This is a genomic window from Xanthomonas hortorum pv. pelargonii (genome assembly GCF_024499015.1).
Taxonomy (GTDB): domain Bacteria; phylum Pseudomonadota; class Gammaproteobacteria; order Xanthomonadales; family Xanthomonadaceae; genus Xanthomonas; species Xanthomonas hortorum_B.
This window is the reverse complement of sequence record NZ_CP098604.1, coordinates 3853796-3969138: the sequence shown is the minus strand read 5'-3', so window position 1 is coordinate 3969138 and position 115343 is coordinate 3853796. Positions and strand designations below refer to the sequence as shown.

The 115343-nt window shown below is 63.4% G+C and carries 86 protein-coding genes, 6 pseudogenes and 1 riboswitch (2 of these 93 running past the window's edge); of the genes and pseudogenes, 42 read left to right on the top strand and 50 right to left on the bottom strand.

Features of this window, described 5'->3' with window-relative positions; translation table 11 throughout:
• Nucleotides 1-1144: the 3' portion of an MFS transporter gene (locus NDY25_RS17090; protein ID WP_168958126.1), read on the top strand. It extends 101 nt beyond the left edge of the window; only the last 1144 of its 1245 coding nucleotides appear in the window; its start codon lies off the left edge, out of view; it ends in the stop codon at nucleotides 1142-1144.
• A gap of 349 nt (nucleotides 1145-1493) precedes the next feature.
• Here the strand turns inward: NDY25_RS17090 and NDY25_RS17085 are convergent.
• Nucleotides 1494-2638 (bottom strand): IS3 family transposase gene (locus NDY25_RS17085; protein ID WP_256627589.1). Its coding sequence is split into 2 segments (ribosomal slippage): nucleotides 1494-2398 and nucleotides 2398-2638, totalling 1146 coding nucleotides; the frame shifts between segments, so codons are not numbered across the junction.
• Between the two features lie 186 nt (nucleotides 2639-2824).
• Between NDY25_RS17085 and NDY25_RS17080 the strand changes: the two genes are divergently transcribed.
• Nucleotides 2825-3587 (top strand): IS5 family transposase gene (locus NDY25_RS17080; protein ID WP_256628008.1). Its coding sequence is split into 2 segments (ribosomal slippage): nucleotides 2825-3144 and nucleotides 3143-3587, totalling 765 coding nucleotides; the frame shifts between segments, so codons are not numbered across the junction.
• A 138-nt stretch (nucleotides 3588-3725) separates the two neighbouring features.
• On the opposite strand, the gene NDY25_RS17075 is transcribed toward NDY25_RS17080, so the two are convergent.
• Nucleotides 3726-5585, bottom strand: a complete 1860-nt coding sequence (locus tag NDY25_RS17075; RefSeq protein ID WP_168959000.1) for an ABC-F family ATP-binding cassette domain-containing protein — start codon at nucleotides 5583-5585, stop codon at nucleotides 3726-3728.
• Between the two features lie 185 nt (nucleotides 5586-5770).
• Between NDY25_RS17075 and NDY25_RS17070 the strand changes: the two genes are divergently transcribed.
• From NDY25_RS17070 to NDY25_RS17060, 3 genes are all read left to right on the top strand, one after another.
• A complete protein-coding gene (locus tag NDY25_RS17070) occupies nucleotides 5771-8170 on the top strand; it encodes a TonB-dependent receptor plug domain-containing protein (RefSeq protein ID WP_168958999.1) in 2400 nt (799 codons plus the stop codon).
• A 514-nt stretch (nucleotides 8171-8684) separates the two neighbouring features.
• Entirely contained in the window at nucleotides 8685-11072 is a 2388-nt protein-coding gene (locus NDY25_RS17065; RefSeq protein WP_168958998.1) for a TonB-dependent receptor plug domain-containing protein, read from the top strand.
• A 339-nt stretch (nucleotides 11073-11411) separates the two neighbouring features.
• Nucleotides 11412-13811 (top strand): TonB-dependent receptor plug domain-containing protein, encoded by a 2400-nt coding sequence (locus tag NDY25_RS17060; RefSeq protein WP_168958997.1) that lies wholly within the window; start codon nucleotides 11412-11414, stop codon nucleotides 13809-13811.
• A gap of 815 nt (nucleotides 13812-14626) precedes the next feature.
• Here NDY25_RS17060 and NDY25_RS17055 read toward each other — a convergent pair.
• Entirely contained in the window at nucleotides 14627-15820 is a 1194-nt protein-coding gene (locus NDY25_RS17055; RefSeq protein WP_168958996.1) for a cytochrome P450, read from the bottom strand.
• Nucleotides 15821-16308: 488 nt separating this feature from the next.
• On the opposite strand from NDY25_RS17055, the gene ybaL reads away from it, so the two are divergent.
• The 8 genes from ybaL (at nucleotide 16309) to NDY25_RS17015 (ending at nucleotide 28565) form a co-directional block, all read left to right on the top strand.
• Nucleotides 16309-18006 (top strand): YbaL family putative K(+) efflux transporter, encoded by a 1698-nt coding sequence (gene ybaL, locus NDY25_RS17050; protein ID WP_168958995.1) that lies wholly within the window; start codon nucleotides 16309-16311, stop codon nucleotides 18004-18006.
• Nucleotides 18007-18223: 217 nt separating this feature from the next.
• Nucleotides 18224-18985 (top strand): HpcH/HpaI aldolase family protein, encoded by a 762-nt coding sequence (locus NDY25_RS17045; RefSeq protein WP_168958994.1) that lies wholly within the window; start codon nucleotides 18224-18226, stop codon nucleotides 18983-18985.
• A complete protein-coding gene (locus tag NDY25_RS17040; RefSeq protein ID WP_168958993.1) occupies nucleotides 18986-21118 on the top strand; it encodes a TonB-dependent receptor family protein in 2133 nt (710 codons plus the stop codon).
• Nucleotides 21119-21370: 252 nt separating this feature from the next.
• Nucleotides 21371-22597, top strand: a complete 1227-nt coding sequence (locus tag NDY25_RS17035) for an ATP-grasp domain-containing protein (RefSeq protein WP_168958992.1) — start codon at nucleotides 21371-21373, stop codon at nucleotides 22595-22597.
• Nucleotides 22594-24396, top strand: a complete 1803-nt coding sequence (locus NDY25_RS17030) for an IucA/IucC family protein (protein ID WP_168958991.1) — start codon at nucleotides 22594-22596, stop codon at nucleotides 24394-24396. Before NDY25_RS17035 ends, NDY25_RS17030 begins: the two co-directional genes overlap by 4 nt.
• Nucleotides 24393-25601: an MFS transporter gene (locus tag NDY25_RS17025; protein WP_168958990.1), complete on the top strand. Its 1209-nt coding sequence runs from the start codon at nucleotides 24393-24395 to the stop codon at nucleotides 25599-25601. Before NDY25_RS17030 ends, NDY25_RS17025 begins: the two co-directional genes overlap by 4 nt.
• A complete protein-coding gene (locus tag NDY25_RS17020; RefSeq protein WP_168958989.1) occupies nucleotides 25579-27348 on the top strand; it encodes an IucA/IucC family protein in 1770 nt (589 codons plus the stop codon). The genes NDY25_RS17025 and NDY25_RS17020 overlap by 23 nt, the downstream gene beginning before the upstream one ends.
• Nucleotides 27345-28565, top strand: a complete 1221-nt coding sequence (locus NDY25_RS17015; protein ID WP_168958988.1) for a type III PLP-dependent enzyme — start codon at nucleotides 27345-27347, stop codon at nucleotides 28563-28565. Before NDY25_RS17020 ends, NDY25_RS17015 begins: the two co-directional genes overlap by 4 nt.
• 60 nt (nucleotides 28566-28625) lie before the next feature.
• On the opposite strand, the pseudogene NDY25_RS17010 reads toward NDY25_RS17015, so the two are convergent.
• Nucleotides 28626-29120: pseudogene (locus tag NDY25_RS17010) on the bottom strand (IS5 family transposase); the annotation flags it as partial.
• A gap of 653 nt (nucleotides 29121-29773) precedes the next feature.
• Here NDY25_RS17010 and NDY25_RS17005 point away from each other — a divergent pair.
• Together NDY25_RS17005 and NDY25_RS17000 are read left to right on the top strand one after the other, a co-directional pair.
• Entirely contained in the window at nucleotides 29774-30529 is a 756-nt protein-coding gene (locus tag NDY25_RS17005) for a protein-tyrosine phosphatase family protein (protein ID WP_233366551.1), read from the top strand.
• Between the two features lie 280 nt (nucleotides 30530-30809).
• Nucleotides 30810-32231 (top strand): annotated as a pseudogene (locus NDY25_RS17000) (glycoside hydrolase family 6 protein); the annotation flags it as partial.
• 231 nt (nucleotides 32232-32462) lie between these two features.
• Here NDY25_RS17000 and NDY25_RS16995 read toward each other — a convergent pair.
• From NDY25_RS16995 to NDY25_RS16930, 14 genes and pseudogenes are all read right to left on the bottom strand, one after another.
• Nucleotides 32463-33353: an AraC family transcriptional regulator gene (locus NDY25_RS16995; protein WP_256627588.1), complete on the bottom strand. Its 891-nt coding sequence runs from the start codon at nucleotides 33351-33353 to the stop codon at nucleotides 32463-32465.
• Between the two features lie 59 nt (nucleotides 33354-33412).
• Nucleotides 33413-33658: pseudogene (locus tag NDY25_RS16990) on the bottom strand (histidine phosphatase family protein); the annotation flags it as partial.
• A complete protein-coding gene (gene cobT, locus NDY25_RS16985) occupies nucleotides 33655-34701 on the bottom strand; it encodes a nicotinate-nucleotide--dimethylbenzimidazole phosphoribosyltransferase (protein ID WP_256627587.1) in 1047 nt (348 codons plus the stop codon). The gene cobT and the pseudogene NDY25_RS16990, both read right to left, overlap by 4 nt.
• Nucleotides 34698-35124, bottom strand: a pseudogene (locus NDY25_RS16980) (bifunctional adenosylcobinamide kinase/adenosylcobinamide-phosphate guanylyltransferase); the annotation flags it as partial. The pseudogene NDY25_RS16980 and the gene cobT, both read right to left, overlap by 4 nt.
• On the bottom strand, nucleotides 35105-35272 hold the full coding sequence (locus tag NDY25_RS16975) for a hypothetical protein (protein WP_256628026.1): 168 nt from the start codon (nucleotides 35270-35272) through the stop codon (nucleotides 35105-35107). The pseudogene NDY25_RS16980 and the gene NDY25_RS16975, both read right to left, overlap by 20 nt.
• A 30-nt stretch (nucleotides 35273-35302) precedes the next feature.
• Nucleotides 35303-37180, bottom strand: a complete 1878-nt coding sequence (btuB, locus tag NDY25_RS16970) for a TonB-dependent vitamin B12 receptor (protein ID WP_168958984.1) — start codon at nucleotides 37178-37180, stop codon at nucleotides 35303-35305.
• Nucleotides 37181-37296: 116 nt separating this feature from the next.
• Nucleotides 37297-37519: riboswitch (cobalamin riboswitch) on the bottom strand.
• Nucleotides 37520-38381: 862 nt separating this feature from the next.
• The gene (locus NDY25_RS16965; protein WP_256627586.1) at nucleotides 38382-39668 is read right to left on the bottom strand and encodes an O-acetylhomoserine aminocarboxypropyltransferase/cysteine synthase family protein; all 1287 of its coding nucleotides are present in this window, start codon (nucleotides 39666-39668) and stop codon (nucleotides 38382-38384) included.
• A gap of 213 nt (nucleotides 39669-39881) precedes the next feature.
• Nucleotides 39882-42467, bottom strand: coding sequence for an ATP-dependent chaperone ClpB (gene clpB, locus NDY25_RS16960; RefSeq protein ID WP_046932802.1), 2586 nt, complete (start codon nucleotides 42465-42467; stop codon nucleotides 39882-39884).
• A 223-nt stretch (nucleotides 42468-42690) separates the two neighbouring features.
• Entirely contained in the window at nucleotides 42691-43527 is an 837-nt protein-coding gene (locus NDY25_RS16955; protein WP_233366549.1) for an ATP-binding cassette domain-containing protein, read from the bottom strand.
• Entirely contained in the window at nucleotides 43524-44318 is a 795-nt protein-coding gene (ssuC, locus tag NDY25_RS16950; RefSeq protein ID WP_168958982.1) for an aliphatic sulfonate ABC transporter permease SsuC, read from the bottom strand. Before ssuC ends, NDY25_RS16955 begins: the two co-directional genes overlap by 4 nt.
• A gap of 107 nt (nucleotides 44319-44425) precedes the next feature.
• Entirely contained in the window at nucleotides 44426-45409 is a 984-nt protein-coding gene (locus NDY25_RS16945) for an aliphatic sulfonate ABC transporter substrate-binding protein (RefSeq protein WP_256627585.1), read from the bottom strand.
• A gap of 11 nt (nucleotides 45410-45420) precedes the next feature.
• On the bottom strand, nucleotides 45421-46461 hold the full coding sequence (gene mgrA / locus NDY25_RS16940; RefSeq protein ID WP_168958980.1) for an L-glyceraldehyde 3-phosphate reductase: 1041 nt from the start codon (nucleotides 46459-46461) through the stop codon (nucleotides 45421-45423).
• A gap of 16 nt (nucleotides 46462-46477) precedes the next feature.
• On the bottom strand, nucleotides 46478-47806 hold the full coding sequence (locus tag NDY25_RS16935; protein WP_168958979.1) for an LLM class flavin-dependent oxidoreductase: 1329 nt from the start codon (nucleotides 47804-47806) through the stop codon (nucleotides 46478-46480).
• A 64-nt stretch (nucleotides 47807-47870) separates the two neighbouring features.
• Complete coding sequence (locus NDY25_RS16930; protein WP_168959002.1) at nucleotides 47871-50030, bottom strand: TonB-dependent receptor; 2160 nt, start codon at nucleotides 50028-50030, stop codon at nucleotides 47871-47873.
• A 369-nt stretch (nucleotides 50031-50399) separates the two neighbouring features.
• Between NDY25_RS16930 and NDY25_RS16925 the strand changes: the two genes are divergently transcribed.
• Nucleotides 50400-50708: a GIY-YIG nuclease family protein gene (locus tag NDY25_RS16925; protein ID WP_168958978.1), complete on the top strand. Its 309-nt coding sequence runs from the start codon at nucleotides 50400-50402 to the stop codon at nucleotides 50706-50708.
• Between the two features lie 45 nt (nucleotides 50709-50753).
• A complete protein-coding gene (locus NDY25_RS16920; RefSeq protein ID WP_168958977.1) occupies nucleotides 50754-51461 on the top strand; it encodes a glutathione S-transferase in 708 nt (235 codons plus the stop codon).
• A gap of 145 nt (nucleotides 51462-51606) precedes the next feature.
• Here NDY25_RS16920 and NDY25_RS16915 read toward each other — a convergent pair whose 3' ends face one another.
• From NDY25_RS16915 to NDY25_RS16895, 5 genes are all read right to left on the bottom strand, one after another.
• Nucleotides 51607-52422 carry a DUF3014 domain-containing protein gene (locus NDY25_RS16915; protein ID WP_168958976.1) on the bottom strand — a complete coding sequence of 272 codons (816 nt, stop codon included), beginning with the start codon at nucleotides 52420-52422 and terminating at the stop codon, nucleotides 51607-51609.
• 397 nt (nucleotides 52423-52819) lie between these two features.
• Nucleotides 52820-53989, bottom strand: a complete 1170-nt coding sequence (locus NDY25_RS16910; protein ID WP_168958975.1) for a lysozyme inhibitor LprI family protein — start codon at nucleotides 53987-53989, stop codon at nucleotides 52820-52822.
• A complete protein-coding gene (locus tag NDY25_RS16905; protein WP_168958974.1) occupies nucleotides 53986-55587 on the bottom strand; it encodes a SulP family inorganic anion transporter in 1602 nt (533 codons plus the stop codon). The genes NDY25_RS16910 and NDY25_RS16905 overlap by 4 nt, the downstream gene beginning before the upstream one ends.
• 147 nt (nucleotides 55588-55734) lie before the next feature.
• Nucleotides 55735-56619 carry an FG-GAP repeat protein gene (locus tag NDY25_RS16900; RefSeq protein ID WP_168958973.1) on the bottom strand — a complete coding sequence of 295 codons (885 nt, stop codon included), beginning with the start codon at nucleotides 56617-56619 and terminating at the stop codon, nucleotides 55735-55737.
• Between the two features lie 11 nt (nucleotides 56620-56630).
• A complete protein-coding gene (locus NDY25_RS16895; protein ID WP_168958972.1) occupies nucleotides 56631-57104 on the bottom strand; it encodes a DUF3574 domain-containing protein in 474 nt (157 codons plus the stop codon).
• Nucleotides 57105-57332: 228 nt separating this feature from the next.
• On the opposite strand from NDY25_RS16895, the pseudogene NDY25_RS16890 reads away from it, so the two are divergent.
• The 6 genes and pseudogenes from NDY25_RS16890 to NDY25_RS16865 all read left to right on the top strand — a co-directional run bounded on the left by NDY25_RS16890 (nucleotide 57333) and on the right by NDY25_RS16865 (nucleotide 69297).
• A pseudogene (locus NDY25_RS16890) lies at nucleotides 57333-59766 on the top strand (TonB-dependent receptor plug domain-containing protein).
• A gap of 234 nt (nucleotides 59767-60000) precedes the next feature.
• Nucleotides 60001-60759 carry a trehalose-phosphatase gene (gene otsB, locus NDY25_RS16885; protein WP_168958970.1) on the top strand — a complete coding sequence of 253 codons (759 nt, stop codon included), beginning with the start codon at nucleotides 60001-60003 and terminating at the stop codon, nucleotides 60757-60759.
• Between the two features lie 46 nt (nucleotides 60760-60805).
• Nucleotides 60806-62584 carry a glycoside hydrolase family 15 protein gene (locus tag NDY25_RS16880; RefSeq protein ID WP_168958969.1) on the top strand — a complete coding sequence of 593 codons (1779 nt, stop codon included), beginning with the start codon at nucleotides 60806-60808 and terminating at the stop codon, nucleotides 62582-62584.
• Nucleotides 62581-63948 (top strand): alpha,alpha-trehalose-phosphate synthase (UDP-forming), encoded by a 1368-nt coding sequence (gene otsA, locus NDY25_RS16875; protein ID WP_023904889.1) that lies wholly within the window; start codon nucleotides 62581-62583, stop codon nucleotides 63946-63948. Before NDY25_RS16880 ends, otsA begins: the two co-directional genes overlap by 4 nt.
• A 608-nt stretch (nucleotides 63949-64556) precedes the next feature.
• The gene (locus NDY25_RS16870; RefSeq protein ID WP_180336570.1) at nucleotides 64557-66995 is read left to right on the top strand and encodes a glucose/quinate/shikimate family membrane-bound PQQ-dependent dehydrogenase; all 2439 of its coding nucleotides are present in this window, start codon (nucleotides 64557-64559) and stop codon (nucleotides 66993-66995) included.
• A gap of 433 nt (nucleotides 66996-67428) precedes the next feature.
• A complete protein-coding gene (locus tag NDY25_RS16865) occupies nucleotides 67429-69297 on the top strand; it encodes a methyl-accepting chemotaxis protein (protein WP_168958967.1) in 1869 nt (622 codons plus the stop codon).
• A 261-nt stretch (nucleotides 69298-69558) separates the two neighbouring features.
• On the opposite strand, the gene NDY25_RS16860 is transcribed toward NDY25_RS16865, so the two are convergent.
• From NDY25_RS16860 to rluD, 4 genes are all read right to left on the bottom strand, one after another.
• Nucleotides 69559-69984 carry a thiol-disulfide oxidoreductase DCC family protein gene (locus NDY25_RS16860; protein ID WP_168958966.1) on the bottom strand — a complete coding sequence of 142 codons (426 nt, stop codon included), beginning with the start codon at nucleotides 69982-69984 and terminating at the stop codon, nucleotides 69559-69561.
• Between the two features lie 115 nt (nucleotides 69985-70099).
• Nucleotides 70100-70624: a DUF4166 domain-containing protein gene (locus tag NDY25_RS16855; protein ID WP_168958965.1), complete on the bottom strand. Its 525-nt coding sequence runs from the start codon at nucleotides 70622-70624 to the stop codon at nucleotides 70100-70102.
• A 2-nt stretch (nucleotides 70625-70626) separates the two neighbouring features.
• Nucleotides 70627-71442, bottom strand: coding sequence for a peptidoglycan editing factor PgeF (gene pgeF / locus NDY25_RS16850; protein ID WP_168958964.1), 816 nt, complete (start codon nucleotides 71440-71442; stop codon nucleotides 70627-70629).
• Between the two features lies 1 nt (nucleotide 71443).
• Nucleotides 71444-72439: a 23S rRNA pseudouridine(1911/1915/1917) synthase RluD gene (gene rluD, locus NDY25_RS16845; RefSeq protein ID WP_168958963.1), complete on the bottom strand. Its 996-nt coding sequence runs from the start codon at nucleotides 72437-72439 to the stop codon at nucleotides 71444-71446.
• 119 nt (nucleotides 72440-72558) lie between these two features.
• Here rluD and NDY25_RS16840 point away from each other — a divergent pair, with 119 nt between their 5' ends.
• Together NDY25_RS16840 and NDY25_RS16835 are read left to right on the top strand one after the other, a co-directional pair.
• Nucleotides 72559-73440, top strand: coding sequence for an outer membrane protein assembly factor BamD (locus NDY25_RS16840; RefSeq protein WP_168958962.1), 882 nt, complete (start codon nucleotides 72559-72561; stop codon nucleotides 73438-73440).
• 345 nt (nucleotides 73441-73785) lie between these two features.
• The gene (locus NDY25_RS16835) at nucleotides 73786-74763 is read left to right on the top strand and encodes a glycoside hydrolase family protein (protein ID WP_168958961.1); all 978 of its coding nucleotides are present in this window, start codon (nucleotides 73786-73788) and stop codon (nucleotides 74761-74763) included.
• Here the strand turns inward: NDY25_RS16835 and NDY25_RS16830 are convergent.
• The 5 genes from NDY25_RS16830 to NDY25_RS16810 form a co-directional block, all read right to left on the bottom strand.
• Nucleotides 74757-76397 (bottom strand): NAD+ synthase, encoded by a 1641-nt coding sequence (locus NDY25_RS16830; protein WP_168958960.1) that lies wholly within the window; start codon nucleotides 76395-76397, stop codon nucleotides 74757-74759. The genes NDY25_RS16835 and NDY25_RS16830 overlap by 7 nt on opposite strands.
• A gap of 492 nt (nucleotides 76398-76889) precedes the next feature.
• Nucleotides 76890-77285, bottom strand: a complete 396-nt coding sequence (locus NDY25_RS16825; RefSeq protein ID WP_168958959.1) for a nuclear transport factor 2 family protein — start codon at nucleotides 77283-77285, stop codon at nucleotides 76890-76892.
• Between the two features lie 4 nt (nucleotides 77286-77289).
• Nucleotides 77290-78111 (bottom strand): MBL fold metallo-hydrolase, encoded by an 822-nt coding sequence (locus tag NDY25_RS16820; RefSeq protein WP_233366546.1) that lies wholly within the window; start codon nucleotides 78109-78111, stop codon nucleotides 77290-77292.
• 421 nt (nucleotides 78112-78532) lie between these two features.
• Nucleotides 78533-78937, bottom strand: coding sequence for a hypothetical protein (locus NDY25_RS16815; protein ID WP_218974075.1), 405 nt, complete (start codon nucleotides 78935-78937; stop codon nucleotides 78533-78535).
• A 63-nt stretch (nucleotides 78938-79000) separates the two neighbouring features.
• Nucleotides 79001-79177 carry a hypothetical protein gene (locus NDY25_RS16810; protein WP_218974074.1) on the bottom strand — a complete coding sequence of 59 codons (177 nt, stop codon included), beginning with the start codon at nucleotides 79175-79177 and terminating at the stop codon, nucleotides 79001-79003.
• Nucleotides 79178-79393: 216 nt separating this feature from the next.
• Here NDY25_RS16810 and NDY25_RS16805 point away from each other — a divergent pair, with 216 nt between their 5' ends.
• Complete coding sequence (locus tag NDY25_RS16805; RefSeq protein ID WP_256627584.1) at nucleotides 79394-80200, top strand: LysR family transcriptional regulator; 807 nt, start codon at nucleotides 79394-79396, stop codon at nucleotides 80198-80200.
• Between the two features lie 182 nt (nucleotides 80201-80382).
• Here NDY25_RS16805 and sucD read toward each other — a convergent pair whose 3' ends face one another.
• Together sucD and sucC are read right to left on the bottom strand one after the other, a co-directional pair.
• Nucleotides 80383-81258, bottom strand: coding sequence for a succinate--CoA ligase subunit alpha (gene sucD / locus NDY25_RS16800; protein WP_006450729.1), 876 nt, complete (start codon nucleotides 81256-81258; stop codon nucleotides 80383-80385).
• A 24-nt stretch (nucleotides 81259-81282) separates the two neighbouring features.
• Nucleotides 81283-82452, bottom strand: coding sequence for an ADP-forming succinate--CoA ligase subunit beta (gene sucC, locus NDY25_RS16795; protein ID WP_006450728.1), 1170 nt, complete (start codon nucleotides 82450-82452; stop codon nucleotides 81283-81285).
• 231 nt (nucleotides 82453-82683) lie between these two features.
• Between sucC and NDY25_RS16790 the strand changes: the two genes are divergently transcribed.
• The 4 genes from NDY25_RS16790 to NDY25_RS16775 all read left to right on the top strand — a co-directional run bounded on the left by NDY25_RS16790 (nucleotide 82684) and on the right by NDY25_RS16775 (nucleotide 86707).
• Nucleotides 82684-84297, top strand: coding sequence for a sensor histidine kinase (locus NDY25_RS16790; RefSeq protein WP_168958956.1), 1614 nt, complete (start codon nucleotides 82684-82686; stop codon nucleotides 84295-84297).
• 145 nt (nucleotides 84298-84442) lie between these two features.
• The gene (locus NDY25_RS16785; RefSeq protein ID WP_074058079.1) at nucleotides 84443-85837 is read left to right on the top strand and encodes a sigma-54-dependent transcriptional regulator; all 1395 of its coding nucleotides are present in this window, start codon (nucleotides 84443-84445) and stop codon (nucleotides 85835-85837) included.
• 73 nt (nucleotides 85838-85910) lie between these two features.
• The gene (locus tag NDY25_RS16780; RefSeq protein ID WP_074066024.1) at nucleotides 85911-86093 is read left to right on the top strand and encodes a YhfG family protein; all 183 of its coding nucleotides are present in this window, start codon (nucleotides 85911-85913) and stop codon (nucleotides 86091-86093) included.
• Entirely contained in the window at nucleotides 86090-86707 is a 618-nt protein-coding gene (locus tag NDY25_RS16775) for a Fic/DOC family protein (protein WP_168958955.1), read from the top strand. Before NDY25_RS16780 ends, NDY25_RS16775 begins: the two co-directional genes overlap by 4 nt.
• A gap of 8 nt (nucleotides 86708-86715) precedes the next feature.
• Here the strand turns inward: NDY25_RS16775 and pilB are convergent, their stop codons facing one another.
• The 6 genes and pseudogenes from pilB to NDY25_RS16740 all read right to left on the bottom strand — a co-directional run bounded on the left by pilB (nucleotide 86716) and on the right by NDY25_RS16740 (nucleotide 92774).
• A complete protein-coding gene (pilB, locus tag NDY25_RS16770) occupies nucleotides 86716-88452 on the bottom strand; it encodes a type IV-A pilus assembly ATPase PilB (protein ID WP_256628007.1) in 1737 nt (578 codons plus the stop codon).
• A gap of 34 nt (nucleotides 88453-88486) precedes the next feature.
• A pseudogene (locus NDY25_RS23030) lies at nucleotides 88487-90020 on the bottom strand (spermine/spermidine synthase domain-containing protein).
• The gene (locus tag NDY25_RS16755; protein WP_256627582.1) at nucleotides 89990-90577 is read right to left on the bottom strand and encodes a spermidine synthase family protein; all 588 of its coding nucleotides are present in this window, start codon (nucleotides 90575-90577) and stop codon (nucleotides 89990-89992) included. The pseudogene NDY25_RS23030 and the gene NDY25_RS16755 overlap by 31 nt, the downstream one beginning before the upstream one ends.
• Nucleotides 90578-90628: 51 nt before the next feature.
• Complete coding sequence (locus NDY25_RS16750) at nucleotides 90629-91600, bottom strand: phosphoethanolamine transferase (RefSeq protein WP_256627581.1); 972 nt, start codon at nucleotides 91598-91600, stop codon at nucleotides 90629-90631.
• Complete coding sequence (locus NDY25_RS16745) at nucleotides 91591-92043, bottom strand: hypothetical protein (protein WP_256627580.1); 453 nt, start codon at nucleotides 92041-92043, stop codon at nucleotides 91591-91593. The genes NDY25_RS16750 and NDY25_RS16745 overlap by 10 nt, the downstream gene beginning before the upstream one ends.
• 305 nt (nucleotides 92044-92348) lie before the next feature.
• Entirely contained in the window at nucleotides 92349-92774 is a 426-nt protein-coding gene (locus NDY25_RS16740) for a pilin (protein WP_168958950.1), read from the bottom strand.
• Between the two features lie 350 nt (nucleotides 92775-93124).
• Here NDY25_RS16740 and NDY25_RS16735 point away from each other — a divergent pair, with 350 nt between their 5' ends.
• The 6 genes from NDY25_RS16735 to NDY25_RS16710 all read left to right on the top strand — a co-directional run bounded on the left by NDY25_RS16735 (nucleotide 93125) and on the right by NDY25_RS16710 (nucleotide 97678).
• Complete coding sequence (locus NDY25_RS16735) at nucleotides 93125-94384, top strand: type II secretion system F family protein (RefSeq protein ID WP_168958949.1); 1260 nt, start codon at nucleotides 93125-93127, stop codon at nucleotides 94382-94384.
• 6 nt (nucleotides 94385-94390) lie between these two features.
• Entirely contained in the window at nucleotides 94391-95254 is an 864-nt protein-coding gene (locus NDY25_RS16730; protein WP_016849610.1) for a prepilin peptidase, read from the top strand.
• Between the two features lie 13 nt (nucleotides 95255-95267).
• A complete protein-coding gene (coaE, locus tag NDY25_RS16725) occupies nucleotides 95268-95891 on the top strand; it encodes a dephospho-CoA kinase (protein ID WP_168958948.1) in 624 nt (207 codons plus the stop codon).
• Nucleotides 95892-96422: 531 nt separating this feature from the next.
• Nucleotides 96423-96824 carry a SymE family type I addiction module toxin gene (locus NDY25_RS16720; protein WP_168958947.1) on the top strand — a complete coding sequence of 134 codons (402 nt, stop codon included), beginning with the start codon at nucleotides 96423-96425 and terminating at the stop codon, nucleotides 96822-96824.
• Nucleotides 96825-96899: 75 nt separating this feature from the next.
• On the top strand, nucleotides 96900-97190 hold the full coding sequence (locus tag NDY25_RS16715) for a type II toxin-antitoxin system TacA family antitoxin (protein ID WP_168958946.1): 291 nt from the start codon (nucleotides 96900-96902) through the stop codon (nucleotides 97188-97190).
• Nucleotides 97187-97678 (top strand): GNAT family N-acetyltransferase, encoded by a 492-nt coding sequence (locus NDY25_RS16710; RefSeq protein WP_168958945.1) that lies wholly within the window; start codon nucleotides 97187-97189, stop codon nucleotides 97676-97678. The genes NDY25_RS16715 and NDY25_RS16710 overlap by 4 nt, the downstream gene beginning before the upstream one ends.
• A 148-nt stretch (nucleotides 97679-97826) precedes the next feature.
• Here the strand turns inward: NDY25_RS16710 and NDY25_RS16705 are convergent, their stop codons facing one another.
• The 3 genes from NDY25_RS16705 to rimK form a co-directional block, all read right to left on the bottom strand.
• The gene (locus NDY25_RS16705; RefSeq protein WP_168958944.1) at nucleotides 97827-99161 is read right to left on the bottom strand and encodes a sensor histidine kinase; all 1335 of its coding nucleotides are present in this window, start codon (nucleotides 99159-99161) and stop codon (nucleotides 97827-97829) included.
• Nucleotides 99154-99831, bottom strand: a complete 678-nt coding sequence (locus NDY25_RS16700; RefSeq protein ID WP_006448355.1) for a response regulator transcription factor — start codon at nucleotides 99829-99831, stop codon at nucleotides 99154-99156. Before NDY25_RS16700 ends, NDY25_RS16705 begins: the two co-directional genes overlap by 8 nt.
• Nucleotides 99832-100174: 343 nt before the next feature.
• Nucleotides 100175-101065: a 30S ribosomal protein S6--L-glutamate ligase gene (gene rimK / locus NDY25_RS16695; RefSeq protein ID WP_484608295.1), complete on the bottom strand. Its 891-nt coding sequence runs from the start codon at nucleotides 101063-101065 to the stop codon at nucleotides 100175-100177.
• A gap of 525 nt (nucleotides 101066-101590) precedes the next feature.
• On the opposite strand from rimK, the gene glgX reads away from it, so the two are divergent.
• Entirely contained in the window at nucleotides 101591-103723 is a 2133-nt protein-coding gene (gene glgX / locus NDY25_RS16690) for a glycogen debranching protein GlgX (RefSeq protein WP_168958942.1), read from the top strand.
• A 356-nt stretch (nucleotides 103724-104079) separates the two neighbouring features.
• On the opposite strand, the gene NDY25_RS16685 is transcribed toward glgX, so the two are convergent.
• Together NDY25_RS16685 and NDY25_RS16680 are read right to left on the bottom strand one after the other, a co-directional pair.
• Nucleotides 104080-104472, bottom strand: coding sequence for an H-NS histone family protein (locus NDY25_RS16685; RefSeq protein WP_055824272.1), 393 nt, complete (start codon nucleotides 104470-104472; stop codon nucleotides 104080-104082).
• A gap of 88 nt (nucleotides 104473-104560) precedes the next feature.
• Nucleotides 104561-104956: a hypothetical protein gene (locus tag NDY25_RS16680; RefSeq protein ID WP_168959001.1), complete on the bottom strand. Its 396-nt coding sequence runs from the start codon at nucleotides 104954-104956 to the stop codon at nucleotides 104561-104563.
• Nucleotides 104957-105210: 254 nt separating this feature from the next.
• On the opposite strand from NDY25_RS16680, the gene NDY25_RS16675 reads away from it, so the two are divergent.
• Nucleotides 105211-106398 carry a PI-PLC domain-containing protein gene (locus tag NDY25_RS16675; RefSeq protein WP_168958940.1) on the top strand — a complete coding sequence of 396 codons (1188 nt, stop codon included), beginning with the start codon at nucleotides 105211-105213 and terminating at the stop codon, nucleotides 106396-106398.
• A 163-nt stretch (nucleotides 106399-106561) separates the two neighbouring features.
• Complete coding sequence (locus tag NDY25_RS16670; protein WP_168958939.1) at nucleotides 106562-106831, top strand: hypothetical protein; 270 nt, start codon at nucleotides 106562-106564, stop codon at nucleotides 106829-106831.
• On the opposite strand, the gene NDY25_RS16665 is transcribed toward NDY25_RS16670, so the two are convergent.
• Nucleotides 106828-107112, bottom strand: a complete 285-nt coding sequence (locus tag NDY25_RS16665; protein ID WP_043889393.1) for a hypothetical protein — start codon at nucleotides 107110-107112, stop codon at nucleotides 106828-106830. The two genes, NDY25_RS16670 and NDY25_RS16665, sit on opposite strands and share 4 nt — an antisense overlap.
• Nucleotides 107113-107564: 452 nt before the next feature.
• Between NDY25_RS16665 and NDY25_RS16660 the strand changes: the two genes are divergently transcribed.
• Entirely contained in the window at nucleotides 107565-109811 is a 2247-nt protein-coding gene (locus NDY25_RS16660) for a methyl-accepting chemotaxis protein (protein WP_168958938.1), read from the top strand.
• A 291-nt stretch (nucleotides 109812-110102) separates the two neighbouring features.
• On the opposite strand, the gene NDY25_RS16655 is transcribed toward NDY25_RS16660, so the two are convergent.
• Complete coding sequence (locus NDY25_RS16655) at nucleotides 110103-110525, bottom strand: YqaA family protein (RefSeq protein ID WP_168958937.1); 423 nt, start codon at nucleotides 110523-110525, stop codon at nucleotides 110103-110105.
• Between the two features lie 98 nt (nucleotides 110526-110623).
• The gene (locus NDY25_RS16650; protein ID WP_168958936.1) at nucleotides 110624-111544 is read right to left on the bottom strand and encodes a LysR family transcriptional regulator; all 921 of its coding nucleotides are present in this window, start codon (nucleotides 111542-111544) and stop codon (nucleotides 110624-110626) included.
• A gap of 113 nt (nucleotides 111545-111657) precedes the next feature.
• Here NDY25_RS16650 and NDY25_RS16645 point away from each other — a divergent pair, with 113 nt between their 5' ends.
• Nucleotides 111658-112851, top strand: coding sequence for a serine hydrolase domain-containing protein (locus tag NDY25_RS16645; protein WP_168958935.1), 1194 nt, complete (start codon nucleotides 111658-111660; stop codon nucleotides 112849-112851).
• Entirely contained in the window at nucleotides 112848-114062 is a 1215-nt protein-coding gene (locus NDY25_RS16640; protein ID WP_168958934.1) for an MFS transporter, read from the top strand. The genes NDY25_RS16645 and NDY25_RS16640 overlap by 4 nt, the downstream gene beginning before the upstream one ends.
• Before the next feature lie 293 nt (nucleotides 114063-114355).
• Here NDY25_RS16640 and NDY25_RS16635 read toward each other — a convergent pair whose 3' ends face one another.
• Entirely contained in the window at nucleotides 114356-115228 is an 873-nt protein-coding gene (locus NDY25_RS16635; RefSeq protein WP_256627577.1) for an ImmA/IrrE family metallo-endopeptidase, read from the bottom strand.
• 12 nt (nucleotides 115229-115240) lie between these two features.
• A protein-coding gene (locus NDY25_RS16630) for a helix-turn-helix domain-containing protein (RefSeq protein ID WP_168958932.1) crosses the window boundary here: on the bottom strand, nucleotides 115241-115343 show its 3' end. Its footprint extends 224 nt past the window's final position; 103 of the gene's 327 nt are visible here — the last part of the coding sequence; its start codon lies beyond the right edge, outside the window; the stop codon is at nucleotides 115241-115243.

Here is a 115343-nt window from a genome sequence, read left to right as displayed (position 1 = left end):
CGATGCGCGTGCGCTGGGCCTGATCATGTCCGGGTATTTTGCCGGCTTCTTTCTCGGCACCTTCTTCGCGCCGCCACTGATTCGTCGCATCGGGCATATCCGAGCGTTTGCTTTTTATGCGTCATTGGCTGCCATTGCGGTGCTGCTGCATCCGATCTGGTTGAACGCCTGGGGCTGGGGATTGCTGCGATTGGTCACCGGCGCGGCCTTGGTCGGCCTGTACACGGTGATCGAAAGCTGGCTCAACGCCGAGCCGGATGCGCGCCGACGCAGCCGGGTGTTTTCGGTGTACATGGCGATCAATCTGTCCGCGCTGGCGCTGGGCCAGATCCTGCTCACGGCCGGCGACGCAAGTGCGCCGGCGATGTTCACGCTAACAGCGATCCTGATCTGCGCGGCAGTGATGCCGGTGATGACCACACGATTGATTCCGCCCGAGGTGCCGCACGTGTCGCGTTTGCGCCTGAAAACGCTGTACGCGTTGGCGCCGGTAGCGACCATCGGCGCGGGATTGTCGGGCCTGGCAATGGGCGCGTTCTGGGGCTTGTTGCCGGTGTACGCCAACCGCATCGGGCTGGATGCCGATGGCGTGGCGATGTTCATGCTCACCGCGATCATCGGCGGCGCGGTATTGCAGTGGCCGATCGGGCGCATCAGCGATGGCCATGACCGGCGCATCGGCCTGGTCACGGTCAGTGTGCTGGCAGCCGGCATTGCGATAGCCGCCGCGGTGCCGATGGTGCAGGCGCAGACCACCATGCTGTTCGTGCTGTTCTTCGTCTATGGCGGGTTGGCGTTTTCGCTGTATCCGTTCGCAGTGGCGCACATGCTCGATTACCTGCCACGCGAAGATCTGCTCTCCGGCTGCAGCAGTTTGTTGCTGGTGCATGGCGTGGGCGCGGCGATCGGCCCGGCCTTGGCTGGTGGCGCAATGCAGAAATTCGGGCCGGCAGCACTGCCGGTGTACTTCGCTGTGATGCTGCTGGCACTGGCCGGCTTCACCCTGGCGCGCTTGCTGCGCTTCACGCGCCGCCGCACCCATCCGATCTCCTTCCGCCCGATGCTGCGTACGACGCCGTCGGCACTGGAATTGATGCCGGAAACGCAGCAAACCGAAGCGGCGCCACGCACCCAAAATGGCTGACAGAACTAATACGCCTTGGTCTATTGCAGAGCGGATGATCAGGGAATTTGCTGCGGGGGCTGATCTGCGGCTTGGCTGCAGGGCCCTTGCCCGCCCACCATCGCGGGACACGCCGCAAGTACATCCATGTAGGCTCTTACGCGGCATCCATGCCGCGTAAGGTCCCGCGACGGTGGGCGGGCAAGGGCCATTCGAGAGTGTCGGTGTGCATGGTGCAAGCAATGCATCGCGTGCTTCTAGCTCGCTAGCTCACATGCAGTTATGCGATCAGCATTGGCAAGCCAAGGCAACTCGCGAGAAGGCCAGCCTTTTTAACCAGCTACTGATACGCCCAGGGTTCCGTAGACACTCAAGACCCTCGTTGCGCGTAGCGCCGTTCAAACTCTACAGGGGACAAGTCGCCAGTTGAACCGTGGCGGCGGTTGGGGTTGTAGAACATCTCGATGTAGTCGAATACCTCGGCGCGAGCGGCGTCCTTGGTGGGATAGGTCCGCCGCCTGATCCGCTCGCGTTTGAGCAGGCCGAAGAAGCTCTCTACGGGTGCGTTGTCGTGGCAGTTGCCACGCCGACTCATGCTGCACACCAAGCCATGGGACGCCAGGAAACTGCGCCAGTCATCGCTGGTGTAGACAGACCCTTGGTCCGAGTGAACCAAGCAACCAGTGTTGGGTTTGCGCCGCCACACCGCAGACAACAAGGCCTGCACGACCAACTCGGTGTCGGCCCGATCGCGCATCGCCCAGCCGACGACCTGCCTGGAAAACAGATCGATCACAACAGCCAGGTACATCCAGCCTTCATGCGTGCGGATGAAGGTGAAATCGCTCGCCCAGGCCGTGTCCGGCTCCGTCACGTCGAACTGTCGGTCAAGCAGATTGGCAGCCGCCTTGCACTGCATCCCTCCATGGAAGCGCGGTTTGCGACCATAGCCCACCTGGGCACGCAGTCCCTCGGTGCGCATCAGCCGATGCACCCGATGGCGACTACAACGCTCACCCAGATCGCGCAGATCCGTGGTGATCTTGCGATGCCCATAGACACTGCCGCTGGCCAGCCAGTGGTGCTTGATTAGTCCAAGCAAGCGATCATCTTCCTTGGCGCGCTCACTGTTGGGCGAGCACAACCAGGCGTAATAACCCGACCGGTTGACCCGCAATACCCGGCACATCGCACACACCCTGAATTCCCCGCAGTGGGCTTGCATGAAGGCGTACTTTGCCTTTACCCCTTGGCAAAGTACGCGGCGGCCTTTTCTAGGATGTCGCGCTCCTCGGTCACTCGACGCAACTCTGCCTTCAGCCGCCGAACCTCGGCGCTCTGGTCCACCTCGGCGCGATGCACCACGCCAGACTTGCCGAACGTGCGCAGCCAGGCGTACAGGCTGTGCGTCGTGACACCCAGCCGCTCGGCGACTTCTGCCACCTTGAACCCACGATCAGTCACTTGCCGGACCGCCTCGATCTTGAACTCATCCGTATACCGCTTGCTGCTCATAGACACCTCCGAATCGACCATTTTCCATGGCCTTGAGATGTCTAGGAAACCCTGGGCGTATCAGTGGCGCATAGCGCCGGATGAGGGGACGGGCGCGAAGCGCACTACTGGAAGCGCGCTACATATGCGTATTCAACTGCCTAGGGCCTGTTAACACTAATGGCCCGAGCGATTAAACTATTGGGCATGGAGATCACGCCAGCACAATTTTCTCTGATCGAACACTGCCTGCCGGCGCAGCGCGGCGATGTCAGCATGACCAACCTGCAAGTGGTCAACGCCATCCTTTACGTTGCCGAGCATGGCTGCAAATGGCGCGGCCTACCCAAGCGCTTTGGCAACTGGCATACGGTCTACACACGCATGAACCGTTGGGCCAAGGCGGGTGTGCTGGACCGGATGTTCGCCCAATTGCAGAAGTCCCAGATCGTGCGCATCAAGATCGAAGCAGTCTCGCTGGACTCCACCAGCGTCAAGGTCCATCCCGATGGCACGGGTGCATTAAAAAAACGGCCCGCAGGCCGTCGGCAAGTCTCGCGGTGGATGGAACACCAAGATTCATATGGTTGCCGCAGATGCTCGAACAGCCATCACCTTTGGATTGACGCCTGGCAACGTGCATGACGCACCTGCAGGCCGCGCGTTGCTTGAACACCTGGGGCCAGTGGAGCGGCCGATTCATTTGTTGATGGACCGTGCTTACGAAGGCAACGAAACACGCCAGTTGGCGCTCGATCTTGGCTTCGTGCCGGTGGTCCCGCCGAAATCCAATCGGGTCGAGCCTTGGGAATACAACCGGGAGATGTACAAGCGGCGTAACGAAGTGGAGAGACTGTTCCGTCGCTTGAAAGGCTACCGCCGGATTTTCTCGCGCTTCGAGAAGCTGGATGTCATGTTCCTTGGATTCCTCAGCTTCGTCCTAGTCGTTGATGGGCTTCGGATGTGTTAACAGGCCCTAACACCTATGACCGATGTCATCGACCTTCGAGCAGCCTGCGCATCGATCACGACGTCACTGTCTGCTCAAGTGCAGCGCACCTCGAAAAAGCCAGGCGCTTTAGACAACGGCCATGAACCTCCAACAGCGTTACGCGCCCTCAATCAACTCCATCCACGCCGCCTCGGCGCCCGCCAACAACTGCGCGGTGGCCTCGCGATCGCGGCCCAGCACGGCCATCTTTTCGCTGTCGGGGTAGTTGGCCGGATTGGCCAGTTGCCGATCCAGTTCCGCCAATGCCGCTTCCAGCTCGCCCACACGCTTCTCGGCGCTGGCCAGTTTGTGCGGGTTGACGACTTTCTTCGGCGGCAGCGGTTTGGTCGGCGGTGGCGGGGTCGGGGCGACCTCGGCCAGCTTTTGCTTGGTGCCTTGCGCGGCCGGGCGGCTGCGCAGCCAGGCGGCGTATTCGTCCAGGTCGCCGGCGAACGGTTCGACCACGCCGTCGGCCACGCGCCAGAAACTGTCGCAGACCAGGCCGATCAGATGGCGGTCATGCGAGACCATCACGATGGCGCCTTCGAAGTCGCTCAGCGCCTCGGCCAGCGCTTCGCGCATTTCCAGATCCAAGTGGTTGGTCGGTTCGTCGAGCAGCAGCACGTTCGGCTGCTGCCAGGCGATCAGGGCCAACGCCAGACGCGCGCGCTCGCCACCGGAGAAACCGTCCACCACTTCGAAGGCGCGGTCGCCGGCGAAGTTCCACTTGCCCAGGAAGTCGCGGAATGCCTGATTGGAGCCATCCGGCGACAGCTCGCGGAAGTGATCCATTGGCGACTGGCCTTCGTGCAGCGACTCCACCGTGTGCTGGGCGAAGTAGCCGATGCGCAGATCCGGATGCGCACTGCGTTCGCCAGACAACGGCTCCAACTCGCCCACCAAAGTCTTGACCAACGTGGTCTTACCCGCACCGTTGGGACCGAGCAAGCCAATCCGATCGCCAGCTTCCAACCCGAACCCGACGTCGTGCAGGATCACCGAACCGGCGCCGTAGCCGGCGTCCAGATGATTCAGCCGGATCAGCGAAAACGGCAGCCGGTTTGGCTGGGCGAATTCGATGCGGAACTCGCGCTCGGCGCGTACCGCTTCGGTGCCGGCCATCTTGGCCAGCCGCTTCATGCGGCTCTGCGCCTGGCTGGCCTTGCTGGCCTGTGCCTTGAAGCGGTCGATGAAGCTCTGCAGATGCGCGCGCTCGGCCTGGCCCTTTTCGTGCGCGATCTGCTGCTGACGCAGATGTTCGATGCGCTGGCGTTCGAAATCGGTATAGCCGCCGACGTACAGCTTGGCGGTGCCGCCGTGCAGATGCAGCGTGTGGGTGGCCACGTTGTCGAGGAACTCGCGGTCATGCGAAATCAGCAGCAAGGTGCCCGGGTACTTGAGCAGCCATTGCTCCAGCCACAGCACTGCGTCCATGTCCAAGTGGTTGGTCGGTTCGTCGAGCAGCAACAGGTCGCTGGGCATCATCAGCGCGCGCGCCAGATTCAGGCGCACGCGCCAGCCGCCGGAGAACGAAGACACCGCGCGGTGATGGGTCTCGGCCGGGAAGCCCAGGCCGTGCAGCAGCTTGCCGGCACGCGCTTCGGCGTCGTAGGCGCCAAGCTCCGCCATCTTCTGGTGCGCGTTGGCGACCGCTTCCCAATCCTCGCGCGCAGTCGCTGCAGCTTCTTCCTGCAGGATGGCCGACACCTCGATATCGCCACCGAGCACGAACGACAGCGCCGGATCGGGCAGCGACGGGGTTTCCTGCGAAACGCTGGCGGTGCGCACCTTGCCGGGCAGGTCGACATCGCCCTTGTCCGCTTCCAGTTCGCCCTTCACCGCGGCGAACAGGCTCGACTTGCCGGTGCCATTACGGCCCACCACACCGACGCGGTAGCCGGCATGCATGGTCAGGTCGACGTTGGACAACAGCAGACGCTCGCCGCGTCGCATGGAGAAGTTGCGCAGGGAAATCATTGATGGACAGTCCGATAGAACGAAAAGGAATGAGCAGATGAGCAGCATTCCTGCGACGCCATTCTAGCGTTAACGAATAATTAGCGCCTTCAGGCTGGCCGCTGGCTTCATTCGCGATTGGCTTTTTGCGACCAGACCCTGCCCAGTCTTGCTGGTCCTGCTTGGACCCATGTTTCGGAGTTGTCATGAATTACCCGTTGTCCACGCTCGCAGCCGCCGTCGTTGCGGCACTGCTCGCCTCCCCCGCCCTCGCCCAGACCACCGCGCCGGCTACAGTCCCAGCTGATGCGCCCGCGAATACGCTCGATACGGTCATCGTCACCGGCACCCGCGTGTCCGACCGCACCGTGGCCGAATCGCAGTCGCCGATCGACATCATCAGCGCCGAGTCGCTGCAGGCCACCGGCACCTCGGAGCTGGCCACCGCGCTGGCACGTGCGCTGCCCTCGCTCAACTTCCCGCGCCCGGCGCTCAGCGACGGCACCAGCGCGATCCGCCCGACGCAGCTGCGCGGCCTGTCGCCGGATCAGGTACTGGTGCTGGTCAACGGCAAGCGCCGCCATACCTCCTCGCTGCTCAACCTCAACGGCACGATCGGGCGTGGCGCCGCAGCGGTGGATCTGAACACCATTCCGGTGGCGGCGATTGCGCGCGTGGAAGTGCTGCGCGATGGCGCCTCGGCGCAATACGGCTCCGATGCCATCGCCGGCGTGATCAACATCGTGCTCAAGGGCGCTGAAAAGGGCGGCAGCCTGCAGGCCGGCTTCGGCCAATACTCGGCCGGCGACGGCAGCAACTACGAGCTGTCCGGCGATACCGGCGTGGCCTATGGCGGCGATCGCGGCTGGCTGCATGTGGCGGCCCAGCTCAATCAGCAGGACCCCACCGACCGTGCGCGTGGCTATGCCGGCGCACCCAGTGCTTCGCAGCCGGCAGTGGGCCAGAAGGCGTTCAAGATCGGCGACCCCGACATCAACGCGCAGGCGGTGTCGGCCAATACCGAGTTCGCCTTCAGCGACAGCATCACCGGCTATGCGTTCGCCACCGCCAGCAACCGCGACATCACCTCGTTCGCGTTCTTCCGCGCGCCCGGCAGCACCACCCAGAACATCCTGTCGGTCTATCCGCAGGGCTTTCTGCCGGAAATCCAGACCTACGCCAAGGACCGCTCGCTGGTGGCCGGCGTGCGCGGCTCCACCGCCAGCGGTTGGGATTGGGATGCCAGCTACAACTACGGCTACAACAAGATCGATTTCCACACCCGCAACACGCTCAACGTGAGCCTGGGACCGACCTCGCCCACCTCCTTCTACGACGGCGCGCTGGAGACCACGCAGAACATCGTCAACCTGGACGTCAAGCGCGGTTTCGACTGGGGCCTGGCGTATCCGGTGACAGTGGCCTTCGGCGCGGAATACCGCAACGAGAAGTGGAACCAGTCGCCAGGCGAGGTGGGCTCGTATTTCCAGGCCGGCACGCTGGCCGGCGGTGCACAGGGTTTCGGCGGATTCGCGCCGAGCGTGTCGGGGCAGTATTCGCGTGACAGCTACGCGCTGTATGCGGACCTGGAAGCCGATTTCACCGACAAGTTCTCCGCCGGTCTGGCCGGTCGCTACGAGGACTTCAACGATTTCGGCAGCCAGGCCTCGGGCAAGTTGTCCGGGCGCTATGCGTTCACCGACAAGATCGCGTTGCGCGGCACGGTGTCGTCCGGCTTCCGTGCGCCGTCGCTGGCGCAGCAGTATTTCCAGTCCACCAGCACCACCTTCCTGGCCGGCAATCCGACCCCGTTCGAGATCCGCACCTTCCCCGCCGACAGCACCGTGGCGCGTGCGCTGGGGTCTGAGCCGCTGGATGCGGAAACCTCGCTGTCCTACAGCCTGGGCCTGGTGTTGCAGCCGACCGATGCGCTCTACCTCACCGTGGATGCGTACCAGATCGATGTGGACGACCGCATCGTGCTCTCGTCCAACCTCACCGGCACCGGCGTGCGCAACCTGCTTGAAGCACAGGGCATCTTCGGCATCAACGGCGGGCGCTACTTCACCAATGCGGTGGATACGCGCACGCGCGGTGTGGACGTGGTCGGCAGCTACCGCTGGCAGCTGGCCGCCAGCAGCGTGGACCTGACCGCCGGCTACAACTATTCGGAAACCGAGGTCCGCAGCGTAGCTGCCAACCCGGCCGCGCTGTCGGCCAACGGACTGAGCCTGGAGCGCATCGACCGCACCGAACGTGGTCGCATCGAAGAAGGCTTCCCGCGCGACAAGTTCCTGATCAACGGTAGCTGGAATCTGGAGCACTGGACGCTGGCATTGGGTGCGACGCGCTATGGCAAATACAGCACCCGTCCGGCCGCGGCGATCAACGACCAGACCTTTGGCGCCAAGTGGGTGGTGGATGCATCGGCCAGCTACAAGGTCGACCGCTGGACGCTGACGCTGGGTGCGGACAATCTGCTGGACGAATACCCGGACGAGAACAACTTCGCCAATTCCACCAGCGGGCAGTTCCCGTACAGCAATCTGTCGCCGTTCGGTTTCAACGGTGCGTACGTGTACGGGCGCATCAACTACCGCTGGTAAGTTCTGCGGCTGCACAGGTTGAGGTTTGACCACACGCTCCGGCCAGTCCGGGGCGTGTGCGTTTCAAGACATGGCAGCAGCGGTTGTTGCGTTGGCCGCGAGTGCGACGACGCTGCTTCCAATCAACAGCCACGTAAGACATACCGCCACACACACGCATGAGTTCGAGCGCGACACCGCCGCGGCCGTCTCCGTTCTCCTGCGCAATACCGCACTCATGCGGGGTAAATCACGTTCTGATGCAGAAGTTTCATAACTGGTATCGATGTCCAAGATGGTGCAAGCAAGGCCGTGCCACAGCAGCCATGGTGCAAGCAACGCATCACTTTGGTGCACGATGACAACGATGCCATTAGCATATCCTCGATGACGGTTGCACGCGCAACATAACCAAAATTTGACATGTGGTTACACGTGGTTAATGGTTGGGAACGCACCGCAGCTGCCGCAACGGACGCGGCCCGGGAGGGGGCCCCCTGCGATGCATCCGTTCCCCACTCGGAGTTGTCACCGCATGAATTGCAAGACCAGTCCACTCGCAGTTGCCGTTGTTCTTGCACTGTCGTTTTCCGCTTCAAGCGCATCCGCGCAGTCACAGGCTCCCGCCCAGAAAACCCTCGATACCTTGATCGTGACCGGCACGCGCGTGGCCGATCGCACCGTGGCCGAATCGGCATCGCCGATCGACATCATCTCGCCGCAGGCACTGGAATCGACCGGCACCACCGAGCTGGCTACCGCGCTGTCACGCGCGATCCCCTCGTTGAATTTCCCGCGCCCGGCCATCTCCGACGGCTCGGACGCGGTGCGCCCGGCGCAGCTGCGCGGCCTGTCGCCCGATCAGGTACTGGTGCTGGTCAACGGCAAGCGTTACCACACCACCGCGCTGATCAATCTCAACGACACCCAGGGCCGCGGTTCGTCGCCAGCCGATCTCAATACCATTCCGATCGCTGCCGTAGAGCGCATCGAAGTGCTGCGCGACGGTGCGTCGGCGCAATACGGTTCGGACGCCATCGCCGGTGTGATCAACATCGTGCTCAAGGGCAGCGGCGAAGGCGGCAGCATCAGCGGCCGCTACGGCAAGTACAGCGCCGGCGACGGCGAGCAGTACCAGCTGTCCGGCGATGCCGGTTTCAGCTTCGCCGGCACCGGCAAGGTGCATCTGGCCGCGCAGGCCGGGCATTCGGATCAGACCAACCGCGCGCTGCCGTTCCAGGGCCGCGTGGAGCAGCGCTACGGCGACCCGGATATCGACCAGGGCGCGGTGTCGTTCAATGGCGAATACAGCCCCACCGATTATCTGACCTTCTACTCGTTCGGCATGGTCAGCCGTCGCGAGGTGCTGTCCAACGGCTACTTCCGTTTTGCCGGCGACAACCGCAACCGCCCGGAAATCTATCCGGATGGCTTCCTGCCGCAGATCTACAACGTCAGCAAGGACGTGTCGTGGGTGGGCGGGTTGAAGACCTCCACCGAAGGCGGTTTGAACATCGATCTGAGCTACAACTACGGCCAGAACAATCTCACCTTCGATGTGCGCAACAGCTTGAACAACAGCCTGGGGCTGGCCAGCCCCACCGACTTCCACGCAGGCACCCTGGAAGTCACCCAGAACGTGCTCAATGCCGACTTCACAAAGACGCTGGATTGGGGTCTGGCGTATCCGGTCACGCTGGCCTTCGGTGCGGAATGGCGCGGCGAGAAGTTCAACCAGTCGCCTGGCGATGCGGCATCCTCGGCCAATGGCGGCATTCCCTCGGCCAACGGCTCGCTGATCCCAGGCGCGCAGGTGTTTCCTGGCTTCAAGATCTCCGACTCGGGCTACTACAACCGCAACAGCCACTCCGCCTACGTGGACCTGGAAGCGGATCTGACCGAAAAGCTGTCGGCCGGTCTGGCCGGGCGCTACGAGAAGTACAGCGACTTCGGCGACACCGCCACCGGCAAGCTGTCGTTGCGCTATGCCTTCACCGAGAAGGTCGCGCTGCGTGCCACCGCCTCCACCGGCTTCCGCGCGCCGTCGTTGCAGCAGCAGAACTTCCAGTCGATCGCCACGCAGTTCCTCAACGTGGCTCAGCCCAACGGCACGGTGACGGCGATTCCGTTCGAGATCGGCACCTTCCGTACCGACAATGCCGCTGCAATCGCACTCGGCGCAGAGCCGTTGAAGGCCGAGGAATCCAAGAACTACGGCCTGGGCGTGGTGTTGCAGCCGATCGAAAATCTGTACGTCACCGTCGATGCGTATCGCATCGATATCGATGACCGCATCGTGCTGTCGGAGAACCTCACCTCGACTGCGGCGCGCAACTATCTGCAGGCCAATGGCTTCCCGGGCATCGGGGGCGGGCGTTACTTCACCAATGCCGTGGACACCAAGACCCAGGGCGTGGATGTGGTCGGCACCTATCGCTGGAATCTGGACGGCAGCAGCGTGGAGCTGACCTCCGGCTACAACTACAACAAGACCGAAGTGGAGAAGATCGCCGACAACCCGGCAGCGCTGGTGGCGATCGATCCGAACGCGGTGCGCATCGGCCGTGCCGAAATCGGTCGCATCACCGAAGGCACGCCGCGCGACAAGTTCTTCCTGGGCGGCACCTGGGCACCGGGCAACTGGTCGTTCACCGGCACCGCCACGCGCTGGGGCGAGTTCACCACCTTCGGCACCAACGCCGGCAGCGACCAGACCTATGCGGCCAAGTGGACGCTGGACCTGGCCGCCTCCTACAAGCTGGGCGCCTGGAACTTCACCGTCGGCGGCGACAACGTGCTCAACGAATATCCGGACCGTCAGCAGGCCGGCCTCGGCACGCGCACCTACCTGCCCTACAGCGGTTCCTCGCCGTTCGGCTTCAACGGTGCGCTGGTGTACGCCAACGTGAGCTACAAGTGGTAAAGCGCTGCGCGCTGGTCGGCAACGGCCAGCGCTTGTCCTACCTCGAAAAACGCACCACACACCACGCAGCGCTGGGGCGCTGCAGGTAACGCCGCAGCATCGCTCCCCCTCTTGCATCGATGCGCGAGGGGGAGATCAACGCTCTTCTTCAGCAAGGATGCGCAACGCAGCAGCATGGCTGCGTCACCGGCCGACGTCATTGCTGCACACGCCGTCTCCGCCACGCGGAACACATCTGGCGTGCAAGCACGACGGGCCACGCAGTACGCAGTCGCACTCCCCCGAGCAACACGCGCATTTCCTTCCTGCGTCCTTCGTCCCCTTTGAGCCTTCATTCCCATGCACACCTCCAACGCACTTTCGCTTGCGATTTCGGTCGCACTCACCGTCTGCACGTTCGCCGCCAGTGCGCAGTCGCAATCGACCCAGCCGCAGAAAACCCTGGATACCCTGATCGTCACCGGCACACGCGTGAGCGATCGCACGGTGGCCGAATCCGAGTCGCCGATCGACATCATCACCGAGCAATCGCTGCAGGCCACCGGCGCCACCGATATCGCCAGCGCGCTGGGCAAATTGCTGCCGTCGCTGAACTTCCCGCGCCCGGCGATCTCTGACGGCAACGATGCCGCGCGCCCGGCCACCCTGCGCGGCCTGTCGCCGGATGCGGTGCTGGTGCTGGTGGATGGCAAGCGCTATCACACCTCGTCGTTGATCAATTACAACCCGTACGTGGGCCGTGGTTCGGCACCGGCGGATTTGAACTCGCTGCCGATGTCGGCGATCGCGCGCATCGAAGTGCTGCGTGATGGCGCTTCGGCGCAATACGGCTCCGATGCGATCGCCGGTGTGGTTAACATCGTGCTCAAACATGGCGCCGATACCGGCAGCAATACCGTGTCGATCAACGGCGGCATCATGGACAAGGGCGATGGTGAGCAGAACGGCATCGACGGCTCGGTCGGCATGCCCTTCGGCGGCACCGGCGGCGATACGGCACCGGGCTGGGTGCGGCTGTCCTGGAACTACCAGAACACCATGAGCACCAACCGCGGCGAGAACACCAACCGCGCCACCACCGTGCCGGGCACGCCCAATCCGGGCGGTGTGCCGTATCAGCGCCACGGCGATCCGGCCTCCAACTTCTATCAGGGGCTGGCCGCTTTCGGCTATGAGTTCTCGCCGAACCTGGAGCTGTACGGCCACCTCAGCATGAGCCGCCGCGAAGTCACCTCCAACGGTTACTACCGCGCTGCCGACAACACCGCGCGCAATGTGCAGGCGATCTATCCGAACGGCTTCCTGCCGCAGATCTACAACCCCACCAACGATCGCTCGGCGGTGCTGGGCATCAAGGGCAGCACCGAAAGCGAGTGGAACTGGGACCTGTCGGCCGTTTACGGCAAGAACGACATGACCTTCAACATCCTCAACAGCATCAACACCAACCTGTTCTGGAGCACCGGCAGCTCGCCGACCAACTTCAATTCCGGCGGTTTCGAAACCGAGCAGGGCACGGTCAATCTGGACGTCAGCAAGGCGTTCGACTGGGGCCTGGCGTATCCGGTCAATGTGGCCTTCGGCGCCGAGCATCGCCAGGACCGTTACCAGATCAGCGCCGGTTCGCCGGAGTCGTACTTCTTCGACCCCAATACCATCAACCCCGACACCGGCGCGCCCTATCCGGGCGGTGCACAGGTGTTCTCGGGGTTGGAGCCGTCGGTGGCCGGCAAGTTCGGCCGCCACAGCAACGCGGTCTACGCCAACCTGGAAGCGGACATCACCGACAAGCTCTCCGGCGGCATCGCGGGGCGCTATGAAAACTACAGCGACGCCGGCTCTACGCGGTCGGGCAAGTTGTCGGCGCGCTATGCCTTCAGCGATACGTTCTCGCTGCGCGGCACTATCTCCAACGGCTTCCGTGCGCCCTCGCTGGCGCAGCAGAACTATGCCTCGGTGGTGACGCTGATCCAGGACGGCGAGCTGGTGCAGGTGGGCACCTATCGCACCTCCGATCCGGTTGCCGTGGCGCTGGGCGCACAACCGCTAAGCCCGGAAAAATCCACCAACTACGGTCTGGGCGGTGTGTGGCAGCCGACCGCCAACTTCACCTCCAGCCTGGACGTCTACCAGATCCGCATCTGGGACCAGATCCTGTATTCGGACCAGTTGCAGCTGGCGCAACCGATCGGCCAGGTGGCGGCGGTGCAGTTCTTCGTCAACGGCGCCACCAGCCGCACCCGTGGCGTGGACTGGATCAACAGCTACCTGGCCGATCTGGGTAACTACGGCAAGCTCAATCTCAGTGCCAGCGCCAACTACAACAAGACCACCATCCTGGAGTTGACCAACCCCAACTTCGGCCGCGCCAGCCAGGGCCTGCTCACCGACGCCACGCCACGCACCAAGTACATGGCGGCGGCGGACTGGACCTACGGCGGATTCGGGCTCAATTTCAACGCCACCCGCTACGGATCGATCAAGCGCATCAGCGACCCGGTCGATGGTAGCCAGGACCAGACCTACGACGCACGCTGGTTGTTGAATCTGGCCGCCAGCCAGACCTGGAACGCGTTTACCTTCACCGTGGGCGCGGACAACCTCACCAACCAGTATCCGACCAAGGCGCAATTGAACACCGCCTACGACGACCGCGCTGGCGGCCTGCAGTATTCGTCGTTGTCGCCGTTCGGTTTCAACGGGCGCTACTGGTATGGCCGGGTTACCTACCGGTTCTGAGTAGCGACGCTTGATCGTAAAGTGCTGATCGAAAGTTCCGATCAGCACATCTATCACGCAAACACCGCCGATCGCTCGGCGGTGTTTGTCGTTGTGGGCATCGAAACATGCAGCGGCTGTTAGCCATCTGCGGCAATGGCGTTTGTCCCGTTCATCTCCGTATTGATGGCGCACAGTGCATCGCCAAGAGCGGCCAACAAAAAGACTGCACTCACCGCCTGATAGGCACGGCCGGCAGTGCAGTTACCACCAGCACCCGACCAAGTTGGCAGGTGCGATGCCCTCACCGATTGCGGGACCTTACGCGGCATGGATGCCGCGTAAGAGCCTACATGGACGTACTTGCGGCGTGTCCCGCGAGCGGTGAGGGCATCGCGCCCTCGACCAGCTCGGCTTGGGAGCATTCAAGCGACGCTGAAGCTCGGATCTGGTTCGGCTTGAGAGGTGATGGAACGGTGCTAGTACTTCGGTTTTAGAGCGGATGATCTGCGGCTTGGCTGCAGGGTCCTTGCCCGCCCACCGTCGCGGGACACGCTGCAAGTACGTCCTTGTAAGCTCTTACGCGGCATCCATGCCGCGTAAGGTCCCGCGACGGTGGGCGGGCAAGGACCAGTCGAGATGGTCGGTATATAAGGTTGGGAGCGATGTGGGTTGCGCGGCCATCCGATGAGAGGCGGTTTGATCAGCTCCTTTCGATCCGGGCGAGTCACTGCAATTCCCGACATCACTCCACGCGTAACGAAAGCGTGTGCCAACACTTTACCGTTATCGGTACAGCGTCCAAGAGTTTCTGTAGCTACTCTTGTACGGTCACCTCACCAGCAGGCAAGCAGCGCATCCACACCACGCAGGTTGGCGCGATCGTTCCAGCTCAACGCGTCGAGTTGCTGCAGGCGAAGTGCCGGCAGATGCTCGAGCAATGCGGCAAGCGCGGCTTCCATTTCGATCAGCGCCAGCCGATTGCCCAGACAGTGGTGGATGCCACCACCGAACGACAGCGCGCGGCCCTGCTGGCGCCGGATATCCAGCACCTGCGGGTCGGTGAATTGCAGCGTGTCGTGGTTGGCCGCGCCCAGCATCAGATACAACATCGTGCCCTTGGAGACGGCCACCCCATCGATGTCGAAATCCTGCAACGCGGTGCGCGTGGCGATCTGCACCGAGCTGTCGTAGCGCATACATTCGAGCACTGCATTCGGCATCAGGCTCGGGTTTTCCTGCAGCAGGCGCAGTTGCTGCGGATGCCGGTGCAAGGCGACCAGCGCATTGCAGATCATGTTGGAGGTGGTTTCGTGGCCGGCGAAAAACAGCAGGATCACATTGGAGACGATCTCCTCATCGCTCAAGCGGCGGCCTTCGTCTTCGGCCTGAATGAAACGCGAAATCAGATCCTCGCCGCCGTTGTTGCGACGTTGCTCGATCACGGTGTGGAAATAGGTTTCCAGCTGGATGAAGGCAGCGCTGGTGGCCTCCAATTCCACAGGCGTCATCATGGGATCGAAGACTTTTGCCAGCGCGCTGGTCGCGTGACTCAGCGCGGTGACATCGGCTGCATCAATGTCCAGCATCCGGCAAATGATGGCGATCGGCAGCGGAAACGCGAACTCGGTCAGCAGATCGCTGTGGCCCTTGGCTTGAAACGTCTCGATCAAGCCGGCGGCAGTGTCGCGTGCGACTTCGCGCATGGAGTCCATCTGCCGCGCACCGAAGGCCTGTGTCATCAATCCGCGCAACTGGGTGTGCACTGGCGGGTTGAGCAGCAGAAACATGCGGCTCATGCCCTGAAATAGCGGCAGTTGCACCGCCGACTCCCCGTAGCGCAGGCGGATACTTTCCAGATAATCGCGGCCCACCCGGCGATCGCTGAGCAGGCTGTCCACGACCTTGTAGTGGCCGGACATCAGTCGCCTTTCGGCCACCTGCATCAGCGGCCCTTCGGCACGCAAGCGTGCGTAGGCCGGATAAGGATCGTGCCGAAAGACGGGTGTTGCGAAATCGCTGAGGTGCATGGCCTGGCTCGTGTGGCGTCACCATCCGCAGATGGGCGATGGGGGCTGGGGCGATAAGGACTTGGACCTGATGAAGAACGCAGGCTCTTCAACAGGGACATCGCTGATTGTCAGAGGCGATTTGTCAGCGGCATTGTCGACCGACATCGCGCACGTGCCTTACCCAGGCGCGAAGCCTTGTCGTCAAAGTTAATTCGGCGTTGCCTGTCTGTGCAGTGCATCTCGCTGTCGCACTGGCGCACGCACGCTCGTGGAGTCCACATGCCGCGCCCAACGCGTGCATCCGTTTGCGTGCATGCGCCACGTGTCGCATCGCGTTAATCAAGCGCTGTGTACTATGGGCGTCCGGCCAACCGGACCTGCAACGCGGTCTTGTTCCCCTCGCCGGACTCCAGCCATGACCACACAAGGCCCGCAGGCGATGCCCGGCGCAGTGCCGTTGGCTGGGTCGCCCTCGCTATTCTCGGACAACCTCACAACGGATTGGAATGCATCACGACACCAGCCTCATCGACATCATCGCCGTCGGCCTCGCGGTCGCTTTCGTGCTGGGCACGCTCGCACAGAAAGTGAAGCTCTCGCCGCTGGTCGGCTATCTGCTGGCAGGCGTGTGCGTCGGGCCATTCACGCCCGGCTTCGTGGCCGACCAGACCATGGCCAACCAGCTGTCCGAGCTGGGTGTGATGCTGCTGATGTTCGGCGTGGGCCTGCACTTCTCGCTCGACGATTTGATGGAAGTGAAGTGGATCGCGATCCCCGGTGCGTTGGCGCAGATCGTGGTCGCCACGCTGCTTGGCTGGGCATTGGCCTGGAGCATGGGCTGGCCGTTGATGCATGGGCTGGTGTTCGGTCTGGCGCTGTCGGTGGCCAGTACCGTGGTGCTGCTGCGCGCATTGGAAGAACGCCGCCTGCTGGAAACCCAGCGTGGCCGCATCGCGGTCGGCTGGTTGATCGTCGAAGACCTGGTGATGGTGATCGCGCTGGTGATGTTGCCGGCATTGGCCGAGGTGCTGGGCACCGCCGCGCCGGCTGCCGCGCACGCTGGCGAATCCACCTCGCTGCTGGCCGCGCTCGGTTTGACGCTGTTCAAGATGGTGGCGTTCGTGGCGGTGATGCTGGTGATCGGGCGCCGGGTGATTCCGTGGTCGCTGGAAAAAGTCGCTGCCACCGGTTCGCGCGAGTTGTTCACCTTGGCGGTGCTCGGCATCGCGCTGGGCGTGGCGTTCGTGTCGGCCACCCTGTTCGGCGTGTCGTTCGCACTGGGCGCATTCTTCGCCGGGATGTTGCTCAAGGAATCCGAGCTCAGCCACAAGGCGGCCAGCGATTCGCTGCCGTTGCGCGATGCGTTCGCAGTGCTGTTCTTCGTGTCGGTGGGCATGTTGTTCGACCCGATGATTCTGGTCGAGCATCCGTGGCAGGTGTTGGCCACGTTCCTGACCGTGACCTTGGGCAAGTCGCTGGCCGCGTTTGTGATCGTGCGTGCATTCGGCCACCCCACCGGCACTGCGCTGACCATTTCCACTAGTCTGGCGCAGATCGGCGAGTTCTCTTTCATCCTGGCCGGGCTGGGCGTGCAGCTGGCGATCCTGCCCGAAACCGGGCGCGACCTGATCCTGGCCGGCGCGCTGCTGTCGATCATCGCCAACCCGTTCCTGTTCTCGTGGCTGGACCGCTGGCAGGCCAGACAGGCGCAGGACGCCCCGGCCACGGTGGAACCGGAGCTGCCGCCCGGCCCGCCGCTGCAACTGGACGGCCATGCCATCGTGATCGGCTACGGCCGCGTGGGCAGTGCGCTGGCGCAGTTGTTGCGTAGCCGCGGCGTGCCGGTGCTGGTGATCGACGACAACGGCGATCACGTGGCCAAGGCGCATGCGGCCGGCATCCCCGGCATCCGTGGCAGCGCGGCGGCCGACCGCGTGTTGGCCGAGGCGCGCCCGGAGCACGCCAAGATCGCAATTCTTGCGATCCCGCAGCCGCTCGAAGCCGGCGAAGCGCTGGCCAAGCTGCGTGCGATCAATCCCTCGCTGACCTTGCTGGCGCGTGCGCACAGCGATGCCGAGGTCAAGCATCTACTCGCTCACGGCGCCGACGGCGCGGTGCTGGCCGAACGGGAGCTGGCCTATTCGCTGGCCGAAATGGTGATGTCGACCCCGCCGTATCGGGCGTTGCGCGTGCCGGCGTCGTAAGCTGCAGCGCAGCATCAGGCAACACCGCACGAAACAAAAAACCCGCCGGCGCTGTCTGCGGGTTTTTTATTGCCCGCCATTTATTCAGTACGGAAAGGACTGCCGCAGTGTCTTGATCAAACTGCGACCAGGGCACCACAAACTGCCCTCCAGACACACTTGATAATCATTCCCATCAAGAGCAGGATGAACGCCCGTTTCCTTGGCGGCCTCATCCATGGCGTTTGCGGTTGGCGTTCTCAATGCGTTGCCAAGCGTGCAGCTGTGCGAGCTGCTGGGCCGGATCGGCTATGGCTTTGTGGTGCTGGATCTGGAGCATGTGCTGCGCGCGCCGGATGAGCTGGAACACGCCATCCGCGCATGCGAGCTGTCCGGCTGTGAGGCCTGGGTGCGCGTGCCGGAGGTCGACGAAAAACTGATCGGTCGCGTGCTCGATGCCGGCGCACGCGGGATCGTGATTCCGCGCGCCGAGTCAGCGGCACAACTGGCCTCCGCCATCGCTGCGGCGCGGTTTCCGCCGCTGGGCCGGCGCGGCATCACCGGCGGGCGTGTCACCGGCTTTGGCAACGTCGATCTGCCCAGCTACATCGCACGAGCCAATCGCGATATCCGCATCGTGCCGATGATCGAAAGCGCGGCCGGTGTTGCTGCGCTGCCCGAGATGCTTGCCGTGCCCGGTGTGGCGCTGGTGATGGAAGGCGCGCTGGATCTTGCGCTGGATCTGGGCCTGGGCCCGCAACCGACCCATCCACAGGTGTGGGAGCTGCTGCTGCAACTGCATGCGCAATGCGTTGCTGCCGAGGTGCCGTTCTGCCCCAATCCGCGCACCGATGCGCAACGCGCGCACTGGCTGCAACAGCCCGATTTGCGCTGGCTGCTTGCCGGCGAAGACCGCGCACTGATGCAACGTGCACTGCGCAGCCACCTGGCCACATTCGCCATACCCACTTCACCACCCGCCTGCAGGAGCACGCCGTAGATGTCGACGTTCCGTTTCCACGCCCTGGCCATCGCCATCGCTGCGATCACTTTGGCTCTGCCGCAGTTGGCGTTCGCCATCGAGTCGCCAGATGCCGATGCCGCCGATGCACAAACGCCGATCCGCGCATTGGATGCGATCCAGGTGCAGGGCAGCCTGCTCGGGCGTTCCAAACCCGACGATGTGCAGCGTTATGCCGGCAGCCGCCAGGTGATCGATCGCGAACAGCTGCGCAACGGTGGCAACCGCTCGCTGGACGATGCGCTGCAACGCGTGCCGGGCATCAAGATCTTCGACGAAACCGGCACCGGCGCGTTGCCGCAGCTGATGCTGCGCGGCCTTTACGAAAGCCGCAGCGGCCGTGTGCAGGTGCTGGAAGACGGCATTCCACTGGCATTGGCGCCGTATGGGCAGACCAGTCTGTCGCTGTTTCCGGTGGGGCTGAATCAGATCGACCGCATCGATATCGTGCGCGGCGGTGCGGCCGTGCAGTACGGGCCGAACAACGTGGGCGGGGTGATCAATCTGGTCAGCAAGGAGATCCCCAGCGCATGGAGCACCACGCTGGCGCACAAGATCACCGCCGGCGGCCAGGGCCAGTTTCTGCAGGACAGCGCGCTCAGCAGCGGCGGCTATCTCACCGACAACTTCGGCATGCAGGTCGATGCCAATCGCACCTATGGCGAGTATTGGCGCGCGCACAGCGATACCGATATCAGCAATCTACGCGTACGTGCGGAATGGTGGCTGGACGACACCAAGTTGCTCAAGGCCAGCGTGCAGCGTTATCTGGTCGACATGGATCTGGCCGGTGCGCTGAGCCCGGACGATTACCGGCGCGACCCGCGTCAATCCACACGCCCGCTGGACAGCTTCAACGGCCGCACCACGCGTGCATCGCTGAGCTACCAGCAGTTGCTGGGCGATTGGGGCCCGATGAAGGATGTGCGCCTGGATTGGACCAACTTCAGCGCACGCAGCAGCCGCAACTTCATCGTCGGCATGCGTCAGGCCGCCACCGAAACCTGGCGTTCGGACCTGCCGCCGCAACTGCGCCAGACCGCACCGCGCGATTTCCGCGTGGTCGGCAGCGAGCCACGTCTGAGCTGGAGCATGGGCGATGCCAGTGGCGTGCGTCAGCAGTGGACCGCCGGTGTGCGCGCCGTGCACGAAGACATCGATTTTCTGGTCGGCAATCTGCGCCTGCGCGATGGCCTGTTCACCAGCGTGCGCGATTGGCAGTTCGAAGATCGCGCCTTGGCCGCTTACGTCAGCAACGCGATCACCCTGCCCGACGAACGTTTCACCATCACGCCGGGCCTGCGCTACGAGCGGCTGGATTCGCGCTATTTCAATCGCGCCACCGGCGTGCGCACGCTCAACCAGACCCGCGATGTGTTGCCGGGTCTGACGGTTGGATTTCAGGCCAACGAACAGTGGTTCTTCTATGCCGATGGGCAACGCTCGATGCGTGCGCCGCAGGTCACCCAGATCATCTTCGGCAACAATCTGGATGCCGAACTGGCCTGGAACTACGAAGCCGGCACGCGCTATCAACCCAACGAGCGCACTCGCATCCAGCTCGGTGCGTATCTGATCGATTTCGATCAGCAGATCCAGCTGGACAACACCACGCGCGTGTTCCGCAACCTCGGCAAGACCCGCCATCAAGGCGGCGAGTTGGAACTGCAATGGAGCCCGGAAAATCTGCGTGCGCTCACCCTCAACGCCGGTTATGCATATCTGGATGCCAGCCAGGAATCGGGCGCATTTCGTGGCTTCCGCGTGCCTTACACCTCACGCAATCAGATCACGCTGGGCAGTACCTACGCGCTCGGTCATACCACTGTCGCGCTTTCCGGCTATTACTTCAGCAAGGCCTTCAGCGACGCGGCCAATACCGTGCAGGAGAACGCCATCGCATCGGTGGGCCAGTTGCCGGCCTACATGGTGTGGAACACGCAGGTCAGCCATACCCTGTTCGAACGCGATGGACAAAAATTCAGCGCATCGCTGGCGATCAACAACCTGTTCGATCGGCAGTACTGGTTCCGCGGTGTGGATACCAGCCCGTGGGGCCGCCAGGCCGCGCCATCGCGCACGGTCACCGCCGGGCTGGAGTACACCTTTTAAGCCCACGTTTTAAACCTGCGCCAATAAATAACTGCTGCAAACGACCGACGCACAGGGGCGTCGGTCGCGCCTTCGGGCAACGGCGGTCGCGCTGGCGAGCGCCTCAGACAATACGGCGTGCATGACGCACGCATCACCGCCGCAGCATGCGGCATGCGATCACCGCATCGCAGGCCACCCAACGCCCCCGCGGCGCCAGGCAGCCCGTTTCAGTACCGGTTTTTCCACCGTCCTGTTGAATCGAGAGCTGCCATGACTGTGACATCCGCTGCACCGTTGGTGATCCTCACCCATGTCTGCCATCCGGCCATCACCGAAGGCTTTCTGCCTGCCGCGCATGCGCTGGACCTACCGGTGTGGTTGCTGACCGATCACCGACTCGATCACCTTAGCCATTTCCGCGAGCACCCGGCGCACGCACCGCAGCGGGTGATCGAATGCGATGTGTTCAATCCGCTCGGCGTGCTGGATGTGCTGCACGACGCAGACGTGTCGCCGCGCGCAGTGTTCAGCAACAGCGATCATCTGCAGACCAGCACTGCGCTGGTCGCTGCCGGTCTGGGCCTGCCGGGCAAGGATTGGCAGGTGTGCTACGCGGCCAAGAACAAGGCAGCGATGCGTCAGCGTTTGCGTGTGCGCGGACTGCCATCGCCGTGGTTCTGCACGTTGGCGCCGGGCGCAGCGTTGCCGGCCGACATTGCGTGGCCGGTGGTCGCCAAGCCGCGCGAAGGCGTCGCCAGCCTGGACGTGCGCCACTGCGCCGATGCCGTGCAACTGCAGGCCTATCTGGACGATGTGTGGCAGCGCCATCCGCAGCGCACCGTGTTGCTGGAAGGCATGCTGGAAGGTGCCCTGTTTACGCTGGAAACGCTGGGCGACGGCCACACGCTGCAGGCGCTGGGCGGCTTCAAGGTGCGCTTGTCGCCGCCGCCGCATTTTGTGGAATGCGAAGCGCAGTGGGATGCACGTGTGGAAACGCCGGTGATTGCGCAGGCGCTGGAACAGCTGCGCAGTTTTGGTGTCGGTTTCGGGCTATGCCATAGCGAATTCATCCTCACCCGCGATGGCCCGGTGCTGGTGGAGATCAACTACCGCAGCATCGGCGACCGCCGCGAATTCCTGCTCGACAGCATGTTCGGCAAGCAGTGGTTCAACGCCGCGCTGGCACCGCATCTGGGCTTGCCGCTGCCGCAACTGCGCAGCGATCGCGCACATGCATTGCTGCGCTACTACGTTGCCGAGCAAGACGGCGAATTGGTGGCCGCCAGCGAAGACCGCCGCCATCACACTGCGCACAGCGATGTGCAGTACCGGCGCATGCGCGCGCCGGGCGAACGCATCCGGCTGAGCCATTCCAACAAGGATTATCTGGGCGTGCTGAGCGCAGTTGCCTGCGATGCGCAGGCGCTGGAGCAGGCGGTAGTGCATGCCGAAGCGGGCTTGCAATGGCGGATCGACAGCGCGGAGCTGCGCGCATGAGCAGTACAGCGGACCGACGCTACATCGCCACCCGCATCATCGATGCCTGCCTGCGCGAAGACCTGCGTGGGATCGCCACACGTGGCAGTGCCGCAACACCCGATGCAACGCTGCTGGCGGCATGGACCGACCCCAGCCCGGTGGAAGGCTGGTGGCGCATCGCGCACCTGCCCGATGGCACGGTGTGGTTGCCGATCCACCGGCAGGGCTACCTGCAGGACATCAGCGCCTGTGGCGACAGCTGGATTGTGCAACGTGCTGACGGTGTGCATATCGAACGCGGTGCGCAGACATGGCTGCAACGCATGAGCGCGCAGCTCGACATGGACACGCAGCAGTTGCATCGCGCCTATGCCGAAGAAGCCGAATGCGCCGCCGCACATCTCGGCCTGGCGCGCCAGGCCTACGATGCACAGGCGCCTGCGCTGCTCAACGCGCTGCAACATGCAGACGCCGCCGAGCGCGCGTATCGCTGCGATCAACTGGCCAGCTACCGCGACCATCCGTTCTACCCGACCGCACGCGCCAAGGCCGGGCTGGATGCATCGGAACTGCGCGATTACGCGCCCGAATTCGCGCCCACCTTTACGCTGCGCTGGCTGGCGATTCCGCGTGCGCAGGTCACCTGTACCAGCGCGTTACCGGCCGAGCTGTGGCCGGACTTCGCCACGCTGGGTTTGCCGCCCGAACTGGCCGACACGCACATCGCCTGGCCGGTGCATCCGCTGGTGTGGGCGCGGCTGGAGCAGGACGGCTTCGCGCTGCCTGCAGGCAGCTTGCGTGCACCGCAGGCCTGGCTGGAGGTACGCCCTACCCTGTCGGTGCGCACGCTGGTGCCTCTGCAGCATCCGCAACTACATCTCAAGTTGCCGATCCCGATGCGCACGCTGGGCGCGCTCAATCTGCGTTTGATCAAGCCCTCCACGCTGTACGACGGCCACTGGCTGGAGCGTGCCTTGCGTCGCATCGATGCGCTGGACCCGGCACTGCACGGCCGCTGCGTGTTCGTGGACGAATCGCATGGTGGGCATGTGGGTGAGACGCGTCATCTGGCCTATCTGGTGCGGCGTTATCCGCCGCTGGGCGACGCTACGCTGGTGCCGGTTGCTGCGCTATGCGCGCTGTTGCCGGATGGCCGGCCGATGGCGATCCATCTGGCCGAGCGCTTCATGCAGGGTGATGTACTGAACTGGTGGCGCGATTACACGGAGCTGCTGCTCGCGGTGCATCTGCGCTTGTGGCTGCGCTACGGCATCGCACTGGAAGCCAACCAGCAGAACAGCGTGCTGGTGTACGCCGATGGCCAGGCGACGCGGCTGCTGATGAAGGACAACGACGCCGCGCGCATCGCGCTGCCGCAGTTGCGCGCGCAGCTGCCGGATCTGGACACACTCGGCACGCTGCACGACGCGCGTATCGCGGTGGACGATCCGCACGCCCTGGCGCAGATGTTCTGCACCATCGTGCTGCAACTGGATCTGCAGGCGGTGCTGGAAGGTCTGGCCGAATGGCAGCCCGCGCTGCGTGCGCCGCTGTATACGCAGTTGCAGACGCAGTTCGCCTTGACGCTGGCGCAACTGGACATCGATGGCATCGACACCAGCCCCGCGCGCCGCTTGCTGGCCGCGCCGCGGCTGCCGGTGAAGTACCTGCTCAGCGCCGGCAGCCTGCTCAGCAAACAGCTCACCGGTGCAACGGATATCAACAAGTTCTACGGCGATAGCGCGCCCAATCCCTTCGGCGAGGCATTCGCTGGCGCGCAGCACACGCTGCGTCGGCAGGCGGGCGCTCAGCGATGAAGCGTGTTCTGGGCCCGGTGCTGGCGGCGCATTACCTGGCCGCCTTCACCGCGTTGGGCATGCCATTGTTTCTGCCGCAGGTGCTGGCCGAACTGGCGCCGTCGGCAGCGGTTGGCTGGAGCGGTGTGCTGTACGTGTTGCCGACGCTGTGCACGGCGTTGACGGCAAGTACCTGGGGGCGTCTGGCCGACCGTTATGGACGCAAGCGTTCGCTGTTGCGTGCGCAACTGGGGCTGGCAGTGGGCTTTGCGATCGCCGGCTTCGCACCGTCGCTGACCTGGCTGGTGATTGGGCTGATCGTGCAAGGCACCTGCGGCGGCTCGCTGGCGGCGGCCAATGCGTATCTGGCCAGCCAGCCGCAGGCCGGCCCATTGGCGCGTGCGCTGGACTGGACGCAGTATTCGGCGCGCCTGGCGATGGTCAGCGCGCCTGCGTTGTTGGGTCTTGCACTGGCGCTTGGCCCGGCGCAGTCGCTGTATCGCGCGCTCGCGCTGTTGCCGCTGCTGGCGTTCGCGCTGACCTGGCGTTTGCCGGCCGATCGGCCTGCGGTGCGGCCGACAGCTTCCACTGCGAAGTCGATGCCGTCCAGGCACGCAGCTGGGTCGGCGCAGTCGGCCTCACCACAGACAACCACCACGGCCAACGCACTGTGGCCTGCACTGATGATCGCGCAATTCCTGTTCTGCTTCGCGATGGTGGTGACCTTCCCCTACTTCATCCCGTATGCGCTGGCGCGCGGCGCCGGCCACGACGCGCTGGCCGGCCTGCTCTACAGCCTGCCGCATCTGGTCTATCTGGTGGTGCTGCCGTGGTGGCGGCGCGGCGATGGCGAAGCGTGGCTGGTGCCCGGCCTGGTGGTATTCGCCGTGGCCTGCGTGTGGCAGGCGCTGTTGCACGACCCCATCACGCTGGCAGTTGCGCGTGTGCTGTTCGGGTTCGGCATGTTGTTCGGCCTGCGTGGGCTCAACCGCAGCCTGGCCATGGTCGCCAGCGGACACGGCGCCGGACGCTTGTTCGGCCGCTTCGATGCCTGCGGCAAATGGGCCGGCGTGTTCGCCGGTGCTGCCGCCGGCGCGCTGGCCCAGGCGGCCGGCCCTGCCACCCCTTTCCTGGCTGCCGCGCTGGCTGCGGCGGCCGCTGCGCTCACCGTTCTGGTGCGCTTCCCTTCGAGGAGATCCGCCGATGTCGCCGCACACGATGCATGACCCCTGGTACGACAGCATGGCCGACGCGCAGGCCTGCACCTGCTGGTTGAACTGCTACCTGCGCGAATTCGCGATTCCGCAGCGCGCAGTGGACTTCGATTATCGCGGGCTGGATCGCCCCGGCCCGCGCGTGGCCGAACACCGTTGGCTGCGCATCGATCTGGGCGATACCGGCGCGCTGTGCGTGCGCATTGCCTATGCCGATCGCCTGGGCCGCTGCCGCTTCGCCTCCACGCCGTTTCTCAAGAGCGCCGGCCAACCGTGGCAGAGCCTGGATGCGCATGCCTTGGCGCGCGGCCTGCTGCAGGCGCTGGGCAGCACGCAGGCGGTCAATCCGGAACTGCTCGCGCAAAGCGCCAACAGCGTGGCGATCACTGCTGCGTTGTTGCGACAGGCACAAGGCGCCGCAGCGACCGGCGAGGCGATGATCGATGCCGAGCAATCGATGCTGTGGGGGCATGCCTTGCATCCCACGCCTAAGAGTCGCGAGGGCATCGATCTGGCGCAAGTGCTGGCCTGCGCGCCGGAAGCGCGTGCGGCGTTCCAGCTGTTCTGGTTCCGCATCGACCCACGACTGTTGCGCATGCAGGGCCGCGACGTGCGTGCCACCTTACGGCAGCTGTCCGGCAGCGAGGATCTGTATCCCTGCCATCCGTGGGAAGCGCAGCGCCTGCTTGACGACCCGCTGCTGCGCAGCTTGCAGGCACGCGGCGTGATCGAGCCGGTCGGCATGCTGGGCGATGCACTGCGGCCAACTTCCTCGGTGCGCACGCTCTATCACCCGGAGCTGGATTATTTCCTCAAGTGTTCGGTGCATGTGCGGCTGACCAACTGCGTGCGCAAGAACGCCTGGTACGAGCTGGAAAGCGCGGTCGCGCTCACCGAGCTGCTGGCGCCGAGCTGGCGTGCGCTGGCGGTGCAGGTACCGGGCTTCGATGTGATGCTGGAGCCTGCGGCCACCTCGCTGGAGATCGGGCAGGTGGACCCGGCACTGCACGATGCCGATCCGCTTGCGGCACGCGCGCTATCGGAGAGCTTCGGCATTTTGTATCGGCAGACCCTTCCTGCCGCACAACGTGCGCGTTGGCAGCCGCAGGTGGCCGCCGCGTTGTTCACCTGCGATGCGCAGGGCAACAGCGTGTGTGCGGCGAAGTTGCAGGCACTGGGCAGCGCACAAATGGATCGCCATACCGCCACGTTGCTGTGGTTCCGCGCCTATGCCGGCTTGTTGCTGGATGGTGTGTGGAGTGCCTTGTTCCAGCACGGCATCGCGTTGGAACCGCACCTGCAAAATACCGTGATCGGGTTCGCCGATGGCTGGCCGACACGGGTATGGATCCGCGATCTGGAAGGCACCAAGCTGCTCGCCCACCACTGGCCCGCCACGCGTTTGCAGGGCGTGGGCGAGCGCGCACGGCAATCGCTGTACTACACGCCGGAACAGGGCTGGAATCGTGTGGCGTATTGCGCGCTGGTCAACAATCTGGCCGAAGCGATCTTCCACCTCACCGAAGGCGATGACGTGCTCGAAGCGCGCCTGTGGCACTGCGTCGGCGAGATCGCCGCACGCTGGCAGCAACGTCATGGCGCACAGGCCGCGCTGCAGGGCCTGATCGACGGCGCGCCGCTGCCCGGCAAGAACAATCTGGGCACACGGCTGTGGCAACGCGCGGATCGTCAGTCCGATTACACCGCGCTACCCAATCCCATTCCACGCATCGCAACCGCACGCCAGGTGGCCGCATGAGCCTGCGCATCGACACCGCCGCCGTGATGGAGGCGTTGCCACACCTGCGCGAACACAGCGATGGCCCGATCTGCGCCTACGTCTACGACCTGGCCGCACTGGACGCACACGCGGCATGGATGCGCGCGCAATTGCCGGCCGAGTGCGAGCTGTTCTACGCGGCAAAAGCCAATGCCGAGCCGCCGATCCTGCGCACGCTCGCCCCGCACATGGATGGCTTCGAAGCGGCCTCCGGCGGCGAACTCGCCTGGCTGCATCAGCAACAACCGCAGGCCGCGTTGTTGTTCGGCGGACCCGGCAAGCTCGATAGCGAACTTGCCCAGGCCGCTGCGCTGCCAGATTGCACCGTGCACGTGGAAAGCCTTGGCGAACTGGAACGCCTGGCCGCCATTGCAGCGCAGGCCGGCCGCTGCGTGCCGGTGTTCCTGCGCATGAACATCGCCGTGCCCGGCGCGCAGAGCACGCGTCTGATGATGGGCGGGCAGCCCTCGCCGTTCGGCCTGGACCCGGACGATCTGGATGCGGCGATCCATCGGCTGCGTGCGAGCCCCTCGCTGCGGCTGGAAGGCTTCCATTTCCATCTGATGTCGCACCAGCGCGATGCCGGCGCGCAGCTGCACCTGATCGCCGCCTATCTGCGCACCATGCAGCAGTGGCGGCAACGCTACGGGCTCGGCCCATTGCGGGTGAATGCAGGCGGTGGCTTCGGTGTGGATTATCTGGCGCCGGAATCGTCGTTCGATTGGGCCGGCTTCTGCGCCGGCTTGCCTGCGTTGCTACGCGAACATGGCGACGCACTGCGTCTGCGGTTGGAGCCGGGGCGCTATATCAGTGCCAGCTGCGGCTGGTATCTGATGGAAGTGCTGGACCTCAAGCGCAGCCACGGCGCCTGGTTTGCGATTGCCCGCGGCGGCACCCATCACTTCCGCACCCCCGCCGCGCAAGGCCACGATCATCCGTTCCGTGTGCTGCGTGGCGCGCGTGCCCCAGTGCTGCGCGACACGCCGGTGACGCTGGTCGGGCAGTTGTGCACGCCCAAGGACGTGCTGGCGCGCAACCAGCACGTCGCCGCACTGGCGCCGGGCGACTACCTGGCCTTTCCGCTGGCCGGCGCCTATGCATGGAATATTTCGCATCAGCAGTTCCTGATGCACCCGCCGCCGCAGATGGTGTTTTTTCCAGGGTGGTCTAAAGAATCAAGCGCAACACCTCGATAAACAAATGCCAAGGTAGCCTTCGCAAGTGAAATATTGCAGGTAATCGATCAAGAGTGGCTCACAACACCCAGGAAGAAACTGTAAGCAGATGGTGGAACAAGCAAGCGAGAGCAACGCCAAGTGGATATCGATGCGGCGTTCAAAGCGGATGCGCAGTTTGCCCATGCCTGCGAGCCAGGCATGCGTGCGCTCGACGACCCAGCGATGACGGCCCAACCGGTAGTTGCGCTGGATCCCATTGCGCGCAATCGGCGCAATGGTCCCGCTCTGCTTGCGGAAGGTGCGGCAACGTTTAATGTCATAGGCTTTGTCGGCATGCAGTTTGCCAAGCCAGCGTCGCGGACGCCCCGGTTTTCCGGAGATTGCAGGCAAGCCATCAAGCAACTCCTTAAACACGACCGAGTCGTGCCGATTGGCGCCGGTGACGCACACCTCCGAGGGCATGCCCTTGGGATCGACGAGCAGATACGGCTTGCTACCGCGTTTGCCGTGATCGGCCGGATTCGGCCCGGTGTGGCCCCGCCGCAGGGGGTGAGCCACACCCGCAGCTGGGAGAAAGCTTGACATGCGGAATCAATGACTCAATGCGCTTCCATAGCGCAATAGGAATCTCTGTATGTCTTGCCATGGCCCCATTTTTCCAAACTGAAGATAGTATTCAAAAGGTTTCTTAGCCGCTCTGAACTTGAAGTAACACGGTCAGGATTTTGACAGAAACGCGATTTTGCAGTGCAAGACTGTTGCACCTAGGAGCCAAGTCGATCGAGGGCGAGAGAAAATCCGAGCGAACGGAACCGAAACCGCATAATTCGTGCGCAACGTTACAAAAAAATTATAACGCTTGAAGATTATTCGCTATTTCCGACATATCTTCGCTCAGCAAGAGTCGGATCCGTCGGCGATGGTGAAAAGTAATTCATCACCTTGCCTCCTTGCGAAATTCAGATAAATAATATCAAGCCCAGATCCTCTTTGACAGCCAAAAATCCCAATAATATTACCAGAGTGAGTTCTCCATAAGAGCCATCGCAGAGACGTTTCATCGAGCTATAGCGAGCGGTCGGCACAGTAGAAATATAGTTCATCCATTAAAGTGCGACGCGCACATCATATCGGACCACACGCCCACAGCAATCAGATCATCACTCAGATCGCGTACAAAAGTCAGCTCTCAACATGCACAGAAATTCAAAGCACGAACATCAACTATGGATTTCCGCTCATCAGATGATTTCAATCTCCACGAAAGCTGTATCTCGACGGGATGGAACTGTCTACGTATTTCTTGCAGCGCAAGTATCACGTCTACCACCAACATTACCACCCCCACTCCTCTGACAGAAAATTCTGCGATCGTACTACGGGTGCCCAATAACCCATTTTGGACAAATCTAGGGAAAACCTACGAACACGTTCTGGCGGAAGATCTAAGGAACATCCATCAGCGAACAAGACAAACGATGTTGCAGGCTCGTGAATATAATAGCCTAAAAAATAAAGAATCGGAATTACGCATGGTGACCAAGGGAAGTCCCATGGATTTTGGCGAAGAAGAATCAGCAGGACCGGAGGGCACTGAATACGCCTGCTTGACCTTGCCCGTTCATGCAGCCCGCCGCATAAAAGATGTTGATGCATTTATTACAATAAGCCGTAGGATGATGCCTCATGAAAAGTTGCACATTCACTGTAACTCGGGGCTGAGACATGTGGAAATTTTAATCACCATGCACGACATGCTGAAGAACGCAACGGCAGTATCTTTTGAAGACATCATCAATCGACAGCTAGCCTTTAATCAAAGTCACTCGCTGGCTTTTCATCAAGCCAATCACTGCGAAGAAGGCCCCGGCTTATTCAACAGTCAATTGGATTTTATAGCTCTCTTTTATGAGTACGCAAAATCCAACCCTGGAGGACAACCCTTGCCATGGTCCGAATGGCTTGGCTATCGATCCGCATGAATTTCAAATTAAACTCGCGCCAGTTGATCAGAGCATACCAGGCTTAGTAGAGAAACGAGCGAAGAGCCCGCCATACCTACGAGGCCCTGTCTCTTGAGTTCCGATCGTGCGCAAAGCGGTCAGGTAGATCAGCTGAACCTTGCCGTTTCCGCTCAGACCATTTTTAAAAAAAACTCTAGTGTGACTGACCATGAACAGCAGCCCCCATACACCTTAAGACCTGTCGAACCTTTCGTGCATCAACCGCTGCATCCAACCTAGTCAACTGAAGGTAAACATCATGAAATGTTTAAAAAATTTCCGACGCAATTTAAAGTCAACGATAAATGCTTCACTGGTGACCGCCGGTCTTTTCTCTACCGCATGCGCTTGCGCACAAACGCATGCTGCGAATCCGTTCGTCGGCGCCATTGGCTATCTAAATCCCGACTATTCGAAAGAGGTCGATTCGTCGATTGCCAAAGTGAGCGATGTGTCAACCAAGAAAAAAATGCAGGTCGTAAAGTCATACCCCACTGCGGTCTGGCTAGACTCGATTAACTCACTCTATGGTGGCTCGAGGAATGGGGGTCGCCTCAGCCTGAAAGGCCACCTGGACGCTGCGTTAGTACAGCAAAGGAAAGCAAATAAGCCAATAACGGTGAGCTTGGTCATCTATGACATCCCGGGACGCGACTGCCATGCACTGGCATCCAATGGCGAGCTACCTTTAACCCAGGCAGGACTGCAACGCTACAAAAAGGATTACATCAACGTAATCGCGTCCGTGCTTGCAAACCCGAAGTACAAGGATCTTCGCATTGTCAACATCATCGAACCTGACAGCCTGCCCAATCTCGTCACCAATCTGAGCACCCCCGCCTGCGGCCAGGCAAATTCCACCGGTATCTACAAGCAGGGTATCCAGTACGCGCTGGACAAACTGCATGCCATCGCCAATACAACCAATTACATGGATATGGGGCACTCCGGCTGGCTGGGATGGTCCAGTAACCGGACCCCAGCAATTGCGCTGTACTCAAGTATCGTCCAAGAGACCGCAGCGGGGTTTTCCAGCGTGGACGGTTTCATTACCAATACAGCCAACTATACGCCGCTGAATGAACCGAATCTGCGCAACCCTGATTTGACGATCGGCGGGCAGCCCATCAGATCAGCTAACTTTTACCAGTGGAACAACTTTTTCGACGAAACCACCTTTACAGAAGCACTGTATAGCGACTTCGTCAGCGCAGGCTGGCCCAGCAGGATCGGCTTCCTTATCGATACAAGCCGCAACGGTTGGGGTGGTGGCAGTCGTCCAACTTCTGCCAGCGGAAATGATGTCAATACGTATGTGAACTCAGGACGGGTAGATCTTCGTTTACATCGCGGCAATTGGTGCAATCAGAAAGGGGCAGGTATCGGTATCCCTCCAACTGCAGCACCAACGGCGCACATCCATGCATACGTCTGGGGCAAGGGCCCAGGTGAATCTGACGGCTCCAGCAAACTCATTCCGAATAATCAGGGAAAGGGTTTCGATAGATACTGCGACCCGACCTACACGACCCCGGATGGCACGCTGACGGGCGCGTTGCCGGAATCCCCGATTGCAGGCGCGTGGTTCCACGACCAATTCGTCGAATTGGTCAATAACGCTTACCCCGCCATCGGAAGTTCTGCCACTGCCACCGTCCATTCGGCACCCGCCAGCAAGGTAAGTGCCACGCCGCACGATTGACGCGTCTTCCGTCTTTCATGAGACTCGCCACCGCTTTGCCATAGTTTGCCGTCTAGACAATCTGAGCTGTGAACAGGTGGGTATACATCATTCGAGAAGTGGAGATGACGGCCGTTTAGGCCGTCATTTCAGCGTTTATCGACGCTGTTGTGCTGACAATTCCGTTCTGGAAGGAGCTGCAGGCAGGAGAGCGGCCACCAGACAGAAACGCTAGCGACACATTTGAACCGGCACGTGTATATCCGCACGCAGTACGTCCTCGGCCACTGTTTCCGGGTCGTCTGGATAAAGGTAATGCAGCGGCGCATCGCGTAGCGCGTAGCCGCTGTCGGGTAGCCACTGCGCGAGCACGCGGTCGAGCGCGTCTTCGATACCTGCATACGACCCTACATGACGCAGCACCGCGTGCGCGCCACCGTCGAGCTGGCGCAGGTGCAGCGGCGCCGGCGGCGACAGTGCGGCGTCGAAGGCCATGCCGCATTCGAACAGATGCAGGTGCGCCGGCACATCGCGGTGGTCGCTGAGCGGCAGGCCGATCAGCGACTGCAGCTGCTCGATCGCACCGACCCGCTCGGCCCAGGCTGCGATGCGGCCGAAACCACGGTCCAGATCGTCGAATGCGCCGCGCTGGCGTAGCACCACTACTTGCAGCGGGTCGAGCACTTGCACCATCACCTGCAACGGCGCGCCGGACAGCTGCGGCGGCATCGAGGGCACGGCCAATTGCTGCAGTTTCTGTGCGCGCAGCGACGGTGTATTGCGCAGGTTGCTCGGGCTGGCCTGCAACACGGCACGGAACGCGCGTGCCAGCGCCTGCGGGGTCTGATAGCCCACCGCCAGCGCCACCTCGGTCACCGAGCTCGCCTGCTCGCCCAACAGATGCAACGCATAACTCCAACGCAGCCGCGCGATGGTCTGCCCCAGGGTTTCGCCCGCCAGCGCGCGATAGACCCGGTGGAAATGATGCGGCGATTGCTGCGCCACCGCCGCCAGTGCGGCCAGATCCGGCAGCGGCTCGCCAGCGCGAATGCTGGCCTGCAGGTGTGCCACAACGCGCTCGACGCTGCGTTGCCGATTGAAACTGACGGAGGCTGCTGGCATGGACGATTCCTTGTTGGCGGCCCCAGCATCGCGCAGAACGGCGTGACGCGCGGTCCCGATCTTGCGCAGTGAGGGCGACGCAATCGGCTGCGCTGCAGCCAGGCGGCGCACCGCGCATTTGCCACTTCGGTGGCGAACAAGGCGCAGCGCTGCAGCGTGGAGGCGACCGCCACATCGCAGACGCCTCGGCGGTAGCCGTGCGCAGCTCGCTGCCAGCCCAACGCGGTAAGCGGGTCGTCGAGCTACCCGCGATAGCTGCGCTGGCCGATATCGCCGTGTCGCAACACGCTGATCTGCGCACTCAGCCTTCGGACACGCCGGCTTCGGCGAAGGTGGCCATGCCGTTGTGCAGTGCGCAAGCATGACGCAACAGCGGAATGGCGACGGCTGCGCCGCTGGCTTCGCCCAGGCGCAGGTCCAATTGCAGCAAGGGTTCGGCATCCAGCGCGCGCAGCAACGCGGCATGGCCGCGCTCCTGCGAGCGGTGCCCGAACAGCAGCCATTCGCGCACGCCGCCATTGAGATGGGTGGCGACCAACGCCGCGGCGGTACTGATGAAGCCATCCACCAGCACCGGAATCCCGGCCTGCGCGGCCGCGATATAGGCACCGACCAGGGCGGCAATCTCGAAACCGCCTAGCCGGCGCAACCGCTCCAGCGGCGTGGAGGCATCGGCATGCAGGGCCAGCGCGCGGGTGATCACGGTCGCCTTGTGCGCGATGCCTTCGGCATCCAGCCCGGTACCGGCGCCGGCCATGGCCTGCGGAAACTGCGACAGCAGCGCGCAGCCCAGCGCTGCGGCAGCAATGGTGTTGCCGATGCCCATTTCGCCGCCGACAAACAGCTGCGTATCGCAACTCCTTGCCTGCGCAATGCTTTCGGCGCCTGCGGCAGGTGCGTCGCGCAATTGGGTGGATGTCATCGCCGGCTGTTCGCAGATGTTGGCGCTGGACGGTGCGATCCAGGCACGGCGCACCCGCGGCAACTCGCCCGGGTCGTTGACCACGCCCAGATTCACCACTTCCAGCCGTGCGCCGAGCTCACGCGCCAGCACTGCAATGGCGGCGCCACCGCGAGCGAAATTGCGCACCATTTCGCCGGTGACCGCCTGCGGAAACGCAGACACGCCCTCGGCCGCGACGCCGTGGTCGGCGGCATACACCGCAATCCAGATCCGCTGCACGGTGGGGGATTCATTGCGCTGCCAGGCCGCCAGTTGCACGGCCAGGTGCTCCAGCCGACCCAGCGCACCAGGCGGCTTGGTCAGTTGTCCCTGCCGGGCCAGCGCCGCTGCCCGCACACGTGCATCCGGCACCGCACAGGTACCCTGGATCCAATCGATACTCACACCGCGTCTCCCTTCAGCACCATCGGCAAGCCGGCCACGACGAACACCACGCGCTCGCACTGTACCGCCAATGCCTGATGCAGCAGACCGGCCTCGTCGACAAACCGGCGCGTCGGTTCACCCAACGGCACGATGCCCTGCCCGACCGCGTTGCCGACCAGCACGATCTGCCCCGGCAACTGGGGCAAGGTGGCGAGCAAGGCATCACGCTCGCGCACGAACACGCCGGCATCCGGGTCGCCCAGCAGGCTGCTCAGCCACAGCGTGAGGCAATCCCCCAGCACGCAGCGGTCGGGCGCGGCCAGTGCCTGCAAGGCTGGCAGCCAGCGCGATGGGTTCTTCCACGCACTGCCAATGTGGCGGGCGTTGGCGGCGATAATGCGCGATGCGGGCGCGCATCTCTTCATCCAAGGGCGCGGCCGTCGTCCTGTTGCAGCAATGGCCGCGTCAACGCAGCACCCGTACCGATGCCGCAGTGGATCGCGTAGCCGCTCACCGCCGCTTCGTTCAATGCAAGCCGCCCGTCCACGCGATGCAATGGCTTGTGCGGCTGCAGTGTGGCTCCGCCCAACGGTGAGCACGGCCGGTGTGATCGCCGCGCTTACTGCGCTGCTTGATAACGCAGCGTCAGCAGATAATTGCGCCCCGGCTGCGCGTACCAGCGTGCGGTTTCGTACTGGCGATCGAACACATTGTTGGCAGTGAGCGCCACCTTCCACTCCGCATTCACTGCATAACTCACGCGCAGATCCAGCAGACCGTAACCGGCCAGGCGCTCGGTGTTGGCCAGATCGTCGAAACGCTTGCCCGAGCCGAACAGGCTGGCACCGACGCCGAACACACCGAAGCTGCGGTCCGCATCGATACGCCCGCTCTGCCGTGCGCGCCGCGGCAACCAGTTGCCTTGATTGACGCCGCCATCGGCTTCCGGCTGCAACCAGGTCAACGCGCTGCGCACGGTCCAGCCAGCCAGCTCGGTGTCGTAACCGGCTTCCACGCCGCGGATGCGCGCCCGATCGATATTGTTCGGCTGCCCGAACGGATGCGCCGCATCCACCAACGATGCGTCGTAGGCGATTAAATCGTCGATGCGGGTCTGGAACGCGCTCAGCGTCCAGGTGCCCCAGTCGTAGTTGCCGCGCAGACCGAGCTCGGCGCTCTTGGAGGTCTCCGGCCCCAGCAACGGATTGCCGAAATCGGGGTAATACAACTCGTTGAAGGTCGGTGCCTTGAACGCGGTGCCGTAGCTGGCGGTCAGGCGCAGGTGCTCGGCGAAATCCCAGCCCCACAGCAGGCTACCGGTGGTCTTGCCGCCGAACTGGCTATTGTCGTTGCGACGCAGGCTGGCCTGCAACGATTGCGTGCCGAAGCTCTGCTGCCACTGCGCGAATGCGGCGCGGTCGATGCGGCTATCGGAATTGTAATTGTCGCTGCTGGCGATGGCATCGCGCTGCCAGTCGAAGCCGAGCGTGAGCAGGCCAGCGCCGGCATCGATATCGGCCTGCAACGCGCCCTGTTTCCGCCGGGTGTCGTAGGTGGACAGATACGCACCGTCGTAATACGCATCGCTCAAATCGGAACTGCTGCCGACGCTGGCAGTGAACTTGAGCGCATCGGTGGGTGCGTAACGCACACGGCCACCGACCGCCTGCTGCACGCCCTTGGACAAGTTACCGCCGAAGGCCGAGCCGTCGTATTCGTTGCGGCTCTGCGCGCGCAAGGCATGCACGTCCGCATCCCACTGGCGATTGAAGCGCCAGCCGCCCTGCACGCTCAGCGAATCGTTGCGATAGCCATCGCGATCCGGATCGTAGTCGCTGGAACTGGTGTCCAGATAGGCGTTGATGCCATCGGTTTCGTCATGCACCGCGTTGGCCGAATACCAGCCACCGCGCTCGCTCAGATCGCCTTCGCTGCGCCCGGCTACGCCCGCGCTGTAACGACGCGCATTGTCGCTGCCCGCCGCTGCACTGAAGGTGGGCACGAAGCGGCCCTGCGGGCGGCGGGTAAAGATCTGGATGACACCGCCCAGCACTTCGGAACCATACAAACTGGAGAACGGGCCACGCACGATTTCGATGCGCTCGATCTGTTCGATCGGCAGGTCCTGCAGCGCCGCGCCGCCCGAGGTGGCCGAACCGATGCGCACGCCGTCGATCAGCACCACCACCTGGTCGGACTCGGTGCCGCGCAGGAACAGCGAGGTCGGCTTGCCGGGTCCGCCATTGTTGGCCAGCGACACGCCGGCTTCGCCACGCAGTAGATCCTGCAGCGAGTTCACCTGGCGACGCTCGATCTGCGCGCGGTCGATCACCGTGACCGGCGCCAGCGTCTGGTCCTGGGTCTGCGCGGTACGCGAAGCAGTGACCACGACCTGGTCGAGATCGATGGCCGCCTCGGCGCGGGCCACATTGGCCACACACAACGACAGGCACACGGCCAACACCGCACGGCGCGGCGAAACGGAAGAAACGGACATCGACTGCTGCTCCTGGAACCGCGCCTACCCGCGCGGGGGCAATGGGGCGGCACACAGCAACGGGCCAGGCGCCCGACGCCGCAGCGCCAGACGATCAAGGCCACGCCCACCGCGTGCCGGGTCAATTCCTCAAGGCCGGTCTCCGGGCTTGCGAGTGGAAGCTTGCGCCCCCGATGCCGCGCCTTCCCATGCGACTGCAAAGTGGCGTAATGCGGCATCTGACCTCGCCCACCGTTGCGGGGGCAGCTCCGGCATTGCAGCTCGCCAAGGCGATACGCGCACCGGATTCCCGTTTAAACCACCGGCAAACCGGCAGTCACCTCAGGGGCGCGCATGGTAGCAGGATTGGCTGGCGCCTCAGCGGCCTTTGGCGACCGGCCAAGCGCAACGCGTCGGCAAGCGCCTGGATGGTGAATCCCCAATCCCTTCTCCCGCCCGGCGAAGGTGGCGCGCAACGCCGGATGAGAGTGCGGCTACTGAGAAATATTTGGTCAACCGTACCCTCACCCCAACCCCTCTCCCAACGGAGAGGGGCTAAAGCTGTCCTTCTCCCATTGGGAGAAGGTGCCCCGAAGGGGCGGATGAGGGTACGGGGCGAAGCCTCATGCCATGTATGGAAGCAGCATGCTGGGCTGCCCATGGAATCAGCATGCCGGGCTGCCCACATGTCCGCCACCGGGCTTCATCTCGCACATACGAGTGGGCTTCGCCCCCGTACCCTCACCCCAACCCCTCTCCCGACGGGAGAGGGGCTAGCTGTCCCCGGCGGGAAAAGGGGCTTCTACCCACGCTTCATTGGCTTGTTCAAGATTCCTAGGTCATGGAAGCGACGTACCGAGTCGGCAGCGTGGCCGGGGATTGGCGGAGAGCGGCACACGGATGTGCCGCGCGGTGAGTCAGACAGGATGTCTGACCGAGCCGAGGAGCCAATACCCGGCCGCGCTGACGCCCTGACCGAAGCCAGAGACAGAGTCAGAGTCAGACAGCGTGCTTGGCGGTGCCCGGAGAACCCGTGCCCTCACCCCACCCCAGCTCAGCGCCCCGGCCCGCGCTTGCGGCGCGGGCGCTCCAAGGCGCGCGCGCCCATGGCGCGCCAGCTGTGCCTCCTCGCCCCGGAGGGAGAGGGGCGAGCCGTCCTCCGCAGGAGAAGGCCTAGCTCGTCTCTTCGCGCACTCCTGCTCAGGTAACGGCTATCGACACCTTACGCGCCCTGCAACGCCTGCTCCAGATCCGCCAGCAGATCGTCGATGTGCTCGATGCCGATCGACAGCCGCACCGTGTCTTCACTCACCCCCGCATGTTCCAACTCCGCCGGGCCCAACTGCCGATGCGTGGTTGATGCCGGATGCGTCGCCAGCGACTTCGCATCGCCGATATTCACCAGCCGCGTAAACAGCTGCAGCGCATCCAGAAACCGCGCACCTGCCGCGCGTCCACCGGGTAGGCCGAAGGTCAACACACCCGAGCCATGACCGCCCAGATACTTCTGCGCCAACGCATGCTCGGGATGATCCGGCAGCGCGGCATAGTTGACCCACGCAACCCGCGCGTGCTGCTGCAGATACGTCGCAATCGCCAGCGTGTTTGAGTTGATGCGCTCCATCCGCAACGGCAGCGTTTCGATGCCTTGCAGGATCAAAAACGCATTGAACGGCGATAGTGCCGCACCGGTATTGCGCAGCGGCACCACGCGCGCACGACCGATGTACGCAGCATCACCCAACGCTTCGGTATAGACCACGCCGTGATAGCTCACATCCGGCTCGTTGAGGCGCGGAAACCGCTGCTTGTGCGCCGCCCAGGGGAAGCGCCCGCTGTCCACGATCGCCCCGCCGATGCTGTTGCCATGGCCACCCAGATACTTGGTCAGCGAATGCACCACGATGTCGGCGCCGAACTTGATCGGCCGCAACAACGACGGCGTAGCCACCGTGTTGTCCACGATCAACGGCACGCCGTGCGCATGCGCCACCGCGGCCACGGCCTCGATATCGGTGATATTGCCGCGCGGATTGCCGATCGACTCGACGAACACGGCTTTGGTGCGCTCGTCGATCAAGCCGGCAAAGGCTTGCGGATCGCGATAATCGGCAAAGCGCGTGCTGATGCCGAACTGCGGAAACGTATGCGCGAACAGATTATAGGTGCCGCCATACAACGCACTGGAGGAGACGATGTTGTCGCCGGCCTCGGCAATGGTCTGGATCGCATACGTCACCGCCGCCTGCCCCGACGCCAGCGCCAACGCGCCGATGCCGCCTTCCAGCGCAGCCACGCGTTGCTCCAGCACATCGTTGGTCGGGTTCGTGATGCGGCTATAGATATTGCCCTGCACCTTGAGGTCGAACAGGTCCGCGCCGTGCTGGGTATCGTCGAACGCGAAGGCCACGGTCTGGTAGATCGGCACCGCCACCGCACGCGTGGTCGGGTCGGGCGCGTAGCCGCCGTGCACGGCGATGGTTTCAGGCTTCCACTGCGGATCGGTCATGGCGCGGCTCGCTCTCGGACAGAGTGCCGACCATAGCCGGGCATGCGCCTGCGATTGCAGACGAGCGGTAATGAGCTTATGCCGCCGCGTTGTGAGCGCCAACGATGCGCCGCATGCGCCATCCGCAGCATGCGAACGGGCACTGCCTGCGCAGTGCCCGTTGGTTACCTTTCAACCTTGGCTACCGATGCGGCACACAAGTCCCGCCAAACATCAGCCCTTGGTGAATGCCAGACGCCCACCCTCGACGCGCACGCGCACGGTGTCGCCGCTGAGGTAATGCCCGGACAATATCTGCTGCGCCAGCGGATTTTCCACCTGCGACTGGATCGCGCGCTTGAGCGGTCGCGCGCCATACACCGGGTCGAAACCGACATTGCCGAGCAGTTCCAGCGCGGCATCGTCCAGATCCAGCTTGAGGCCGCGCTCGGACAAGCGCTTTTCCAGCCCATGCAACTGGATGCGCGCAATCGACTTGATCTGTGCCTTGTCCAGCGGATGGAACACCACGATGTCGTCCAGCCGGTTGATGAACTCCGGGCGGAAATGCGCCTGCACCACGCCCATCACCGCCGCCTTCATCTGCGTGTAGGCCTCGGCGCTGCCGTCGCCGGACAGCTCCTGGATCTGGTGCGAGCCCAGGTTGGAGGTCATCACGATGACAGTGTTGCGGAAGTCCACCGTGCGGCCCTGGCCATCGGTGAGACGGCCATCGTCGAGCACCTGCAGCAGGATGTTGAAGACATCGGCATGCGCCTTTTCCACTTCGTCCAGCAGGATCAGCGAATACGGACGCCGACGCACAGCCTCGGTGAGATAGCCGCCTTCTTCGTAACCGACATAGCCCGGAGGCGCACCGATCAGCCGCGAGACCGAATGCTTTTCCATGAACTCGCTCATGTCGATGCGGATCATCGCTTCGGTGCTGTCGAACAGGAAGTCCGCCAGCGCCTTGCACAACTCGGTCTTGCCCACGCCGGTCGGCCCCAGGAATAGGAACGAGCCGCTCGGGCGATTGGGGTCGGACAGGCCCGCGCGCGAACGCCGCACCGCATCGGAGACCACCTTGATCGCCTCGTTCTGGCCGACCACGCGGTGATGCAGTTCGTCTTCCATGCGCAACAATTTGTCGCGCTCGCCTTCGAGCATCTTGTTGACCGGAATGCCGGTCCAGCGCGACACCACCTCGGCGATTTCCTCGGCGGTCACGCGGTCCTGCACCAGCTTGAAGTCGTGATGCTCGACCTCGTTGGCCAGCGCCATCTGCTTTTCCAGTTGCGGCAACACGCCGTACTGGATCTCGCTCATCTTGGCGTAGTCCTGGCGCCGCTGTGCGGCCTCCAGTTCCAGCTTGGCGTGCTCGATCTGCTCCTTGACCTTGGTGGTGCCCTGCAGCGCGGCCTTCTCGGATTTCCACAACTCGTTGAGGTCGTAGAACTCGCGCTCGAGCTTGTCGATATCGGTTTCCAGATCGGCCAGGCGCTGACGCGAGGCGTCGTCCTTTTCCTTCTTCAACATCTCGCGCTGGATCTTGAGCTGGATCAGGCGGCGCTCCAGGCGATCGAGTTCTTCCGGCTTGGAGTCGATCTCCATGCGGATGCGCGATGCCGCCTCGTCCATCAGGTCGATCGCCTTGTCCGGCAACTGGCGGTCGGTGATGTAGCGGTTGGACAGGGTGGCGGCGGCCACGATCGCCGGGTCGGTGATCTCCACGCCGTGATGCACCGCGTAGCGCTCCTTCAAGCCGCGCAGGATCGCGATGGTGTCTTCCACCGTCGGTTCGCCCACGAACACCTTCTGGAAACGCCGCTCCAGCGCCGCGTCTTTTTCGATGTATTTGCGGTATTCGTCCAGCGTGGTGGCGCCGATGCAATGCAGCTCGCCACGCGCCAGTGCCGGCTTGAGCATGTTGCCGGCGTCCATCGCGCCATCGGCCTTGCCTGCGCCCACCATGGTGTGCAGCTCGTCGATGAACAGGATGATCTGGCCCTCGTTCTTGGACAGATCGCTGAGCACCGCCTTCAGCCGTTCTTCGAACTCGCCGCGGAACTTGGCGCCGGCGATCAGCGCGCCCATGTCCAGCGACAGCACGCGCTTGCCGCGCAGGCCTTCGGGCACTTCGCCGTTGATGATGCGCTGGGCCAGGCCCTCGACAATCGCGGTCTTGCCCACGCCGGGCTCGCCGATCAGCACCGGGTTGTTCTTGGTGCGCCGCTGCAACACCTGAATCGTGCGGCGGATTTCTTCGTCGCGGCCGATCACCGGATCGAGCTTGCCGCTCTCCGCACGCGCGGTCAGGTCGATGGTGTATTTTTCCAGCGCCTGGCGTTGTTCCTCGGCGTTTTCCGATTGCACGGTTTCGCCGCCGCGCAGCTTGTCGATGGCGACCTCGATCTTTTTCTTATCGCCGCCGGCCGCCCGCAAGGCCACGCCCAGCGGGCTGGCATCGTCGGCCGCGGCCAGCACGAACCACTCGCTGGCGATAAAGGCATCGCCATGTTGTTGCGCCAGTTTGTCGGTCTGGTTGAGCAGGCGGTTGAGATCGTTGCCGATCGACAGGTTGCCTTCCTGCCCCGACACCTTGGGCAGCGTGTCCAGTGCCTCGCCCAGCCGCTCGCGCAGCAATGGCACGTTGACGCCGGCCTGCGACAGCAGCGGGCGCGTGCTGCCGCCACTCTGGTCTAGCAATGCGGCGAGCACGTGCACGGGTTCGATGATGTTGTGGTCGCGGCCCACGGCCAGCGACTGCGCGTCGGCCAGCGCCTGCTGGAACCGCGAGGTGAGCTTGTCCATCCGCATGGGGAAATCCTCTGAACTGGTGGCCGGTGTCTCCGGCGATACCGTGCAGATGCGGCTACTGTGCGGGGTTTCAAGGTTTAGCGGGTGCGGCAAGTGCAGATGAGAGGCGTCAGGGCCCGCTCACGCTGCTTGGTGTGGGGCTGCACGATGTTGGAGAAACGGGTTTGCTTTGCGCATTGGCATTGGCGTTGGCTTAGGCAGACTCGGGCCAACGACCAGCCTGCTAAACGATCCGCCGCAGCGGCACAGTGGCGTGCGTCGCAGCGCCCTCCCGCGCATCGACATCCTTGGCGTCCTCGGCGTTCTCCGTGGCCGCTGGTGTCGGCAGCTGCACCGTCCCCAGCAGACGCGACAACACCTGCGCCTGGATCGCCGCCAAGGCCGGTGCCCCTGGTGCGCGCGGATGCGGTACCGGCACTGGCAGATCCAGGCCAACCTGGCCGTCCTCGATCAGCACGATGCGATCGGCCAGCGCGCTCGCCTCGGCCACATCGTGGGTGACCAGCACCAAAGTGAACCCGTACTGCCGCCACAACTGCACGATCAGCTGCTGCATTTCGATGCGCGTCAATGCATCCAGCGCGCCCAGCGGTTCGTCCAGCAACAACAGCCGCGGGCGATGCACCAGTGCGCGTGCCAAGGCCACGCGCTGGCGTTGACCACCGGAGAGCGTGGCCGGCCAGTCACCGCCGCGTGTGCCCAACCCCACCGCGTCCAGCGCGGCCTGTGCCTGCGCGCGACCGGCACGGCCCAGGCCGAGCGCCACATTGTCGATCACGCGTTTCCACGGCAGCAGCCGCGCGTCCTGAAACATCAAGCGCACCGCATCGCGCTGCGCAGCCACCGGCGCGTGCCCGCTGGCGACCGTGCCGGTATCGGCCGCTTCCAGCCCGGCGATCACGCGCAGCAAGGTGCTCTTGCCGCAGCCGCTGCGCCCGACAATCGCCACGCTGGCGCCGGGTGCGATGTCCAGATCGATGCCGCGCAACACCTCGGCATCGCCATACCGCTTGCCGATACCGCGCAAGGTCAGCGGCAAGCCGGTCTCGGTCGCACTCATCGGCGCAGCTCCGCACGCTGTTGCTGCGCCGGATGCCAGCCCAACCACCAGGCTTCCAATCCGCGTGCAGCCAGATCGGCCAGCTTGCCGAGCAATGCGTACAGCAAGATGGCCACCACCACGATGTCGGTCTGCAGAAATTCGCGCGCGTTCGTCGCCAGATAGCCGATGCCGGAACTGGTGGAAATGGTTTCGGCCACGATCAGGGTCAGCCACATCAAACCCAACGCAAAGCGCAAGCCGACCAGAATCGACGGCAACGCACCCGGCAACAACACATCGACAAACAGCTGCGGGCCACGCAAACCGTAATTGCGCGCCATCTCGATCAGCGCCGGGTCCACGCTGCGGATGCCGTGATAGGTATTGAGATAGATCGGGAAGAAGGTGCCCAGCGCCACCAGAAACAGCTTGGCGCCCTCATCGATGCCGAACCACAGGATCACCAGCGGAATCAGCGCCAGATGCGGCACGTTACGCAGCATCTGCAAGGCGCTGTCGAGCAGGCGTTCGGCCACGCGCGACACACCGGTGAGCAGCCCCAGCGCAAACCCAATGCTGCCGCCGATGGCCAGGCCCACCGCCGCACGCCAGCTGCTGATCGCCAGGTGTTGCCACAACTCTCCGCTCTGTACCAGCGTCACTGCGGCACGCAGCACCGCATCCGGTGCAGGAAGAATGCGCTGCGGCAACCAACCAGCGGAGGCTGCTATCTGCCAGGCCAGCAACAAGGCCAGCGGCAACAACCAAGGCACCAGTAGATGGCCCAGACGCTGCGAGCGGGTGCTCATCGCGGCACAGTCCGGTTGTAGCGACGCATCGCAACAACAGCGCGCATGTGCACGTTTCCGGGGGCCCGGCACCCGTTCCCGTTTGCGTCCGCCTCTGGTCACGCGCATCACTTGCCCGCCGCTTGTTTGCCCGCCGGCGATGCAACGGCAACCGCTGGCGCACGCCACACCGCCGGCGCCACCAACACCCGCTTGGGCAACAAGCGCTGCGCGTAGAACAGATCGGCGGTCGCCTGCTGCGCTTTGATGACCTCGGCGCTGAGCGGCTGCACGCTGGCCGGCGGGCGATGGGCCAGCGTGCGCTCGACCACCGCAGGCGGCAGCCCGCTCACCTGCGCCAGCACGCGAATGCTGCCGGCGCGATCGCGCTCCAATAGCCCGTCGGCCTGATTGAGCTGCCCCATCACCTGCTGCACGAACGGGCCCCACGCGGTGGCATAGCGCCGCGAAGACAGAAAGAAGCCGCCGGTCAATCCCAGCCCTTCGCCGTTGGCGAGCAGGCGCGCACTGCCATCCAGCGTCAATGCCGAATACCACGGGTCCCAGATCGCCCAGGCATCCACCTGCCCGGCTGCGAAGGCTGCGCGTGCATTGGCCGGTGACAGATACAGCGGCGTGATGTCGCGCATGCTCAGGCCCGACTTGGCCAACAGCCGCAGCAACAGGTTGTGCGCACTCGACCCTTTCTGAAACGCAACCCGCTTGCCTTTGAGATCGGCCACGCGCCGCAGCGTGCTCTTGGCCGGCACCAGGATGGTCTCGGCCTTGGGCGTAGGCGGCACCCAGCCCACGTACAACAGATCGGCACCGGCGGCCTGCGCAAACAATGGCGGAATATCGCCAGCACCGCCCAGGTCGATGCTGCCCACGTTCAAGGCTTCCAGCAATTGCGGCCCGGCCGGAAACTCGATCCAGGTAATTTTGGTGCGCGGGAAGCCTTGTTCCAGCAAACGATGCTGCTTGGCCAGCACCAGGCTCGACACCGCTTTTTGATAGCCGATACGCAACTGCGCCGGCTCGGCCGCCCATGCGGGTTGCAGCCACGCAATGCTGGACAACAGCAACGCAACAAACACAAAGCGGTAGCGCATCGGAATCCTCCTCATTGCCAATCGGTGGACGGTTTTTCCCAGAGGTTGACGCCACCCTCGACCGCAAAGCGATCGATCTCGGCCAACTCGTCGGCACTGAACGCAGGCGACTGCAAGGCCGCGACGTTTTCGATCAACTGCTCCGGGCGGCTGGCACCCAGCAAGGCCGAGCTCACGCGCGGATCGCTCAATACCCAGGCCAATGCCAACTGCGCCAGACTCTGCCCGCGCCGCTGCGCGATCGCATCCAGCCCGCGTGCGCGCTGCAGGTTGTCCTCGGACAGATGTTCCGGCCGCAGCGACTGCCCGCCCGGACGATTCACCCGCGCATCGCTGGGCACGCCATTGAGGTACTTGCCGGTCAACAAGCCCTGCGCCAACGGGGTGAACGCGATCACGCCGGCACCCACCTCGTCCGTGGCATCGAACAATTCCTGCTCGGCCCAGCGATTGAACAGGTTGTAGGCCGGCTGATGGATCAGCAGTGGCACCTTCCACTCGCGCAGCAGCGCGGCGATCTCGCGCGTGCGCGCCGCCGAGTACGACGACACGCCCACGTACAAAGCCTTGCCCTGCTGTACCGCGCTGGCCAATGCGCCAGCGGTTTCTTCCAGCGGCGTGTCCGCATCGAAGCGGTGCGAGTAGAAGATATCCACGTAGTCCACGCCCAGCCGCTGCAAGCTCTGATCCAGGCTGGACAGCAGGTACTTGCGCGAACTGCCGCCCTGCCCGTACGGGCCCGGCCACATGTCCCAACCGGCCTTGGTGGAAATGATCAATTCATCGCGATACGGCTTGAAATCCTCGCGCAGCAGGCGGCCGAAGTTGATTTCCGCGCTGCCATACGGCGGGCCGTAGTTGTTGGCCAGATCGAAGTGGGTGATGCCCAGATCGAAGGCGGTACGCAGCAAGGCGCGCTGCGTGTCGATCGGCGTGCTGTCGCCGAAGTTGTGCCACAGGCCCAGCGACAGTGCCGGCAACACCAGGCCGCTGCGGCCGACACGGCGATAGGCGAGACGGTCGTAACGATCGGGATGTGCGAGATAGGTCATCAGAATGTCCGGTAGATCAGCGTGCGCTGAAGCGATTGGCGGGGCGTGCCAGCCCCAGATGATCGCGCAACGTGCGCCCTGCATAGTCACGCCGGAACAGCCCACGCCGCTGCAGCTCCGGCACCACGTGGTTGGCGACATCGGCCAGGCCGCCGGGCAGATGCGGCACCAGCACGTTGAAGCCATCGGCTGCGTCTTGCTCGAACCAGGCCTGCAACTCATCGGCAATCTGCGTCGGTGTGCCGATCAGGCTGTAATGCCCGCGCCCGCCCGCGATGCGCCGACCGAGCTGGGCAATGCTCAACTGCTCCTGCCCGGCCAACTCGGTGAACAACTGCTGGCGGCTGCGCTGCCCGGTTTCGGTGAGCGGCAACTCCGGCAACGGGCCATCGGGCGGATAGCCAGACAGATCGAAATTGCCCAACATGCGCGAGAGCAGCGCGATACCGACGTCCGGCTCCACCAGCTCCTGAAACTGCTCGAACTTTTCCTGTGCTTCGGCCTGGCTTTGCCCCACCACGACGAACACACCCGGCATCACCTTCAGTGCATCGCGCGAACGCCCGAACTGCTCCAGCCGCCCCTTGATGTCGGCATAGAACGCCTGCGCCTTGGCCAGCGACGACTGCGCGGTGAATACCACCTCGGCCGTTTCGGCCGCGAGCGCACGCCCTGGCTCGGACGAGCCGGCCTGCACCAGCACCGGATGCCCCTGCGGCGCACGCGCGATGTTGAGCGGGCCGCGCACCTGAAAATGCGCGCCGCGATGGTCCAGCACGTGCAGCCGCGCCGGATCGTAGTGCACGCCAGCGGCAGTGTCGGCGATAAAGGCATCGTCGTCCCAGCTATCCCATAGCCCTGCGACCACCTGCTGAAATTCGCGCGCCCGCGCATAGCGCTCGGCATGCACGTAATGCGCATCGCGATTGAAATTCAGCGCCTCGTCGGCGGCGTCGGAGGTGACCAGATTCCAGCCGGCACGCCCACCGGACAGATGATCCAGCGAGGCGAACTTGCGTGCCACGTGATACGGCTCGTTGTAGCTGGTGGTCATGGTGGCGATCAACCCGATGCGCTCGCTCACCACCGCCAACGCGCTGAGCAACGTGAGCGGCTCGAACAGGCTGGAGCGCGCCATCCGCGATGCCACCGGCCCACCGGCCGCAGCCAGGCTGTCGGCGACGAACACTGCATCGAACTTGGCAGCCTCGGCAATGCGCACCATCTGCCGGTAATGATCGAACACCAGCGGATCGGCACTGGCGTGCGGATGCCGCCATGCAGCCACATGATGGCCGGTGGCCATCAGAAACGCACCGAGCGAGAGCTGCCGTGCGGCGCTCATTGCAGCCCACCGTGCGTAGCGCCCGCACTGTACAAATCGATATCCAAAACCATCACACGCATGCTCAAAAATCCTTGTGCAACTGCAACCCGACATAGCGCTGATCGTCGCGCGGCACCAGCCGGAACACATTGCCGGTGGCATTGGCCAGCAGCGGTGCATACGAGCGGTCGCCGAGATTGCGGCCAAGCACTGCCACCCGCCAGCCATGCACATCGTCGGCCAGCGCGATGCTGGCATTCCAGATCGCATACGGGCCCTGGATGGTCTGCGGGGTCTGGCTGAGGTCGTACTGCACACTGTCCTGCCAGCTCACATCGCCGTTAAATTCCAGCGCCAGACTGCCGCGTAACGGCACCCGGTAACCCGCGCGCAGATTGCCTTTCCAGTCCGGCGAAAACGGCAGCGGCCTGCCATCGACATTGCAGTTGGCCGCTGCTGCGGTGGGGCAGGCAAAGCGCAGGATGCGCGCCTGCGTGTAGGCCAGCGATGCGGCCAGGCTGAGCCGCTCGGTGGGCCGATAGTCCAGATCCAGTTCCAGGCCTTGCGTGCGCACCTGACCGGCGTTGATCAAGCGTGTCACCACCTGCCCGGCCACGGTGTCGAAAAAGTTGGCCTGATAGTTGGCGTACTCGGTATGGAACAACGCGACGTTTGCACTGAGGCGATCGTCCAGGGCGCGCGCCTTCAAGCCGAGTTCCCAGGCGTTGGAGGTCTCCGGCTTCAGCGCCGGCGTATCGCGCGGCTGCATGTTGAAGAACACGTTGTAGGCCGGGCCCTTGTAGCCACGCGAATAGGTGAGGTAGCCGGTGGTCTGCGCATCGAAATCGTATTGCAGGCCGGCGCGACCCGACACGCCGTTTTCTGCGGTGCTGCCACTGCTCGCCGTGGAGGGCTGAACGCCTGTGACTGCGGCTGCGGAGCTGGAGACGCGCCGATGTTGATAGTCGAGCGTGTCGCGGGTGAAGCGCGCGCCCAGCAACGCACGCAGATCCGGGCGCCAATGCCAGGTCGCCTCGCCGAACGCCGCATACGTTTCTGCACGCGTGCCGTAATCGGCCACACCCACGTTGCTGGCGGTGGGCGTCGTCACCGTGCGGCGATAGGTTTCGTCGTTGCGCGCATGCAGGTAATACAGCCCGGCGACCGCTTCCACCGCACGGTCGCGCGGGGTCTGGATGCGCAATTCCTGCGAATACTGTGTGTAACCCAGATCGCCACGGTCGTGCGAGGACGGAAACGCCGCGCTGCGTTGCGCAGTGCGGTCACCATCCTGGAACTGTGTGTTATCCCATTGCCGCCACGCGCTGATCGAGGTCAGCAACGCCTCGCCAAGATGCTGATCCAGCTGCAGCGAGGCGCCCTTGTTGGTGTCTTCCAGATGCGTGCGGTAATCGCTGTTGATCTGCCGGTTGTCGGCGCTGGCAGTGACTGGCGCAAGCGCGGCGGCGAAGTCCGCACGCGTGCTGGCCACCACCACACCGCTGGGCGCGTCGCTGCGCGACTGCAGGTAGTCGGCGAGCAGCGTTGCGTTCAAGCTCGGGTTCGGGGTCAGATCCAGCCGCAGCCGCGCGCCGGAGCGCTGGTAACCATTGACGGTCTGGCCGTCGGCCACATTGCGCACATTGCCGCCGTATTCGGCCCACAACGCCGACGCGCTGGCCCTGAGCAGCTCCGGCACCAGCGCGCCGCCCACGCTGGCACGCACGCGGTCTTCGTCGCCGCCACCGAAGTGCGCGTAATCCACATAGCCGCCGAACACATCTGGCGCCGGTTTGCTGACGATATTGAGCACGCCGGCCGAGGCGTTCTTGCCGAACAAGGTGCCCTGCGGTCCGCGCAGGACTTCGATACGTTCGACATCGAGCAGATCCAGCGTCGCCTGGCCCGGCCGCCCCAGCACCACACCGTCGATCACCGTGGCCACGCTGGGCTCGACGCCTGGCGAGGTGGAGATGGTACCCACGCCACGCAGGAACAACGAGGTGTCCTTGTTGGAGGCACCGGTACGAAAGGTCAGGCTGGGCACCAGCGCCGGCAGGTCGGCCACGCTGTTGCGGTTCTCGCGCTCCAACGTTTCTCCCTGCACCACCGACACGGCCACCGGCACTTGCTGCAAGCTGGTTTCGCGGCGTGTGGCGGTCACCGTCACCGCGCCCAGGGTCTGCGCGGCGCGATCGGGTGTGGCCGCAGCCTCGCCCACCTCATCGGCCAGCACCGGCATACATGCCCACGCCAGACTCCACGCCAACACCTGCGGCTTAGCCAACCATCTCGTAGCAGCAAAGATCCTTGCAGGGGTCCGGTGTCGCGCGGGCATGTATGTCCTTTCGTGGCGTCGGCTGTCTTGTGGCAGCGTTAGTGACTTCGGTTGTTCGAGAGCGCCGTGCGTGCGCGGCGAACAGGGCGCAGCGCAGGCTTAGAAGGCAGTGCAATGCAATAGCGCATGCTGTTTGCAGCTGCTGCAAGCGTCAAATAACCAATGTTTAGGTGGTTATTCACTCACGCACCGCAGTGCGTGCGGGTAGCCGGCGCCAAGCCCGCTCGAAGACCACCGATGCACAACATCCAATCAAGTGGCGATAATGGCTCCATGGATGCACCCAAGCCCTGGCACCTCTACCTGCTGCTGTGTCGCAACGGCAGCTATTACGCCGGCATCACCAACGATCTGGAGCGCCGCTTCCAGGCGCATCTGCGTGGCACCGGCGCGCGCTACACACGCGCGAATCCGCCGCTGGAAGTGCTTGCCAGCCACCCGTATGCGGACCGCTCCGCCGCCTCGCGCGCAGAGTGGCAGCTCAAGCAGCAACCGCGCGCGCGCAAGCTGGCCTGGTTGCTGGCGCAGGCGCACGACGGCGCCGAGTCACAGCTCACTGACGCATCGATCACGCCCGCCTAGCCGTGTGTTTTCTACGCTGCACCGCCATCAACCGCGGAGCAGCGCATGCACTATCAGCTCTACTACTGGACCGGCCTGCAAGGCCGCGGCGAATTCGTCCGCCTCGCACTGGAAGATGCCGGCGCCGACTACACCGACGTGGCGCGCGTGGAAGGCGATGACGTGATGAATGCCTTTCTGGAAGGTCACCAAGCCGGCGCCCAGCCGTTCGCACCACCCTTCCTCAAGGCCGGCAAAACGATGGTTGCGCAGGTCGCAGCGATCCTGCATTTCATTGGGCCGCAGCTGAAGCTAGTACCGGAATCGGATGCACCGCGCATCCAGGCATTGCAATTGCAGCTGACCATTACCGACCTGGTGGCCGAAGTGCACGATACCCATCATCCGATCGCCACCGGCCTGTATTACGAAGACCAGAAAGCCGAAGCGGCCAAGCGTGCCAAGGACCTGCGCGACAACCGCCTGCCCAAGTTCCTGGGCTACTTCGAGCAGGTGCTGCAGCAGGCAGGCGGCATCCATGTACTGGGCACGCACTCGTATGTGGATCTGTCGCTGTTTCAGCTGATCAGCGGGCTGGAATACATGTTTCCCAGGCGCATGGCAACGCTGTCGACCGATCTGCCCGGCCTCAAGGCCTTGCAGCAGCGCGTGGCCAAGCGGCCGCGGATCGCCGCCTATCTCGCATCCGAGCGACGTGTGGCGTTCAATACCAACGGCATTTTTCGCCACTACCCGGAGCTGGATGCGGCGTAATCGATACGGCTGCGCCTCCTGCATCGCAACGCAACGCAAGCGGCACCGAAATCACCTGCTCCGATGCCGACGCCGGATGCATGCCCCCGCAGCATGCAAGGCCGCACTCAGTGCGGCCGCATTCTTGCGTTGATCGCAAGCCGCCTCAACGTCCCTGCAGCAATGCCGTCCGAATTCGCTGCAACTGCACCTTCACCGCAGCGGCCTGCGTCGGCCCCAGCCGCAACACTGCTTTTTGCCCAACCGACAGCGCTTCCAGCGCAGGATCGACGAAGCGATAGTGGCCGCGTTCGTCGCGCACCACCTTGATCGGTTGCGCCGGATCCGGCGTGCGTAACAGATGATCGATCACATCGATCACGCGGTCGTTGAAGTAACGATCCGGCGCGCCGAGATCGGCATATGCCTGCTGAAACAGCGGGTAGAAACGCACATAACTGCGCACCAACGCCTGCGCATCCACCTGGGTGAATGCCGCCACGTAAGGCGCATAACGCGCCGCATTGGCCTGATCGATCACAACAGCGCCAGCGGCATCGGAGACCTGCAACTCACCAGGCACCGGCTGCAGCACCGAGACACGGCGGCTGATGCTGGGCTGGGTCAGATTGTCGATCATCACCACAACACGCTCGATCAGATGCTTGCGCAGCACGATCGACAACGCGCCATCGTCCTGCACCAGGTCCAGCAATGCCTGCCAGGCAGCCGCATCGCTCTGTGCCAGCGCGGGAATCGCAGCGTCAGCTGCATCGGACGAGGGCGCCTGCACCGGATGCCGTGGCCCGGCCGGCACGGGCGGCGCGGGAGTCACAGCGGCTGCCACAGCGCTTGCGGTCTGGCTGATCGGCGCAGGCAACGCGCCCGACGGAGTGGATGACCCGCCAAACAGCCACCAGGCGGCACCGGCCACGATTGGCACCGCCAGCAGCCACGGCCAACGCGAAGACTTCGATTGCATCGTGAAACTCCTTACATCGACAACATCCATGGTGTGACCATGAGATGGCGCGGTGGTTCCATCGATTTAGTCGATCGAGGGCGCGGTGTCCTCACCAGAAAGTCTGCTGGTTGCTTTGTTGAAAGCCATGAACACCGACCATCTGCACTGGTCCTTGCCCGCCCACCGTCGCGGGACCTTACGCGGCATGGATGCCGCGTAAGAGCCTACATGGACGTACTTGCGGCGTGTCCCGCGATGGTGGGCGGGCAAGGGCCCTGCAGCGAAGCCGCAGACCGCAGGCTTCGGCTTCGGCTTATCCACATTACCTAGTCTCGGACCAGGCCGCCTGGCGTTGCCGCATCAAGCAACAACGCCAGCCATCTCATATCCGCGAAGTAAGGTGTGCCCGCCGCTCTCAGCTTGCGAAATCCAACCGCGCATTCACCCAAGCCGCCACGATGGCGGCAGCCACCTGATCGGCCTGTTTCGCAGGCAGGCGCTTCTCGCGCACCAGCCACGCCGCCGTGTCGGCCCGCACCTTCGGCAGCAACGCGCGCACGGCCTTGCGTTGCGCCGGCGGCCACTCGCTGTCTTCCCCGCTCCAGGCCGCAATCGCCTTGTCCGGATCGTCGCCGTAGCTCTTGCGCAGTGCAGGCGTCAGATACAACAACGGCGACACCGACGCGCGTAGCGCGATGATTTTCCACTCGGCGTAACTCGCGTAGCGAATGGTGCCGGCGTCCTTGCTCAACGCCTCGATCAACCCGGCAAAGCCCGCATCCAGCTGCTTCCAGCTGGCCAATGCAAACAGACCGCCCGGCGGCTTGCAGATCGGCGCGAACCCGTCGCGTGTCGACCCATACAGCGAGCCGAACGCGTCGTATGCCGGCTCACCCACCGCAGCGAAGATGAAGCAGTGCACGTAAGGACGCTGATCGCTGTCGTCGCGCTCGATCCACAAACGTAGCAACGTCAAAACGCGTTCCGGTGCCTGCATGGCAGGCATGCCATCCACATCGTCGAGCAACGAGGCCGCAAACGTGTCGACCTTGCGCAATGCCTTACGCGCACTCTCGAACCGCGCATTAGCCAGCGCCGCATCCACCCCCGCCGCAGGCACGAACTGATGCAAGTAAGCCAGCCACGCCGAGGCCAGCGGCGTGTCGTAGCCCTGCAACTGGCGCGCAGCGTCGGCAGGCGCCGTGGAAATGCTGGCAATGATGCGATCCAGTGCCTGTTGCTGTGCAGTCAGCGCCTTGGCCAGCACATCGGCTCTGGCTTTCAATGAGCGCTGCAGGCAGTCGTCCAGCTTGGTGTCCTGCGCGCAGGCATTGCGCTGCCGCAGCCACGCCCGTTGCTGATCGCGCACGCTCGCCACCGAACTACGCGGCGTGGTCTCCACCAGCGCCCGATAGGACTCGTCCAACTGATCGTCCAGATCACCGAGCGCCGGCACCGCACACAGCCGTTTTTCGACCGCAGTGCTTACCTGCTTGCAATCGAACGAGGCCGCCCAGGCACCGCTTGCACCGAGCAACAGGGCGCCACCAACCACTATCCGCACCGCGGCCGAGCGATAGTTCATTGCAACGCCTCCTTGCGTGCAGGCAGCAACGACAGCAGCAGCAAGGTCAACGCCAGCGCGACATAGGCACCGACGAACTGCCAGCTGATCACCCGCGCCAACCCTTGCAGCGACCACGGCAGATAGATGCCGCCGCGCGGGTCCACCGAATGGATCAGACCGAACAGCGTTAGGCCAGCGGCCACCAGCAGAAACACCGCACCGCGTCGCAGCCGGCCATCGATCATCGCCGCTACCGCAGCAATCCACAGCATCGCGGTGATGATGAAACCATTGCCTAGCGCGAAGATCACCGCCAGCTCCGGCAAGCCGTGACCATCGAGCTTGGTGGTCAGCGCAATCAATTGCTCCGGCGGGATCCAGCCAGGCGCCTTGATGGTCAGCAAGTAAGCGACCGAAGGCAGAAAGCCCAACACCATCGCGCCCGCGTGATGCTTGGGCGTGGCCTGAAACGCCTGCGTTGTGATGTCGATCGACACGTACACGATGATCGGTGCCAGCACCGCCAGCGGCACCCATTGCACCAGCCCGCTGATCACACCCAACATGCCGCCGATGCCGACGAACAACCCGGTCAGCAGCGTATAGCCCGAACGCGCGCCCATATGCTTGTACGCCGGCTGGCCGATGTACGGCGTGGTCTGCGCCACGCCGCCGCAGACGCCTGCGACCAACGTGGCGAAGGCTTCCACCAGCAGAATGTCGCGGGTGCGGTAGTCATCGCCCGCCGCGCGTGCGCTCTCGCTGACATTGATGCCACCCACCACCATCAACAGACCGAACGGCAGCAGCAACGGCAGGTACGCCACCGTGGCCGACAGGCCTTCGATGAAACCCAGGTTCGGCAGCGGCAACACGATCTTCGGCGTCGCCCAGTCCGGCACTGCAAAACCCGGCGCACCGAGTCCGGCCAGTCCCAGCCCGTAATACAACGCGGTGCCGATGACGAAGGCGACCAGCACACCCGGCAACTTGGTCGGCAACCGGCCCTTGGCCAGCAGCACGTACAACAGCAGACCCAAGGTAACGAAGCCGGCCACCGGCGAACGCAAGGTTTCCAGCAGCGGCAGCAAGCCCATCAGCACCAACGCGATGCCGGCGATCGAACCCAGCAAGGCCGCACGCGGCAGCGCGCGCGTGACCGCCTCGCCAGCAAACGACAGCACCAGCTTGAGCAGGCCCATCACCACCAGCGAGGCCATGCCGAGTTTCCAGGTGGCAATGGCGGCCGCCTGCGGGTCCAACCCCTGCGCCTTGAAGCCGACGAACGCCGGGCCGAGCACCAGCAGCGCCATGCCGATGCTGGTGGGCGCATCCAGGCCCAGCGGCATCGCGGTGACGTCGTCGCGCCCGCTGCGTGCGGCCAGCCGCCGCGCCATCAAGGTGTAGAGCAAATTGCCAACCAGCACGCCGAACGCGGTGCCAGGAAACATGCGTTCGAATATCACGTCAGCGGGAAACTGAAATATCCCGATGAGCGCCATCGCGATGAAGCCGAGGATGGACAGATTGTCGACGACCAGGCCGAAGAAGCCATTGAGGTCGCCGGCGACGAACCAGCGCGGCGATGCCGCAGTACGCGAGGAAGAGGCCGACATGGGAGCCAGGAAGCGTGGGGATCGGCCGATGGTAGCCGCTGCCCCGCATGCGCGACAGCGGCGCGATGGATCAGAGCGTGTCGTTGCGCTGGTCGATGCAAGGGCGCGCCCGTCCGGCGCTTGCCGGCACGCTGACGCCCACAGGCGCTACTGCGTCCGCTCCTGCATCGCCGCAGCGACCTCGATCCAGCCGACGCTGTCGCTGCGGCCGGCACTGCGATAGCGCACCTGCACGCGCGTGGCATCGGCGCTGACATCCAGCGCGTCGGCCCGATCACCCTGCACCAGATAGCGCTTGGTGCTGGTCGCCGTAGGCGTGGCGTACAGCGGCAGGCGCGCCACCTGCACACGCAGCTGCACCGGCATCGGTGCCTCCAGCGTAGTGCCGATCTCGCTTGAAACCTTCGCCCCGCGCGCGTCGTAACGCGGCCATACCGAGAGCGGCATGCCATCGTCAGTGCCTGGATCCAGCAAGGTCTGGATGTCGGGCGAGGCGATCGGCTGCTGCGTCCTGGCCACATACAGGCGCCCATCGGCGGCGTAGCGATACACATCCGCGTACCACATCGGCCCGCTGCGGCAGGAGCTGGTCAAGCTGCGCTGCTGCTTGTCGGGCGTGAGGTTGAAGAAGCCTTCGCATTGCACCGCCGGGCGCGTGGGCGCGGTCAGCGCACGAAAACGGCGTTGCGCCGGATCGAACACAAATACCAGCACCGCCTCGTTGACCTGGCCGAGCATCGCCGACACCGCAAGATCCGGATGCCCGTCGAAGTTGTAGTCGTCGCTGTCCACGCCGGTGCCGCCTTCGCCGTCGTCCACGTTCGCGTCGAACCATTGCTCCTTGCCGCCTGGGCTAAACACCACCTGCAGGCGCGCGCCGACCAGTGTGGCGGTGGCACGCGTGTGCGCGTCGATCTGCACCTGCACGCTGGTGTCGCGTGCCAAGGACGCGAACGACACCCCGCCAAGCGCGGCGAATAACAGCGCGCGCGCAGCCCTCACACGCATTCGGCGCAGATATTCAAGGCGCATGGTCAGCAGACTCAGAACGACACCTCAACCGCCTGCCGCGACCACAGCACCGACTGGTGGCCGGTGGCCTGCTTCCAGGCCAGGCGGATCGCCTCGATGTCGTTGCGCCGCTGCGGGCTGTCCTCGTGCAGGATCACCAGCACCTTGGTGCCCAGCCGGTTCGGCTCCTTGGCACCACGAAACAGCCACTGGCCGTAGGCGTCGAACACGGTCAGCCCATCCGGGAAGCGCGGCGTCACTTCCTTGTCCAGGAAGGCGCGCCATTGGGTCTCGTCGATGGTACGGGTCTGCGGGCGATCGGCCGGGCCGGTTTCCTCGCCCACGCCAAAGTAGAGTTCGCTGCGCAGCCAACCGCGGGCCGTCGCGGGCCGCGCCGCATCGCCTTGCAGGCTGGCAGTGGTCGAGCCCGGCGCACCGCCGGGAGTGGTGGCGCAGGCGGACAACGCCAACATGGCAGCAAGCAGGCAGGACGGCAGCAACTTCATCGACTTCTCCACAACGGGTATTTGTTACAACGGATCGGGGCAGGCTCATGCAGGCCGGGCATCAGCTGATGCCGGCGTGCGCGCACTGTGCCATCTCGCACGCGTCTGAACAACGCGATAACATCTCTCCATCCGGATGAATGTGGACGATCCGAACCCCTTTGCGCCCCTGCCCGGCCGGATGCCGTCCGCGCGGCGCGTTCGCAGTTGCTGTCGCAGGAGAGAGAAATGACCCGCCCTACCCTTTCGGCTATCGGCCTGGCCGTCGCCGCCGTGTTGAGCGCCAACGCACAGGCCCAGCAGGCCGCCCCCGGCGCCCCAACGCTGGACACGGTGATCGTCACCGGCACCCGTGCCAGCGACCGCACCGTGCTGGAATCGACCGTGCCGGTGGACGTGCTCACCGCCGAGGACATCCGCAAGGCCGGCGTGGTCAATGGCGAGCTCGGCAGCGCGCTGCAGGCGCTGCTGCCCTCGTTCAATTTCCCGCGCCAGTCCAACTCCGGCGGCGCCGATCACATCCGCGCCGCGCAATTGCGCGGGCTCTCGCCCGACCAGGTGCTGGTGCTGGTCAATGGCAAGCGCCGGCATACCTCGGCGCTGGTCAATACCGACAGCAAGATCGGCAAGGGCACCACGCCGGTGGATTTCAATTCCATCCCGATCAATGCGATCAAGCGCATCGAAGTGCTGCGCGACGGCGCCGGCGCGCAATACGGCTCGGACGCGATCGCCGGCGTCATCAACGTGATCCTGGACGACAACCCCGAGCGCGGCGAGCTGGAAGCCAGCTTCGGCGCCTACAACACCGATGTGGAGCCGATCAATCGGCGCGTCACCGACGGCCAGACCAGCTACGCCAGCGCCAAGGTCGGCAGCCTGCTCGGCGATGACGGCGGCTTTTTCAAGGTGGGCCTGGAGCTGAAGAATCGCGAGGGCACCAACCGCGCCGGCTTCGATCAGATTCCCTCGTTCGAAGAACAGACCCCGGCCAATCTGGCGCTGGCCGGCCAGCGTAATTACGTGCTCGGCGACGGCGCCACCAAAGGCCTGAACGCCTGGCTCAACACCAAGATTCCCTTCAGCGCCAACGGCGAGTTCTACGCCTTCGGCACCTACAACCAGCGTGACACCGAAGGCGCCAACTACTTCCGTTATCCGGATGGCAGCGCCAACTGGCGCGAGATCTACCCCAACGGCTACCGCCCGATTTCCGAAGGCGAGAATCGCGATCTGCAGATCGTCGCCGGCGCCCGTGGGCAATTGGGCAACTGGGACTACGACGCCAGCGTCAACTACGGCCGCAACGACTTCACCTACCGGTTGCGCAACTCGCTCAACGCCTCGCTCGGCCCGGGCAGCACCACCCGCTTCAAGACCGGCGATTTCGCCTTTGCGCAGACCGTGGGCAATCTGGATCTGACCCGCGTGTTCGATGCGGCCGGGGCCACCCACACCTTCGGCACTGGTGCCGAATTCCGCCGCGAGCAGTACCGCACCCACGCTGGCGACCCGGCCAGCTATGCGGCCGGCCCGTTCACCGATCGCCCCACCGGCTCGCAGGCAGGCGGCGGCCTCACACCGCAGGACGAGGCCGATCTGTCGCGCAATGTGGCCAGCGCCTACGCCAACGTGTCCAGTAAGTTCGGCGACAAATTCTCCACCGACCTGGCCGGCCGCTACGAGCATTACCAGGATTTCGGCAGCCAATGGACCGGCAAGCTGGCCGCCCGTTATGCGTTCGCCCCGGCGTTCGCGCTGCGTGGCGCGATCTCCAACAACGTGCGTGCGCCCTCGCTCAGCCAGATCGGCTACGAAGCCACCTCCACCGGTTACGACGCGGCCGGTCGCCTGACCCAGGGCCGCCTGCTGTCGGTCAACAACCCGATCGCACGCGCGCTCGGCGCCACCGATCTGAAGCCGGAAAAGTCGCTCAATTACAGCCTGGGTTTCACCAGCCAGCTGGGCGATCACTTCGACCTGTCGCTGGACTTCTTCCAGATCGACATCGACGACCGCATCGCGCTGTCCGAAGACATCACCGGCGACACGTTGACGGATTTCGTGCAGCAGAACTTCGGCGTCACCGGCGTGCAGAGCGCCAGCTACTTCCTCAACGCCGCCGACACCCGCACCCGCGGCGCCGAGCTGGTCGGCAACTGGCGCCAATATGCCTTCGGCGGCGACCTGCTGCTGACCGGCACCTACAGCTACGCCAAGACCGAGTTGAAAAACGTCATCGGCACCCCGGCGCAGCTGCTGGCACTGAACCCGGACTACGTGCTGTTCGGCGTGGAAGAGAGCAACACGCTCACCGATGCCGCGCCACGCACGCGCCGCACTGGCGGCCAACTGGAACAACGAGCACTGGAACCTGCAGACGCGCGTCAACCGCTATGGCAGCGCCACCCGCGTGTTCGATTTCGGCGGCGGCTTCGTGCCACGCCAGACCTATGGTGCCGAGTGGCAGCTGGATCTGGAGGCCGAGTACCACCTGGGGACGCAGTGGACGCTGGCGATCGGCGGCCAGAACATCCTGGACAATTACTCGGACCGCTCGATCGACGACATCGCCTACTTCGGCAACCTGCCCTACGACGTGCTCTCGCCGATCGGCAGCAATGGCGCGTATTGGTATGGGCGGGTGCGGTATAGCTTCTGAGCAACAGCGCAGAGCTTAAAACCTCTCTCCCTCAGATAGACTGCTTTAGCCCCTCTCCTACGGGAGAGGGGTTGGGGTGAGGGTACGGAGCGAAGCTCTCGTGTAGTTCCGACCGCACGAGGCTTCGCTCGTACCCTCATCCGCCCCTGCGGGGCACCTTCTCCCGAGGGGAGAAGGGACAGCACCCGCTACTGCATAACCTGAATATCACACCGCTTTGCGCACACTAGCGTGATGGCAGACGTGCATTCCCCCCTTCCGTCGCCGCCATTGCTGGACGATGCCTGCGCATTGTTTCTGGACGTGGACGGTACCCTTATCGACTTTGCCGACAGCCCCGAGGCTGTGCGGCTCTTGCCCAAGGTCCGCGAGGCCATCGGCTACTTAAGCGATCGTCTAGACGGCGCGCTAGCGCTGGTCAGCGGACGACCGCTCTCGCAACTGGACGCCTTGTTCGCACCGCTGCTGCTCCCAGCTGCCGGCTTGCACGGACATGAGCTACGCAGCGACATCGCCGCACGCGCCGCGATGCCGCAAGACACTTCCGAGTGGCTGCACGGCTTGCATCAGCGCGCCGCCGCACTCACGCATCAACATCCTGGCGTGCTGGTCGAAGACAAAGGCGTCAGCGTTGCGCTGCATTGGCGCGCACAACCGCTCGCCGGCCCCAATGTTCTGGCCTTCGCGCAACAGGAAATCGCACAACTTTCCGGCTATCGCCTGCAACCCGGCGACCACGTGGTGGAATTCGTTCCCGAAGGCAGCAACAAGGGCCTGGCGGTCGAACAACTGATGCAGCACGGCGCATTCGCCGGCCGCACACCGGTGTTCGTCGGCGACGACCTCACCGACGAATTCGGCTTCGAAGCGGCCAATCGCCTCGGCGGCTGGAGCGTGCTGGTCGGCGATCGCGCGCAGACCAGCGCGCGCTTCCGCGTCGATGGCACTGCCGATGTGCATGCGTGGTTGCAACGCAACGCGCGCCCAGCCTGAGAGCCGCGCGCCTTCCCCTTCTCTTCAAAAGGATCGTTCGCACTCCATGACCGAGCCAAACCTGGATCTGGGCGTCATCGGCAACTGCAGTTTCGGTGCATTGGTCGATCGGCAGGCACGTGTGGTGTGGAGTTGCCTGCCGGCTTTCGATGGTGACCCGGCATTCTGTTCGCTGCTCTCGCCGAAGGGCGACGGCGGCGACTTTGCCGTTGAGCTGGAGGACTTCGAAAGCAGCGAGCAGCATTACCTGCCCAACACCGCCGTACTGCGCACCGTGTTGCGCGACAGCCACGGTGGCGAAGTGGAAGTGATCGACTTCGCACCGCGCTGGCGCAATAACGGGCGTTTCTATCGGCCGGTGAGCATCATTCGGCAGATTCGTCCCCTGGCAGGTAACCCGCGCATCATCGTGCGCGCACGCCCGTTGGCCGACTGGGGCGGCCGCACGCCGGAAACCACCTGGGGCAGCAATCACATCCGTTGGGTGTTGCCGGAATTCACCCTGCGCCTGACCACCGATGTGCCGGTGCGGTTCGTGCGCGATGGCTTGCCCTTCGTGCTCAGCCACCCGGTCAATCTGGTGTTGGGCGTGGACGAATCGCTCACCCGCTCGCTCACCGGTTACGTGCAGGAAGCGCAGGAACGCACCGAAGAATACTGGCGCGAATGGGTGCGCTATCTGTCGATTCCGCTCGACTGGCAAGAGGCGGTGATCCGCAGCGCAATCACACTCAAGTTGTGCCAGTACGAAGACAGCGGCGCTATCATCGCGGCGATGACCACCTCGATTCCGGAAGCGCCCAATACCCCGCGCAACTGGGATTACCGCTATTGCTGGCTGCGCGATGCCGCCTTCGTGGTGCGCGCGCTCAATCGCCTTGGCGCCACGCGCACGATGGAGCAATTCATCGGCTATATCTTCAACATCGCCACCAGCGACGGCACCTTGCAGCCGCTGTACGGCATCGGTTTCGAGTCGCAGCTGGAAGAGCACGAAGTCGACACCATGGACGGCTACCGCGGCATGGGCCCGGTGCGACGCGGCAACCTGGCCTGGATTCAAAAGCAGCACGATGTATATGGCAGCGTGGTGCTGGCCTCCACGCAGCTGTTCTTCGATCTGCGTCTGAAGGATCAGGGCGATGCGGATACTTTCCGGCGGCTGGAGCCGCTGGGCGAGCGCGCATTCGCGCTGCACAACGTCCCCGATGCCGGCCTGTGGGAATTCCGCGGCCGCGCCGAAGTGCATACCTACACCGCCGCAATGTGCTGGGCCGCCTGCGATCGCCTGTCCAAGATCGCCGAGCGCCTGGTGCTGCCGGAGCGCAGCGTGTATTGGAGCGAACGTGCCGACAGCATTCGCGAGCGCGTGCTGACGGAAGCCTGGAGCGACGAACACGGCCATTTCACCGACACGCTCGGTGGTCACCGCCTGGATGCCTCGCTGTTGTTGCTGGCCGATATCGGCATCGTGGGCAACGACGACAGCCGCTTCGTGCGCACCGTGGAAGCCGTCGGTCGCGTGCTCAAGCATGGCGATGCGCTGTATCGCTACATCGCACCGGATGACTTCGGTGCGCCGGAAACCAGCTTCACCATCTGCACGTTCTGGTACATCGACGCGCTGGCCGCGATCGGTCGCAAGGACGAAGCACGTGAACTGTTCGAGCGCATTCTCTCGCGCCGCAATCACCTCGGCTTGCTGTCCGAGGATCTATCGTTTGAAGACGGCGAAGCCTGGGGGAATTTCCCCCAGACCTATTCGCATGTGGGTTTGATCATTGCAGCAATGCGCTTGTCGCGGAGCTGGCAGGAGGCGTCATGAGTCGTTTGGTGGTGGTATCCAACCGCGTTGCAGTGCCCGGCGAAAACCGTGCGGGCGGCCTGGCGGTTGGCTTGTTGGCCGCGCTCAAGGAGCGTGGTGGGGTGTGGTTCGGCTGGAGCGGCAAGACCGTGCGCGGCGACAGCGGCGGCATGCATGAGCAGACCGATGGCGACATCAAGTTCGTCACCATGGACCTCAACAAACGCGACATCGATTCGTACTACAACGGCTTCGCCAATCGCACCCTGTGGCCGCTGCTGCACTTTCGCCTGGATCTGGTCGATTACGACCGCGCCACGCGCGAAGGCTATATGCGCGTCAATCGGCTGTTCGCGGAGAAACTGGCGCCGTTGCTGAAAGACAGCGACACGCTGTGGATCCACGATTACCACATGATTCCGCTGGGCGCGATGCTGCGCGAGCTGGGTGTGGGCTGCAAGATGGGCTTCTTCCTGCACGTGCCGATGCCCTCGGCCGACCTGATGCAGGCCATGCCCGATCACGCGCGCCTGTTCAGCACCTTCTATGCGTACGATCTGGTGGGCTTTCAGACCCAGCGCGATGCGGAGCGCTTCAAGGCGTACGTGCGTTTGTTCGGCGGTGGGCGCATTCTCGAAGGCGACATTGTCGAAGGCCCTGGCGGGCGTCGTTTCAGCGCCGCCTCTTTCCCGATCGGCATCGATACCGAGTTGATCGCCAACCAGGCAAAAGCCTCGGTCGGCAAGCAGGCGGTCCGCGATCTGCGCGAGAGTCTGCGCGGCCGTCAGCTGGCGATCGGTGTCGATCGTCTGGATTATTCCAAAGGCCTGCCGGAACGCTTCCAGGGATTCGAGCGCTATCTGGAACGCTATCCGGAGCAATCCGGCAGCCTGACCTATCTGCAGATCGCGCCGGTGTCGCGTGGCGACGTCAACGAGTATCGCCAGCTGCGCGGGCAGCTGGAGCAGATCGCCGGCCACATCAATGGTGGACATGCAGAGCCGGATTGGACGCCGCTGCGCTACGTCAATCAGAACTTCAGCCATGCCACGTTGACCGGTTTCTATCGCGCCGCTTCGGTGGGGTTGGTCACGCCGTTGCGCGATGGCATGAATCTGGTCGCCAAGGAATTCGTGGCGGCGCAGGATCCGGAAAATCCGGGCGTGCTGGTGCTGTCGCTGTTGGCCGGTGCGGCCGACGAGATGAAAGAGGCGCTGCTGGTCAATCCGCACGATCTGGATGGCGTAGCCGATGCGATTGCGACTGCGGCGAGCATGCCGTTGGCCACGCGCATCGAGCGCTGGCGGGCGATGATGGATCACCTGCGCAAGAACAACATCAATCACTGGCGCCAGCGGTATTTGCAGGCACTGGCCGATATTTGAATCTGGTTTCCCGAGCTACCAGCGCACACGCGCTACCAGCACACGGATGCGCCGCGCACTGGCAGCGCATCCCTTCTCCCATCGGGAGAAGGTGCCCGAAGGGCGGATGAGGGTACGTGTGCACGTAAGAGTGGAAAATCCTCAACTCTACGAAGTTCCACTCCCGAATCCCGAATTCTCGCTCAGCCGATCGAGTCAATGCCGATCGAGTCAATAGCGAAATAGAGCTATAGCAGCATCATGCATTCGTCGCCGCAGACGAATGCCACCAAGACCGTCTGGCACCAACAGCAATCCCCATCCTTCCGATTTGAGCAATTTCAGCACTCCATCCACACAGGTTGGAACGCTGGTTCTCATTCCGTCACGGACACGCGGGTATTTGCGGTCTAAAATATTCACATGAGTAGCGCTGAGGACCCTGGGAGGGGCTGCGCGTTCATATCCTGACGTTCTTGTTTAGGGCGTTGTTCTTTAGATCGGGGCCGCCCTTTGCCAGCCTGTGATCTTTCTCCCTCCACGACTCGCCACCGCCTGCCGGTGCCTGGGTCCCTCCTGACATCTCAAAAATGACTGATCAATCCTCAAAACGTGGGCTAGGCACCTGGTTGCTGGTGGCCTATGCGGTGGTGATCGCCGTGCTCGGTGCGGTGCTTGCCTACGAAGGCGGCCGCCTGGTTGCCGTTGGCGGTTCCTGGTACTACCTGTTGGCGGGCATCGGCCTGTTCCTGGCTGGCGTCTTGCTGGCGCTGGGCAAGCGTGCCGGCCTGTGGCTGTTTGGCGCCACGCTGGCGGCCACCATCGCGTGGGCGCTGTGGGAAGTGGGCCTGGATGGCTGGGGCCTGGTCCCGCGGCTGGCCATGATGTCGGTGCTCGGCCTGGTGCTGCTGCCGTTCTGGGGTGTGGCGCGTCGGCGCATGCAGCCGCTGTCGGGTGTTGGCTATGTGCTGGTGACCGGCGTGCTGCCGATCCTGGGCGCAGCGCTGATCCTGTGGCCGTTGCTGGTACCGCGCAATGTCGAACTGGCCGATGCCTCCAAGCTGCCGGCCGAGAACGCAACGCCGTTCAGCCGCGCCAACGTGCCCAGCCCGGACGGCAACGTCGCGGCCAACCACGATGCCAGCAACTGGACGTCGTACGCCGGCTCCAACCTGTCCAACCACTACACTCCGGGCGCGCAGATCACCCCGGAAAACGCCAAGCAGCTCAAGGTGGCCTGGGAATTCCATACCGGCGATCTGAAGCCGGCCGGCTCCAAGCTGGGCTACGCCTTCCAGAACACTCCGCTCAAGGTCGGCGAGCTGCTCTACATCTGCACCCCGACCCAGAAGGTGATCGCGGTGGAAGCGGCCAACGGCAAGGAGCGCTGGCGCTTCGACCCGCAGACCAATCCGAAGGCGATGGCCGGCGTTGCCGCCACCACCTGTCGCGGCGTGTCGTATTACCAGGCGCCGCAAGGCACCGCCGAGTGCCCGACGCGGATCTTCTGGCCGATGGTCGATGGCCGCCTCGGCGCGCTGGACGCGCAGACCGGCAAGCTGTGCACCAGCTTCGGCAACAACGGCTTTGTCGATCTCAATGCCGGCACCGGCAACACCAAGCCCGGCTTCGTCGGCCCGACCTCGCCGCCAGTGGTGATGCGCGGTGTGGTGATCCAGCCCACCGGCCAGGTGCGCGACGGCCAGGAAGGCGATGCGCCCTCGGGCGTGGTGCGTGGCTTCGATGCGCTCACCGGCCAGCTGCGTTGGGCCTGGGACCTGGGCAACCCGGCGATCACCGCCGAGCCGCCGGCCGGCCAGACCTACACCCGCTCGACCCCGAACGTGTGGTCGCTGATGTCCGCCGACGACGAGCTGGGCCTGGTCTATCTGCCCACCGGCAATGCCTCGGGCGATTTCTTCGGCAAGGGCCGCACGCCGCAGGATGAGGAATACACCGCCTCCCTGGTCGCCGTGGACGCGGCCACCGGCAAGGAGCGTTGGCACTTCCGCACCGTCAACCACGACCTGTGGGATTACGACATCGGCCCGCAGCCGAATCTGGTCGATTGGCCGGTCGCTGGCGGCGGTACCCGTCCTGCGGTGATCCAGGCCACCAAGTCCGGCCAGGTGTTCGTGCTGGACCGCGCCACCGGCGAGCCGATCATGCCGGTCAAGCAGATCGCCGTGCCGCAAGGGACCGATCACGGCGATTTTACCGCTGCCACGCAGCCGATCTCGCCGGGCATGCCCAATACCGTGGGCGCGCCGAGCCGCGAATACGAAACCATCATCGAATCCGATGCCTGGGGCATGACTCCGTTCGACCAGCTGGCCTGCCGTATCCAGTTCAAGCAGCTGCGCTACGAAGGCATGTTCACCCCGCCCACCCTGCAAGGCTCGCTGGCGTTCACCGGCAACCACGGCGGCATCAACTGGGGCGGCGTCTCGGTCGATCTGCAGCGCGGCATCATGGTGATGAACAGCAATCGCCTGCCGTACACCTTGCAGGTCTATACCCGCGAGAAAATGAACGAGCTAGGCGTGGTCTCGGTGTTCGACGGCAAGAGCAAGACGCCCGGCTACATGGCGCAGAAGGGCCTGGCCTACGGCGCCCGCAAGGAGCCGTGGATGTCGCCGCTCAACACGCCGTGCGTGGCACCGCCGTGGGGCTACATCTCCGGCGTGGATTTGCGCACGCAGCAGGTACTCTGGCGCCGTCCGCTGGGCACCGGCTACGACCAGGGTCCGATGGGCATCCCGTCCAAGACCAAGTTCGAGATCGGCACGCCCAACAACAGCGGCTCGCTGGCCACCGCCGGTGGCGTGACCTTCATCGGCGCGACCCTGGACGACTTCATGCGCGGCTTCGACACCCGCACCGGCAAGCAGGTCTGGGAGACCCGCGTGCCGGCCGGCCCGCAGGCTGCCCCGCTGAGCTACACCATCGACGGCAAGCAGTACATCGTGGCCGCCGTGGGTGGACACGACCGCATGGAAACCAAGTCCGGCGACAGCGTCATCGCCTGGGCATTGCCGGACGATGCGCAGGCCACGCCGGCCAAGTAATCGGCCGATACTGCGTTAGTGAGCGCAACAGATTGAACCGACCGTCGCGAGACGGTCGGTTTTTTGTGGGGAATGGGAAGTGTAAATCGTAAGAGCGGTTGCAAGTGTCGCGGCTGATGGGAGGTATGCGCGCGCTTCTCAAACGCCTACCGCAGAGGAGATTCCAGCGTGAAATCGGCCAACGATATTTCACCCAAAATTTACATTTGAAAACTCAGATACCGACGCCGCACAACCATTCCATCACGTACCAAACCGCACTGAAACCGCTTCCAAATCAATCACATCGGCGATTTCGTCCGCTTAGCGCCCACATTCCGACGAACGGCAATTTCACGCCGTCATGATTCGGGCTCAGCCGCCGATACCTCCATTGCAGCGTATTTCCTGCCGGACGCAGCCCCATCCCAGATCACCTAGTCGGACCCAGCCTATGTTGCCTTCACACGATGCCACCGCTGTCCCCCGCCCATCTGCCGGCAGGAGCCTTGCGCGTGCCACCGGAATGGCCTGGCTTCCCGCCGCTGCGCACATCGGGCTGCTGGTACTGCTGACGCTCTACGCCGCCACGTTGGTGCCCGGTAGTTTTTGGAGCGGGCTGGGACGGATGTTGCCGGCACTGCTGGTGTTGGGCATCGCCAGTGCAGGGCTGTGGTGGTGGTCGCGCCGTCGCACCAGCGCACAGTTGCAGCAGGCAATCGGCGTGGTCGCTGCGATGGGCGATGAGCGCTTCCAGCGCGTGGAGCTGCGCAATGCCTCCGGCGAGCTTGCGCCGTTGCTGCATGCGCTGCAGGCGACCCAGGACAAGCTGGCCATCCGCATCGACGTGATGGAACAAGGCCTGCGCCATGGCCAGTTCGTGATCAAGGCGCTGGACGATCTGGACACCATGATCCGCATCGCCGACGACGACGGCCAGGTGCTGTTCGCCAATCGCAAATTGCTCGCAATGCTCAAGCTGATCGAGCCGGATGTGCAGAGCTTCCGCCCCAGCTTCCATGCCGAAGGCTTCGTCGGCGGCAGCATCGGCGACATCTATCCCGACAGCCAGGCGGCGATCGACCGCATGCGCGCATTGACCGCTTCCAAAGCGGTGCGCGCGCCGTTCTTCGGCCGCCAGATCGACTTCGTCTACAGCCCGATCATCGCCAGCGACGGCACCAGGCTGGGCACCATCGCGCAGTGGATGGACGTCACCGCGCAGGTCAACGCAGAGCAGGCGTTGATCCAGGTCATCGATGCCGCCGCCGTCGGCGATTTCAGCCGGCGCATGCAAATGGACGGCATGGACGGTGTACTGCTGTCGCTGGCCCAGGGCATCAACCGCATCTACGACTCGGTGGAAACTCATCTGGCCGCGTTGGCACGCGTGATCGGCGCAATGGCCGAAGGCGACCTCACCCAGCGCGTGGAGGGCGATGCGCACGGCATCTTTGCGCGCCTGCGCGACGATACCAACCAGACCGTACTGCGTCTGACCGAGATCATTGGCGGCATCCAGATTGCCTCCGACACCATCCGCCGGGCCGCGGTGGAAATCGCCGCCGGCAATACCGACCTGTCCGAGCGCACCGAGCAACAGGCCGCCAATCTGGAAGAAACCGCCAGCTCCATGGAAGAACTCACCTCCACCGTGAAGCAGAATGCGGAAAGCGCGCTGCAGGCCAATCGCCTGGTGGTGGGCACCGGCGAAGTCGCGCAGAGCGGCGGCAAGGTGATGGACGATGTGGTGTCCACGATGAGCCAGATCAGCACCGCCTCGCGCAAGATCGGCGAGATCATCGGCGTCATCGACGGCATCGCCTTCCAGACCAATATCCTGGCGCTCAACGCCGCAGTGGAAGCCGCACGCGCGGGCGAACAAGGCCGTGGTTTCGCCGTGGTCGCCTCGGAAGTGCGCGCGTTGGCGCGGCGCTCGGCCGATGCGGCCAAGGAGATCAAGACGCTGATCGCCGACTCCACCGACAAGGTCGAACTGGGCTCGGGCCTGGTGCACCGCGCCGGCGCGACCATGCGCGAAATCGTCGGCTCGGTGAAACACGTCACCGACATCATGAGCGAGATCACCGCCGCCAGCGCCGAGCAATCCAGCGGCATCGAACAGGTCAACCGCACCGTCGCGCAATTGGACGAAGTCACCCAACGCAACGCCGCGCTGGTGGAAGAAGCCACCGCCGCTGCACGCAGCCTGGAAGAACAGGCAGTGGAGCTGGCCGATGCGGTGTCGATCTTCCGCCTGCAGCCTGCCCACAGCGGCAACGCAAACGTAGTGCGTGCAAGTTTTGGAAACGCGGCGGCGTAAGCGGCCGTCACGGAATCACCGTAGGAGCGCACCTGGGCGCGATGGGCGTTATCGGTAACGCCCATCGCGCCCAGGTGCGCTCCTACGACAAGCAAATGTGCCGGTCCGCAGTTCCAGATCCAGCACATGCGACCGAATAACCAGCCATCGTGAAAATCGGGGCGCTATCGTAGGAGCGTGCTTGCGCGCGATGAGCGTTATCGGTAACGCCCATCGCGCACAAGTGCGCTCCTACGCGGAGCTCGCTCGCTGAGATAAGCGCTAATCAAGAAACCGTGCACGCTGCTCGGGGCTGGGCAGCATGCAATGCTCGGTGCGACCGAACCAGCGATAGCGATTGCGTGCGATCAGGCGATAGCCGATATCACGCACGCCGCTGGGCACCACACGCAGCACAGTGGCCAGCCGCCAGATGCCGCCTAACCCAGCCAGCACGCGCACGATTGCATCGCTGTCGGTCCACGCACCGCTGACATCCACAAGCAGAAAAGATAACGGGTCATCTGGATCCAGACCGTGCTGCAACAACAGCGCGCGCCCGGCCTGGCCCTGCATTGCGGCAAAGCGATAGCGCCCACGCCGATCGTGACCCAGCAGAAATTTGACCCAGCCATTGCACAGCAGACACACGCCATCGAACACGATGATTGCAGGCGCCGCATGCGGCTTACCGCCAGGCGGATCCACGCGAGACGGCTCTGAGTGAGACGGCTCTGAGTGAGACAGCTCCGAGTGAGGCGGCTCCACGCGAGATGGCTCCGAGTGAGACGGCTCCGAGTGAGACGATTCAACGAGCGGTGGATCAACGCGGTTCAAGCCAACCCTCGTAGCGAATGAACGGGCCGACCAGCGGCAGGTGCACGTCGACCAGAAATCCATAGCGGCCAGCGTCGGCATGCTCGCGGCAACGCACCTGCTCGAACCAGCGCGCAGGCAAGAGAATCCAGCCGAATGCCCACACCCGGTTGGCCTGCCAATACAGCGACTGCGTATCGGCGTGCAGCGCAAATTCGAAGCGCACCGCGCCCAGATGTTCGCGCAAGCCGTTGCCGTGCCGCCACAAGCGCGAGTGCATCGGCAGGCCGGCAAAACAGCGATGCCAGCGCTCGCCATTCGCGTCGGCAAGAAACTCCACTTCGACCTCCACCTCGCCAGTGCACGGCAACCGGCTCAGCAGCGCCAATAGCGCTACCAATGGATGGCGACCGCGCTGGATCTGCGCCCGACCGGCGAACGTCTGCCGCTGCTGCACCGAATGCAACGCACGCACCGGCGCAGGCAGCTGCGCGAACGCGCCCTGCCCCAGCACCTGCGCGAACAACGGCATGCTCAGGGCGCGATCCAGGCCAGCGTGGCCATGCGTCCGCTGCGGCGATCGCGACGATGCGAAAAGAAGCGTTGCGGGTCGGAAATGGTGCACAACCCGCCACCATGGATAGCGCCAGCCGGCACACCGGCCTGCTGCAGGCGCTGACGTGCCAGCGCATACAGATCCACCAACCAATGCCCCGGGCGCGTGGCAACAAACGCGCTCTGCGCCTGCGCATCGTGCGCGACGAAGGCGTCGAACACGTCCTGCCCGATTTCGTACACCTGCGGTCCCGCTGCCGGCCCCAACCATGCCACCACGTGCAGCGGCGGCGTGCGCATGGCCGCCACGCTGCGCTCCAGCATGCCATCGGCCAACCCGCGCCAACCCGCATGTGCGGCGGCGACTTCGCTGCCATCGCCAGCTGCAAGCACGACCGGCAAACAATCGGCAGTGAGGATCGCCAGCACCACGCCGGGCACATTGGTTACCGAAGCATCGGCGATTGGTTCTTGCGCACCCGACACGACACCGTCGGCTGCCTCTCTCTGCTCGCCTGGGAGAATCAGCGGCCTTTCAACGCGCACCACTTCCACCCCATGCACCTGGCGCAACCAGTGCGGCGTGCCGGGCAGTGCCAGCGCCTCGACCAGCAGTGCCCGGTTGCGCTCCACCCGCTCCGGCACATCGCCCTCGCCACTGCTGCGGTTGCCGAGATTGAGCGTGTCGAACGGCGCCTGCGATTCGCCCAGGCCGTAACGCAGCGTAGTCAGTGCGCGGATGCGCGGCGGTGCCGGCCAGTTGGCCGGCAACACGAACGGCGCGACGGCTGCCACCTTAGCGGCGTGCCTGCTCGGCGGCGCGCACGCTGTCTTCGCGCAACGCGGTCATCAACCGCTGCAGATCCACCGGCACCGGCGCGCTGGCACGGACCGGCTCGCCGCTGACCGGATGCAGGAATTCCAGGGTTTCGGCATGCAGCGCCTGGCGCTTGAAGGTGCGCAATTCATGCACCAGTTCTTCGCTGGCGCCCTTGGGCAGCTTGAGCGCGCCGCCGTACAGCGGGTCGCCGACGATCGGCGACTTCAGATGTGCCATATGCACGCGGATCTGATGGGTGCGCCCGGTTTCCAGGCGGCATTCCAGCGCGGTGTGCGCACGGAAGCGCTCGCGCAAACGGTAATGGGTGACCGCATCGCGGCCGTCGTCGCGCACCGCCATCTTCAGGCGATCGCGCGGGTGGCGGTCGATCGGCGCATTGGCGGTGCCGCCGGAGACCAGCGCACCCACCACCACCGCCAGGTACTGGCGATGCACATCGCGCGCGGACAGCTGCTCCACCAGCGCGGTCTGCGCCTGCACGGTGCGCGCCACCACCATCACGCCGCTGGTGTCCTTGTCCAGACGATGCACCACGCCGGCGCGCGGCACGGCCGCAAGCGCCGGGTCGCGGAACAGCAGCGCATTGACCAGGGTGCCGTCCGGGTTGCCGGCGCCCGGGTGGACCACCAGCCCGGCCGGCTTGTCGATCACCAGCACCTGGTCGTCTTCGTACAACACGCTCAGCGGGATGTCCTGCGGCTCGGAATGGGTCTGGATTTCCAGCACCACCTGCACCTGCACGCTCTCGCCGCCGCGCAAGGTGTCGCGCGGGCGCGCCATTTCGCCGTTCAGTAGCGCATCGCCGGATTTGATCCACTCCGACAGCCGCGAGCGCGAGAATTCGGGGAACAGCTCGGCCAGCACCGCGTCGAAACGGCGCCCTGCGGCGTTGTCGGGCACGATGGCCTGGCGGATGGACGGGTCGAGGGGTTCGGCAGATGGGTCGGACATGGACACAGGCACTCGGGCAAAAGCGGGAATTTGGGGTCCGGGCGGCGGGAGTCAGTCGCCGGACAGGCCACTAGGCTATCATCGCGCTCTCGTTTTCCTGATGCGTCCTGCCCAGACCCATGATCCGACGGTCCACGTTTTCCGCGCCTGCGCGCCTGATTGCCCTCATGCTGGTGATGGCGTTCGTCGTCACCGGCTGCCACCGCGGCGCCAAGAACAAGAATCCCGACGAAGGCATGCCGGTCGAGCAGCTGTACGGCAAGAGCCACGGCCTGATGGAGAAAGGCAACTGGGCCGGCGCCGAAGCCAGCTACAAGCGCCTGATCGCCCAGTACCCGTACGGCCCGTACACCGAGCAGGCGATGATCGAGACTGCGTATGCGCAGTACAAGGCCGGCAAGCACGACGACACCGTCTCCAGCGTCGACCGCTTCATCCGCACCTACCCGACCCATCGCAACATCTCGTATCTGTATTACCTGCGCGGGCTGGCCAACAGCAACCGCGACACGGTGTTCCTGCGCCGCGTGTGGTCGCTGGACCCGAGCCGTCGCGATCTGTCCTCGCCGCAGCAGGCCTACAACGACTTCAATACCGTCACCGACCGCTATCCGAACAGCCGTTACGCGCCGGATGCGCGCAAGCGGATGATCGAACTGCGCGACGTGTTCGCCCAGCATGAGCTGGACAACGCGCTGTACTACCTGCGCCGCAATGCCTGGGTCTCGGCAGCCGGTCGTGCCAACTACCTGCTGGAAACCTATCCGCAGAGCGCCTACCAGTACGACGCAGTCGCGGTGCTGGCCGAGGCCTATACGCATCTGGGCAACAAGACCCTGGCCGCCGACGCGCGCCGCGTGCTGGAACTCAACAGCCCGCAGCATCCGTGGCTGACCGGCAACTGGCCGAAATACCCGTGGGCCATCCGCAAGCTCAACCCGTTCGCTGGCGAGAAATCCGCTGCCAGCGGCGAGCGCAACTCGCTGATGAGTCGCGACTGAGACACCGGACGCAGCTGAATACCCAAAGGGGCCACAAGGCCCCTTTTTTATTGCGGCAATGCGGATGCAGCAACACGCCTGCGACGGCGGCGTGGCGATTGCCGCAGGCTCTTGCGGTGCCAAACGACGGTCACATCTGATCCACCGGGCGACCGACCGCCCAGCATGACGTAGCTGCGCGCCGGTATCCCCACGCTTTCTCGCACCGCTGAGCGCGCCCGCCTGCGGCACTTGCGAGCACGTCACCAGACCTGGCGCCAGATCACCGAACCGCCAGCACGTGCTGCCTATACTCGGCCTCGAAGAAGATCCGACTCCCCCACCGACGCCAGCCAAGGAGGCCGCATGTCTCGCTCCATCGTCTTGTCGATGCTCGCGCTGTTGCTGGCGACACTGACCGCGACTGCCACTGCGGCGCCCATCGTCTACGGCGTCAACGCCCACGACAATCGCCCCGGCTACCCCATGGCCCAGGCCGAGGCACGCTTCAAGCTGCTGGCCGCGCGCAACCTGCGCAGCTACCGGTTCGATGTGGACCCGCGCGATTACGCAACGCTGGATGCCCTGGTCCCGCTGGCGCGTCAGTACGGCATCACGCTGCGCCCGATGGTCTACCCGATGTCGCGCGAGATCGGCTATCAACTGGCGCGTCGCTATGCGGCCGACATCAAGGTCTGGGAGATCGGCAACGAACAGGACCTTGTCCGCGCCGAGGCCGATGCCCGCATCGCCGCAATGACCACGATGTATCTGGGCATGCGCCAGGCCTCCAACGAACTGGGTGCCGGCCTGCGCTTCACCATCAACATTACCGCCTGCAACAGCGACGACCGCAGCGCCAACGCGCGTTGCCCGGGCGATCGCAATGGCTCGCTGTGGTTTCTTGCCAAGGCCAAGGCGGCCGGCTTCGACTTCGACCACATCAGCTTCCACTACTACGCCTTCCACCGCGATGCCGGTTACTGGACCGAGTTGTACCTGGGCCAGCTGCGCACTGCCGCGCAGACCTACAACACGCCGGTGTTCTTCAACGAGCTGAACTGTGCGGAGATCTACACCGGCAATACCACCGGCGGGGCGCAAGGCGACCGCGGTTGCTACGACAGCCTGGCGCAGTTGCTAAGCAACGTGCGAACCAACTATGCCGATGTGGTGTCCGAAGTGAACGTCTACGAATTGCTGGACCAGACCACGATCCAGGGCGCCGAAGGCCACTTCGGCCTGATGTACGACCTGACGCGGCCCAAGCCGACCCTGGACCTGCTCACCCGCTTCGCGCAACCGCCGGCCACCGCAGTGGCAGCCGGCGCCCCCGGCTACTGACCGGAGTAGCCATTGGTGATCGGGTAACGCCGCTCGCGACCGAAGGCGCGCCGCGACACCTTCGGGCCGGGCGCGGACTGATGGCGCTTCCACTCGTTGAGCCGCACCAGCCGCAGCACGTGCTCGACCGTGTCGGCGGCATAGCCGGCCGCGACGATGTCATCGCGCGACTGCTCCTGGTCGACGTAGCGGTACAGGATGCCGTCCAGCACATCGTACGGCGGCAGCGAATCCTGGTCGGTCTGGTTGTCGCGCAACTCGGCCGAAGGCGGGCGCGAAATCACTGCCGGCGGAATCACCGGCGCGCCGCCCACGGTATTGCGCCACTTGGCCAGGCCGAATACTTCGGTCTTGTACAGGTCCTTGAGCGGGGCGTAGCCGCCGCACATGTCACCGTAGATGGTGGCGTAACCCACCGCGTATTCACTCTTGTTGCCGGTGGTCAGCAGCAGCCCGCCGAACTTATTGGACAGCGCCATCAGGATCACGCCACGGCTGCGCGACTGCAGGTTTTCTTCGGTGATATCCGGTTGGGTGCCTTCGAACAGTGGGCCGAGTGCGGCGAGCAGGCCTTCGAATGCCGGCTCGATCGCGATGGTTTCCAGCTTGACGCCCAGCGCGCGGCATTGCTCCTCAGCCAGATCGTTGGAGAGATTGGCGGTGTAGCGCGACGGCAGCCGCACCGCAGTGACATTGTCGCCCCCCAGCGCATCGACCGCCATCGCCAGCACCAGCGCCGAATCGATGCCGCCGGACAATCCCAACCACACCTTGCTGAAGCCGTTCTTGCGGCAATAGTCCTGCAACCCACGCACCACCGCGCGCCAGGCCAGCGCGTCCATGCTCTCGTCGCCATCGTCCACCCACACCACCGGGGTGAAGCTGCGCTCGTCGGCGGCGTAATCCACCACCAGCCACTGGTCGACGAAGGCCGCAGCGGCCGGATGCACGGTGCCGTCGGCATCGGCGACGACCGATGCGCCGTCGAACACCAGCGCGTCCTGCCCGCCAACCACGTTGAGATAGGCGATCGCCGCCCCGCTCTCGCGGGTGCGCTCGGCCAGCAAGGCATCGCGCTGCGCATGCTTGCCGCGCTCGTACGGCGAGGCATTGGGCACCAGCACCAGCTCGGCGCCGGCCTGCACGGTCTTTGCGAGCGGCTCGGCAAACCACAGGTCCTCGCAGATCACCACGCCCACTTGCACGCCCTTGACCGTGACCACGCAGTTGTCGCCATCCGGATCCACGTCGAAATAGCGGCGCTCGTCGAACACCGCGTAGTTGGGCAACTCGCGCTTGCGATAGGTCGCCGCGATGCGTCCGTCGCGCAACACGCTGGCTGCGTTGTAGACCACGCTCCCGGCACTCTGCGGCCAGCCGACCACCGCGACAATCCCGCGCGTGTTGGCAGCGATGCGTGCCAACGCTTCTTCACAATGCGCGAGAAACCCTGGCCGCAGCAACAGATCTTCCGGTGGGTAGCCGCTGATCGCCAGCTCGGGAAACAGCACGATATCTGCCCCGAACTCGTCGCGTGCTGCCGCGATGAACTCGATGATGCGATCGGTATTGCGCGCCACGGCGCCGACCGGGAAGTCGAACTGGGCCATGGCGATGCGAAGGGTCTGGGACATGGGAAGGCCTATGCGGATGCAACTGGAGAGGCGTGGCTGTGCCGCATCCCGCAAGAGACCGAGATGCAGATCGGCGTTGCCGCCAAGCCTGCATTATTCCAGAAGCGCGCGAACCTGCCGCGGTCTGCCGCTGCGCCAGTGCGTTTCGGCAAGCCCCACCCAAATAGTGACGCGCTTCGACGACCAGAACGACCCGGCGACCGGCGAGCCGGTGATGACCTCGGCCGCATTCCATGCGTGTGCGCGTAGCAAGCCGCATAGCGCGACCTGCGTTGCATCCAGCAGCAATCACTCAATCAGACGGTGCGCACTGTCGGGTGGATGTGGGGCCGCGTTACGGAATGCGCAGCGCGACGCAGGCATGGCGGATGCTGCGCGCCGCGCACACCGAACCGATAACGGCTCACCACGGTGTGCCGGCCCTTGCAATGGCTAATCCCAAAAGCCGAACGCGCACCGATGCTGCGCGTTCGGCACACAGCGGCAACGGGCTCAGTCCGCCTGCAGTGCCCGTACCACCATCGCGCTATCCACTACCTGCTCCATCCGCACGATCTTGCTGTCCTGAAAGTGGTACAGATGCGCAAACGCGGCCTGCATGGTGTTGCCGGTCCTGCGATAACGCCCGCAATACACGCCAAACGCAGCAACGCGCTCGCCATCGGCCAGATAGGTGTGCACCTTGGCCTGATAACCCTCCCACTCGCTCGCCAGGCGCTCGAACACATTGGCGAAGATGGCGTCGGCGCCGACGTAGGTGCCCGCATACGGGAACCCGGCCGCTTCGGTCCAGTGCGCATCGGCCGCCAACGCGGCGCGTAAGTGCCTGGCGTTTTCGTCTGGCGCGTTTTCGTAGGTGTTGCGGATGATCTCCAGCGGCGTCGTCATTGCATCAACCCCACTGCATCTCGCCGGTGGCGACCTTGGCGCCGATCTGCAATGCCACGGCCATACCGGCATCGGGATAGCGCGCGGTCATGGCCTTGATCAGGTCGGCACTGTTGCTGTGCCTGGCCAGCTCTTCTTCGAAGGCCAGCAGATAGTCGCGCGTATAGGTGATGGCCGATACATCGATTGGCGCGCCCGGCACCATGTGCCCGGGCACGACCACTGACGGCGAGCGCGCTGTCATGCTCTCCAGCGTCTTGCGCCAGGCTGCACGCCCTTCGGCACCGCGCGTATCGGCCGTCCACACATGCGTGCCGGAGAACACCAGCACGCCACCGACGATCGCCTTGAGCGCCGGCACCCACACGTAGCGTCGATTGGCCAGGCCCTCGGCCTCGACGATTTCCAGCGCATGGTCTTCCAGCGTGATCGCGTGGCCGTCGAAGACCTCCGGCATCACGATGTCGGCCAGGGTCTGTGGGCCATTTTCCTTCAGCTGCGGGCCCCAGGTGGCCAGCTTCTTTTCGACATTGCCCTTGATCGCCGCGATGGTGGCCGAGGCGGCGATGACGCGCGCCTTGGGGAAGGCGGCCTTGATCGGCGCCAGGCTGAAGTAATAGTCCGGGTCGCTCTGGCTGATGTAGATGGTGGTCAGCGTCTTGCCGCTGGCGCGGATCGCCTCGGCCAGCGCCTTGCCGTCGGGCAGCGTAAAGCCGCCATCGATCAGCACTGCATCGCGTGCGCCGGAAATCAGCACCGGCGCGCGGAAGAACCCATGTTCGCCGGCGGGGAAATGGTGATAGGTCAGTGTGGTCTGTGCAGCCATGGCGGTATTCGCTCCAAGGACGGCCGTCGCGACACTCGCAACAGCCAGGGTTTTGATGACGTCTCGTCGGGTTGGCATTGGTTTTGGCCTTTTGGAATGGCGATGGAGTGAGGTGGAGTGGAACTAGGGCTGGAGTTGGGTTGGAATGCTTTGATCAGCGCGCGTACAAAGCGATGCCTGGGCCGGCGCAGCACGTGCGCCCGTACCCTCATCCGGGGCTACGCGCCACCTTCTCCGGCGGGAGAAGGGGCGAGACCCCTCTCCCGCCGGGGCACCAGGGCACGGCTTACGTGCCACTGGCGCGTGTGCCTTGGTGCGCCCGCGCCACTGGCGCGGGCCGGGGCGCGGAGCGGGGGTTGGGGTGAGGGTACGGCGGAAGACAGCCAACCCAATGGCAAGAAAACCACTTGCCCAGGACGACTTAAGAACGCCCGGCATCCAACTGCCGCAGCACCGCATCCGGATTTCCATATCCCGCGCCAACATCCAACAACCAGCGCGCACCGGACGACTGCGCAACCAAGGTCGGTACGCCACGCGCACTGAACTCCTGCAGCAGTGACTGCGCCTTGTCGATACGCGCCTGCGTCAGCGCAAGCAGCTGCGCATCCGGCGCAGCGATCTGCACCGCTGCCTGTACTAGACCAAGCGATTCCAGCAGGCCAATCAGCGTACCCAGCGCAGTCACATCATCGCCATCCATATAACGCGCTTTTTGGATCGCCCCCAGCACCTGCAATTCGCGCGAGGGGTCGATGCGCGCCACCGCCGTCAGCGCCAGCGTCGCCAGGCCGCTGTCGAAGCGCTGCTGGCGGTCGCCGAGCACGCGCTGACGATACTGCTCGCTGAAAACCTGGCCGGTCAGCTGCGCAATGCGCTGATCGTTGGACTAGGCGTAGCCGGCGAAGGTGTCGTCCATTGCCCTGGCGCCAGCGCCCAGAAACAGGCCGGCTGGCAGCAATTCCAGGGTGACATCGGCCCGCGCCTGCAACGCCGACACCACGGCCGTCGCGCCGTAGCACCAGCCGCACAGCGGGTCATAGAGGTAGTGGACAGTGGTGGACATGGCGGCGGCATCCAGTGGCGATGGATGCATCCTAGGCCGCTTCCGTTGACTCTTAAATCCATCCGCAATAAACATACCGTATGCCAACAACACACAATCGAACCGAGTCCGGCCCCGGTGGCCTAGGCAATCTGCGCCGGCTGGCGTATTTCGTCGCCGTGGTGGAAACCGGCTCGTTCAACGGCAGCCGCCGAGCGCCTGGGCATTACCAAAGCAGTGGTCAGCCAGCAGGTCGCCCGCCTGGAACGCGAATGCCGCACCTCGCTGTTGGTGCGCACGACCCGCAAGGTGCGCACCACCGAACTCGGGCAGTCGTTCTATCAGCGCTGCGCGGCGATCCTGCGCGATACCGACGACGCGTTCGACGCACTGACCGACACCGCCGCCGAACCTTCCGGCCTGCTCAGGCTCACCGCACCGCTGGACTACGGCGTACGCGTGGTGGTGCCGGCGATCGCGGCCTTCACCCGGCGCTATCCGGCCTGCAAGGTCGATGCGATCCTCAGCGACCAGACCCTGGACCTGATGACGGCCAACATCGAGCTTGCGATCCGCGTCGGCTGGTTGGCCGAAAGCAGCCTGCAGGCACGCAAGATCGGTGCGTTCCGGCAGTTGCTGGTCGCGCCTTCCACGATGACCGCGCAACTGGCCGGGCTCACTGCGCCGCAGGACATCGCCACACTGCCGTTCATCGCCAACACGGCCTTGCGCGATCATCAGCGCTGGCACTTCGCGCATGCCACGCACGCGCCGCAGAGTGTGGACGTGCAGCCCGGCATCTTTCTCGACGCCACCCTCGCCGTACGCGAAGCGGTCTGCCAGGGCGCGGGAATCTCGGTACTGCCGGATTATGTGGTTGCCGACGATCTGGCCGCAGGTCGTTTACTGCATGTGCTGCCGCAGTGGCAGTTGCCGTCCGGTGGTATCCATGCGGTGTTCCCGGCAACGCGCTTTCGACCGGCAAAAGTGCGTGCGTTCGTGGATGTGTTGCTTGAGCAGACGGCGCAGCAGCACGCCCTCTAAATCGAATGCTGCGAGCCAGGCGAATTAGCCGATAAGCCACAACAGGCGACGGCGGCCACGAAGACGCTGACACAACCCGGCAATTAGCCATCGGATTTGGCAATCCAATATCGCGACCATAAAAAAGGCCACCCGAAGGTGGCCTCTCTCACACTCACACGCTTGCGCGCGATGCGTGTTTCTTACTTCACCAGCGCAGCGATCGCCGCACCCAGATCGCCCGGCGAACGGACGGTCTTGACGCCAGCGGCTTCCATCGCGGCGAACTTGCCTTCGGCGGTGCCCTTGCCGCCCGATGCGATCGCACCGGCGTGGCCCATGCGCTTGCCGGCCGGAGCCGAGGCACCGGCGATGAAGCCGACCACCGGCTTCTTCACGAACTGCTTGATGTACTCGGCACCGGCTTCCTCGGCGTCGCCACCGATTTCGCCGACCATGATGATGCCTTCGGTCTGCGGGTCTTCGTTGAACAGCTTGAGGCAGTCGACGAAGTTCAGGCCGTTGATCGGGTCGCCGCCGATCCCGATGCAGGTGCTCTGGCCCAGGCCCACTTCGGTGGTCTGCTTGACCGCTTCATAGGTCAGGGTGCCCGAACGCGACACGATGCCGATCTTGCCCGGCTTGTGGATGTGGCCCGGCATGATGCCGATCTTGCACTCGCCCGGGGTGATCACGCCGGGGCAGTTCGGCCCGATCAGCACGGTGTCCGGATGGGCGCGGGTCAGCACGTTCTTGACGCGCAGCATGTCCAGCACCGGGATGCCCTCGGTGATGCACACGATGACCTTGATGCCGGCCGCAGCCGCTTCCAGGATCGCATCGGCCGCATACGGCGGCGGCACGTAGATGACCGAAGCGTCAGCGCCGGTGGCCGACACAGCATCGGCCACGGTGTTGAACACCGGCAGGTCGATATGCGTGGTGCCGCCCTTGCCGGGGGTCACGCCGCCGACGACCTGGGTGCCGTACTCGATCATCTGAGTGGCGTGGAAGGTGCCCTGCTGGCCGGTGAAGCCCTGCACGATCACCTTGGTGTTCTTGTTAATCAAAACGGACATGGATAGTTCCTTCGGTGTCGTGAATCAGGCGGCGTTCTTGACAGCTTCAACGACTTTCTTGGCACCGTCGTTGATGTTGTCGGCCGGGATGATGGCCATGCCGCTGTCGCGCAGCAGCTGCTTGCCTTCTTCCACGTTGGTGCCTTCCAGGCGCACCACGACCGGAACCTTGACGCCCACTTCCTTGACCGCAGCGATGATGCCCTCGGCAATCATGTCGCAGCGAACGATGCCGCCGAAGATGTTGACGAAGATGCCTTCGACCTTGTCCGAGGACAGGATCAGCTTGAACGCTTCGATGACGCGCTGCTTGTTGGCACCGCCGCCCACGTCCAGGAAGTTCGCCGGCTCGCCGCCGTTGAGCTTGATCACGTCCATGGTGGCCATGGCCAGGCCTGCGCCGTTGACCATGCAACCGATGTTGCCGTCCATGGTGACGTAGTTGATGTCCAGCTCGGACGCGGTCACTTCGGTCTCGTCTTCCTGCGTCTTGTCGCGCATGGCGACCAGCTGCTTCTGACGGAACGCGGCGTTGTCGTCGCTGTCGAACTTGCCGTCCAGCGCATACAGGTTGCCGTCGTCCAGGATCGCCAGCGGGTTGATTTCAACCAGCGCCAGATCCTTTTCGTTGAACAGCTTGTACAGGTTCACCATGATGCTGGCGAACTGGCCGGCCTGCTTGGCGGTCAGGCCGAGCTTGAAGCCGAAATCGCGGCCGTGGTAGCCCTGCACGCCTTCGACGAAATCGACGTTGAGCGCGTGGATCAGTTCCGGGGTTTCTGCAGCGACCTGCTCGATTTCCACGCCGCCTTCCGAAGAAGCGATGTAGGTGATGGTCTTGGTGCCGCGGTCGACCAGCACCGACAGGTACAGCTCCTTGACGATCTCACCGGCGGTGGTCACCAGCACCAGGTTGATCGGCAGCTCAACACCGGCGGTCTGATAGGTGGACATCTTGGTGCCGAGCATCTTGGCTGCTGCGGCCTTCACGTCGTCGGTGGTCTTGCAGAACTTGACGCCGCCAGCCTTGCCGCGGCCGCCCGCATGGATCTGCGCTTTCACCATCCAGGGGCCCTTGCCCAGGGAATTGGCGGCTTCGACCGCTTCGTCCGGAGTAGCCGCGACCTTACCGGCCGGGACGGGAATGCCGTACTCGGCAAGCAGCTGTTTTGACTGGTATTCGTGGAAATTCATGCGTCACCGTGGGAAAAGGAAACGACCGCTGCGTGCAACGCAGACCGCCAGGGCGGCACGTCAAGAGACGCGAACGGGCCGCCTATTGTGGCTGACCGCGCCGTGCGGCGCAAAATTCGGCGATATTGCCCGCCCAATCGCCGCGCTTGCATGCAGCCCGGCACTATGCGCACGCGCGGCACAGATCACGCACTTGCCTATACTCGCGGCTCGTTCCAGCGGGGAATCGGTTTGCCATCCAGCGCATCGCTTATCGACCGGTTCCAGTCAGCGCCGCCGCGCGAGCTGTACTTTTTTTCGCTGTACCGGGTGCTGGTGGCGGGCCTGATCGCCGCACTGGTGTTCAGCCCCTTGTCCGATGCCATCCCCGAGCCGCGCTACCAGCGCCTGGCCGCCGGTGTGGCGATCGGGTACCTCTGCATCGCCGTGCCGCTGCTGTTCTGGGGCCGCAGCGAGCGCAGGCTGACCACCACCGTGTTCTGTTCGGTGCTGGCCGACATCCTTGCCGCCACCCTGGCCACGCATGCCCTGCCCGGCGCAAGTGCCGGCATCGCGATGATGTTGCTGTTCAATGTCGCCGCCGCCTCGCTGCTGCTGCGCCTGCGCTACGGCATGAGCATCGCGGTGCTCGCCAGCGGCGCCATCGTGCTGGAATACCTGTGGACCCTGCTCGAAGGCGGCGGCGCCGCCCGCCCGGTGGCCGAACTGGCCATGTTCGCCACCAGCTACGTCGCGGTGGCCTTCATCTGCGAACAGATCGGCTCGCGCGCGCGCCGCAACCAGGTGCTGGCGGAAGAACGCGGCGCGCAGGTGGCCAATCTCTACGAAATCAATGAACTGATCATCCGCCGCATGCGCACCGGTGTGCTGGTGGTCGATACGCACAACCACATCACCCTGGCCAACGAAGCGGCACTGGCGTTGCTGGGCGATGGCGACCAGCGCAACGCCCCGGCCGACCTGTCGCTGGCCGCACTCACCCCGGAACTGGCGCGCCGCCTGCAACGCTGGCGCAGCGGCTGGCGCGAGGAGGAGGCCCCACTGCAACTGGGCGCCGACCGCCCGGAAGTGCAGCCGCGCTTCGTGCGCCTGCTCGCCGACAGCGACCTGGTACTGATCTTTCTGGACGACGCCACGGTAGTCTCGCGCCGCGCCGAATCGCTCACCTTGTCGGCAATGGGGCGCTTTTCTGCCAGTCTGGCGCACGAAATCCGCAACCCGCTCGCCGCAATCAGCTACGCCTCGCAACTGCTGGAAGAATCCCCGGACATTGGCGATGCCGACCGCCGCCTGCTGCAGATCATCCACCAGCAATGCCAACGCACCAACGGCATCGTCGAAAGCGTGCTCGCACTGGCTCGGCGCGAGCGCGCCAACCCGGACAACCTGGATCTGGCCGCATTCGTGCGCCGCTTCGTGGTCGAGTACCGGCAGACCCTGTCGATGGAAACCGACATTCTGGAGGCCAGCATCCAGGGCGCCTCGGTGCATGCGCTGGTCGACCCAAAGCACCTCCACCAGATCCTGACCGCCCTGGTCCACAACGCACTCAAGTACGGCCGGGTCATGGACGAACCGGCGCGGGTCAAGCTGCGCGTGGAGCGCCTGGAGCGCATGGCGGTGATCGATGTCATCGACCGCGGGCCCGGCATTCCGGAGACGGTGGCCGCGCAACTGTTCCGCCCGTTCTACACCACCTCCGAACACGGCACCGGGCTGGGCCTGTATATCGCCCAGGAGCTTTGTCGCGCCAACCAGGCGCAACTGGATTACGTCTCTGTGCCCGGCGGCGGCGCGTGTTTCCGGATCCTGTTGCAGGGGCCCAATGGCTTGCTTGGGAAGTGAGTGATTGCTGCGCCGCATTGTCTGCAACGCAGACCCAAGGTGATAGCGCGACGCATTGATGGACGAACGTGTGTGGTGGCTCTGCGTGGGCCCAAACCCCGACGACAATTGTCGTCTGTCATCGCGCTGGGCTATCGTGCGCACCATGAGCGAACCCAAAAGTGCCTTGGTTGTCGATGACGAGCGTGATATCCGCGAGTTGCTTGTTCTCACCCTGGGCCGGATGGGCCTGCGCATCAGCACCGCGGCCAACCTGGCCGAAGCGCGCGAGCTGCTGGCCAACAACCCCTACGACCTCTGCCTGACCGACATGCGCCTGCCCGATGGCAACGGCATCGAACTGGTCACCGAAATCTCAAAGCAGTATCCGCAGACCCCGGTGGCGATGATCACCGCGTTCGGCAGCATGGACCTGGCGGTGGAAGCGCTGAAGGCCGGCGCGTTCGACTTCGTCAGCAAGCCGGTGGACATCAGCGTGTTGCGCGGCCTGGTCAAGCACGCGCTGGAATTGAACAACCGCGACCGCCCCGCCCCACCTCCGCCGCCGCCGGAACAGGCCAGCCGCCTGCTGGGCGACTCCAGCGCGATGGAAAGCCTGCGCGCCACCATCGGCAAAGTCGCGCGCAGCCAGGCGCCGGTTTACATCGTCGGCGAATCGGGCGTGGGCAAGGAACTGGTCGCACGCACCATCCATGAACAAGGCGCACGCGCAGCCGGCCCGTTCGTGCCTGTGAACTGCGGCGCCATTCCCGCCGAACTGATGGAGAGCGAATTCTTCGGCCACAAGAAAGGCAGCTTCACCGGCGCGCATGCCGACAAGCCCGGCCTGTTCCAGGCCGCGCATGGCGGCACGCTGTTTCTGGACGAAGTGGCCGAATTGCCGCTGCAGATGCAGGTCAAACTACTGCGCGCCATCCAGGAGAAATCGGTGCGCCCGGTCGGCGCCTCTACCGAATCGCTGGTGGACGTGCGCATTCTCTCGGCCACCCACAAGGACCTCGGTGACCTGGTCTCCGACGGCCGTTTCCGCCACGACCTGTACTATCGCATCAACGTGATCGAACTGCGCGTGCCGCCGCTGCGCGAACGCAGCGGCGACCTGCCGCAACTGGCCGCCGCCATCATCGCGCGCCTGGCACGCAGCCACGGCCGCCCGATTCCGCTGCTGACCCAATCCGCGCTCGACGCGCTGGACACATACGGCTTCCCCGGCAACGTGCGCGAACTGGAAAACATCCTCGAACGCGCCCTGGCCCTGGCCGAAGACGACCAGATCAGCGCCAGCGATCTGCGCCTACCCGCCCACGGCGGCCACCGCCTCGCCGCCAGCCCCGGCAGCGCCGCCATCGAACCGCGCGAAGCCGTGGTCGACATCGATCCCGCCTCGGCCGCCCTGCCCTCTTACATCGAGCAACTCGAGCGCGCCGCGATCCAGAAAGCGCTGGAGGAGAATCGTTGGAACAAGACCAGAACCGCCGCGCAGCTAGGCATCACGTTTCGTGCGCTGCGCTACAAGCTGAAGAAGTTGGGGATGGAGTGAGGGGTGGGTACACCAAATCTCACCCTCGCCCATCCGGGTATAATTGCGATAGCCACGTGTCCGAGAAGTCGCCATGAAAAAGCCTAGACTAGAGACCGTTGTCGAGCATTATCGCGCCACCCGCAGAGACAACTTTGCCGCCAGCCAACGTCTGGAAGGCATTAAAACCCCTGACACAGCCGCAAACAATCAGAACCCCTTACCCAGCAAAGATGCATTGCGCAAGAAGTACTTGGCACTTTCCCGCCCAGGATGAAAGGCAAGTATGCGGTCGTTGCTGACCCTGCCTGCTATCCCGGCACACGTGTTCTCCGGAACAAACTGAACATCGTCGACCCGGATATGTTGGAGGCGGCTGAAGCCGCCTTCGCAGCAACCGCAGTGCAATCCATCGAAATAGGCGCGCCGCCATTCGATCTTGCTTATCTTTGCAGCCTACATCGGCAACTGTTCGATGAAGTCTACGATTGGGCAGGCATGCTCAGAACCGTGGATATCGCCAAGGGCGCCACGCGATTTTGCATCAGCAGTCGCATAGAAGCCGAAGCGAATCGCGTTCTGAGCCAGCTGGACGCTACCGATCCGACCACGCTGCCTCGCTCCGCACAGATACAGTTGGTCGCGGAGCTCTATGGCGAACTGAACATGATTCACCCCTTCCGTGAGGGCAACGGTCGGACTCAGCGCCTATTCTTTGAGCATTGGTTGCTGCTCAATGGACTGGCGGTCTCGTGGAAGCATGTGAGCGCAGGCACCTGGGTTGCAGCCTGCATCGCTGCAGTGTCATGCGATTACGCCCCGCTGGAAGAAGTATTCGATAGTTGCATCACGCAGATCGAAGAACCGTCAGTCGATCAGGATGACGACTGACGCTCCATTCAATCCTTGGTCACCCGATTGATCTCAGCCAGGCTCGTCACCCCATGCGCCGCCTTGACCAGCGCCGACTGCCGCAAATCGCGGATGCCGATCCTCTGCGCCGCCTCGGCGATCTGCATCGCGTTACCGCCTTCCAGCACGATCGCGCCGATCTCGTCGGTCATCGGCATCACCTGATAGATACCGGTACGGCCCTTGTAGCCTTCGGTGCACTCATCGCAGCCGACCGCCTCGTACAGTTCGATTCCGGCAGCGACCTGCTCTGCGGTGAACCCTTCGGCAAGCAGCGCGTGCTCCGGCAGCGGTGCCTTGCGCTTGCAGTTGTTGCACAAGCGCCGCGCCAGGCGCTGCGCAACAACCAAGGTCACCGACGAAGTGATGTTGTACGGCGCAATGCCCATGTTCATCAGGCGCGCAATGGTCTGCGGCGCATCGTTGGTGTGCAGCGTGGACAACACCATGTGGCCGGTCTGGGCCGCCTTGATTGCGATCTCGGCCGTCTCCAGATCGCGGATTTCGCCGACCATGATGATGTCCGGATCCTGGCGCAGGAACGAGCGCAGCGCCGCCGCGAAGGTCATGCCGCGCTTGACGTTCTGCTGCACCTGATTCACACCAGGCAAGCGGATTTCGACCGGATCCTCGGCCGTGGAGATATTGCGCGTCTCATCGTTGAGGATGCCAAGCGCCGTATACAACGACACCGTCTTGCCCGAACCGGTTGGCCCGGTCACCAGCACCATCCCGTAGGGCTTGTGGATCGCATCCAGGAACAGCTTTTGCTGATCCGCCTCATAGCCCAGCTTCTCGATCCCCAGCTTGGCCGCACTGGCGTCCAGAATACGCAGCACCACCTTCTCGCCGAACAGGGTCGGCAAGGTGCTCACACGGAAGTCGATCTGCTTGGTCTTGGACAGGTTGAGCTTGATGCGCCCGTCCTGCGGCACCCGCTTCTCGGCGATGTCCAGCTGCGACATCACCTTCAGGCGCGCCGCAATGCGCTGACTCAGCTTTACCGGCGCCTTGGCTACGTTCTTCAGCAAGCCGTCGATCCGCAACCGCACCCGGTAATCGTCTTCATAGGGCTCGAAATGGATGTCGGAGGCACCCCGCCGAATCGCATCCACCAGCACCTTGTTGACGAACTTCACCACCGGCGTGTCGTCGCCCTTGGCATCGACCCCGGAATCCCCGCCGGCGCCCATGTCCTCGTCTCCGGTGGAGACGTCCAGATCCCCCATCCCCTCGTCGTCGTCACCCATCGACGAGCTAAGCGCAGAATTACTGGCTTGCCATTGCTCCAGGGTGCGACGGATCTGGTCTTCGTCGACCAGAATCGGCTCAACTACCAGGTTCGTGTGGAATTTGATGTCATCCAGCGCCCTGGTCTGGGTCGGGTTGCTCACCCCCACAAACAACCGGTTGCCGCGCTTGAAAAGCGGCAGCACCTGGTACTTCTGGAGCAACTCCTCACTAACTAGCTTGACCGCGTTCTGGCTAGTGTCGAACACCGACACATCCATCAACGGCATGCCGAATTCAACGGCATTGGCCGCCGCCAGCTGCGACGCCGACACCAGCTTCTTCTCGGCAAACCACTGCGGCAACGGCACCTTGGCAGCGGCCGCCTGTTCCATCGCCGTCCGCGCAGCGGCTTCCTCCAGGGCGCCATCCTGCACAAGGCGACGAGCGATGCCGGTGATGCCAACTAGGTTGATGGTAGCTACTGAATTCATCGTTTGATTCCCGCTGATGTCCCCATCTCCCCGGTCATCGGGACGATGCTCCATATTTATACTCGGTCAACATTCTCAGATCAGTATTGACCTCGACTGGTCGCCCGGCCCGCTCTTCCACCACATCAACGTCTACGAGATCGGCCGCGGTGACCTTCCGCACAGCGGCCACATCAGACGCATTGGCCGGATCAAAGACCGGCCGGCCATGCATTCGGGTCGCGTAAATGGCTTCGCCACCAGCGCGAAGCGTATCGCGGAAGTCGCGCCGTGACATGATGACACTGTTGCCAAACAGATAGGCCTGCGGAAACTCTGAAGCTGCTGTCTTGAGGACCTCTGGAGACCCAGTGGCATTCACCAACGCTACGCCTGAATCGGACAGATGCGCGCCAACCAGGCGAAAGAACTCCTGCGAGAGAAGCGTCGTCGCACCAGAACGCCAGTGGAAGGTACTGTTTACCACGACCGTATCGTAGCGCGCGCGTCCTTGTGCCCTCAACCAGCGACGACCGTCGTCGATATGGATGTGGACACGCGGATCCTGCAGGATCGGTGCGACCTGTGGGTGACCGGCGATCAACTCGAGATAGCCCGGATGGATCTCGACAACGTCCACGCGCTCCACAGTCGGGAATGATGCAATCACACGCGTCCAGCTGCCGCCGCTAAGACCGATCACGAGCACACGCTTGGGATTCGGCACAGCCGCCATGGCTGCATAGACACGATCGATCTTGTTGCTGTTCAATCGCAGATCGACGTTGATGCGCCCGTCGTACACGTTGCCGCCAAATACGATGTCTCCCTGTGGGTCGGCGATCGTATGGATGATTCCTTCCTTGCGCTCCAGCAGCCAGTCGGCTTTAGCCCCCCGTCGCCATCACGATGCGGCTGGCAAGCGCTGGCAAGCGCTGGCAATGCAGGCTGGAGTACAAGTGCCGCAATCGCGACCACCACTGCAGGCACCGCCAGTAGGCGAAGGCCGGCCATCCACATCCCTGCCACCGCGGTGACAGTGGCGACACCTACGAAAAGCTGCTCCATCGCCATCACGTCCATCAGCCAGAGCGTGACGATCAGTGGACCGAGGGTACATCCCGCCACATTGGCGAAGTAGACCTTGGAGAACGACCCCCTTTCCACGCCACTGCATCATTGCTGCCCAGATGGTGCACCACCGGGAACAATGCACTCTTCAGCGCAGCGGTTGCGATCACCAGAGGCAGCATTGCCACAGTCACGGGAAGAAAACCGATCCCCCAAGAAAACAGGAAAGGGGCGGCGATATCGACCAGCGCGGACAGCAACAGCACGAGCGACGCGCGACGCCTGATGTCCAAGACCCGGCCAACGCACAGACGACGCCCCAGCTGCGCTCCTACCGCGATACCCAGAAGATACAACGCAAGGATCATCGCGAATGTCTCTGGCAGACCACCGGTCGCGAATCCCGCAAGCCGCACCCACAGCACCTCCTGCACCAGACTCGCCGCGCCCACAAGGAAAGCAACACCCCGCGGCATCCATTTCAAGCTCATGCCGCCGCCCTCCGTACCAGAAACCATCCGCCGAGGGCGACCGTTGCATTGATGGCTGCCGCCAGCCAGGTGACCTGCCGCAAGTCCATGATATGAAACAGATAAAGACCGGTCCCGATGGCCCCCGATGCCGCGCCCATCGTATTGGCGAGATAAAGCGAACCTGTCGCCTCACCTACGTTGCGGACAACACGGTCCAGCATGATCACCAGGATCGGCAAGGTCATCCCCATCAAGGTTGTCGGCACGATCAACGCAAACAGTGCACCGAACACGACGACCCCATGCCCAAGCCCACCAGCATGCATCATGACCAGATCGATTACAGCGACACTACATACGCCATAACACGCAATACCAAGCTCCACTGCGAGGAACCATCGCAGTGGACTTGTGGCACGGTCCGCGGCCCAGCCCCCGATCAGCGCCCCGAGCCCAAGCCCTAGCATGAATACCGAGACGATGACCGCGACAGACAGCGTGTCCGCTCCCAGACCCGAAAAAGGACACGCTGCCAGCTCACCTGGTAGATCAATGCCGCAGCACCGGAGAGGAAAAACAACACGCCCAAGGATGAAATCCACCCCGTTTTCCCGGACACATTCGTTGATGAACCGTTCAACACGGACTCCTGTTCAGTGACAGCGGGGAACATCGAGCGGCAGCGACGCGATATCGAGCGGAATACCAGGCTCTGCCGAGGAAAAATCGTGCGATTGGCGGTAGCCGGGCACATCGATACCCGCCAATCGGGTCGTGGTGTCGAAGACCATGGAGGTGGATAACATCGCGTCGGCATTCGCGCGGAGATTCCGAACGGCCTCCAGCGCGTGCTTGAGGTAGGCCTCAGATCCCCACCACACCGCCGCGACGTGATGGGTCGCTGGTGACGACTGGCCGTGCCCGCTTTCGGCGCGACAATCATCGAACAGCGCCTCGCCGTGATCGGCGACATAGAACACCCAGGATGCAGCATCAAGTTTCCCGAGCTGACCGATCAGGCCATCAAGGAAGCGATCGGTGGCGCGGATCGAGTTGTCGTATCCATTGACCAGGTACTCCTTGTGATCCGGGTCATACAACCTGGCATCGCCATGTTCCGGCTTGTCCGGCAGGAAGACCGCATCCTCGGGGCGGTACCGGTCCCGATAGCGGAAGTGACTGCCCATCGTATGGATCACCAGGAACAGATCGCGCTGGTCGGCGGCAAGGAGACGCCTGACGTGCGGCAGCAGATCCTCGTCGCGGACGCCTGCGTGGCGATAGTCGACCGGGCTGACAAAGCGCACTTCATCGGCATCCTTGGCCAGAACCGTAATAGGCGAATCATGGAACCCCATTGGCGCCTGATTGGAGAGCCACACCGTGTGATAGCCGGCTTCGCGGGCCGCCTGCAACAGCGAGCGCTCACCGAAGGTAGCTTCGACCGAACCCGGCGGCTTGCGGCTCAGAATCACGGGCACCGACAGCCGGGTGAAGGTGGCTCGCGAGTAGAACCTCGTAAAGCTGATCAGGTCATTGCGACTCGAAAGCCGAGGCGTACTGTCACGACTGTAGCCGTTCAGCGCCCAATGATCGGCTCGACCTGTCTCGCCGATCACCAGCACATGCACACGCCGTGGCCAGCCCCCACCACCGAGCGGCTGGCTCCGAACCGAAAGCTTTCAAGGCCGGCATCAGCAGCGACCAGTTCTCGACGCTGCCGGAAATACTCCCAGATGACCAACGGCATCCCCGTCGGGTACCCCCGCCGCAAGGCCTCCATGCGTTCCAAGGATGGCTGATCGAAAGCGGCACCCACTGGCGTCTCGTGCAAGCCTTCGAATGCAACGACGATTGCCAGCAGCGCCGCACCTACGCCACCGCCGAATAATGCAAGCCGCCTGCCTGGCCATCGCAGAAGTTGCGGCGGCCACAGCATCAGCCCTCCCCAGATCACAACAATCAAGCCCCAGCCAAACAGAAGGCGTGCAGGCACTGAGTGCAATAATGGCAAAGCTTCGCCACTGGTGGTCTCGGAGACCAACGCGAGGGCGTTGACGTCCAGCATTCCCCGAAGCGCAGCAGCATCTCCACCTGCAGAATCGCGCCGGCACTGATGAGCGCCAACCAAGTGCAGGTCACGCGCGGTAGCCTCCTCAGGGGCGAGACCGAAACAACCAGGCCCGCCAACGCATACAACGCAGATATCCCGACGTCATCGCCCCCGTTCACGATCAACATGACAACGGGGGTCAAACTGACTGACACGAAAAAATTGCCCCTACTAGCGCCCGTTTGCCCCGCAACACGATATGCCCCCAGAAAAAGAGGCCCCGCGTCGCGGGGCCTCTACAAGCTACTCGTCTGAACCTATCAGGTGCCCGAGTTACGGCACTCCGCCGGCAGGTACTTGACGTTGATGGCGGAAGAGCAGGTCCACTTCAGCTGGCCACCACCGACATCAGTCGGGGTCAGCAGGATGGTACCGGTTGCGTTCGGCACGGTGGAGGTTACAGCGACTTGGCCCGTAGCACTGGTGATGGCGATGCCGCTGACATACTTCGTGGCACCCGGGAATGCGTAGCCCGAATTTGCCGCAGTAACCTGAGCGAGGCCGCCGAGCGACGATGAAGTCTCAGTTACCGCAAGCTTGGCAGGCGCCGACATCGTCAGCGCTTCACTGAGCTTGGCGCGAGTGGTGTAGTCCTGATAAGCCGGCAGCGCGATGGCGGCCAGGATGGCGATGATCGCGACCACGATCATCAGTTCGATAAGTGTAAAGCCTTGCTGCTTCTTCATGGATGCATCCCCTAGAGGTTGTGAGTTTACCGAAATCTCCGGCCCGGGCACTTGGTGCACCCGAGCAGGGCGTGTGTGCAAATCGATACATGCAGATTACGTGCCAATCAGCAGTAGCCGTTCGCTTCTTCTCCCGGGACAATGATGCCAGGCATTCCGGCAAATGAAAGCTCCTCTGCCTTCAAGTGCGACAGGGATGACCATGTGACGCGCAAGGTCAGATTCCGACTACGAGTGGTCACTTCTCAAGACGCCGCAGGTCCATCGATCGATATGATGCCCTTGCCTAGCAAAAACGCTACCATCACTGCGTATTCCGGCCTGGGGATGGCTGGATTTGGGGAGCCAACATGTCAGTCGCGCGTAGCGCAATCAAGAAGCAACCGGTCGACCGGAACACAGGCATGCTGCAGACCTTCATTTGGGAAGGGGCTGACAAGCGTGGCGTGAAGATGAAGGGAGAGCAGCCAGCCCGTAACGCCAATATGTTGCGAGCAGAGCTGCGCCGTCAGGGCATCGTGCCCAGCATGGTGAAGCAAAAGCCGAAGCCCCTGTTCGGAGCGGCGGGCAAGAAAATTACCGCCAAAGACATTGCGTTCTTCAGCCGTCAGATGGCGACGATGATGAAGTCGGGCGTGCCCATCGTCAGTTCTCTGGAGATCATCGGCGAGGGACACAAGAACCCACGCATGAAGAAGATGGTCGGCCAGGTCAGGACTGACATCGAGGGGGGATCCTCGCTCTACGAGTCCATCAGCAAACATCCCGTCCAGTTTGACGAGCTCTACCGCAACCTTGTCCGCGCGGGCGAAGGTGCCGGCGTACTGGAGACAGTCCTCGAAACGGTCGCTACCTACAAAGAAAACATTGAAGCCCTAAAGGGCAAGATCAAAAAGGCAATGTTCTACCCTGCCATGGTGGTTGCGGTGGCAATCATCGTGAGTGCGATTTTGCTCATCTTCGTGGTGCCTCAGTTCGAAGAAGTATTCAAGAGCTTCGGTGCCGAACTACCGGCATTCACTCAGCTTCTCGTCAACGCATCGCGCTTCATGGTCAGCTATTGGTGGTTGATGCTGATGGTGACAGTTGGATCTATCGTTGGCTTCATCTTTGCCTACAAACGTTCTCCACGGATACAGCATGGACTCGATCGATTGATCCTCAAGGTGCCCGTAATCGGGCAGATCATGCACAACAGTGCGATTGCACGCTTTGCACGGACAACTGCAGTGACATTCAAAGCAGGCGTTCCTCTAGTGGAGGCACTTGGGATCGTAGCTGGCGCTACTGGCAATAAGCTTTATGAGGAGGCTGTTTTCAGGATGCGGGACGATGTGTCTGTGGGTTACCCGGTCAACATGGCGATGAAACAGGTGAACCTATTTCCACACATGGTTATTCAAATGACTGCGATTGGCGAAGAAGCCGGCGCGCTTGATGCAATGCTCTTCAAAGTGGCTGAATACTTTGAGGAGGAGGTCAACAATGCCGTGGATGCACTCAGCAGTCTGCTTGAACCACTGATCATGGTGTTCATCGGCACCATCGTCGGCGGCATGGTCATCGGCATGTATCTTCCGATCTTCAAACTCGGCGCAGTGGTTGGATAAGACGTAATGGCATTTCTCGACCAGCATCCCGGTCTCGGCTTTCCCGCCGCGGCCGGACTGGGACTGCTGATCGGCAGCTTCCTGAACGTGGTGATCCTGCGCTTGCCCAAGCGTATGGAGTGGCAGTGGCGGCGCGATGCGCGCGAGATCCTGGAACTGCCGGACATCTACGAGCCGCCGCCGCCGGGGATCGTGGTGGAGCCCTCGCACGATCCGGTGACCGGCGACAAGCTCAAATGGTGGGAGAACATCCCGCTCTTTAGCTGGCTGATGCTGCGCGGCAAGTCGCGCTATAGCGGCAAGCCCATCTCCATCCAGTACCCATTGGTCGAGTTGCTGACCTCGATCCTGTGCGTGGCCAGCGTCTGGCGCTTCGGCTTCGGCTGGCAGGGCTTTGGCGCGATCGTGCTGAGCTGCTTTCTGGTGGCGATGTCGGGCATCGACCTGCGCCACAAGCTGCTGCCGGATCAGCTGACCTTGCCGCTGATGTGGTTAGGCTTGGTCGGCTCGATGGACAACCTGTACATGCCGGCCAAGCCCGCCCTGCTGGGCGCGGCGGTGGGCTATGTCTCGCTATGGACGGTGTGGTGGCTGTTCAAACAGCTCACCGGTAAGGAAGGCATGGGCCACGGCGACTTCAAGCTGCTGGCCGCACTCGGCGCGTGGTGCGGGCTGAAAGGCATCCTGCCGATCATCCTGATCTCCTCGCTGGTCGGCGCCATCCTCGGCTCGATCTGGCTGGTCGCCAAGGGCCGCGACCGTGCCACCCCGATCCCGTTCGGCCCCTACCTGGCCATCGCCGGTTGGGTGGTGTTCTTCTGGGGCAACGATCTGGTGGACGGCTACCTGCACTTCGCAGGCTTGCGTTGACCGGGGCACGGCGATGAGCGACTTCATCGTCGGTCTCACGGGTGGCATCGCCTCCGGCAAGAGCGCCCTGGCCGCTGAGTTTAAGAAGCTGGGCGTGCCGGTGATCGATGCCGATGTGGTTGCGCGGCAGGTGGTGGCGCCTGGTCTCATACTTGATGCCATCACGAACCGCTTTGGCCAAGGCATTTTGTTGCCGGATGGCACGCTGGATCGGCAGGCCTTACGCAACATCGTCTTCGCGGATCCAACCGAGCGGAAAGCGCTCGAAGCGATCACCCATCCTGCCATTCGCACCGAATTGCAGCGCGCGGCGAAAGCGGCCAATCACCCCTACGCTATCGTGGCAATCCCGTTACTCGCTGAAGCAGGGGCACGGGCGGCCTATCCCTGGCTCAACCGCATCCTGGTCGTCGACGTACCGGTTGCGCTTCAACACGCCCGCCTGATGCAACGCGACGGCAGTACGTCGGCCCTTGCCGATCAGATGATTGCAGCACAAACCTCTCGCGCACAACGGCTGGCCATTGCCGATGATGTGGCAAGCAATGAGGGCAATACGGACCAGTTGGCGCAACACGCGCAACGACTGGATGCGACTTACAGAGCGGCGCTTCAAACCCATCGAATCGAGAACTAACGTTTGATACTCCCGTATGCGATATGCGCCACGGCCGAACGGCCACCATCACATCGGTGAAAAATGATTTGGATGCAATGCATGGAACCCACTATTCCTGCACAGCAGGCCTGCCGGTACATGTGGCATGCGCCACTAACAGCGTGATGCATTCGAATGCCGAATCAGGAAAGTCACCTTTCGCCTGATTTACTTCCCTGCAATTGACATTGCAAACAACCAGTAGCAACCTCTGCCTCAAGGAGCGTAGAAACTCCTCTCATAGCGGTACCCACCTCCGTCAAACCGGTGGGTTTTCTGTGCCTGCCTGCAGGTACAAGCCGACGCGATGCCTGCGTCGGGAGGGCGGCTAATACAACACTCCTCCGGGAGGAATACGCCCGCCGGCTATGAGCGGTTTCTAACCTCCCGACATCCCGTCGCCGGCCGGCGACGGTGCCTGTTCTTCGAAGGAGGCGTTGTCATGACAGATGCATCGGTATTGGAGATTGGTGGGCATCGTCGCTCCATGGTGCTGGCGGAGGTGAGGCGATGAGCAGGGCGCAGTCTCCAAGCTCCAAGCGGTCCAAGCAGGATGCCAAACGCACCGCTACCGCCAAGCAGCCTGAGCGCGCGATCAATGCACAGCCCGTGCGGTTGGTTCCGTCGCCCACGCTCGATGTGGACAACCTCGACTTCGATAATCGCCCCAGGCACCGCGTGGACGATCTGCCACCACGTCCGCCCCGCAAGGCGCGCACGCCCACGCGCTGCACGGTGGGTTATGCGTTCTACGAGGCGGAGCCGGGCCGGCCGCACAGCCAGCGCATTCCCAGTGTGCGCTTGCGCGGGCTGTGGCTGGAGCAGTTGGGGTTTGCGGTTGGCTGCAAGCTGCAGATCACTGCGCGCGAGGGAGAATTGGTGGTGACGGTGGAGCGCGCACCCTCGCAATGAACGAGCGACACCTCAACGTAATGACATCGACATTACGGAGGCGCTACACTGCGCCGACTAGCAGGAGCCAACGCCATGTCCACACCCAACACTACGCCCGGCAAGCGCGAAACCTTGAATCTCCGCATCAAGCCCGAGGAACGCAGCCTGATCGACCGGGCCGCCAAGGCGCGCGGGAAGAACCGCACCGATTTCGTGCTGGACGCGGCGCGCTCGGCTGCCGAGGAAGCCTTGCTGGACCAGACCCTTATCGCGGCCAGCCCGGACGCCTACGCCGCCTTTCTGGCACGGCTGGACATGCCGCCGCAGCCGAACGCGCGCCTGCGCAAGACGATGCAGACGCCCGCTCCTTGGGAGAAGGCATGACGGTATCGGCGCCGGAACCGCTGACAGCGCATCACCGGGTCGAACCGTTCGCATCGGGCGTGGAGAGCCTGGATCACTGGCTCAAGCGCCGCGCCCTGAAAAATCAGGCGACCGGTGCGTCACGGACCTTTGTTGCCTGCGCGGATGACCGCGTGGTGGCCTATTACGCCTTGGCCTCGAGTGCGGTCGCCGTGGACGCGACGCCCGGCCGCTTCCGTCGCAACATGCCGGACCCGATCCCCGTGGTGGTGCTTGGCAGGCTTGCTGTCGACCAATCCCTGCACGGCAGAGGGTTTGGTCGCGCCCTGGTACGGGATGCAGGCAAGCGCGTCCTGCATGCAGCCGACACCATTGGCATTCGCGGGCTGCTCGTGCATGCGCTCTCGACGGACGCCAAGGCGTTTTACGAGCGCATCGGCTTCGAACCTTCCCCGCTGGATCCCATGGTGCTGGTCGTCACGCTGGAAGACCTGAAAGCCAGTCTGTGATCTGGTCGAGGGACGCGGTAGAAGGTGGGAGATAGTCGCGGAAGGTGGTGCGCTTCATGATTCCAGAACTGCCACCAATCGCCGGGTGAAGCTTTGCCGGTAAAGCCCTCGCGCACGAGTGCGCTCCTACAAAAGCGCGCGTGGCTGGTTAGCGATGGAAGGCCAGTGTTGCGATGACGCCGCGCTCCTGGCCTGGGCGCACGCTGACGCGCCAGCCGTAGAGGTCGCACAGCCTGCTGACGATCGACAGGCCGATGCCGCCGCCTTGCGAGTGGCCGGCGTGGGTGCCGCGGTAGCCGCGCTGGAACAGTTTGGCGGCGTCCTCTTCGCTCAGGCCGGGGCCGGAGTCGATCACCTCTACTGCATCGCTTAGCACGCGCACGCGCACCTGGCCGTCCTGGGTGTACTTGACCGCGTTGCCGATCAGATTGCCCAGCGCCACGGACAAGGCGGATTCGGGCGCATCGATGACCAGATCGCGTTCGCCTTCCAGCAGTAGTTCCAGCGGTTTGCCGCCGAGTTGGGCGCGGTGCGCGTCGATCAGTTGTTCGGCGACCTTGGCGACATTGCTGCTGCCCTGCCCGCGTTCATTGCGCGAGAGCAGCAGCAGCGAGCCGATCAGGTCGCTGCACTGCAGTTCGGCGCGCTGGATGCGCTGCAAGCGTTGCAGCATCTTTTCGTCGAGATTGGGCTTGGTGAGCAGCAGTTCGGTGGCGCCGCGAATCACCGCCAGCGGAGTGCGCAGTTCGTGGCTGACGTCGGCGTTGAATTCGCGGTCGCGCTGCACCACTTCGGTGAGGCGGGCCGAGTAATCGTCCAGCGCTTCGGCGAGTTGGCCGACCTCGTCATCGGGGAAATGCGCTGCAAGTGGTTTAGGCTCGCTGGTGCCGCCGCGGTAGGCACGCAGGCGCGCGGCCAGATCCGAGACCGGGCGCATCACCTTGGACGCGGACCACCAGCCGATCACCAACGAAAAACCGCTGAACACCAGCACCGAGAGCATCAGCGTGCGCTTGAGCTGGATCTCGCCCTTGATGGTCTGGGTCATGTCGTAGGCGAGGAAAAACCACTCGCTCGGCGTCTTGCGCACCGCCAACTTGTACGAATACGCGTTGCCGCCCTCGTCCACGCCGGAGATGGTGTGGATGCCGTCGGGCAGCTGGTACCACTCGGGCTGCTCCAGGCGCAGCGCTTCGAATTTGTCGCTTTTGACCACCCGCCCACGCATCTGCTGTACCGGCAGATCGGGGTTACGCAACGGGTCGGAATAGAAGCGCTGCGCGAAGGCGTCGATATTGCGGTTCATCACGTCTTCGACCAACTGGTTTTCCACGCGCGAGCGCGCCCAGTTGGTGGCGAAGGCGAACAGTGTGGTCAGGCAGAAGCCCAACAACACGAACGACAGGATGATGCGGCTGCGCAGGCGCCGCCGGTAGCGGCCACGCCTGCGGGCGGGCCGCGCGCCGTTATTGCTTTCAGGCATCGGGCGAGGCGATGCGGTAACCGATGCCGTGACGGGTCTGGATCATCGGCACGTCGAACGGCTTGTCGACCACCGCGCGCAGGCCGTGGATATGCACGCGCAACGAGTCCGAATCGGGCAGTTCTTCGCCCCAGACGCGGGTCTCCAGCTCCTGGCGGGTGACCACGGCCGGCGAGGCTTCCATCAGCGACTGCAGGATCTTCAATGCGGTGGGGTTGAGCTGCAGCAGCTTGCCGCGGCGGCGCACTTCCAGCGTGTCCAGGTTGTATTCCAGATCGCCGGTTTCCAGCACGCGGGTGTGCACGCCCTTGCCGCGACGCGAGAGCGCGTTGAGCCGCACTTCCACTTCCTGCAGCGCGAACGGCTTGATCAGATAGTCGTCGGCGCCGGAGTCGAAGCCGGCCAATTTGTTGTCCAGCGAATCGCGCGCGGTGAGCATCAGCACCGGCGTCTGCTTGCGCGCTTCGTTGCGCAGCTTGCGACACACCTCGATGCCATCCATGCCGGGCAGGTTGAGATCGAGCACGATAGCGTCGAACTCGTGCACCACGGCCAGATGCAGGCCGGTGACGCCGTCGGCGGCGAAATCTACCGTGTGGCCGCGGTCTTCCAGATAGTCGCCAAGATTGGCGGCGATATCGCTGTTGTCTTCAATTACTAGAATGCGCACTGGAACCTCATTGTTGGGTCGTGTACCCGGCTGCGTATGGCAAGGTGCCGTTGCAGCCGCGCGGTCGTCTTGGTTGTTTCAGCAGTTGGCGCCATTCGGCCGCCGAACGTACTGCGTGATGCTCAGCGTTGCTGGTCGTTCCGTCGCTGATTGAGTAAGGAAATGTAGACGTGAACCCCAATCCCGGCAAGCCATCACAAAAAGGCCCAGGTGCCGCTAAGCACCCGGGCCAAAAATGCATCCCGATCACCGTCACTGCCGAGAGCGGAGCTACGGTCGGGAGAGGCTAGCGGGGCAAGGATTAGGGTTTCGTTATTTTTTCGATAAAATGTTAACGCTCCGATCAACGGGCGGCCTGGTCCAGGTGCTCGATTTCCAGGTGCTCGATGATCGCGGCGGCCACGTCCACGCCGCAGACGCCCTCTACGCCTTCCAGGCCGGGGGTCGAATTGACCTCCAGCACCAGCGGGCCGCGGTTGGAGCGGATCAGGTCCACCCCGGCCACCGCCAGCCCCAGCGCGCGCGCCGAGCGCACCGCCACTTCCTGCTCCTGCGGGGTGGCTTGCGCCACTGCGGCGGTGCCGCCCAGGTGCAGGTTGGAGCGGAAGTCGCCCTCGGCGGCCTGGCGGCGCATGGAGGCGACCACCCTGTCGCCGACCACGAAACAGCGCAGGTCGGCGCCCTCGGCCTCGCCGATGAATTCCTGCACGATGAAGTTGGCGTACAGCCCGCGCAAGGCTTCGACCACGCCGCGCGAGGCGCTGGCCTTCTCGGTGAGGATCACTCCGGCGCCCTGGGTGCCCTCGTTCAACTTCACCACGTGCGGCGGCGGGCCGAGCATGGACAGCAGGTCCTGGGTGTCGTCCGGGTTGTCGCCGAACACGGTCACCGGCATATCGATGCCTTGCGCGGCCAGCAGTTGATGCGCGCGCAGCTTGTCGCGCGAGCGCAGGATGGCGTCCGAAGGATTGGGCGTGTAGCTGCCCATGAATTCGAGCTGGCGCAACACCGCCGTGGCATAGCGCGTGACCGAGGCACCGATGCGCGGAATCACTGCGTCGAATCCGGTGATCGGCTTGCCCTTGTAGTGCAGGCTGAAGCCATCGGCAGCGATGCGCATGTAGCAGCGCAGCGGGTCGAGGATGCGCACCGTGTGCCCACGCTTGCGCCCGGCCTCGATGAGCCGGCGGGTCGAATACAGCTTGCTGTTGCGGGAAAGGATGGCGATTTTCATCGCGGAGGGTGCGCGGCGCGGCCTGGACATGGTCGGAGTCTAGTGACGAAGTGACCCAAGTCCGTACGTCTGCCGGTCGATCGCGCGTGCGGGCTGCAACCCCGCCCTGCACGCTTCGATCCAACTGGTGTGCGACGGCCCCGAGGAGGGAAAGGCGAAAGCGACGCGGTGATCGATGGAAGCGGCGCATGCATTGCGCAACTTCACTGGTCTGGATGCTAGCAGGGGCGCTGCGCAGCGCTCAAGCAATGCGTGTGCATGCGTTGCGCGGGATGTTGCACGCATGCATCTTCCAGCCTGATTACGCCAGCCAACATAACCCCACTGCAATTCAACCCAAGGCAGCGCAGCGCTATGCAGCGTGGGCATCCACTTCAGCCACGTTGCGCGACGATCACGCAAGCACAGCGGCTGGCGCATGTCGCCCTCACGCCATGCCCCTGTGGCCGTGACGCCTTTTGCACAGGCAAAACCGCAATGCTTGAGTCCCCTAATGCCGGCATGCCGGCGCACCCGAGACTCTCAATGCGACGTCCAGCAAGCGCGGCCTATGCCAACCCCTCCCGCATCCGCCAGGGACGCCCGTTCCCGCGTGGCACGCTCTTCGATGGAACAGGCACCAATTTCGCGCTGTTTTCTGCGCATGCCACGCGCGTGGAGCTGTGCCTGTTCGACGAACAAGGCACCGAGACGCGGGTCGATCTGCCCGAATACACCAACGAGATCTGGCACGGCTATCTGCCCGACGTCAAACCGGGCCAGCGCTACGGCTACCGCGTGCATGGCCCGTACGCGCCGACCGAGGGGCATCGCTTCAACCACAACAAGTTGCTGATGGATCCCTATGCGCGCGAGCTGGATGGCGATCTGGTCTGGGCGGACGAACTCTACGGCTACACCGTGGGTCACCCGGATGGCGACCTGAGCTTCGACGAGCGCGACAGTGCGCCCTTCATGCCCAAGTGCGTGGTGGTCGAAGACACCTACGACTGGGAAGACGACGCACGCCTGCTCAAGCCGTGGAACGAAACGGTGATCTACGAAACCCACGTGCGTGGCTACACCATGCGCAACCCGCAGGTGCCGGAGGCGGTGCGCGGTACGTTTGCCGGCCTGGCGCAGCCGCAGGTGCTGCAATACATCAAGGACCTTGGCGTCACTGCCGTCGAGTTGTTGCCGGTGCATGCGTATCTGGACGACCAGCATCTGCTGGACAAGGACCTGCGCAACTACTGGGGCTACAACACCATCGGCTTTTTCGCACTGAAATCGCGCTATCTGGCCAGCGGGCATCGCGATGAATTCCGCGACATGGTCAAGGCCATGCACAAGCAGGGTCTGGAAGTGATTCTGGACGTGGTCTACAACCACACCGCCGAAGGTAGCGAGCTGGGCCCGACGCTGTCGTTCAAGGGCATCGACAACGCCAGTTACTATCGCCTTGCCGAAGACAAGCGTTATTACATCAACGACACCGGCACCGGTAACACGCTGAATCTAAGCAATTCGCGGGTGATCCAGATGGTCAATGACTCGCTGCGCTATTGGGCCGGCGAGATGCATGTGGACGGATTCCGCTTCGACCTGGCGACCATCCTGGGGCGCGAGCCGAGCGGCTTCGATCAGCGTGGCGGCTTCCTGGATGCCTGCAACCAGGACCCGTTGCTGACGGAAGTGAAGCTGATTGCCGAGCCGTGGGATTGCGGCCCCGGTGGCTATCAGGTGGGTCATTTCCCGCCGGGTTGGTCGGAGTGGAACGACAAGTTCCGCGACAATGCGCGCGAGTTCTGGAAGGGCGAAGACGGCAAGCTCGCCGAGTTTGCCACCCGCTTTACCGGCTCGGCCGATCTGTTCGATCGGCGCGGTCGCCGCCCATGGGCGTCGGTCAACTTCATCACTGCGCATGACGGTTTCACTCTGCGCGATCTGGTGAGCTACAACGAGAAGCACAACATCGCCAACGGCGAGGACAATCGCGACGGTTCGTCCAACGATGGCTCGTGCAACTACGGCGAAGAAGGCGATACCGACAACGCCGAGATCCTGCAGATCCGCGAGCGCCAAATGAAAAACCTGCTCGCCACCTTGCTGCTCTCGCAAGGCACGCCGATGCTGTTGAGCGGCGACGAGCGCGCACAGTCGCAAGGCGGCAATAACAATACCTATTGCCAGGACAACGAGATCACCTGGCTGGATTGGGAAAACGACCCGACCGATGGCCGTTTGACCGAATTCGTCAAGGCGCTTACCGGCTTGCGTAGGCGCTACCCGATCCTGTCGCGCGGTCGCTTTCTCAATGGCCAGTACAACGAAGAGGCCGGCCTGCGCGATCTGACCTGGCTCAATCCCGGCGGCACCGAGATGGACGACGCGCATTGGACCGATGCCGGTGCACGCTCGGTGGGTTTGCTGCTGGAAGGCAAGGCGCAGACCTCGGGCGTCAAGGAACTGGCCAACGACGACACCTTGCTGATCGTCATCAATGCTTACCACGAAGGGGTGACCTTCACCCTGCCCTCGTCCGATGAACCGGTGCACTGGAAGCTGGTGCTCTCCACCGACGAAGCATTGGAAGTGGACATGATGCCGGCCGGCGCCAGCGAGTTCCTGGCACCACCACGCAGCGTGTCGGTGTTCGAGTGCAAGAGCGACCAATAACGTTGTTCAAGAGGTGACACACGCTCGCTGTCTGCTGACATCTGGCAGACAGCGAGCTTTTTTGTGCGCTTTAGAAACCCGCCATATCAATGATGCCAGGATCCAAATGGCTGGCGAACTTTCAGAACGACCGACAAAACTACTGCTACGTTTTGTCAGCCGCTCTCAGTCCTGCTGATACCGCGACGGCAGTTTGATGAAGGCACGCGAGAATTCGGTGACCTGCTCTCTTTTGGCAATTTAAACAAAGCGGCCAAACTTCGGCGCAGCAAAATTCAATCAATCATTGCAACGACTAACAAGCTTTTATCGAAAAAACAGACAAATTCAGACAGCGCTCAAGCTGGAACAGAGCTTCAACCTGGATAGAGCGGAAACCGCTTGTCCGGATGATTGGCTTTCCATTCCTTGTACGAGCTGGTGCCTTCCCAGGCCTTGAAGGCGCGCGGGGTGCGACCACGCCCGGACCAGGTCTCGCCGGAATGCGGGATCCAGTACTTGGCCACCACTTCGCCGGTGGACGATAGCGGGCCCTTGGACTTGCCGGTCATTGCGAGGGACGCGATCTGGCTTTTCTGTTTTGCGTTGAAGCGGCCACCAAACTGGGTCAGCACTTCGACGACCTGATCGAAGGCTTCCAGCGTCTGGGCATATTTCAGCTGGGCTTCTTCCTGTTCGAGCTTACGCAGCTCTTCCAGCAATTGGGCTTTGGCGGCGGCGGAGGGTGAAGCAGGCGGAACCTGGCGCATTGGCAAAACTGAGGTTGGGCGGATCAACGAGTATTGCCGTTGCGCCGGCTAGCGTAAAGCGCTGTGGCCTACGCGAGTCTGGAAGCGGTCAGCGAGGGCGCAGCAGAGCATGCTCCCGGGCCATGCTCAGCACCGGCCCGATCCGCCCGGCACGGATCAACTCACTGCAGTGCTTGCCCACGAACTCGACCCTGGGCGCGGCAAACCACTGCATCACCCGCTCCGGCTCCCCGGCATTGATCGACCAGGCGTGGCACACCGTCTCGCCCAGCTCCTCCACCCCCACCAGGCCCAGCTCTCGAATCTGTTCCGGGTCGAGCGCGAACATCTCCAGCACCCGGTCAGCATCGGCCGGCGTGCCGTAGCCGCTATTCATCTGCCGGGCGATGCCGGCGCTGTATGCAACCGATGCGGCATGTGCGGACTCGGCGCGGCGCATGCCCTTGAGAAGTGCGCCGATGAGTTGAGGATGTGTCGTGGTCATGGTGCTCGCTCGATCATGGCCACAACTATGACCACCATCGGCGATGCGCTCAATCAGGAGGTTCCTGACCATGAGCAAGGAAATCACGAAGCGTGCTATCGGGGTTTTTCAGTATGTTAATTTTTGCAATCGATGTCATTTCGATGTATGCCTAAACAGGCGTCTTCTAGCGATCGATTACCAAAAGCCAGCACCGACATCGAGGCCGATTCATGCGTAGAGTCGACCGTCCCAGCGTCACGGTGGAGATTCCCATGTCCAGCCCGGCCACGGTCACAATCGACAACCGCTCCAGCTACACCATCGTCACCCAAGTAACCCGGAATTACTGGGTGGAAGGCGACGGCGACTCCATCGATGGCAAAACCATCGAAGCAGACTCGAAACAGACCTATACCGTGAAGGCCAAGACCGCCCACCATGGTGAGTTGGACATCGACCTCATCGATAGCGCGACCTCCACTGTCATCGCGACGCTCAACATCAACAGCATCAAGGACCCGCAGGACGGCAGCGGCCTGGCCGGCACATCGAAAACGGCCAATCTGCAGATTGCGGCAGTGGGCCATCGCAGCTCGCCCGGCGACGAGGATCTGAGACGGATCGACGTCACCCTGGTGGATGTGAGCATCGGCCGGTTGCGTTACAACGACGTCTCCATGAAGGCCTCGCACAACAGCTATCAGCGCGACGAAACCCTGCGCGAGCAGATCACCTGGAACCCGAAAAATCACTACGACTGCGGTTGTGGCGGGTTGGAACTGGATATCGCCCAATCCGACGATGGTCTGGATTGGTCGGTTGGCCACAAGGGTTCCTACGATAAGCACTACCGTCAGCTCTCCGGCTTTTTGAGCGACCTGGCGGTGTGGTCGAAAGAAAATGACGGCCACGACGTGATCACCTTGCACCTGGACCTCAAACACACTGCGACCAAAGACTTCCCTGATCAACTGGATGCGTATCTCAAGGACAGGCTGCCGCGCATCTATACACCTGGCGAACTGATGGGGTCACAAGAGACGCTGGCACTTGGCGCCGAAAGGAATGGCTGGCCCTTCATTGAAGACTTGAAGAACACGTTTCTTGTCTGCGTGACCGGCAACAAACAGGACAAGCAGACCTATGCGGAGACCGTGCCGAAATCGCGGCTATGCTTCGCCGACAAAGACACTGATGCCGACGAGAATCCCTCGGATCCTCACCGGGTCTTTTTCAACTTCCACATCTTCCATTCTGATCGCGATCAATGGATGAAGACATTCAAGGCCTGCGTCGGCAGACCCGAGGTCATCATCCGTGCGTATCTAGCCAATAGCGAAGACAACTGGAACGACTGTCTCGACAGCGGCTGTTGCGTGATCGCGACCAACAAGATCAGCGACCACGCCTGGGCACTGGTCGGTGCGCAGCGCTTCGCCAAGCGGGTGCCGTTGTTGTAGTGGAGGAATCTCCTTACAACCCCGCTCGTGGTTCCCGACAGCGATGCAAGGTGTTTTCTGGCACAATCGGCGGCCTGCAGGCTGATGGACCATCGGCGTCGGCCCGCAGCCATGGACGCCAAAAGCGCTAATTAACCAAGGTCAAGGAGGATCACGATTGGGAATGTCATCGATTCGGCACGTGGGCGACTATCAGCTCACCGCGCATGTCACGCCCGGCGAAGGGCAGTTTTCGGCTGAACTGCTGCTCAGCAAATCTGGCGGCATTACCTTGCAGCGATACCGTGTGCCGGGCGATGCGTTCGCCGACCGCATCGCCGCGCATGATCACGCCAGGCAGTGGATGGCGATGTGCGAGGTCTCCAGCGATGGGCACGTGCGCTTCGATGCGCATTGCCTCGATCAGGGCCGACTTGCAGTAGCCGCCGCCTAAGCAGGCGGGAAGCACCGGGTGAGCCGCTCGTTCCAGAAGGCGAGTTGCTCCAACGTGTGTGACTCAATGGGTTTTTCCACTGTCGACGACGCTTTGCGTTGCGCCACTGTGGCAATCAGCGATGCCGCCAGGCGATCCCAGCACAGTCTGAGCAAGGCCGGTTCGGGATGCGAAGCAAGCATTGCTTCCAGCATCGCCCCTTGCGCGACTCTTGATGCCTGCAATTCGCTCAGCGCATCGGTCACTGCCGTCATCCATTGCTCGGTCAACTGCTCCGTCATTTCCGCACGCGATCCCTTTCAAGATGCACAGGCTATCCGCAATGCACGGGTTTGTACCGGCTGCGCGCAAGATTCGCCAAGACATTACTGAACCGTATGGCGGAGGTTTTGAGCGAACCTCTGAAGCGATGCTTTTCATCACCGAGCGCTGCCGACAGTGCGTTGGCAAGATCGCTTTCACTCGCAGCCGAGACGGCTTTCGACTCGATGAAAGACCTCAGCTGCGAACTTGCCGCCACCAAAACCGATGCCCGGCCTGACGGAACGAATTACTGAGCTCGTCATCGAGTCAAGATTTTGTGAAATCTGCCGATAACGGATTGAGACACCTCGGCAAGCGCTAGCGAACCAGGCAAGCCGGCCGACGTTGGCGACAACGCCTGAGGTTGCTCAGGCAGGCCAGTCACTCGCCGGCTCCTCCCTACTCCTCCGCTTCTTCCCCAGGTCCCAGCATGCTATCCACGATCAAGAGCAAATTTATATTGGCATTGTTGGGAACGCTGATTCCGAGCATCCTGCTGTGTCTGTTCCTGCTGAACAGCCTGCACACCTCCAAGAATAATGTCGGCACGCTCTACAATCGCGATTTCACCGGCTCTGCGCTTGCCAGCAGCATCGACGGTCAGCTGACCCGGGTGGATATCAACATCCTGCGCATGATCGCCATCGGCACGCCCGAGCTGATCGCACAATGGAAGCAGGAAAACCAAACGCGCTTCACGCAAGTCGCGGCCAGCATCGTGGAACTCAAACAGTTGCTGAGCCAGGAAGCCGAGCACACCGCCCAGCTGCAAAAGATCACGGCAAGCTATGCGCTGATGCAAGCGGGGATGCAGCGCCAGATCGAGTTGATCGAAGCAGGCGATATCGCCGGCGGCGCGGAAGTCAATCGCACCCAGGTCAAGGACAACGCCAACGCCACCTTTGCCGGGCTTGCCACCTTGCGTGACGAACTGGCCGCCTCTGCCAAGCTGCGCTATCAGCAGCAACAGGCCACCAACACGCGCGCGATCACCTTGTCGGCGATCGCGCTGGGGTTGATCGCGTTGGCCGGCGTGAGCATTGCAGTGTTACTGGGTAACGCGATTTCACGCTCGATCCAGCGGGCGGTTGCCGCCGTCGAGCAGTTGTCGCGCGGCGTGCTGGACGTCGATATCAAGATCACCGGCAAGGACGAAACCGTGCAGTTGGCCAGTGCGGTCTATCGCATCCGCGATCGCCTGCAAGGCGTCATCGCCGCGCAGCTGGAAATGGCACGCCGGCACGATGCTGGCGAGATCAGCTACCGCATGGACGAAAACGCATTTCCTGGCGAGTTCGGTCACATGGTGCGCGATGCCAACGCCCTGGCCAGTTCGCATATCGCCATGACGATGCGCCTGACACAGATCATCGGGCGCTACGCCATCGGCGATCTGTCCGATGAGATGGATCGGCTGCCGGGCGAGAAGGCGGTGGTCACCGAGACGATGAATCAGGTCAAACAGAATCTGCAAGCGATCAATCAGGAAATCAGCCGCCTGGCTTCGGCAGCGGCAGCCGGGGACTTCAGCGTGCGTGGCGACACCGAGCGCTTCCAGCATGATTTCCGCACCATGGTCACCAGCCTCAATCATCTGATGGCCACCGCAGACGGCAACCTGCAATCGCTGTCTGCATTGCTGCAATCCATCGCAGCGGGCGACCTCACGGCGCGCATGAGCGGCGAGTTCAAGGGCGTGTTCGCGCATATGCGCGACGACGCCAATACCACCGCCGCGCAGCTGGCGGAAATCGTCGGACGCATTCAGCACTCGGCAATCTCCATCAACTCGGCTGCAAGCGAAATCGCCGCGGGCAATCAGGATCTGTCGCACCGCACCGAGCAGCAGGCGGCCAACCTGGAAGAAACCGCCGCCTCGATGGAAGAGCTCACCTCCACCGTTCGCCAGAACGCCGAGCATGCACGCCAGGCCAATCAGCTGGCGATCGGTGCGGCAAGCGTGGCCTCGCAAGGCGGCGAGATCGTGAGCAAGGTCGTGGGCACCATGGCCGGGATCGAAGCCTCGTCCAGGAAGATCGCCGACATCATCAGCGTCATCGACGGCATCTCGTTCCAGACCAACATCCTGGCGTTGAACGCGGCCGTGGAAGCCGCGCGCGCCGGCGAACAGGGCCGTGGCTTTGCCGTGGTTGCCTCGGAAGTGCGCACGCTCGCTCAGCGCTCAACCGCAGCTGCGAAGGAGATCAAGGGCTTGATCGACGACTCGGTACAGCGCGTTACCGAGGGCTCCACCCTGGTGCACACCGCCGGCAACACCATGGCCGAGCTTGTGGCCAGCGTGCAGCGCGTGACCGACATCATGGGTGAGATCTCTGCAGCCTCGCAGGAACAGTCGGTCGGCATCGAGCAGGTCAACATCACGGTCACGCAAATGGATGAGACCACCCAGCAAAATGCGGCACTGGTGGAAGAAGCCACTGCGGCGGCGCGTTCGATGGAAGAACAGGCCGGCCAGCTCACCGAAGCGGTTGCGGTGTTCAAGATTGCGCAGACGAGCACGCACAGCGCGCGTTCGGCACCAACCGCATCATCAAAGCTCAGCCTGGTCAGCGGCCGAACAGCAGCACCGGTCAAAGCCGCTACCCGCAAAGCGTCTGCACCGAAAAAACTGGCTACCACTGCTTCCAGTGACGGGAGCAACTGGCAGGAATTCTAAGCCTCGACCGCATTCAAAGACCCGGCAATGCCGGGTTTTTTTTGCTTCATCAAGGCACGTCCAGGCATGTACGTGCAGGTTGTCCATGCGCCTGATCGTCTTCATTGGACGCGCTCCCAACTGGTAGGCGACCGAGCGCCTACCTCAGCGCCTGGCAACTGCAAAGGATCATGCCTGGTGGAAGTGATCGTTGGAATGCGGCTTACCAGGCGCCATGCGTCTACATAATCGCCCCACGCTTGAAATTCATAACGCGCTCGCGAGTCGCTCGATGCTCAGATGTTGCGCTATCTACGCAATACTCAGCGTCGCCCATGCGAGCAAGGCGTAACGGGTGGTCTTGGCGATCGCAACCAGCGGCAGGAACACGCGCAGCGGCTCGCGCATCACCCCCGCCGCAAGCGTCAACGGGTCGCCGACGATCGGCATCCAACTCAGCAGCAGCGACCATTTTCCGTATTTGCCATACCACGCCTGGGCGCGCAGCAATGCAGCAGCGTTGATCGGAAACCAGCGCTTTGCCTGAAAGCGCAACGCCTCGCGCCCAAGCCACCAGTTGATCAGCGAGCCGAGCACGTTGCCGATGCTCGCAGCAGCCACGAGCCCCAACGCAGAATCGCCGCGCAACAGCAGCGCCACCAATGCCGTCTCCGACTGCGCAGGGAGCAAGGTGGCTGCGATAAGCGCAAGCGCGAAAAGCGAGAGATACGTCATTGGCTACGTTGCGCGTGTTGTGATGGTGCAGGAGGTTGGGCGATGCATCCGGCGCAACATCTGCGCCACAACCGACGCCAATGCGACATGGCGCGGCGTTATCGCTTGACCGGCTTTCGCCGCTTACTCTGGTTGTCAGGAAACACTCTTGCGCACAGAAAGTCGACAAATGCCCGCACCTTCGGCGAAGGATGCTTGCTTGCCGGCCAAAGCACGTGGAACGCGCCGCTGCGCCGCACGTGCTCGGCCAACACGGGAAGCAGGCGCCCGTCTGCCAGCAGGTCGCGGATAGCGAAATCCGGCAGGCAGGCTATTCCGAGTCCTTGCACTGCGAAGCACACCCGCGTTTCGATGTTGTTGCAGATCATCGAGGTGGGAAGCACCAGTTCGCCGCTGTTGCGCCGCGTATGCAGCGGCCAGGTTTCCAGTTTTCCCGAGTTGGGATAACGGTAATGCAGGCAGGCATGCTGCAGCAGATCGACCGGCACACGCGGAGTGCCGCGCTGCGCGAGATACTCAGGCGCAGCCACCAGCATCATCTGGAAGCCACCGAGACGCCTGGCCGAAAGGCGCGAATCGCTCGGCTCGCCGGTTCTCACCACCGCATCGAACCCTTCCTCGATCACATCGACCATCCGGTCGCTGAAGTCCAGATCCAGCTCGATCTCGGGATAGTGGCGCATGAAGTCACCCAGCACCGGCAATACCAACGCACTGACCAGCGGCAGGCTCACCCGCAAGCGCCCGCGCGGCGCGGCGGTGGCTTGCGAAAGTTCCAGTTCTGCTGCTTCGATCTCGGCGAGGATGCGGCGGCTACGCTCCAGGAACAACGTGCCTTCGGCTGTCAGCGTGACGCTGCGCGTACTGCGATGAAACAGCCGCACGCCGAGTTTTTCTTCCAGACGCACCACGCGTTTGCCGACCGCAGACGCCGACACGCCCAACAACCGGCCAGCCGCGACGAAGCTGCGCGTTTCGGCAACCTGCACGAACACCACGAACCCGCTCAGGCTTTCCACCACACGTCTCCATTGCGGACGTTTAGTTCCGCACAACGCGGAACTCTACCCCAGTTTTTCTTTAATCCAAGGCTGTCTACCCTGCCTGCACTGTCTCTCGATCAACCACACTTATGACACTGTCCCTCTCTCCGCCGCGCATCGCTATGTCGCCCGCACTGCTGGCCAGCAACATCCAGGCGGTCGTTCAGCACGCCCTGGACGATCGACGTCTGGTGGGAGCGGTCATCCTGGTCGCCCGCAATGGGGAGCTGATCCACCGGCAGGCCGCTGGCTGGACAGACCGGGAAAGCCGTCGCGCGATGCGCGTGGATGCGCTCTTTCGTCTGTCATCGGTCAGCAAACCCATCATTTCAATCGCTGCGCTGGTGCTGGTCGCGCAAGGGCACCTGGACCTGGATGCAGGCATCGATCGCTGGTTGCCCGAGTTCCAGCCACGACTGGGCGATGGCCGCCCTGCACGCATCACGGCGCGCCAACTGCTCAGCCATACCGCCGGCCTGGGCTATCGCTTTCTTGAAGCAGACGCCAATGGTCCTTATGCAGTCGCCGGCGTCTCGGACGGCATGGATGCCGCTGGCATCACTCTGGAAGAAAACCTGCGCCGCATTGCCAGCGTGCCGCTGCTTTATGCGCCAGGCACGGCCTGGGGCTACTCGCTGGCAACCGACGTGCTCGGTGCGTTGATTGCGCGTGTGTACGGTGCCCCGTTGAACGACGCGGTGCGCGCATTGGTGACCGGACCACTGGGCATGGCGGACACCGATTTCGCCACCTCCGAAACGCAGCGTGTGGCGACCGCCTACGTCAACGCAGCGCCGCAGCCGCATCGCCTGGCAGAAGCAGAAACCGTCTCGGCCTTCGAAGGCGCGATCGGCATCCGTTACAGCCCCGCCCGCATCTTCGATCCGCAGGCATTTGCCTCTGGCGGCGCCGGCATGGTGGGCACCGCCGAAGACTTTCTGCGTCTGCTCGAAGCCTTGCGCGGTGGCGATGGCGAGCTGCTGCCTAGCCCGTTGATCGAGGAGATGGCGAGCGATCAGACCGCAGGCGCTGCGCTGCAGGATCTGCCAGGGCTTGGCTTCGGGCTGGGGTTCTCGGTCTTGCGCGACCCGGCGCTCGCCGCATCGCCGGAATCTACGGGCACCTGGCGCTGGGGTGGTGCATATGGCCACTCGTGGTTTGTTGACCGGGCGCTAGGCCTGAGCGTGGTCGCCTTCACCAACACCTTGTACGAAGGCATGTCGGGTAGCTTCGTCACCGATCTGCGCGATGCGGTGTATGCCACTGTGGAAGCAAGGCAATGAACTCGACTGCGAAAGACCGCTTGCCACTGGCACCCTTGCTCGCGCTTGCCATGGCCGCCTTTATCACCATCCTCACCGAAGCGCTGCCCGCGGGTCTGCTGCCGCAGATGGCAGATGGCCTGGCCGTCTCCGAAGCCTGGGTCGGTCAGACCGTCACCATCTATGCGCTCGGTTCCTTGTTGGCAGCGATACCATTGACGATCGCCACCCAGGGCATTGCCCGTCGCCCGCTGCTGCTGGCGGCCATCGCCGGCTTCGCCATCGCCAACACGATCACCACGCTGTCCAGCAGCTATGCGCTGACGATGGTGGCGCGCTTTCTGGCAGGCGTCTCGGCGGGACTGTTGTGGGCGTTGCTGGCCGGCTATGCGGCGCGCATGGTGCCCGAGCATCAGAAAGGCCGCGCCATCGCGATCGCCATGGTTGGCACGCCGCTGGCGTTGTCGCTGGGCGTGCCGGCCGGCGCGTTCCTTGGCAGCCTGGTGAGCTGGCGTGTGTGCTTCGGCATCATGAGCGTCCTGGCGGTGATCCTGATGCTCTGGGTGCGCCTGCAGGTGCCGGATTTCGCCGGGCAGGGGCAAGGCAAGCAGCAACGTCTGGCGCACGTGGTGAGGTTGCCCGGCATTCGGCCGGTGCTGTTCGTGGTGCTGGCTTTCGTGTTGGCCCACAACATTCTCTACACCTACATCGCCTCGTTCCTGGCGGAGGCCGGCATGGCGCAGCGCACCGATCTGGTGTTGCTGGTCTTCGGTGGCGCATCGCTGATCGGCATCTGGATCGTGGGCGTATTGATCGACCGCCATCTACGCGCTCTGACGCTGACCAGCACGCTGCTGTTCTGCGTTTCGGCATTGGCACTGGGCCTGGCCGGCACGTCTCCCGCGATCGTCTACATCGCAGTCGGCGTCTGGGGGCTTGCCTTCGGCGGCAGCGCGACGTTGTTTCAGACAGCGCTCGCCAAATCCGCCGGAGACGAAGCCGATGTCGCTCAATCCATGTTGGTGACCGCGTGGAATACCGCCATCGCTGGCGGTGGCCTTCTCGGCGGCGTATTGCTCGATCAACTCGGCGTCGGCGCGTTCCCGCCTGCACTGCTGGTGCTGCTTGCCGCAACGCTGGTGGTGACGTGGACGGCCAAGCGGCATGGCTTTGCGGTGTCAAACGATGACAGCGACGCATCGCGGCCGGCTACGGTCGGAAGACAGGCATAAACGCTGGAAGTAGGGAGCCGATGCCACTGCGCAGCACGGCTTGCGCAGTTAAAGACGCATCGAATTGCGGAGCGGACTGAGGATTGCGGAGCGGGCAGATGTGCCGAAACGCTTGCTGCATCTGGAGCGGGCGAAGGGAACAGAATCCAACTCACCCTAACCCATTGATTCGCCTAAATTTCAGGCAGAACAAGGGACCCAAAAACGATACCTCAAACGATACCCCTGATCTTAAAGAAGCCCATCAAAATTGGCCAGCGTTTAACGCCAACGTGTTGGGTGGGAAAGGGGCGCTAAGCCTTCATCGCCATCTTCATCTCTACGCTCCCAAAGCGGTATGGCATCTGGAAGCAGCAACAACCCAAGCGTGTAAGGCCAGCCCCCTCCACCACATGGATATGCTCAACAAGCTCCATGTCCTGCGGCTCTTTGAGGAACCAAAGCCTGGCACTTTTCATTTGGATTAGCCCTGAGGCCGACTCATCAGACCGAGCGAGCAAGGAGCCCTCAGGCACTTCAATGAGGTTCTTCTTTGCCGCAAGAACCAAGCCGGACTTGCGCGCCGCAGTGTTCGATCTCGCCCAGTGCACAAAGCCATCCCGCACCACGACCACAACGGCACGTTTGGGCGCAATCTCAATCCACTTTAAGGCTGCTGCCATGATCGACACGCCATAGCGATCAGCGCAATGTCGCAGCATTTCGATCTGACCCGCATGGTCCTGAACCTGCTGGCGAAAGTCGTTCAATGGCATCAACAGATAAGACGCGAATAGATCGGCGTCTGTCTCTATCTTGCGCTCCATCGACTCCCAATCGTAGACATCTTTTGATGTGCACTTGAAGGAACTTTGCAGCTGTCGATGCAACATGTAGTGACCGAACTCGTGCGCCAACGTGAAGCGGACACGACCCGGCGATTGCTCGCTGTTGTAGCCAATCGCCCACTGACCATCACTCCTGGCTTTGAGGATGCCCTCAAATCCTGGGATGTCCATCGCCACAATTTTAGCGATGCGCTCTGAGGCAAAGCACTGATTCGAATACTCGAGCGCCAGCTCTTGGACATCCACTGGAAAGCGGTCTTGTCCTCTGACCAGATCAAGCATCTGCGTCAATCGATTGGCCTCAGCCATTGGGCGTTTAACCGTAGCTGGCTTGTCCATGCACACCTCTCACTAATCGCCGTCGAGGATCTCCATCATCTTTCGGAGCTTCTCCTTCGCCACAGGACTCATCGCCTGGTAGTTACGAAAGAACGCCTGGTCGGCCACATCCACA

What these genes read in the sequence shown, in the direction of transcription:
- NDY25_RS17075 (WP_168959000.1), bottom strand. Translation starts at nt 5,585, where the DNA reads ATGATTTCCCTGCGCAACTTCTCCATGCGACGCGGCGAGCGTCTGCTG.
- NDY25_RS17070 (WP_168958999.1), top strand. Translation starts at nt 5,771, where the DNA reads ATGAATTACCCGTTGTCCACGCTCGCAGCCGCCGTCGTTGCGGCACTG.
- NDY25_RS17065 (WP_168958998.1), top strand. Translation starts at nt 8,685, where the DNA reads ATGAATTGCAAGACCAGTCCACTCGCAGTTGCCGTTGTTCTTGCACTG.
- NDY25_RS17060 (WP_168958997.1), top strand. Translation starts at nt 11,412, where the DNA reads ATGCACACCTCCAACGCACTTTCGCTTGCGATTTCGGTCGCACTCACC.
- NDY25_RS17055 (WP_168958996.1), bottom strand. Translation starts at nt 15,820, where the DNA reads ATGCACCTCAGCGATTTCGCAACACCCGTCTTTCGGCACGATCCTTAT.
- ybaL (WP_168958995.1), top strand. Translation starts at nt 16,309, where the DNA reads ATGCATCACGACACCAGCCTCATCGACATCATCGCCGTCGGCCTCGCG.
- NDY25_RS17045 (WP_168958994.1), top strand. Translation starts at nt 18,224, where the DNA reads ATGGCGTTTGCGGTTGGCGTTCTCAATGCGTTGCCAAGCGTGCAGCTG.
- NDY25_RS17040 (WP_168958993.1), top strand. Translation starts at nt 18,986, where the DNA reads ATGTCGACGTTCCGTTTCCACGCCCTGGCCATCGCCATCGCTGCGATC.
- NDY25_RS17035 (WP_168958992.1), top strand. Translation starts at nt 21,371, where the DNA reads ATGACTGTGACATCCGCTGCACCGTTGGTGATCCTCACCCATGTCTGC.
- NDY25_RS17030 (WP_168958991.1), top strand. Translation starts at nt 22,594, where the DNA reads ATGAGCAGTACAGCGGACCGACGCTACATCGCCACCCGCATCATCGAT.
- NDY25_RS17025 (WP_168958990.1), top strand. Translation starts at nt 24,393, where the DNA reads ATGAAGCGTGTTCTGGGCCCGGTGCTGGCGGCGCATTACCTGGCCGCC.
- NDY25_RS17020 (WP_168958989.1), top strand. Translation starts at nt 25,579, where the DNA reads ATGTCGCCGCACACGATGCATGACCCCTGGTACGACAGCATGGCCGAC.
- NDY25_RS17015 (WP_168958988.1), top strand. Translation starts at nt 27,345, where the DNA reads ATGAGCCTGCGCATCGACACCGCCGCCGTGATGGAGGCGTTGCCACAC.
- NDY25_RS17005 (WP_233366551.1), top strand. Translation starts at nt 29,774, where the DNA reads ATGGATTTCCGCTCATCAGATGATTTCAATCTCCACGAAAGCTGTATC.
- NDY25_RS16995 (WP_256627588.1), bottom strand. Translation starts at nt 33,353, where the DNA reads ATGCCAGCAGCCTCCGTCAGTTTCAATCGGCAACGCAGCGTCGAGCGC.
- btuB (WP_168958984.1), bottom strand. Translation starts at nt 37,180, where the DNA reads ATGTCCGTTTCTTCCGTTTCGCCGCGCCGTGCGGTGTTGGCCGTGTGC.
- NDY25_RS16965 (WP_256627586.1), bottom strand. Translation starts at nt 39,668, where the DNA reads ATGACCGATCCGCAGTGGAAGCCTGAAACCATCGCCGTGCACGGCGGC.
- clpB (WP_046932802.1), bottom strand. Translation starts at nt 42,467, where the DNA reads ATGCGGATGGACAAGCTCACCTCGCGGTTCCAGCAGGCGCTGGCCGAC.
- NDY25_RS16955 (WP_233366549.1), bottom strand. Translation starts at nt 43,527, where the DNA reads ATGAGTGCGACCGAGACCGGCTTGCCGCTGACCTTGCGCGGTATCGGC.
- ssuC (WP_168958982.1), bottom strand. Translation starts at nt 44,318, where the DNA reads ATGAGCACCCGCTCGCAGCGTCTGGGCCATCTACTGGTGCCTTGGTTG.
- NDY25_RS16945 (WP_256627585.1), bottom strand. Translation starts at nt 45,409, where the DNA reads ATGCGCTACCGCTTTGTGTTTGTTGCGTTGCTGTTGTCCAGCATTGCG.
- mgrA (WP_168958980.1), bottom strand. Translation starts at nt 46,461, where the DNA reads ATGACCTATCTCGCACATCCCGATCGTTACGACCGTCTCGCCTATCGC.
- NDY25_RS16935 (WP_168958979.1), bottom strand. Translation starts at nt 47,806, where the DNA reads ATGAGCGCCGCACGGCAGCTCTCGCTCGGTGCGTTTCTGATGGCCACC.
- NDY25_RS16930 (WP_168959002.1), bottom strand. Translation starts at nt 50,030, where the DNA reads ATGCCGGTGCTGGCCGATGAGGTGGGCGAGGCTGCGGCCACACCCGAT.
- NDY25_RS16925 (WP_168958978.1), top strand. Translation starts at nt 50,400, where the DNA reads ATGGATGCACCCAAGCCCTGGCACCTCTACCTGCTGCTGTGTCGCAAC.
- NDY25_RS16920 (WP_168958977.1), top strand. Translation starts at nt 50,754, where the DNA reads ATGCACTATCAGCTCTACTACTGGACCGGCCTGCAAGGCCGCGGCGAA.
- NDY25_RS16915 (WP_168958976.1), bottom strand. Translation starts at nt 52,422, where the DNA reads ATGCAATCGAAGTCTTCGCGTTGGCCGTGGCTGCTGGCGGTGCCAATC.
- NDY25_RS16910 (WP_168958975.1), bottom strand. Translation starts at nt 53,989, where the DNA reads ATGAACTATCGCTCGGCCGCGGTGCGGATAGTGGTTGGTGGCGCCCTG.
- NDY25_RS16905 (WP_168958974.1), bottom strand. Translation starts at nt 55,587, where the DNA reads ATGTCGGCCTCTTCCTCGCGTACTGCGGCATCGCCGCGCTGGTTCGTC.
- NDY25_RS16900 (WP_168958973.1), bottom strand. Translation starts at nt 56,619, where the DNA reads ATGCGCCTTGAATATCTGCGCCGAATGCGTGTGAGGGCTGCGCGCGCG.
- NDY25_RS16895 (WP_168958972.1), bottom strand. Translation starts at nt 57,104, where the DNA reads ATGAAGTTGCTGCCGTCCTGCCTGCTTGCTGCCATGTTGGCGTTGTCC.
- otsB (WP_168958970.1), top strand. Translation starts at nt 60,001, where the DNA reads ATGGCAGACGTGCATTCCCCCCTTCCGTCGCCGCCATTGCTGGACGAT.
- NDY25_RS16880 (WP_168958969.1), top strand. Translation starts at nt 60,806, where the DNA reads ATGACCGAGCCAAACCTGGATCTGGGCGTCATCGGCAACTGCAGTTTC.
- otsA (WP_023904889.1), top strand. Translation starts at nt 62,581, where the DNA reads ATGAGTCGTTTGGTGGTGGTATCCAACCGCGTTGCAGTGCCCGGCGAA.
- NDY25_RS16865 (WP_168958967.1), top strand. Translation starts at nt 67,429, where the DNA reads ATGTTGCCTTCACACGATGCCACCGCTGTCCCCCGCCCATCTGCCGGC.
- NDY25_RS16855 (WP_168958965.1), bottom strand. Translation starts at nt 70,624, where the DNA reads ATGCCGTTGTTCGCGCAGGTGCTGGGGCAGGGCGCGTTCGCGCAGCTG.
- rluD (WP_168958963.1), bottom strand. Translation starts at nt 72,439, where the DNA reads ATGTCCGACCCATCTGCCGAACCCCTCGACCCGTCCATCCGCCAGGCC.
- NDY25_RS16840 (WP_168958962.1), top strand. Translation starts at nt 72,559, where the DNA reads ATGATCCGACGGTCCACGTTTTCCGCGCCTGCGCGCCTGATTGCCCTC.
- NDY25_RS16835 (WP_168958961.1), top strand. Translation starts at nt 73,786, where the DNA reads ATGTCTCGCTCCATCGTCTTGTCGATGCTCGCGCTGTTGCTGGCGACA.
- NDY25_RS16830 (WP_168958960.1), bottom strand. Translation starts at nt 76,397, where the DNA reads ATGTCCCAGACCCTTCGCATCGCCATGGCCCAGTTCGACTTCCCGGTC.
- NDY25_RS16825 (WP_168958959.1), bottom strand. Translation starts at nt 77,285, where the DNA reads ATGACGACGCCGCTGGAGATCATCCGCAACACCTACGAAAACGCGCCA.
- NDY25_RS16820 (WP_233366546.1), bottom strand. Translation starts at nt 78,111, where the DNA reads ATGGCTGCACAGACCACACTGACCTATCACCATTTCCCCGCCGGCGAA.
- NDY25_RS16810 (WP_218974074.1), bottom strand. Translation starts at nt 79,177, where the DNA reads ATGTCCACCACTGTCCACTACCTCTATGACCCGCTGTGCGGCTGGTGC.
- sucD (WP_006450729.1), bottom strand. Translation starts at nt 81,258, where the DNA reads ATGTCCGTTTTGATTAACAAGAACACCAAGGTGATCGTGCAGGGCTTC.
- sucC (WP_006450728.1), bottom strand. Translation starts at nt 82,452, where the DNA reads ATGAATTTCCACGAATACCAGTCAAAACAGCTGCTTGCCGAGTACGGC.
- NDY25_RS16785 (WP_074058079.1), top strand. Translation starts at nt 84,443, where the DNA reads ATGAGCGAACCCAAAAGTGCCTTGGTTGTCGATGACGAGCGTGATATC.
- NDY25_RS16780 (WP_074066024.1), top strand. Translation starts at nt 85,911, where the DNA reads ATGAAAAAGCCTAGACTAGAGACCGTTGTCGAGCATTATCGCGCCACC.
- NDY25_RS16775 (WP_168958955.1), top strand. Translation starts at nt 86,090, where the DNA reads ATGAAAGGCAAGTATGCGGTCGTTGCTGACCCTGCCTGCTATCCCGGC.
- pilB (WP_256628007.1), bottom strand. Translation starts at nt 88,452, where the DNA reads ATGAATTCAGTAGCTACCATCAACCTAGTTGGCATCACCGGCATCGCT.
- NDY25_RS16745 (WP_256627580.1), bottom strand. Translation starts at nt 92,043, where the DNA reads ATGCTGGACGTCAACGCCCTCGCGTTGGTCTCCGAGACCACCAGTGGC.
- NDY25_RS16740 (WP_168958950.1), bottom strand. Translation starts at nt 92,774, where the DNA reads ATGAAGAAGCAGCAAGGCTTTACACTTATCGAACTGATGATCGTGGTC.
- NDY25_RS16735 (WP_168958949.1), top strand. Translation starts at nt 93,125, where the DNA reads ATGTCAGTCGCGCGTAGCGCAATCAAGAAGCAACCGGTCGACCGGAAC.
- NDY25_RS16730 (WP_016849610.1), top strand. Translation starts at nt 94,391, where the DNA reads ATGGCATTTCTCGACCAGCATCCCGGTCTCGGCTTTCCCGCCGCGGCC.
- coaE (WP_168958948.1), top strand. Translation starts at nt 95,268, where the DNA reads ATGAGCGACTTCATCGTCGGTCTCACGGGTGGCATCGCCTCCGGCAAG.
- NDY25_RS16720 (WP_168958947.1), top strand. Translation starts at nt 96,423, where the DNA reads ATGAGCAGGGCGCAGTCTCCAAGCTCCAAGCGGTCCAAGCAGGATGCC.
- NDY25_RS16715 (WP_168958946.1), top strand. Translation starts at nt 96,900, where the DNA reads ATGTCCACACCCAACACTACGCCCGGCAAGCGCGAAACCTTGAATCTC.
- NDY25_RS16710 (WP_168958945.1), top strand. Translation starts at nt 97,187, where the DNA reads ATGACGGTATCGGCGCCGGAACCGCTGACAGCGCATCACCGGGTCGAA.
- NDY25_RS16705 (WP_168958944.1), bottom strand. Translation starts at nt 99,161, where the DNA reads ATGCCTGAAAGCAATAACGGCGCGCGGCCCGCCCGCAGGCGTGGCCGC.
- rimK (WP_484608295.1), bottom strand. Translation starts at nt 101,065, where the DNA reads ATGAAAATCGCCATCCTTTCCCGCAACAGCAAGCTGTATTCGACCCGC.
- glgX (WP_168958942.1), top strand. Translation starts at nt 101,591, where the DNA reads ATGCGACGTCCAGCAAGCGCGGCCTATGCCAACCCCTCCCGCATCCGC.
- NDY25_RS16685 (WP_055824272.1), bottom strand. Translation starts at nt 104,472, where the DNA reads ATGCGCCAGGTTCCGCCTGCTTCACCCTCCGCCGCCGCCAAAGCCCAA.
- NDY25_RS16680 (WP_168959001.1), bottom strand. Translation starts at nt 104,956, where the DNA reads ATGACCACGACACATCCTCAACTCATCGGCGCACTTCTCAAGGGCATG.
- NDY25_RS16675 (WP_168958940.1), top strand. Translation starts at nt 105,211, where the DNA reads ATGTCCAGCCCGGCCACGGTCACAATCGACAACCGCTCCAGCTACACC.
- NDY25_RS16670 (WP_168958939.1), top strand. Translation starts at nt 106,562, where the DNA reads ATGTCATCGATTCGGCACGTGGGCGACTATCAGCTCACCGCGCATGTC.
- NDY25_RS16665 (WP_043889393.1), bottom strand. Translation starts at nt 107,112, where the DNA reads ATGACGGAGCAGTTGACCGAGCAATGGATGACGGCAGTGACCGATGCG.
- NDY25_RS16660 (WP_168958938.1), top strand. Translation starts at nt 107,565, where the DNA reads ATGCTATCCACGATCAAGAGCAAATTTATATTGGCATTGTTGGGAACG.
- NDY25_RS16655 (WP_168958937.1), bottom strand. Translation starts at nt 110,525, where the DNA reads ATGACGTATCTCTCGCTTTTCGCGCTTGCGCTTATCGCAGCCACCTTG.
- NDY25_RS16645 (WP_168958935.1), top strand. Translation starts at nt 111,658, where the DNA reads ATGACACTGTCCCTCTCTCCGCCGCGCATCGCTATGTCGCCCGCACTG.
- NDY25_RS16640 (WP_168958934.1), top strand. Translation starts at nt 112,848, where the DNA reads ATGAACTCGACTGCGAAAGACCGCTTGCCACTGGCACCCTTGCTCGCG.
- NDY25_RS16635 (WP_256627577.1), bottom strand. Translation starts at nt 115,228, where the DNA reads ATGGACAAGCCAGCTACGGTTAAACGCCCAATGGCTGAGGCCAATCGA.